Annotated in this window: 88 protein-coding genes, 3 tRNA genes and 1 pseudogene; 44 read left to right on the top strand and 48 right to left on the bottom strand. The window is 65.1% G+C overall.

The genetic code is table 11. The features are described 5' to 3' along the window. From NZ951_02640 to NZ951_02630, 3 genes are all read left to right on the top strand, one after another. The coding region (locus tag NZ951_02640; GenBank protein MCS7206816.1) for a (d)CMP kinase at positions 1-346 on the top strand (346 nt) is incomplete at its 5' end. Beyond that, the gene (locus NZ951_02635; protein MCS7206815.1) at positions 339-1,016 is read left to right on the top strand and encodes a 1-acyl-sn-glycerol-3-phosphate acyltransferase; all 678 of its coding nucleotides are present in this window, start codon (positions 339-341) and stop codon (positions 1,014-1,016) included. The genes NZ951_02640 and NZ951_02635, both read left to right, overlap by 8 nt. A gap of 31 nt (positions 1,017-1,047) precedes the next feature. After that, a complete protein-coding gene (locus NZ951_02630) occupies positions 1,048-1,272 on the top strand; it encodes a hypothetical protein (protein ID MCS7206814.1) in 225 nt (74 codons plus the stop codon). Between the two features lie 90 nt (positions 1,273-1,362). On the opposite strand, the gene NZ951_02625 is transcribed toward NZ951_02630, so the two are convergent. Beyond that, positions 1,363-2,115 carry a hypothetical protein gene (locus NZ951_02625; protein ID MCS7206813.1) on the bottom strand — a complete coding sequence of 251 codons (753 nt, stop codon included), beginning with the start codon at positions 2,113-2,115 and terminating at the stop codon, positions 1,363-1,365. A gap of 72 nt (positions 2,116-2,187) precedes the next feature. After that, complete coding sequence (locus tag NZ951_02620) at positions 2,188-3,036, bottom strand: amidohydrolase (GenBank protein ID MCS7206812.1); 849 nt, start codon at positions 3,034-3,036, stop codon at positions 2,188-2,190. 114 nt (positions 3,037-3,150) lie between these two features. Between NZ951_02620 and NZ951_02615 the strand changes: the two genes are divergently transcribed. Beyond that, positions 3,151-4,080 carry a cation diffusion facilitator family transporter gene (locus tag NZ951_02615; GenBank protein ID MCS7206811.1) on the top strand — a complete coding sequence of 310 codons (930 nt, stop codon included), beginning with the start codon at positions 3,151-3,153 and terminating at the stop codon, positions 4,078-4,080. Further along, positions 4,068-4,772, top strand: coding sequence for a TIGR01906 family membrane protein (locus NZ951_02610; protein MCS7206810.1), 705 nt, complete (start codon positions 4,068-4,070; stop codon positions 4,770-4,772). The genes NZ951_02615 and NZ951_02610 overlap by 13 nt, the downstream gene beginning before the upstream one ends. Here NZ951_02610 and NZ951_02605 read toward each other — a convergent pair. The 4 genes from NZ951_02605 to rsmI form a co-directional block, all read right to left on the bottom strand. Then, positions 4,769-5,035, bottom strand: a complete 267-nt coding sequence (locus NZ951_02605) for a hypothetical protein (GenBank protein MCS7206809.1) — start codon at positions 5,033-5,035, stop codon at positions 4,769-4,771. The two genes, NZ951_02610 and NZ951_02605, sit on opposite strands and share 4 nt — an antisense overlap. Before the next feature lie 101 nt (positions 5,036-5,136). Then, the gene (locus NZ951_02600; GenBank protein ID MCS7206808.1) at positions 5,137-5,379 is read right to left on the bottom strand and encodes a zinc ribbon domain-containing protein; all 243 of its coding nucleotides are present in this window, start codon (positions 5,377-5,379) and stop codon (positions 5,137-5,139) included. A 131-nt stretch (positions 5,380-5,510) separates the two neighbouring features. Then, positions 5,511-6,548, bottom strand: coding sequence for a cell division protein FtsZ (gene ftsZ / locus NZ951_02595; protein MCS7206807.1), 1,038 nt, complete (start codon positions 6,546-6,548; stop codon positions 5,511-5,513). 108 nt (positions 6,549-6,656) lie between these two features. Then, positions 6,657-7,520, bottom strand: coding sequence for a 16S rRNA (cytidine(1402)-2'-O)-methyltransferase (gene rsmI / locus NZ951_02590; GenBank protein MCS7206806.1), 864 nt, complete (start codon positions 7,518-7,520; stop codon positions 6,657-6,659). Positions 7,521-7,903: 383 nt separating this feature from the next. Between rsmI and NZ951_02585 the strand changes: the two genes are divergently transcribed. The 11 genes from NZ951_02585 to NZ951_02535 all read left to right on the top strand — a co-directional run bounded on the left by NZ951_02585 (position 7,904) and on the right by NZ951_02535 (position 15,939). Next, positions 7,904-9,064 (top strand): molybdopterin-dependent oxidoreductase, encoded by a 1,161-nt coding sequence (locus NZ951_02585; protein MCS7206805.1) that lies wholly within the window; start codon positions 7,904-7,906, stop codon positions 9,062-9,064. A 172-nt stretch (positions 9,065-9,236) separates the two neighbouring features. Continuing rightward, positions 9,237-10,535, top strand: coding sequence for a 3-isopropylmalate dehydratase large subunit (gene leuC, locus NZ951_02580; protein MCS7206804.1), 1,299 nt, complete (start codon positions 9,237-9,239; stop codon positions 10,533-10,535). A 3-nt stretch (positions 10,536-10,538) separates the two neighbouring features. Continuing rightward, on the top strand, positions 10,539-10,880 hold the full coding sequence (locus tag NZ951_02575) for a hypothetical protein (GenBank protein MCS7206803.1): 342 nt from the start codon (positions 10,539-10,541) through the stop codon (positions 10,878-10,880). A gap of 20 nt (positions 10,881-10,900) precedes the next feature. Next, complete coding sequence (gene leuD / locus NZ951_02570) at positions 10,901-11,419, top strand: 3-isopropylmalate dehydratase small subunit (protein MCS7206802.1); 519 nt, start codon at positions 10,901-10,903, stop codon at positions 11,417-11,419. A gap of 10 nt (positions 11,420-11,429) precedes the next feature. Continuing rightward, positions 11,430-11,597, top strand: a complete 168-nt coding sequence (locus tag NZ951_02565; protein ID MCS7206801.1) for a hypothetical protein — start codon at positions 11,430-11,432, stop codon at positions 11,595-11,597. Between the two features lie 152 nt (positions 11,598-11,749). Continuing rightward, complete coding sequence (locus NZ951_02560) at positions 11,750-12,427, top strand: hypothetical protein (protein MCS7206800.1); 678 nt, start codon at positions 11,750-11,752, stop codon at positions 12,425-12,427. A gap of 70 nt (positions 12,428-12,497) precedes the next feature. Further along, on the top strand, positions 12,498-13,589 hold the full coding sequence (gene leuB, locus NZ951_02555; GenBank protein MCS7206799.1) for a 3-isopropylmalate dehydrogenase: 1,092 nt from the start codon (positions 12,498-12,500) through the stop codon (positions 13,587-13,589). A 48-nt stretch (positions 13,590-13,637) separates the two neighbouring features. Further along, positions 13,638-13,859: a type II toxin-antitoxin system HicB family antitoxin gene (locus NZ951_02550; protein ID MCS7206798.1), complete on the top strand. Its 222-nt coding sequence runs from the start codon at positions 13,638-13,640 to the stop codon at positions 13,857-13,859. Beyond that, the gene (locus NZ951_02545; GenBank protein ID MCS7206797.1) at positions 13,860-14,099 is read left to right on the top strand and encodes a type II toxin-antitoxin system HicA family toxin; all 240 of its coding nucleotides are present in this window, start codon (positions 13,860-13,862) and stop codon (positions 14,097-14,099) included. It abuts the gene before it with no gap. A gap of 12 nt (positions 14,100-14,111) precedes the next feature. Further along, positions 14,112-15,116: a tryptophan--tRNA ligase gene (gene trpS, locus NZ951_02540; GenBank protein ID MCS7206796.1), complete on the top strand. Its 1,005-nt coding sequence runs from the start codon at positions 14,112-14,114 to the stop codon at positions 15,114-15,116. 4 nt (positions 15,117-15,120) lie between these two features. Then, positions 15,121-15,939, top strand: coding sequence for an inositol monophosphatase (locus tag NZ951_02535; GenBank protein ID MCS7206795.1), 819 nt, complete (start codon positions 15,121-15,123; stop codon positions 15,937-15,939). 29 nt (positions 15,940-15,968) lie between these two features. Here the strand turns inward: NZ951_02535 and NZ951_02530 are convergent, their stop codons facing one another. Then, the gene (locus NZ951_02530; protein ID MCS7206794.1) at positions 15,969-16,346 is read right to left on the bottom strand and encodes a hypothetical protein; all 378 of its coding nucleotides are present in this window, start codon (positions 16,344-16,346) and stop codon (positions 15,969-15,971) included. Positions 16,347-16,543: 197 nt separating this feature from the next. Here NZ951_02530 and NZ951_02525 point away from each other — a divergent pair, with 197 nt between their 5' ends. The 6 genes from NZ951_02525 to NZ951_02500 are packed head-to-tail and all read left to right on the top strand — an operon-like array spanning position 16,544 to position 19,257. After that, positions 16,544-16,837 carry a hypothetical protein gene (locus NZ951_02525; protein ID MCS7206793.1) on the top strand — a complete coding sequence of 98 codons (294 nt, stop codon included), beginning with the start codon at positions 16,544-16,546 and terminating at the stop codon, positions 16,835-16,837. Beyond that, positions 16,834-17,001: a hypothetical protein gene (locus tag NZ951_02520; protein MCS7206792.1), complete on the top strand. Its 168-nt coding sequence runs from the start codon at positions 16,834-16,836 to the stop codon at positions 16,999-17,001. Before NZ951_02525 ends, NZ951_02520 begins: the two co-directional genes overlap by 4 nt. Next, positions 16,991-17,311 (top strand): hypothetical protein, encoded by a 321-nt coding sequence (locus tag NZ951_02515; GenBank protein ID MCS7206791.1) that lies wholly within the window; start codon positions 16,991-16,993, stop codon positions 17,309-17,311. Before NZ951_02520 ends, NZ951_02515 begins: the two co-directional genes overlap by 11 nt. After that, positions 17,308-17,520, top strand: a complete 213-nt coding sequence (locus NZ951_02510) for a hypothetical protein (GenBank protein ID MCS7206790.1) — start codon at positions 17,308-17,310, stop codon at positions 17,518-17,520. The genes NZ951_02515 and NZ951_02510 overlap by 4 nt, the downstream gene beginning before the upstream one ends. Positions 17,521-17,529: 9 nt before the next feature. After that, on the top strand, positions 17,530-18,921 hold the full coding sequence (locus tag NZ951_02505) for a hypothetical protein (GenBank protein ID MCS7206789.1): 1,392 nt from the start codon (positions 17,530-17,532) through the stop codon (positions 18,919-18,921). A gap of 12 nt (positions 18,922-18,933) precedes the next feature. Then, positions 18,934-19,257, top strand: coding sequence for a helix-turn-helix domain-containing protein (locus tag NZ951_02500; protein MCS7206788.1), 324 nt, complete (start codon positions 18,934-18,936; stop codon positions 19,255-19,257). Here NZ951_02500 and sucD read toward each other — a convergent pair. Then, on the bottom strand, positions 19,217-20,110 hold the full coding sequence (sucD, locus tag NZ951_02495; protein MCS7206787.1) for a succinate--CoA ligase subunit alpha: 894 nt from the start codon (positions 20,108-20,110) through the stop codon (positions 19,217-19,219). The genes NZ951_02500 and sucD overlap by 41 nt on opposite strands. A gap of 578 nt (positions 20,111-20,688) precedes the next feature. After that, a complete protein-coding gene (gene sucC / locus NZ951_02490; protein MCS7206786.1) occupies positions 20,689-21,843 on the bottom strand; it encodes an ADP-forming succinate--CoA ligase subunit beta in 1,155 nt (384 codons plus the stop codon). A gap of 123 nt (positions 21,844-21,966) precedes the next feature. On the opposite strand from sucC, the gene NZ951_02485 reads away from it, so the two are divergent. After that, positions 21,967-23,049 (top strand): Zn-dependent alcohol dehydrogenase, encoded by a 1,083-nt coding sequence (locus NZ951_02485; GenBank protein ID MCS7206785.1) that lies wholly within the window; start codon positions 21,967-21,969, stop codon positions 23,047-23,049. Here NZ951_02485 and NZ951_02480 read toward each other — a convergent pair. Then, positions 23,050-23,143 (bottom strand) — tRNA-Ser (locus tag NZ951_02480). A 173-nt stretch (positions 23,144-23,316) separates the two neighbouring features. Between NZ951_02480 and NZ951_02475 the strand changes: the two genes are divergently transcribed. From NZ951_02475 to NZ951_02445, 7 genes are all read left to right on the top strand, one after another. Beyond that, a complete protein-coding gene (locus NZ951_02475) occupies positions 23,317-23,607 on the top strand; it encodes a zinc-ribbon domain containing protein (GenBank protein ID MCS7206784.1) in 291 nt (96 codons plus the stop codon). 200 nt (positions 23,608-23,807) lie between these two features. Beyond that, positions 23,808-24,605 (top strand): transcription elongation factor GreA, encoded by a 798-nt coding sequence (locus tag NZ951_02470; protein MCS7206783.1) that lies wholly within the window; start codon positions 23,808-23,810, stop codon positions 24,603-24,605. Positions 24,606-24,657: 52 nt separating this feature from the next. Continuing rightward, positions 24,658-25,974: a hypothetical protein gene (locus NZ951_02465; GenBank protein MCS7206782.1), complete on the top strand. Its 1,317-nt coding sequence runs from the start codon at positions 24,658-24,660 to the stop codon at positions 25,972-25,974. 346 nt (positions 25,975-26,320) lie between these two features. Next, a complete protein-coding gene (gene ileS, locus NZ951_02460; GenBank protein MCS7206781.1) occupies positions 26,321-29,650 on the top strand; it encodes an isoleucine--tRNA ligase in 3,330 nt (1,109 codons plus the stop codon). A gap of 93 nt (positions 29,651-29,743) precedes the next feature. Continuing rightward, complete coding sequence (locus NZ951_02455; protein ID MCS7206780.1) at positions 29,744-30,415, top strand: 50S ribosomal protein L25; 672 nt, start codon at positions 29,744-29,746, stop codon at positions 30,413-30,415. A gap of 2 nt (positions 30,416-30,417) precedes the next feature. Then, positions 30,418-31,533, top strand: coding sequence for a trypsin-like peptidase domain-containing protein (locus tag NZ951_02450; protein MCS7206779.1), 1,116 nt, complete (start codon positions 30,418-30,420; stop codon positions 31,531-31,533). An 8-nt stretch (positions 31,534-31,541) separates the two neighbouring features. After that, positions 31,542-33,122 carry a D-aminoacylase gene (locus tag NZ951_02445; protein ID MCS7206778.1) on the top strand — a complete coding sequence of 527 codons (1,581 nt, stop codon included), beginning with the start codon at positions 31,542-31,544 and terminating at the stop codon, positions 33,120-33,122. Positions 33,123-33,127: 5 nt separating this feature from the next. Here the strand turns inward: NZ951_02445 and lepB are convergent, their stop codons facing one another. Beyond that, entirely contained in the window at positions 33,128-33,604 is a 477-nt protein-coding gene (gene lepB / locus NZ951_02440; protein ID MCS7206777.1) for a signal peptidase I, read from the bottom strand. Between the two features lie 114 nt (positions 33,605-33,718). On the opposite strand from lepB, the gene NZ951_02435 reads away from it, so the two are divergent. The 3 genes from NZ951_02435 to NZ951_02425 all read left to right on the top strand — a co-directional run bounded on the left by NZ951_02435 (position 33,719) and on the right by NZ951_02425 (position 38,462). After that, positions 33,719-35,122, top strand: coding sequence for a magnesium chelatase (locus NZ951_02435; GenBank protein ID MCS7206776.1), 1,404 nt, complete (start codon positions 33,719-33,721; stop codon positions 35,120-35,122). A 72-nt stretch (positions 35,123-35,194) separates the two neighbouring features. Next, complete coding sequence (locus NZ951_02430) at positions 35,195-36,427, top strand: site-specific DNA-methyltransferase (protein MCS7206775.1); 1,233 nt, start codon at positions 35,195-35,197, stop codon at positions 36,425-36,427. 7 nt (positions 36,428-36,434) lie between these two features. Next, the gene (locus tag NZ951_02425) at positions 36,435-38,462 is read left to right on the top strand and encodes a VWA domain-containing protein (protein ID MCS7206774.1); all 2,028 of its coding nucleotides are present in this window, start codon (positions 36,435-36,437) and stop codon (positions 38,460-38,462) included. On the opposite strand, the gene NZ951_02420 is transcribed toward NZ951_02425, so the two are convergent. Next, positions 38,429-38,665: a hypothetical protein gene (locus tag NZ951_02420; GenBank protein MCS7206773.1), complete on the bottom strand. Its 237-nt coding sequence runs from the start codon at positions 38,663-38,665 to the stop codon at positions 38,429-38,431. The two genes, NZ951_02425 and NZ951_02420, sit on opposite strands and share 34 nt — an antisense overlap. 248 nt (positions 38,666-38,913) lie before the next feature. Continuing rightward, positions 38,914-41,118, bottom strand: a complete 2,205-nt coding sequence (locus NZ951_02415; GenBank protein MCS7206772.1) for an MMPL family transporter — start codon at positions 41,116-41,118, stop codon at positions 38,914-38,916. A gap of 65 nt (positions 41,119-41,183) precedes the next feature. Here NZ951_02415 and NZ951_02410 point away from each other — a divergent pair, with 65 nt between their 5' ends. The 5 genes from NZ951_02410 to NZ951_02390 are packed head-to-tail and all read left to right on the top strand — an operon-like array spanning position 41,184 to position 45,672. After that, positions 41,184-41,720: a cytochrome c-type biogenesis protein CcmH gene (locus tag NZ951_02410; protein MCS7206771.1), complete on the top strand. Its 537-nt coding sequence runs from the start codon at positions 41,184-41,186 to the stop codon at positions 41,718-41,720. Positions 41,721-41,729: 9 nt separating this feature from the next. After that, positions 41,730-43,733: a cytochrome c biogenesis protein CcsA gene (gene ccsA, locus NZ951_02405; GenBank protein MCS7206770.1), complete on the top strand. Its 2,004-nt coding sequence runs from the start codon at positions 41,730-41,732 to the stop codon at positions 43,731-43,733. A 9-nt stretch (positions 43,734-43,742) separates the two neighbouring features. Next, positions 43,743-44,081: a hypothetical protein gene (locus tag NZ951_02400; GenBank protein MCS7206769.1), complete on the top strand. Its 339-nt coding sequence runs from the start codon at positions 43,743-43,745 to the stop codon at positions 44,079-44,081. Next, positions 44,078-45,100: a hypothetical protein gene (locus NZ951_02395; protein ID MCS7206768.1), complete on the top strand. Its 1,023-nt coding sequence runs from the start codon at positions 44,078-44,080 to the stop codon at positions 45,098-45,100. Before NZ951_02400 ends, NZ951_02395 begins: the two co-directional genes overlap by 4 nt. A 2-nt stretch (positions 45,101-45,102) precedes the next feature. Further along, positions 45,103-45,672: a TlpA family protein disulfide reductase gene (locus NZ951_02390; protein MCS7206767.1), complete on the top strand. Its 570-nt coding sequence runs from the start codon at positions 45,103-45,105 to the stop codon at positions 45,670-45,672. Positions 45,673-45,684: 12 nt separating this feature from the next. On the opposite strand, the gene NZ951_02385 is transcribed toward NZ951_02390, so the two are convergent. The 28 genes from NZ951_02385 to NZ951_02250 all read right to left on the bottom strand — a co-directional run bounded on the left by NZ951_02385 (position 45,685) and on the right by NZ951_02250 (position 74,692). Then, entirely contained in the window at positions 45,685-47,316 is a 1,632-nt protein-coding gene (locus tag NZ951_02385; GenBank protein ID MCS7206766.1) for an AAA family ATPase, read from the bottom strand. A gap of 9 nt (positions 47,317-47,325) precedes the next feature. Continuing rightward, entirely contained in the window at positions 47,326-47,781 is a 456-nt protein-coding gene (locus tag NZ951_02380; GenBank protein MCS7206765.1) for a hypothetical protein, read from the bottom strand. Between the two features lie 18 nt (positions 47,782-47,799). Beyond that, complete coding sequence (locus NZ951_02375; GenBank protein MCS7206764.1) at positions 47,800-48,387, bottom strand: nucleoside-triphosphatase; 588 nt, start codon at positions 48,385-48,387, stop codon at positions 47,800-47,802. Between the two features lie 9 nt (positions 48,388-48,396). Beyond that, positions 48,397-48,756 (bottom strand): rhodanese-like domain-containing protein, encoded by a 360-nt coding sequence (locus tag NZ951_02370; GenBank protein ID MCS7206763.1) that lies wholly within the window; start codon positions 48,754-48,756, stop codon positions 48,397-48,399. Between the two features lie 89 nt (positions 48,757-48,845). Further along, a complete protein-coding gene (mtnP, locus tag NZ951_02365; protein MCS7206762.1) occupies positions 48,846-49,715 on the bottom strand; it encodes an S-methyl-5'-thioadenosine phosphorylase in 870 nt (289 codons plus the stop codon). Positions 49,716-49,723: 8 nt separating this feature from the next. Continuing rightward, complete coding sequence (locus NZ951_02360; GenBank protein MCS7206761.1) at positions 49,724-50,941, bottom strand: CoA transferase; 1,218 nt, start codon at positions 50,939-50,941, stop codon at positions 49,724-49,726. 71 nt (positions 50,942-51,012) lie between these two features. Then, complete coding sequence (locus NZ951_02355) at positions 51,013-52,059, bottom strand: flippase-like domain-containing protein (protein MCS7206760.1); 1,047 nt, start codon at positions 52,057-52,059, stop codon at positions 51,013-51,015. 22 nt (positions 52,060-52,081) lie between these two features. Beyond that, positions 52,082-54,283, bottom strand: a complete 2,202-nt coding sequence (gene purL, locus NZ951_02350) for a phosphoribosylformylglycinamidine synthase subunit PurL (protein MCS7206759.1) — start codon at positions 54,281-54,283, stop codon at positions 52,082-52,084. Between the two features lie 12 nt (positions 54,284-54,295). Then, positions 54,296-54,904 carry a ThaI family type II restriction endonuclease gene (locus NZ951_02345; protein ID MCS7206758.1) on the bottom strand — a complete coding sequence of 203 codons (609 nt, stop codon included), beginning with the start codon at positions 54,902-54,904 and terminating at the stop codon, positions 54,296-54,298. Further along, positions 54,901-55,827, bottom strand: a complete 927-nt coding sequence (locus NZ951_02340; protein ID MCS7206757.1) for a site-specific DNA-methyltransferase — start codon at positions 55,825-55,827, stop codon at positions 54,901-54,903. Before NZ951_02340 ends, NZ951_02345 begins: the two co-directional genes overlap by 4 nt. 105 nt (positions 55,828-55,932) lie before the next feature. Continuing rightward, positions 55,933-57,696 carry a Na(+)/H(+) antiporter subunit D gene (locus NZ951_02335; GenBank protein ID MCS7206756.1) on the bottom strand — a complete coding sequence of 588 codons (1,764 nt, stop codon included), beginning with the start codon at positions 57,694-57,696 and terminating at the stop codon, positions 55,933-55,935. Next, the gene (locus tag NZ951_02330) at positions 57,689-57,931 is read right to left on the bottom strand and encodes a hypothetical protein (protein ID MCS7206755.1); all 243 of its coding nucleotides are present in this window, start codon (positions 57,929-57,931) and stop codon (positions 57,689-57,691) included. Before NZ951_02330 ends, NZ951_02335 begins: the two co-directional genes overlap by 8 nt. After that, entirely contained in the window at positions 57,928-59,421 is a 1,494-nt protein-coding gene (locus NZ951_02325) for a monovalent cation/H+ antiporter subunit D family protein (protein MCS7206754.1), read from the bottom strand. The genes NZ951_02330 and NZ951_02325 overlap by 4 nt, the downstream gene beginning before the upstream one ends. 24 nt (positions 59,422-59,445) lie before the next feature. Next, positions 59,446-60,924 carry a monovalent cation/H+ antiporter subunit D family protein gene (locus NZ951_02320; protein MCS7206753.1) on the bottom strand — a complete coding sequence of 493 codons (1,479 nt, stop codon included), beginning with the start codon at positions 60,922-60,924 and terminating at the stop codon, positions 59,446-59,448. Then, positions 60,921-61,295 (bottom strand): cation:proton antiporter subunit C, encoded by a 375-nt coding sequence (locus NZ951_02315; protein ID MCS7206752.1) that lies wholly within the window; start codon positions 61,293-61,295, stop codon positions 60,921-60,923. The genes NZ951_02320 and NZ951_02315 overlap by 4 nt, the downstream gene beginning before the upstream one ends. Beyond that, the gene (locus tag NZ951_02310; GenBank protein MCS7206751.1) at positions 61,288-61,728 is read right to left on the bottom strand and encodes a sodium:proton antiporter; all 441 of its coding nucleotides are present in this window, start codon (positions 61,726-61,728) and stop codon (positions 61,288-61,290) included. The genes NZ951_02315 and NZ951_02310 overlap by 8 nt, the downstream gene beginning before the upstream one ends. Then, positions 61,718-62,002: a hypothetical protein gene (locus NZ951_02305; GenBank protein MCS7206750.1), complete on the bottom strand. Its 285-nt coding sequence runs from the start codon at positions 62,000-62,002 to the stop codon at positions 61,718-61,720. Before NZ951_02305 ends, NZ951_02310 begins: the two co-directional genes overlap by 11 nt. Further along, the gene (locus NZ951_02300) at positions 61,999-62,244 is read right to left on the bottom strand and encodes a DUF4040 domain-containing protein (protein ID MCS7206749.1); all 246 of its coding nucleotides are present in this window, start codon (positions 62,242-62,244) and stop codon (positions 61,999-62,001) included. The genes NZ951_02305 and NZ951_02300 overlap by 4 nt, the downstream gene beginning before the upstream one ends. Then, positions 62,241-62,564: a monovalent cation/H(+) antiporter subunit G gene (mnhG, locus tag NZ951_02295; GenBank protein MCS7206748.1), complete on the bottom strand. Its 324-nt coding sequence runs from the start codon at positions 62,562-62,564 to the stop codon at positions 62,241-62,243. The genes NZ951_02300 and mnhG overlap by 4 nt, the downstream gene beginning before the upstream one ends. Continuing rightward, positions 62,561-62,830, bottom strand: a complete 270-nt coding sequence (locus NZ951_02290; GenBank protein ID MCS7206747.1) for a monovalent cation/H+ antiporter complex subunit F — start codon at positions 62,828-62,830, stop codon at positions 62,561-62,563. Before NZ951_02290 ends, mnhG begins: the two co-directional genes overlap by 4 nt. Then, the gene (locus NZ951_02285; GenBank protein ID MCS7206746.1) at positions 62,827-63,429 is read right to left on the bottom strand and encodes a Na+/H+ antiporter subunit E; all 603 of its coding nucleotides are present in this window, start codon (positions 63,427-63,429) and stop codon (positions 62,827-62,829) included. Before NZ951_02285 ends, NZ951_02290 begins: the two co-directional genes overlap by 4 nt. Positions 63,430-63,573: 144 nt before the next feature. Beyond that, positions 63,574-63,648 (bottom strand) — tRNA-Asn (locus tag NZ951_02280). A gap of 45 nt (positions 63,649-63,693) precedes the next feature. Beyond that, on the bottom strand, positions 63,694-65,151 hold the full coding sequence (locus tag NZ951_02275) for a CoA-acylating methylmalonate-semialdehyde dehydrogenase (protein ID MCS7206745.1): 1,458 nt from the start codon (positions 65,149-65,151) through the stop codon (positions 63,694-63,696). A 66-nt stretch (positions 65,152-65,217) separates the two neighbouring features. After that, positions 65,218-67,638 (bottom strand): DUF3536 domain-containing protein, encoded by a 2,421-nt coding sequence (locus tag NZ951_02270; GenBank protein ID MCS7206744.1) that lies wholly within the window; start codon positions 67,636-67,638, stop codon positions 65,218-65,220. Between the two features lie 2 nt (positions 67,639-67,640). Then, complete coding sequence (gene glgB, locus NZ951_02265; GenBank protein MCS7206743.1) at positions 67,641-69,554, bottom strand: 1,4-alpha-glucan branching protein GlgB; 1,914 nt, start codon at positions 69,552-69,554, stop codon at positions 67,641-67,643. After that, on the bottom strand, positions 69,551-71,254 hold the full coding sequence (glgP, locus tag NZ951_02260) for an alpha-glucan family phosphorylase (GenBank protein MCS7206742.1): 1,704 nt from the start codon (positions 71,252-71,254) through the stop codon (positions 69,551-69,553). The genes glgB and glgP overlap by 4 nt, the downstream gene beginning before the upstream one ends. Then, complete coding sequence (gene malQ, locus NZ951_02255; GenBank protein MCS7206741.1) at positions 71,251-73,383, bottom strand: 4-alpha-glucanotransferase; 2,133 nt, start codon at positions 73,381-73,383, stop codon at positions 71,251-71,253. Before malQ ends, glgP begins: the two co-directional genes overlap by 4 nt. Before the next feature lie 7 nt (positions 73,384-73,390). Further along, positions 73,391-74,692: a glucose-1-phosphate adenylyltransferase gene (locus tag NZ951_02250; protein ID MCS7206740.1), complete on the bottom strand. Its 1,302-nt coding sequence runs from the start codon at positions 74,690-74,692 to the stop codon at positions 73,391-73,393. A gap of 165 nt (positions 74,693-74,857) precedes the next feature. Between NZ951_02250 and glgA the strand changes: the two genes are divergently transcribed. Further along, entirely contained in the window at positions 74,858-76,327 is a 1,470-nt protein-coding gene (glgA, locus tag NZ951_02245) for a glycogen synthase GlgA (GenBank protein ID MCS7206739.1), read from the top strand. Positions 76,328-76,441: 114 nt separating this feature from the next. Here the strand turns inward: glgA and NZ951_02240 are convergent, their stop codons facing one another. The 4 genes and pseudogenes from NZ951_02240 to NZ951_02225 form a co-directional block, all read right to left on the bottom strand. Further along, positions 76,442-76,771: an endonuclease NucS gene (locus NZ951_02240; GenBank protein ID MCS7206738.1), complete on the bottom strand. Its 330-nt coding sequence runs from the start codon at positions 76,769-76,771 to the stop codon at positions 76,442-76,444. Positions 76,772-76,961: 190 nt separating this feature from the next. Then, positions 76,962-77,788: pseudogene (locus NZ951_02235) on the bottom strand (site-specific DNA-methyltransferase). Positions 77,789-77,902: 114 nt separating this feature from the next. Further along, positions 77,903-78,670 (bottom strand): tRNA (guanosine(37)-N1)-methyltransferase TrmD, encoded by a 768-nt coding sequence (gene trmD, locus NZ951_02230; protein ID MCS7206737.1) that lies wholly within the window; start codon positions 78,668-78,670, stop codon positions 77,903-77,905. A 4-nt stretch (positions 78,671-78,674) separates the two neighbouring features. Continuing rightward, positions 78,675-79,166 carry a MogA/MoaB family molybdenum cofactor biosynthesis protein gene (locus NZ951_02225; protein ID MCS7206736.1) on the bottom strand — a complete coding sequence of 164 codons (492 nt, stop codon included), beginning with the start codon at positions 79,164-79,166 and terminating at the stop codon, positions 78,675-78,677. Positions 79,167-79,348: 182 nt separating this feature from the next. Between NZ951_02225 and rsmH the strand changes: the two genes are divergently transcribed. The 5 genes from rsmH to NZ951_02200 all read left to right on the top strand — a co-directional run bounded on the left by rsmH (position 79,349) and on the right by NZ951_02200 (position 84,712). Continuing rightward, positions 79,349-80,278 carry a 16S rRNA (cytosine(1402)-N(4))-methyltransferase RsmH gene (gene rsmH, locus NZ951_02220; GenBank protein MCS7206735.1) on the top strand — a complete coding sequence of 310 codons (930 nt, stop codon included), beginning with the start codon at positions 79,349-79,351 and terminating at the stop codon, positions 80,276-80,278. 194 nt (positions 80,279-80,472) lie between these two features. Beyond that, positions 80,473-81,723 carry a cell division protein FtsA gene (gene ftsA, locus NZ951_02215; GenBank protein ID MCS7206734.1) on the top strand — a complete coding sequence of 417 codons (1,251 nt, stop codon included), beginning with the start codon at positions 80,473-80,475 and terminating at the stop codon, positions 81,721-81,723. A gap of 32 nt (positions 81,724-81,755) precedes the next feature. After that, positions 81,756-82,877: a cell division protein FtsZ gene (gene ftsZ, locus NZ951_02210; GenBank protein MCS7206733.1), complete on the top strand. Its 1,122-nt coding sequence runs from the start codon at positions 81,756-81,758 to the stop codon at positions 82,875-82,877. Positions 82,878-82,978: 101 nt separating this feature from the next. Next, the gene (locus NZ951_02205) at positions 82,979-83,284 is read left to right on the top strand and encodes a zinc ribbon domain-containing protein (protein MCS7206732.1); all 306 of its coding nucleotides are present in this window, start codon (positions 82,979-82,981) and stop codon (positions 83,282-83,284) included. Positions 83,285-83,359: 75 nt separating this feature from the next. Next, on the top strand, positions 83,360-84,712 hold the full coding sequence (locus tag NZ951_02200) for a M20/M25/M40 family metallo-hydrolase (protein ID MCS7206731.1): 1,353 nt from the start codon (positions 83,360-83,362) through the stop codon (positions 84,710-84,712). A gap of 52 nt (positions 84,713-84,764) precedes the next feature. Here the strand turns inward: NZ951_02200 and NZ951_02195 are convergent, their stop codons facing one another. The 3 genes from NZ951_02195 to NZ951_02185 form a co-directional block, all read right to left on the bottom strand. Further along, complete coding sequence (locus NZ951_02195; protein ID MCS7206730.1) at positions 84,765-85,346, bottom strand: hypothetical protein; 582 nt, start codon at positions 85,344-85,346, stop codon at positions 84,765-84,767. Positions 85,347-85,458: 112 nt separating this feature from the next. Then, positions 85,459-85,531: transfer RNA gene (locus NZ951_02190), tRNA-Arg, on the bottom strand. A gap of 113 nt (positions 85,532-85,644) precedes the next feature. Next, the coding region (locus tag NZ951_02185; GenBank protein ID MCS7206729.1) for a hypothetical protein at positions 85,645-88,330 on the bottom strand (2,686 nt) is incomplete at its 5' end.

Raw genomic sequence — 88,330 nt, 5'->3', positions numbered from 1 at the left:
GCGGGCTTTGGCCCAGGAGGGGAACATCATTGTGGCGGGGCGGGACATCGGGACGGTGGTGCTCCCCGATGCGCCGTTGAAGGTGTTCCTGTTAGCCTCGGTGGAGACGCGCGCCATGCGGCGGTGGCGGGAACTGCAGGCCTCCTCCAACTCCGCCTCTTTTTCGCTGGAGGAGGTGCGCCGCTCCTTGGAGGAGCGCGACCGACGGGATTCCACCCGCGCCGTCTCCCCCTTGCAGCCGGCCCCTGATGCTGTCCTTTTGGACACCGACCCGTATACTATAGACGAGGTGGTGCAGAAGATTTTGGCTTTGGCACACCAGCGGTGGGGGGAGGGCCGTGGCTGATTGGGCCTATCGGGTGTCCAACGGGGCGTTCCGACGGGTGCTCACCTGGTTCGCCGACTGGCAGGTGGAGGGGCGGGAGAATGTGCCCCTCTTTGGGCCGTTGCTTGTGGTGGCCAACCATCTGAGCAACCTGGACCCGCCCCTGCTTGCGGTGAGCATCCCTCGGCGCTTGCGCTTCGTGGCCAAGCGCACCCTGTTTCGCTTCGGGTTGGGGGCCTTTTTGCGGGCGTATGGGGCCTACCCGGTGGACAGGGACGGGGCGGATACACCCGCTATGCTGTGGGCATTGCGCCTTTTGCAGCGGGATGGCACCCTGGTGGTGTTCCCGGAGGGGCATCGCAACCCCCGCGGGGGGATGCGCAGGGGCCAGCCTGGGCTGGCGGTGCTGGCCCTGCGGTCGGGGGCACCGATTCTGCCCGTGGGGATCACGGGCACGGAGCACCTGGGGCCGTTGTGGCGGGTGGCCTTTCCCACGGGGCGCATTCGGGTGCGCATCGGCCAGCCCTTCACCCTGCCCGTGGTGGAGGGGCGTCTGTCCCGGGAGCAGATGCAGGCATTGACGGATATGGTCATGGAGCGGGTGGCTCTGCTGTTGCCCCCCGCCTATCGAGGTGTGTATGGGGGGGTGGGCACCCGAGCAGAGAGAAGTGTGGTGTCTGAGCGCTTGTAGGCGATACCGCTGCACCGAGGAGGATGAGCCTATGACCCAGCCGACGGTACGGAAGTTTGGGATCTATTTGAACATTAAGGATGGGAAGGTGGTGCGGATCACCTCCCCCTATTGGTGGCCGGAGGCGCCGGATTGGGTGCTCGTTACGGAGGAGGTGAATGCGCCGTTGACGAAAATTCGGCAACTGGTGCAGGAGAAGGGGCTGTACCCTCATCCGGAGGGGGTAACCTGGGGGCAGATTCCGCTGAGGGAGTAGGGGGGAACTGGGCCCCAGAGGGCGAAGGGAGATGCAGGTGAGCACCGGCCTCTTGCGGGGATAGCCAAAGGCTGCCCCAGAGGGTTTGGTTTACGGCAGGAAAGTGCTTTTGAGTTCATAGTGCTCAACGCAGTTGAAATAGAATTTGCCGACCATTTCAAAGGAGCGAAAGTGGAACTTGGAGCGCACGCTGGCGAAGGGCTCCTGGGACAAGCGTTGGTGAAAGAGCGCGGAGCGCCTCTCGGAGGCCACCAAGACCAGGCGCACATCAAAATCTTTCAACTCAAACATCTTGAGCATAGAGTTGGTGAAATCGGTGGTTATCTCCACTTCAAACACATATTTGGGGAAGGGGTGTGAGGAGCGTGTGAACCAGATGACATCACAACGGGCAACACGCTTTTTCATATCTGGGTAAGTGAAATCGGGAATTTGATGGAGTGTGCATAGGTCCCGTAGAGGCTTATTGTCAAAATATCGGTTGGTATCGGCTGTATAGGTGTGATATTCGAGGAAGTTCCCTATCTCCAGGAGCATGCCCTCTATAGTGCTGTGGAGGTCCCCCTTTAGGCTGTGGAAGTACTCTTCAACGCTCTGGCCTCGTAAAGCATAGGTATAGGCGGAGGGCTGCGGTGCCGTGAGGGAGGGCAACGCATAGACGCCCAGCCCCACCTTGGCAAAGCGGCCTCGCTTCACCTCGCGGTAGAGAACGCCCCGCAAAGTCTTGCGCCAGTCCCCCGTGGGCAGGCGTCGATACTGTGCTGCCCTCTCGTAGAGGATATGGAGGGAAGCGACACCCTTATTCTCGTGTAACACCTTCTCTATGACATCGCTCCACTTCATGGCCTATCCCCCCAGGGGATCGGCGTTTCCCCTTTGCCCCCGCGCCAGGCGTAGCACTGGGTTGCCCATCCCTTACCCCCCCAGGCCCAACAGGCGGGCGGGGTTGTACTTCACCAGTTGCTCCACTGCCTCCACGCTCAGGCCCGCTCCCAACAGCCAGGCGATGCCCATGCGCAGTCCCTCCGGCGCAATGGGGTGGAAAGCCTGGCCGAAATCGGTGCTCAGGATGCAGTGCTCCTCCCCCACGGCCCGGATCTGCTGGGCGATCTCGGACGGGGGGATGCGCAAGGTGGTGGGCATCATGGCGTGGACGCAGTGCTCAATGTAGGCCCCCATCTGGGCCAGGCGCTTCTGATGCTCCACCGTCAGGCCCGTGCGGGGCGTCATGCTGGAGGCGTGGGTGATGACGATGCGCCCGATGCCCACCCGCCGCGCCTCCTCCACCAGGGCGAAGGTCTCGTCCACGCCGATGTGCCCCGTGGCCAGCACCATATCGTAGTGGCGGGTGATTTCCAGAATGTGGTGCACCGGGGGCACCAAGCGCCCTCTGTCGTCCAGGATGCGAATGCCCCCCTTCTCTCCGACAGGTTCCCGCCACGCCTTGGCCGAGAAGGTGGGGAACCACACCACCTTGGCCCCCATGCGGGCGGACGCCTCCACCGCCACCGGGTTGAGGCCCCCAACCTCCTCGTCTAGGGAAAGCCCCCCATATAGCTCGATCCCTTGCACCACCTGGGCGACGGTGTAAGCGACAGGGGCGGTGGGGTATTCGTGGCTTTTCAGGACCAGGCCCCGCATACCCTGGGCTTTGGCATATTGGGCCACCTCTAAAGCATCGGAGCGCCGCTCCACCCGGGGGTCAGGGGCGAAGTGCACGTGGATGTCAATGGCTCCCTGGAGCAGACGGCGGATGGTGCTCATGCATACCTCCTGGGAGTTACCCTAGAGGGCCAGGGGAAGGGTGTCAAGACGGCAGGCTGCCCTCGCCTTGACGTGGGGGTGGGGTTGCTTATAGGGTAAAAGGCGAGGCGAGCCGTGGAGACGCCCCGCACTGCCCCAGTCAACGGTAACCAGGTGGCACGCCGGCAGAGCCAAAGGGTCTTGCTGCTGGCCCTGGGGATAACGGGCACCTTCCTGCTGGCGGAGGTGGTGGGGGGCATCCTGACGGGGAGCCTGGCCCTACTGGCCGACGCAGGGCATATGTTGACCGATGTGGTGGCCACGGGGATGGCGGTGGTGGCGGCCTGGTTCGCCATCCGCCCTCCGACGATGCGTCACTCCTGGGGCTACTACCGCGCCGAGGTGCTGGCGGCTCTGGCCAATGGCCTGCTGCTGTTGGGGGTTGTGGGGTACATCGTTTTTGAGGCTCTGCACCGCCTGCGCCACCCGCCCCCTGTGCTGGGCGGGCCGATGCTGGGCATCGCCCTGGTGGGCTTGCTGGCCAACCTCACGGTGGCTCTGCTTCTGGCGCGACAGAGCCAGCGCACTATCAATGTGCAAGGGGTGCTCCTGCACGTGCTGGGCGACGCCTTGGGAAGCGTGGGGGTGCTGACGGCGGGGGTCTTGATTCTCTGGAAGGGGTGGCACCTGGCCGACCCCATCGCCAGTTTAGCCATCGCCGCCATCCTGGTGGTGTCGGTGGTGCGCCTGTTGCGCACGACCACCGATATCCTTCTGGAGGCGGTGCCCACCCACATTGACCTGCAGCGGGTGCGGGAGAGCCTTTTGCGCTTGCCGGGTGTTGTGGGTGTCCATGATTTACATGTGTGGACGCTGTCCACGGGGTTTGTGGCCATGAGCGGGCACCTGGTGGTGGAGCGGGGCGATAGCAAAGACCTGTTGGTGCAGGTGCGGGAGCACTTGAAGCACCAGTTCGGCATTGACCACGCTACCATTCAGGTGGAAACGCCCGACTTCCCCGAGGAGCCGGTGCACTGCGTGGGCGACCCGCGATGCTTGCCCTGACCGTCCGTGTGGTGTTCACCGGGGCCACCTGGCTCTTCACGGTGCTCACCCTGGCCCTCTTGCCCATCTTTTGTGTAACCACCAGTGTGCGCCTGGCCATCAATGCCCTTCCCCTGTACACCTACGGCTTCCAGCGGTTCGGGGTGTCCGAGGTAACGGGCATCGCTCCGGCAGATTTGGAGCGGGTGGCCCGCGCCTTTATCGCCTACTTCAACGGCCCGCAGGAGTGGCTGGAGGTGCGGGTGCCCGTGCGGGGTGTGGAGCGTTCCCTGTTCAACCAGCGGGAGGTCATCCACATGCGGGATGTGCGGGTGTTGGTGCGGGGGGTGTACCGGGTGCAGGAGGTGAGCGGGGGCGTCATTGCCCTGGGGGTGCTTTTGGGTTTTCTGAAACGGGGGCGGGTGTTTGTGGGGCGGGTGCTGTTGGTGGGGGGATGGTTGGCCCTGGGTGTGCTGGTGGTGGCGGGAGTGGCCTTAGCGGTGGCCTTCCCCTGGCTGTTCACTCTGTTTCACATTATCGCCTTCCGTAACCCCTATTGGCAATTGGATCCTTCCCGGGATATGCTCATTCAGTTGTTCCCTGAGGGGTTCTGGTATCTGGCCACGATGGTGGTGGCGGGGGCATCCCTGGCCCAGGCGACGCTGGTGATGGCCCTGGGGTGGGTGCTGCGTCGGCGCACCAAGAGGGGCTAGTGGCTGTGGGGGTGGTCGTCGTGGGAGTGGGGATGGGCATGATCAGCGTGCGGAGGCCCTAAAGCAGGCAGGACATCTCCCACCACCAGTGCCCCCGTCCCCAGGACACCCAGGTTCCACAGGAACAGGGTGGGCCTCCGCCAGAAGACCATACCCCATATGGCCTGAGCCACCCCCGCCAGTGCAAACAGGATGGCGTGGGCCGGGGCGTGGGTGGAGTGGGCAGGCGTCAGGGCGGGGTGGATGGCCCCTGCCCCCACCATGCGGGGACCACCAGAGGGTGAACCATATCCTCCCCCGAGCGGTGGGCCTCTGGCGCCCCCTTGGCGCGACTACGACACCTGTGGGTGGGGGGATAAGGTGTTTAGCCGCCGTGGGCGCATGAGGCACACGCTCCCCCCGCGCACCCGCTGCATCCTCCACCGGCGCCGGCGATGGCTTGGGTCTGTCCGGAAGAGGTGGCCGAGAAGGCGGTGAAGACGGACAGCAGGCGGCGGCTCTGCCCACCACAGTCCGGACAGGCGAGGGGCTCGTGGGCCTGGCTGAACGGGCGCAGGCGTTCAAAGCGGGTGGCACACACGGTGCACTGATACTCGTACAGGGGCATACCCCATCCTCCAAGGACGAGGGTGTGGTGTTTCCAGTATAAGGCAAGGGCGCACACGGGGGTAAGCCCGAGCAGAAAAAAGGTGGGGGGATGCCCGCGTAGGGGCACCCCCCCACAGGCGGAAGGTGAGGTTAGTTTTTGCGGGGCGCCTCCCACAAGCTCGGGGCGCTGGAGACGGTGCGAGGGGGCTTGTCGGGGATACCTGTGGCGATGATGGTGATGCGCACATTGTCGCCCATGTTGGGGTCGTTGACCATGCCGAAGAAGATAATGGCCTGGGGGTCCACTTTGGAGGCGATGAACTCACCGGTGGTGTTCACCTCCCCCAAGGTCAGAGAGGGGCCGCCGTTGACATTGAACAGCACCCCCTTGGCTCCGTCAATGGAGATATCCAGGAGGGGGTTGGTAACGGCCTGACGGGCGGCCTCCAAGGCACCGCCGGGGCCTTTGCCCGTGCCCAGGGCCATCAAGGCGTGGCCGGGGAGTTTCATAATGGTCTTCACATCGGCCATGTCCACGTTGATCTCCCCGGGCACATTGATGAGTTCAGCCACCGACAGGACGCCCAGCATGACGGCCTCGTCGGCCATGGTCAGGGCCTGCTCAATGGGCACATCCCGCTTGAACAGTTTGAGGAGGCGGTCGTTGTGGATGACGATGAGGTTGTCCACCTTCTCCCGCAGGCGGGCCATGCCGGCGTGGGCGGTCTCCAGACGGCGGGCCCCTTCAAAGGAGAAGGGGGTGGTAACCACACCGACCACCAGGGCCCCCGTCTCTTTGGCGATCTCGGCGACGATGGGGGCGGCGCCGGTGCCTGTGCCCCCGCCCATGCCAGCGCAGAGGAAGACCAGGTCGGCCCGACCGATGGCCCTCTTCAGGGCGGTGCGGGCAGAGTCTGCAGCCTGGGCCCCCACCTCGGGGTTCCCGCCTGCCCCTAAACCGTGGGTCAAGCGCTCCCCGATGTGCACCACCGTTGCCCCCTGCACCCGTTCCAAGGACTTGATGTCGGTGTTGGCGCAAATATAGCGCACACCCGGGACCTGCTTCTGTTCCCGAAGCATCCGCATGACAGCGTTGCACCCTCCACCTCCAACACCCACAACGGCGATGCTCGCGGGGGCTTCACGGATGCGGGGCTTGCGCGCGGGACGAGCAGCGGTATCAACCATATCTACTCCCTCCAACGGCCCCAGGTCTCCTGGGGGCTGTCTGACGCTCCTACTCTAAAGGTTGCACCGAAGGCTTGTCAAGGGTTTTGACGGCGTTTTCGTCTGGGATTAGGCGTTGTCCGAGCCAGGGGATACGGTCTTTTTGGGGCCGATTCCCCCCAGGGCACGCCACACAGCATAAACCTGTGCTCGGGGCCACCCGGCCATGCGTGCCACCCGAGCGACGGCGTGGCTAGGACGCAGGCCCTGTGCCGACGCCTCTCGTAAAGCCTGTGCCACTTGGGCCTCTGTCCAGCAAGCCTCGGGGGACGAGGGTGCGCCACGCACCACGACGGTAAACTCCCCGCGCGGCTGGATGAAGTGCTCCAGGGCTTGGGCCAGGCTTCCCCGGAACACCTCCTCGTGGAGTTTGGTCAACTCGCGCCCGATGGCGCAGGGGCGGTCGCCCAGGATTTCCAGGGCGTCCTGCAAGGAGGCCCGCAGACGGTGCGGTGCTTCAAACCACACAAGGGTAAAGGGTAAAGAGGCGCATCGCCCCAAAAGGCTGCGGCGCTCCGTCGGGGCGCGCGGCAGAAAACCCAGGAACAGGAAGGAGTCGGCAGGTAGGCCCGAGACTGCCAGGGCTGCCGTTACTGCCGAGGGGCCAGGGACAACCACCACCGGGAAGCCCTTCTGCACCGCTGCCGTTACCAGTGCCTGCCCTGGGTCGCTCACCCCGGGGGTGCCCGCCTCGCTCACAAGGGCCACATCGCTCTGGCGTAAGCGCTCTAGAAGAAGGGGCAGGCGCTGGGCCTGATTGTGGCGGTGAAAACTGACCAGGGGGGTGGTGATGCCATAATGGGCCAGCAGGCCCCGGGTGGTGCGGGTGTCTTCGGCGGCGATGAGGGCCACCTCCCGCAACAGCCGCAGAGCCCGCAGGGTAATGTCCTCCAGGTTGCCTATGGGGGTGGCGACCACATATAGTGTGCCCATGCGTATCCCAATCCTACGGTTAGCGTATCATACGAGGGGGAAGGGCGCGCATGGAGCACCGCACACAGACGCGGAGGGGTCTTGTGGGTGTGGGTATCGGTGTGGGGGTGCTATGGGCACTGCTGTTGCTGGGGGCAGGTTTTGCCCTCCAGGCCCCCTCCCTGCAAGAGGTGGTGGCGGAGCGTCTGGTGCAGGCCATGCCCGGCTGGCTGTTTGGCTTCCTACTGGATAGGCTCCTGTATCTGGCCAAGCCTCTTCTACTGGTGGGGCTGTCCCTGGTGCTGGTGGGAATGGGGGCGGGTGTGGTTGTGGTGGGGGGCAGGATGGCGGGGAGGCGGTCGCCTTTGGTGTGGGCAGGGGTAGTTGGGGGAGGGTTGGGGCTGATGGCGGTGGGGTTGGGGTGGCTGGCGGGGGGAACGGGGCTGGGCTTCTGGGCAGGGGTGGTGGGTGCCAGTGGCGTGGCGGGGTTGGTGGCGGGGGGGGTCTCCTTGGCCCTGGCCCCCGGCCCGCCCCGGCCGGATCGGCGCTCCGCTCTGGGGCGACTGGCCCTGTGGGGGGTGGCAGGTTTGGGGGTCTTGGGGGGCATCCGCCTCCTGGTGGGCGGACTGCCCCGTCTTGCCCTGCCGCGCCACCCTCGTCGCCCTGCGGGTGCTCTGCCCACAGACATTACCCCTACCGCCCAGTTCTATACCGTCTCCAAGAACTTCGTGGACCCCCACCTGGACAGCGCCCAATGGAGCCTACAGGTAGAGGGCCTGGTGCGGTCGCCTATGACCCTCTCGTATAGCGACCTGCTGGCTTTGCCCGCTGTGGAGATAGCGGTTACCCTCCAGTGCATCAGCAACCCGGTGGGAGGGGATCTGATCGGCACTGCCCTGTGGAGGGGCGTTCCGCTGCGTATCCTGTTGGAGCGGGCGGGGGTGCAGGAGGGGGTGCGGAAGGTGGCCTTCTTCGCCGCCGACGGGTACTCCGATAGCGTGCCGCTGGAGGTGGCTCTGCAGGAGCATGTGCTGGTGGCCTATGCCATGAATGGGGAGCCTCTCCCCCACAAGCACGGCTATCCTGCCCGCTTGCTGGTGCCGGGGCGCTACGGATTGAAGAGCGTCAAGTGGCTGACGCGTATTCGCCCTGTGGCCGAGGACTTCACGGGCTTCTGGCAGGAGCAGGGATGGAGCGATACCGCCTTTGTGCATACCACCAGTCAGATTTGGACACCCCGCACAGGCCAGAGGGTGCAGGCGGGGCAGGTAGAGGCGGCGGGCATCGCCTACGCTGGGGACAGGGGCATCAGCCGAGTGGAGATAAGCTGGGATGAGGGACAAACTTGGGAGCAGGCGCTGGTGCGTCCGGCCCTTTCCCCGTACACCTGGCATATCTGGACGGCCCGCAAACCCGTGACCACGGCAGGCAGGGCAACCCTGCGGGTGCGGGCGGCCGACGGCACCGGCCAGTGGCAGGCGGAGGTGGAGCGCGACTCCTTCCCCGATGGGGCGTTAGGGATCCACAAGGTGGCGTTTGTGGTGCACCGGGATAGCCAGGGGTAAGTCCGTGCGCCCCCCAAAGGACACAGGGGAAGGTCAGCGGGGTCAGGAACAGGGGGTGGTGTCTGCTATCTGCGAGGGTGGGCGGGAAGCGTGAAGAGAGAAGCGATATAATCGCAGTAGGGCATCGGAAGGGGTCTGGCTTCCGAGAGACGCCCCCAAGAGGAGGGCCACTATGGGCATGACCATTGCCGAGAAAATCCTGGCCGACCATGCCGGCAAGAAGGAGGTCTCCCCCGGCGACCTGCTCAATGTGCGGGTGGACCTGTGCATGGGCAACGATGTTACCGCCCCCCTTGCCATTCGGGAGTTCAAGAAACTGGGGGTCAAGAAGGTGTTTGACCCCTCCCGGGTGGTTTTTGTCCCGTCCCACTTCGTCCCCAACAAGGACATCGCTGCTGGGGCTTTGGCCAAGGCCATGCGGGACTTCGCTCGGGAGTATGGGGTGGTGTACTTTGAGCAGGGGCAGGCGGGGATCGAGCACATTCTTTTGCCCGAGCAGGGTATCGTGGTGCCGGGGGATGTGTATGTGGGGGCGGACTCCCACACCACCACCTGCGGGGGCCTGTGCGCCTTCGCTGCCGGCTTCGGCTCCACCGACCTGGCGGTAGCCATGGCCACGGGGGAGATCTGGATGAAGGTGCCCCACACCCTCCGCTTCATCTACCACGGCCGCCTCGGCCCCTGGACGCGCAGTAAAGACCTCATCCTCTACACCATCGGGCAGATTGGCACCGACGGGGCGCTGTACGCCTGCATGCAGTTTGAGGGGGAGGCCATTCGCACCCTGTCCATGGATGCCCGCTTCACCATGTGCAACATGGTGGCCGAGGCGGGGGGGAAGACGGGGATCGTGCCCTTTGACGAGGTAACGTTGGAGTATGTGCGTCCCAGGGCCAAGCGGCCGTGGAAGGTCTACACCCCCGATCCCGATGCCTACTACGCCGCCACTTACGAGTATGACGCTTCCAAGATAGAGCCGGTGGTGGCTATGCCCTACTCTCCAGGGAACATTGCCACGGCCAGCGCACTGGCCAGCAAAAACATCGCCATTGACCAGGTGTTCATCGGCTCCTGCACCAATGCACGTCTGGAGGACCTGCGGGAGGCGGCGGCCATCCTGAAGGGGCGGAAGGTGGCCCAGTGGACGCGATGCATCGTGATACCTGCCACCACCCAGGTCTACAAGCAGGCGCTGAAGGAGGGGCTGATAGACATCTTCGTGGAGGCGGGGTGCGCCGTGAGCACCCCCTCCTGCGGGCCGTGCTTGGGGGGATATATGGGGGTTCTGGCAGAGGGGGAGCGGTGCGTCTCCACCTCCAATCGCAACTTCCCTGGGCGCATGGGTCATCCGAAGGCGGAGGCCTACTTGGCCAACCCCTCAGTGGCGGCGGCCAGTGCCGTGCTGGGGCGCATCGCCCACCCCGAAGAGGTTGCCCGGGCCGAGGATGTGCTGTTGGCTATGCGGGGGTGAACGATGACCACGGAAGCGGAGCGCCTGGCGCGTGTGGAGGGGATTTTGGAGCAGGTGGATCGGCGTCTGACGCGCCTGGAGGCGGACCTTTTGGCGCTGCGCCAGGAGATGGCGACGGGGCGCCAGGAGATACGGCAGGAGATGGCGACGGGGCGCCAGGAGGCGCGGGAGGAGATAGGCTCTCTGCGCCAGGAGATAGCGGCTTTACGCCAGGAGACGCGAGAGGAGATCGGCTCCCTGCGCCAGGAGATGCGGACGCAGTTCTACTGGTTGGTAGGAATTATGGTCACGGTGCTGGCGGGGCTGGTGGGGTTGGCGGCCAGCATTCTGGTAACGGGGCGGTAAGCCCTGAGGAAGGAGGGAGCATGCAGACCATCTTGCGTGGTCGTGTCCACAAGTATGGGGCGGATGTGAACACCGATGTCATTATCCCTGCCCGCTACTTGAATACCATCGACCCCAAGGTGTTGGCTGCACACTGCATGGAGGACATTGATCCCGACTTCGTCAAACGGGTGCGCCCCGGAGATATCATTGTGGCGGATAGGAACTTCGGGTGTGGTTCTAGTCGGGAACACGCCCCCATCGCCATCAAGGCGTCGGGCATCTCCTGCATCATCGCCAAGACCTTCGCCCGCATCTTCTTCCGTAACAGCATCAACCTGGGGCTGCCTGTGCTGGAGTGTCCCGAGGCGGTGGACGGCACCCAGGCGGGAGACGAACTGGAGGTTGATCTCTCCACGGGGACGATTCGCAACCTCACCCGGGGCACCACCTTCCGCGCCAAACCCTTCCCGCCCTTTATGCTGGAGGTGCTGGCGGCTGGGGGGCTGATAGAATACACCAAGCGTAAACTGGCGGGGATGGCTTCCTCGCAGACATGAGCGAAGGGCTATGACCACGCCCCGCCGTCGGGGGAGTCTGCGGGAGGTGGCGGCCAACTGGCGCGCCTCGCCTTTGCCCGTGCTGAAGAGGCTGGGGGTGGCGGTACGCAATCTGGTGCGACGGTTTGGCCCTCCGCCGCGGGACTGCTGTGGTCATCCTGGGGAGCCGGGATGCTGACGGAGCGTCCCCCCGCCTGGTCCAGGCGCGCCCCCTCCCCCATAACCGCTGGGCCCACAGGCCTGAAAGCCTCGGTTGCGCACGGGCCGTGCCAGGCACACGGGGCCTTCTGGTAGAATATCCCCATAGCAGGTGCGGGGCGGGAGCGATCCATGACGATAGCCATTGGATTGCGGTGCGCCGACGGGGCCGTGTTCGCCTGTGATTCCCAAGAGACGCGGGGCAACTTCTTCCGCTACTGGCCCCAGATTCACCTGGTGCAGGGGCGCTTCGCCATTGTCTCGGCGGGCAATCCCACGCTGGGGGAGGTGTTCACCCGCCGTTTGGGGGAGGTTCTTGACGAGAAGGGCGAGAATACCCCGCTCACGCCGGCACGGGCGCTCACCCTCATTGAAGGGGTTCTGCGCAAGATGGCCGAGGAGGGGGGCGAAAGCGCCGTCAAGGAGCGCCAGATCTTGGTCGCAGGCTTTCTGGACGGTGGGGAGAAGGGCCTGTGGGCGATTGACGCGGAGGAGATGCACCCTCGCGAGATGCGCACCTGGGAATGCTATGGGTCGGGGCGCGATGTGGGGGATATGGTGCTGAGCGACCTCTACTTCCCGGGGATAAGGGTGAAGGAGGCGGTGGCGCTGGTGGCCTATGTGGTGGACGCCGTGAGTGCTCTGTGCGTGGACTGCGGGGGGCCGGTGCAGGTGGCCACCCTGACAGAGCAAGGCCTGCGCCTGATGGATCAGGATGAGGTGGACAGGGCCCTCAAGAGAGTCAAGGGCAAGATAGACCGCCTGCGCAAGGAACTCCCCAAGCGGGTCATTCGGCAAGCGGGGGGATAGGAGGGCGACCAGGTACAAGAGACCAAAACCCAGGGGCGCATCAGGCACGCCCCGAAAGGAGCCGACTCCGATGCACTATACCATCGCTGTCCTGCCGGGCGACGGCATCGGCCCCGAGGTCATCGCCGAAGGGGTGCGGGTGCTGGAGGCCGTCGGCCAGCGCTTCGGCCACACCTTCACCTTCGCCCACGCCCTGGTAGGCGGGTGCGCCATTGATGCCCACGGCACCCCCCTCCCCGACGCCACCTTCCAAACCGCCAAAAACAGCGACGCCATCCTGTTCGGAGCGGTGGGCGGCCCCAAGTGGGACGACCCCAAAGCCAAAGTCCGCCCCGAGGACGGGCTTCTGGCCCTGCGCAAGGGCTTGGGCCTGTTCGCCAACCTGCGCCCCGTCAAGGTCTATCCCTGGCTGGTGGATGCCTCCCCCCTCAAGCCCGCCGTGCTCCAGGGAGTGGACTTCATCGTGGTGCGGGAACTGACGGGGGGCCTCTACTTCGGCAAGCCCAAGCGCCGCTGGCAGACCAAAAGGGGGCGGCGCGCCGTGGACACTATGGCTTACACGGAGGAGGAGATCGTGCGCATCCTGCGGGTGGGGTTTGAACTGGCCCGCGCCCGCCGCAAACGCCTCTGCTCCGTGGACAAGGCCAACATCCTGGAGACCTCCCGCCTGTGGCGGGAGATTGCCTTGGAACTGGCGCGGGAGTATCCCGATGTAACCCTGGAGCACCTGCTGGTGGATACGGCCGCCATGCAGTTGGTGCGCACCCCTGGGCGCTTTGATGTCATCGTAACCGAGAATACCTTCGGGGATATCCTGACCGACGAGGCGGCGGTGTTGGCGGGGAGTATGGGGATGCTCCCCTCGGCCAGTCTGGCCCGCATCCCCAAGCCGGGGGAGCGCGCCTTTGGTCTGTTTGAGCCGATTCACGGGAGCGCCCCCGATATCGCCGGCAAGGGCATCGCCAACCCCCTGGCCACCATCCTCACCGTGGCCATGCTCCTGCGCTATGGGCTGGGTCTGTCCGCCGAGGCCCAGGCGGTGGAGACGGCGGTGGCACGCGCCCTGGCCGAGGGCTATCGCACCGCCGACCTGGCCCGCCCGGGGGAGCCGACCCTCTCCACCCGTCAGATGGGCGATGCCGTCATCCGTCTGCTAGGATAGAAGGTGGAGCCGAGGACGGGGCAAGCCCCTTCTCCCGAGGGAGCCTTTATGGTCAAAACCATCACAGGGGTGGAGGAGCACCCCGGCGGGTATGTGGCGTATCCGATCGGGTTGGGGGGTGTGGTGGGACAGGCGGATAGTTACGAAGAGGCGTTGGCCGATGTCACATCGACCCTTGCGTTCCACGTGCAAACCTGTGGGGAGGAGGTCCTCAAGGGGCACGAGCCTTTACAGGAAGTGTTTGTTGCCGAGGGCGCCGTAACGATGTAGATGACAAAGTTCCCCGTCGGTGCCCCGCGGCAAAAGGTGGTGAAAGCGCTGGAGCGGCTTGGGTTCAGAGTCGTGCGTATAGGGGAGCATATTGCGATGGTTGGGGAGAACCCTGACGGCACACGGACACCTCTCCCGAGGCCCGACCACCCGCATATCAAGGCCTCTCCCCTCCAGAGCCTATGCCGGCAGGCGGGCGTCTCTCGTGCAGATTCTTTGCGGGCGTATAGGGAGGTTTGATAGAGCACCAGTATGGGGAAGGGTCGCATCTTTTCGGGCATGCGCCCTACGGGGCGCCTCCACATCGGCAACTATCTGGGGGCGTTGCGCAACTGGGTGGCCCTCCAGGAGGAGTATGAGTGCATCTACTGCGTGGTGGATGTGCACGCTCTGACCACCATGAAGCCCCAGGAGACCCGTGACCTCCCCACTCTTATTCGGGAGATGGTGCTGGACTGGCTGGCGGCGGGCCTGGACCCCCAGCGCTCCATCATCTTCGTCCAGTCTCATGTCCCGGAGGTGATGACCCTCCACACCCTCCTCTCTATGGTTACCCCCCTGGGATGGCTGCTGCGGGTGCCCACCTTCAAGGAGAAGGTGCGCCAGATGGAGGAGACCGAGGAGTCGGTGAACTACGGGCTGGTGGGCTACCCGGTGCTCATGACGGCCGATATCATCCTCTACAAGGCCGACACGGTGCCTGTGGGGGAGGATCAACTGCCCCATCTGGAGCTGGCGCGGGAGATCGTGCGGCGGTTCAACTACATGTTCGGCCCCACCTTCCCCGAGCCCCAGGCTAAACTCACCGAGACGCCCCTGGTGTTGGGCCTGGACGGCAAGCAGAAGATGAGCAAGAGCCTGGACAACCACATTGAACTGGCGGCCACTCCCGAGGAGACCCGCGCCCGGGTGCTGCGGGCTTTCACTGACCCGGAGCGCCTGCGTCGCGACCAGCCGGGGCGGCCGTGGGTGTGCAATGTCTACACCCTCCACAAGTTCTTCAACGCTGCCCGGACGCAGACGGTCTACAACGAGTGCACCACTGCCCAGCGCGGGTGTGTGGACTGCAAGGGGGAACTGGCCGAGGCCATCAACAGGTATCTGGCCCCCTTCCGGGAGCGGCGGGCGGAGTTAGCTGCCCATCCCCAGAGGATAGACGCCATCCTGCGGGAGGGGGCGCACCGGGCACGGGCTATCGCCCAGGCCACCATCGCCGAGGTGCGGGAGCGCATGGGCCTGGGTCAGCCCCCTGCATAACCCTATGGCCCCTGCGATTCCTCCGTTGCCTGTCAGCGCTAGCGGCACCTCTGCCGACCAGGTGGCCCTGGCTGTTGCCCTCCAAGCGGGGCGCACCCTCCGCCAGCGCTTCGGAAGCCCCCTGCGCATCACCCCCAAAGGCCCCCGCGACCTGGTTACCGAGGTGGATAGCCAGGTGGAGCAGGAGGTGCTGGACGCCCTGCGCAGGGAGTTTCCCTCCTTTGGGGTGATGGCTGAGGAGACGGCCCCAACCTTCCCCTCCCAGGAGTGGGCGTGGATTCTGGATCCTCTGGACGGCACCCGTAACTTCGCCCGGGGGATTCCCTTTTTCTGCGTGAGCCTGGCCCTGGCCTGGCGGGGCATGCCGGTGGTGGGGGTCATTTACGACCCCATACGGGAGGAGGCGTTTTTCGCCGTGGAGGGGCGGGGGGCGTGGCTCAATGGGACGCCCATGCGGGTGAGCGACCGGCGCGACCTGGCCTCCAGCATCGTCGGGTGCGACATCAGCACCCACGATACTCTGGGCCTGCGCACCCTGGCTCTGTTGGAGCGCACCTTTCCCCAGGTCATGGGGGGGCGCACCACCGGCTCGGCGGCTCTGGGCTTCGCCTATGCCGCCGCCGGACGGTTAGATCTCTACTTCCACTTGCGCCTGCGCCCCTGGGATGTGGCGGCGGGTCTGGTGCTGGTGCAGGAGGCGGGAGGGGTGGCCTTGGACTTCCACGGCCAGCTCGCCACCCTCACCAGCGAGGGCTTTGTGGTGGGGAACACCGTCCTGGTGCACCAGTTCCTCTCCCTGGTGCGGGGCCTGCTGGACGGATAGAGCGCTTCTGGCTCCCTCTGCGTCCCCCCTCAAGGAGGAGGCACCTGCCCCAGGGCGGCAGGGCCGAAGGGGCGTGTGGGCTCAAGGCGTCCGCTCACCGGGTCTACTGCCAGGCCCAGGGCCTCCAAAGCGGTAACGCCCAACAGGGGCATGGGTACCTCCGATACCCCCACGGGGATGGCGGCCTCCCGTTCCTGCAGGCGTAGATAGGCCATGTCCAACGGGATAGACACTGTCCGACGGTCGGCCAGGACGACCGGCCCTGTAAGGGGGAGGGCAATGCCTAGCGCGGCTGCACGATGCGGGGGAAGCAGGGTGTAGAAGGAGCCGGTGTCCACCAGGAACTCCATCTCGTGCAGGTGTTCCCTGTCTCTGCCTATCCAGCCTCGGGCTTTGACCAGCCCCACAGGTGCCTCCTGGGACACTGCCTGTGAGGAGCATAACCCCTCGGCCATAAGAGGGCAAGAGCGCTCGGCTTGTGCCCCCACAGCCCTTTGATGCCCGTGAAGGGCGTGCGTCTGCTCTTTGGTGTGCCATTCCCGCCTTGCAGAACTAGAACATATGTTCTATATTTCCCCTTGCCAGAAGCCCAGGAGGCCCCCACATGCCCGATGCTCTGACCCTGCTGGTGGCTGGCGAGCGCGGGGCCACCGCCCTGGCCAGCGCCTGGAACGCTTACGCCCTGGTGCGGCGCCCGCCCCGGCGGGCCAAGCGGTGGGCAGTGCTCCTGCTGGTGGGGGTGAACCTGGCCCTGCTGGGGGTGAGCGTGGCCCCCCTCCTGGAGCCGTTGGGGAAGGGGGTGCTGGCCCTGGTGTGGGCGGTGCCCTGGGGGGTCTCCTGGGCGATGGCCCTGCTCATCCTGCGGGCCTATCGTCGCCCCAAAGGAGGTGCCCCGTGAGCGCCCTGTCCCACGCCATCGCCCAGGAGCGGTGGGAGGTGGCCGCCTACCTGCTCCTGCTGGGTGTCCTGCGCACCGCCCAACGCCTTCCCCCCGACGCCTTGGAGGACCTCCTCCACGCCCTGCAGGGCCTGGAGACCCCGGAGGGGACGCATGGCCAGTAACAGCACCCTGTCGCCCGAGGGGTTTTACGCCGAGGCCCTGTCCCAGGCGGAGCGCCTGCGCCTGCCCCGCGCCCGCCAGGTGGAGGGGTTGGACGAGGAGATCGCCCTTTTGCGCCTGCGCCTTCTGGCCCTGGCCCAGCGGGAGCCCCAACGTCTGGACCTGCTCCTGAAGGGGATGAACACCCTGCTGCGCCTGGTGGCGACCAAGTATCGCCTCTCCCCTAAGGCGGGGGAGGACCTGGGGCAGGCCCTGGCTCAGGTGCTCACCAGCATCAGCACCCAGTTGGGGCTGGGGGAGGAGAAGCCATGAAGCCGTTGGAAGAGGCTCTGCGCCGTCTGCGCAAGGCTCCGACGCCTCCCGTCGACCTGCGCCCCCCGACGGCCTTTGACGCCCTGTTGGAACAGCGCATCGCCGCCCTGGAGCGCTCTTTGGAGGACCTCAAGGGGCGGGTGAATGGCCTGATCTTCCTGGTGGTGGGGGCGGTGGTGGTGCAGATTGTTCTGGGCTTCCTGCAGTAGGAGGTGCCTATGCCCCTGCCCACCTTGCGCCCCTACCAGGCCCGCATCGGACGGGCGGTGCTGGAGAGCGTCCTGCACCGCCGGGGCCTCACTTTTAGCGTGGAGATCGCCCGCCAGGGGGGCAAGAACGAACTCTCCGCCCTCCTGGAGGTGTTCCTACTGGCCACCCACATGCACACAGGGGGCGACCTGGTGAAGTGTGCTCCCACCTTTGTGCCCCAGGTGCTCATCAGCAAGCGCCGTCTGCAGGACCGCTTGGCCGACGCCGGCCTTTTGCGCCTGGTGCGCTCCGAGGGGGGGCACATCCTGCGCCTGGGGCGGGCGCGCCAGGTGTTCCTCTCCTGCGAGCCCGGCACCCACATCGTGGGCCACACCGCCAGCCTCCTCCTGGAGGTGGACGAGGCCCAGGAGGTGGACGCCGAGAAGTTCACCAAAGAGGTGCGCCCGATGGGGGCTGCCCACCAGGTTACCACCGTCCTCTACGGCACGCCTTGGGATGGCAACACGCTGCTGGAGCAGATGAAGGCCCTCAACCAGGAACTGGAGCGCAAGGACGGCATCCCACGCCACTTCCGGGTGGAGTGGGAGGAGGTGGCCCGCTATAACCCCGCCTATGCCCAGTATGTAGAGGCGGAGCGCCAACGCCTGGGGGAGGACCACCCCCTCTTCCGCACCCAGTATCGCCTCCTGCCGGTGGCGGGCGGGGGAGGTCTCTTCTCCCGTTCCCTGTTGGCCCTGCTGGAGGGGGACCACCCCCGCCTGCGTGCCCCCCAACCAGGGGGGATATATGTGGCGGGGATAGATGTGGGGGGCGAGCCCTGGCAGGCGCCGGAAGGCCCCCGCCCCACACCCCACGACGCCACGGTGGTGAGCATCGGGGAGCTGGACTTTTCGGCGTGCGACGACCTGCACCCGGAGCCCACGGTGCGCATCGTGGAGCACTACTGGTGGCAAGGGGAGGCGCACCACATCCTGGTGCCCCGTCTGGTGGACCTGCTGAAGCGGGTGTGGCGGTGTCGTCGGGTGGTGGTGGACGCCACGGGCATCGGGGCGGGTCTCACCAGCATGCTGGTGAAGGCGTTGGGGGAGGGGGTGGTGCAGCCTTTCGTCTTCACCGCCCCCCGCAAGGCGCGCCTGGGGTTTGACCTGCTGGCGGCCGTGGGCGCAGGACGCCTGAAGGTCTACGCCCGGGACGGCTCCCCCGAGTGCCAGGAGTTCTGGCGGCAGATGGAGCAGGCCGAGGCCCACTACCTCCCCGGCGGGCGCATGGACTTCTTCGTGGACGCCCGCAAAGGGCACGACGATTTCCTGATGAGCACCGCTCTGCTTCTGGAGGCGGGGCGTTACCTGCCCCGGGTGGCACGGGGGCGTGTCCCCGAGGCGGTCGGAGTGGGGCGGTAAAGGGGGTGCAGGATGACGCGGCGGGGTTTGCCTTTGCTGGATGTGCTTCCCGAGTATTACCCCTATCGGGATGAGGGGTGCGAGGTGTCGCCGGCGTGTCTGCAGTGCCCCCTGCCCCAGTGCAAGTATGACGACCCGGAGGGGTATCGGCGGTGGCTGGCCCAGCAGCGGGAGGCGCGGGACCGGCAGATTTGGGAGGTGCGTCAGCGGGAGGGGCTCACGGTGCCCCAACTGGCCCAGCGCTTTGGAGTGAGCCAGCGCACCGTCTTCCGGGCGCTGGCGCGCTGGAGGGGGTCTATACCTTTATCCCCGCCTCCCTCAGCATGCGCTGGGTAACGGCCCCGATGTCGGCGGGCGTGGGGATGATCCAACACCCCGCCTCCCGCAGAGCCTGGATCTTGGCCACCGCCGTGGCCGACTGGCCCGTGATGATGGCCCCCGCATGCCCCATGCGCTTGCCGGGCGGAGCCGTCGCCCCCACCACGAAGGCAGCCACCGGCTTGCGCATCTCCCGCTTGATGAACTCCGCCGCCTCCTGCTCCTTGGTGCCCCCGATTTCCCCGATGAGCACCACCGCCTCCGTCTCGGGGTCGTCGTTGAACATGCGCAGGACATCCACGAAAGTCGTCCCGCTGATGGGGTCGCCCCCGATGCCCACGCAGGTGGACTGCCCAATGCCCAGGCTGGTCAACTGCATCACCGCCTCGTAGGTGAGGGTGCCCGAGCGGGAGACCACCCCCACCTTGCCCGGGCGGTGGATGGCCCCGGGCATAATGCCCACCTTGGTACGGGTGCGGGGGGTGATAAGGCCGGGGCAGTTGGGGCCGATGAGGCGCACGGGCTTGTCGGCCAGCCAGCGGACGATGCGCACCATGTCCAACACGGGCACCCCTTCAGTGATGCAGATGACCAGGCGCACCCCTGCGGTGGCCGCCTCCACAATGGCGTCAGGGGCGAAGGGGGCGGGCACGAAGATGAGGGAGGTGTTGGCCCCCGTCTGGCGGACCGCCTCCTCCACCGTATCAAAGACGGGCACCGTCTCCTTGAAGAAGGTGCCCCCCCGCCCAGGCGTGACACCTGCCACCACTTTGGTGCCATACTCCATACACCGCTCGGCGTGGAATCCCCCCTCCCGCCCCGTAATGCCCTGCACGACGACGCGGGTGGTTTCGTCTACCAGGATGGCCATGCGGATGCCTCCTTACGAAGGTATGGCGCAGAAGCCGAAGGTGCTCTGGGCCTGGCAAAAGTTGCTACCAAAGGCTAAAGCGACGGGACACCCCACCTCGGCTATCCCTCCTATGGCCAGCTGCGGCCGCCGGCCCTTCTGCTGAAGCGACCCCCACCCTTGCGTCTGTTTGTTTACACAAAGCGTCGCCTCATACAGAATATACCGCAGGCCGTCCGCCACGCCAACGCTGATGGGCTGAACGGTCTTCTGGCAGGTAAAAACCACAGACCATATCCAGTGCCAGGGCGCAAGGCTAAACAGGCTGTGGCACAGGCGCTGGGATGTCCCCTGCGGGAGGGGTGAAGTGGGCCCCCTTCCGGGTCGTCCACGCTCCATGCCCAACCGCGCCTGTAGGTCGCCCCGGCGGATGCAGTGGGCTCGCAACAAAACGGAGTAGGTATCGCCGTCCTGGCGGAGCAGACCCTGCAGGCGCACAGGTGAGCGCCAGGCGCGAGCCTCGTGTTCCGATAACGGGCATGCCGAGCGTCCCAGGGTCGATCGCCTCCACTTCCTTGGATAGACGCTCTATCACGCGCCTACCCCCTGGGCTGTAGCGCTGCGGCGGCCTCCTGCAGGGTCTCCACGAAGGTAACGGGCAGGCCCGCCTGGCGCAGAATCTGCCGCCCCTCCTCTACATTGGTGCCCAGCATGCGCACCACCATCGGGGGGCAGGAACCCTTCGCCCGTACAGCGGCCACGATGCCCCGCGCCGCCACATCGCACCGCAAAATCCCCCCGAAGATGTTCACCAGCACCCGCCGCACCCGAGGGTCGTCCAGGATGATGCCAAAAGCCTTCTGCACCTTCTCCTCGCTGGCGCCTCCGCCCACATCCAGGAAGTTGGCCGGCCGCGCTCCCACACGGCTCACGATGTCCAAGGTGGCCATGGCCAGCCCCGCCCCATTCACCAGGCACCCCACATCCCCGTCCAGGCGCACGTAGGCGATGTCGGCGTCGGCGGCGGTGGCCTCCAGGGGGTCCTCCTGCTCCCGGTCGCGCCACGCCGCAAGGTCGGGGTGGCGGAACAGGGCGTCGTCCTCCAGGTTCACCTTGGCGTCCACCGCCAGCAGACGCCCGTCGGGGGTTACCGCCAGGGGGTTGACCTCCACCAGGGAGCAGTCCTTCTCCACGAACAGGCGATACAGGCCCCCGGCGATTTCGGCGAAGGGGCGCACCAGGGGTGCCGGCAGGCCCAGGGCGTAGGCCATCTTCCGCCCCTGGAAGGGCATCAGCCCCAGCAGGGGGTCAGGGGCGATACGGTGAATCTTCTCCGGGGAACGGCGGGCCACCTCTTCAATCTCCACGCCCCCTTCGGCGCTGGCGATGACCACGGGTCCCCGCGCCGCCGCATCCAGCACCACGGCGAGATAGAGTTCGCGGGCGATGTCCACCGCCTCGGCCACCAGGACCTTGCGCACAGGCACCCCCTCCGGCCCCGTTTGGTAGGTAACCAGGGTGCGCCCCAGCAGGGCGGCGGCTGCCTCCCGTGCCTGGGCGGGGGTGTCCACCAGGCGAATGCCCCCGGCCTTGCCCCGTCCCCCGGCGTGCACCTGGGCCTTGACCACGATGCGCCCCCCCAAGCGGCGGGCGATGCTCTCGGCCTCCTGGGGGGTGGAGGCCACCTCCCCTTTCGGGATGGGGATGCCGTACTGGGCGAGGAGGGCTTTGGCTTGGTATTCGTGCAGTTTCACGGCGTCTGCGCTCCGTAAAACACCCTTGTCCTCTACTATAGGGGCGTCTGGGAGCCAGTATAGCATGCCGTGATGCCCCCGTTGGGCGGGGGCGGTATAATGGGGACACACAGGAGGAGGGTTATGAAGGCAGCGGTGATGCACAGCCCCCATAAGCCCTTGTCCATCCAGGAGGTGGAGATAGACCGCCCCATGCCCCACGAGGTGCTGGTGCGCACGGTGGCCACAGGGGTATGCCACAGCGACCTGCACTTTGTGGAGGGGCTGTATCCCCTGCAGACTCCGGCCGTGTTGGGGCACGAGGCGGCGGGCATTGTGGAGGCGGTGGGGGAGCAGGTTACCTATGTGCGCCCGGGCGACCACGTGATTGCGTGTCTGTCGGTGTTCTGTGGGCAATGTGAGAAGTGCTTGACGGGGCATCCCAATCTATGTCTGCAGCGTCCCAACCGTGCCCCCACCGACCCGCCCCGTTTGCGCCTTCCCAACGGCACCCCTGTGACCCAGTTTGCCCTCATCGCCAGTTACGCCGAGAAGATGCTCCTGCACGAGAACACGGTGGTGAAGATTGACCCGTCTTTGCCCCTAGACCGCATGGCCTTGTTGGGGTGTGGGGTGATTACGGGTGTGGGGGCGGTGCTCAACACGGCGCGGGTGGAGCCGGGTTCCACAGTGGCGGTGTTCGGGTTGGGGGGTGTGGGCTTGGCGGTGGTGCAGGGGGCACGCATTGCGGGGGCGCGGCGTATCATCGCCGTGGACACGGTGGAGCGCAAACTGGGCATGGCCCTGGAACTGGGCGCCACCGATGTGGTGGATGCCTCTACCCGCGATCCCGTGCAGGCCATCGTGGAGATGACGGGCGGGGGTGTGGACTACTCTTTTGAGGCTATCGGACTAAAGGTTACGGCCGAGCAGGCTTTCAACTGCCTTGCCCCCGGGGGAACTGCCACCATCATCGGTATGATACCCGTCGGGCAGAAGGTGGAACTGGAGGGGCGGCAGTTCCTGCGGGAGCGCAAGATTCAGGGGAGCAGTATGGGCTCCAACCGTTTCCGGGTGGACATCCCCAGATACATTGAGTTCTATCGCCAGGGACGCCTGCGCCTGGACGAGATGATTACCCGGCGGGGGCGCCTGGCGGATGTGAACGAGGCCTTCCGCGCCATGAAGGCGGGGGAGGTGGCGCGGACGGTGTTAGTGTTTGACTAGTGGCGGAGGGGGTGGGATTCGAACCCACGTCCCTGCCCTGCAGCAGGGATGCGGTTTTCAAGACCGCTGCCTTCAGCCGCTCAGCCACCCCTCCGGGGGCACCCTCTCTAGCATACGGTGCGAGCGGATGAGGCGCAAGGCGGACCGTCCCCTTGCATCACGGGAGGGGGTGTGTTACCCTAACACGTGCTGGCACGAGAGGTCTACCCAGCCCCCTATGGCCCAGGTGACCTCCCCCGGCCAAGCCCCATCGTGAGGAGGTTACCTGTGGCGTATTCCGACCGAACCCTGACATGCGTGGAGTGCGGCGCTCCCTTCACCTTCAGCGCAGGTGAACAGGAGTTTTACGCCTCTAAGGGCTACCAGAACGAGCCCAAGCGCTGTCCCACCTGTCGCGCCGCGCGGCGCGTCCGCAACGGCGGGGTCAGCGCACGTCCGTCCTACAGCACCGTGTGTGCCCGGTGTGGCCAACCCGCACAGGTGCCCTTTCAGCCCCGCAGTGGTCGCCCCGTGTACTGCTCGGACTGCTTCAGCCTCATGCGTGGCCCGTCCCGCTAGGCGGGAATCCTTTCTCCCCGAAGGGGACCGCACCGGTGCGGCCCCCTTCGGCGTTTTCTGGCGCCTTTGCCAGCAGTTTTGGTCGGCGGAGCGGGGACGCTCCTCACAGCGCAACACCGGCAGGGCCTGGGCGTCTTCACTTCCCGCATTGACATAGCCCCCGCTCTCGTTCTATCATAGAGGGCTGGGAGTAGCGTCCTATGCAGCCACAACCCAGGCTGGCACAGGTCATTGCCCAGTATCTCCGCAGTCTCCCCCCTGAGGAGCAGTCCTTCGCCCAACAGGAATTGGGACGCCTGTTGCGCTGGTTTGGGAGCGACAGCACCCTGGCCGCTCTCTCCCCGCAGGAGCTTGCCAACTTTGCCCAGGGGTTTGCCCCCAACGACGACGAGCGGCGGGGGAAAGCCATCAAGGACTTCCTGGCTTACCTCAAACGGCAGGGTCTCACCACCGACAACTTGGGGAAGCACTTCCGCCTTCCCCGTCCCTCCCGGCGCGTCCGCCCTGTGCCTGCCCCAGAATCCGCCGCACCCCCCGTCCAGTTGACCGCCGAGGGGATGCAGCGAATCCAGGCGGAGCTGGACACTTTACATAAGGAGCGGGTGGCGTTGGCGGAGGAGGTGCGGCGCGCCGCCGCCGATAAGGATGTGCGGGAGAATGCCCCCTTGGCTGCGGCGCGGGAGCGCTTGGCGTGGGTGGTCAGCCGTATCCAAGAGCTGGAGGGGGTGCTGCGGCAGGCGCAAGTGATGGCGGTGGCCACTGCCACTCAGGAGAGGCGGAAGATAGCCCCCGGGTGCACCGTGGCTCTGCGCGATATGGATACTGGGAAAGAGGTTACGTACACCCTGGTTGACCCACGGGAAAGTAGTGCGTGGGCGGGGCGCATCTCCATCGAGTCGCCGGTGGGGAAGGCCTTGCTGGACCACTACGAGGGGGACGAAGTAGAGGTGCGCGTCCCCAAAGGCATTACCCGTTATCGGATTTTGCGGGTGTCCTGAGCCGCAAAGGAGGCCCGCCATCGGCCGTTACTGGGCGATTCTCGGGGCCTTCGTGGCCATTTGTATTCCCCCGCTCGTTGTTCGTCTCGCCGGCTTTGAGGTGGTGCAGAGCCTCCCGGGGGTGGGGGCGGTGATCAAGGCCACGGGGATCGACCACCTGGCCCCCGAGTTGGAGGCCATTATTTTTGGGATGGGGGTGGTGGCGGCGGCGTTCCTCCTCTCCTGGGCAGCGGAGGTGGCGGAGCGGGAGGTCTCCGCGGCGTTAGCGTTGGCCGCAGTGGCTTTGATCGCCGTGCTTCCGGAATACGCTGTGGACCTCTACTTCGCTTGGCAGGCGGGGCAGGAGGCGCGTGCGGGCGTCCCCTTTGAGGAGATGACCTATGTGCACTACGCCACTGCCAACATGACAGGGGCCAACCGCTTGCTGGTGGGGATGGCGTGGCCGTTGGTGGCCTTTTTATGGTGGTTGCAGGCGCGCCAGCCCTTGCGTTTGGAGCGGGGCGTCTCGTTGGAGCTGTTGGCCATGCTGGCGGCCACTCTGTATGCCTTTACCATCCCTGTGAAGCGGAGCATCGCCTGGTGGGATGGGTTGGTGTTGGTGGGGATGTTCGCCTTCTACCTGTATTTGACCTCGCGCCTGCCCCGCCGGGAGCCGGAGCTCATGGGCCCTGCTAAGGCCATCGCCAGCCTTCCCACAGGGCGCCGGCGTGTGGCCATTGTGGGCATTTTCCTGTTCTCGGCGGCGATGATCCTCTCCTCGGCCGAGCCGTTTGCCGAGGGTTTGCTGGAGGTGGGGCGTCAACTGGGGGTCAGCGAGTTCATTATGGTGCAGTGGATCGCCCCCCTGGCCTCAGAGTCGGGGGAAATTCTCGTGGCGGCGCTCCTGACCATTCGGGGGGATGCGGTGGCGGGGATGATGGTGCTGGTGTCGTCCAAGGTCAACCAATGGACGCTGTTGGTGGGCACTTTGCCCTTCGCCTATAGCATCAGTGCGGGAAGCCTGCTGAACCTGCCCTTGGATGCCCGGCAGGCCGAGGAGATTTGGCTCACCGCTGCCCAGTCCCTGTTGGCGGTGGCGGTGCTGGTGCGGCTGAATATGACGGCGTGGGGGGCGTTGCTGCTGTTTGTGCTGTGGGCTACCCAGTTGGGCTTCACCAGCACCACGGCCCGTTTCATTTACATCTTCATCTACCTGGCGGCGTCGGTGGTGCTGATGCTGGCGGAGCCGGCGCGTCTGCGGGATGCGGTGCGTTTGGTGCCGTTGGCGGTGCAGACCGTCCGCCAGCCGGAGACGGCCCACGCTTTGGGGGGCGGGGCCGACTCGGCTCCTGCCCCCAGTGGGCAGAACCCACCCCCTCACTCCGTGTAGGCAGGGGGGACCCGTCGGCCCCTTGACGGGTGGGGGCGGTGTTTTTACCCTGAATCCCAAAGGCGACGACGGAGACACGCTCCCGCGGGGCGGGCCGCCCAGCGAGTCCCGTGCGGTGCAAGGGGATGCGTGCCCCCGGCGGGGGTATCCCTCCAGAGCCGCCGCCCCAACGGGCCTATGGCCCCAGTAGGCGCGGACGGATGCCCCCCGTTAGCAGGGCAGGGGGTGCGTGTGCACCCCGCCGAGATGCCCCTGGCATCCCCAGGGGAAGAAGGGTGGTACCGCGGGAACCAGCGCCCGTCCCTTCGGGGGCGGGCTTTCTGTTCGGCAGTTGGGGAGGGAACCTATGGGCTTCCAACGGGTCTCCAGCAAGGTGCACTTCCCGCACCTGGAGGAGCGTATCCTGGCGTGGTGGCGGGAGCAGGATATGCTCCGCCAAGTGGACGAGGCGCGCCGCAACGCCCCTCTGTATGTGCTCTACGAAGGCCCCCCCACCGCTAACGGCTCCCCCGGCGTGCACCACGTGTTGGCCCGCATCTTCAAAGACCTGTTCCCCCGCTATAAGACCATGCGGGGCTATCGCCCGTTCCGCAAAGGGGGATGGGATACCCACGGCCTCCCTGTGGAACTGGAGGTGGAGAAGGAACTGAAACTCACCTCCAAGTCCCAGATTGAGGCCTACGGCATCGACCGCTTCAACGCCCGCTGTCGGGAGTCGGTGTTCCGCTACGTGAAGGAGTGGGAGGCCCTGACCGAGCGCATCGCCTTCTGGATTGATATGTCCAACGCCTACATCACCCTTACCAACGAGTACATAGAGACCTGTTGGTGGCTCCTGAAGACCTTCGCAGACGCGGGGCTCCTGTACCAGGGGATCAAGTCCACACCCCACTGCCCCCGCTGTGTTACCAGCCTGTCATCCCACGAGGTGGCTTTGGGCTACAGGGAGGATACGCCAGATCCATCGGTGTATGTGCAGTTCCCCCTGGCCGACACCCCCCAGACCCGCGCCCTGGTGGGCGACCTGGCCCAGCCCACTTTCATTGTGGCCTGGACGACCACACCCTGGACGCTCCCCGGCAATACCGCTGTGGCGGTGCATCCCGAGGCCACTTATGCTCTGGTAGAGGTGGAGGGCTATCCTGGGCGCCTGATCCTGGCCGCAGACCTGGCCTCCCAGGCCCTGCAGAGGCCCTACCGCATTGTGAAGACCTTTGCGGGGCACACCTTGCGGGGTCTGCGCTACTATCCTTTGTATGACCCCTTCCAGTACGAGGCCACCGATAAGGCCACCGCCTACCGCGCCTCGCGCAAGGATGTGCTCCTCCGCCTGACATCCGATGGGTCCATTCAGGAGGTGCCCAAGGAGGCCTTTGAGGGCACGTACCCCGTCATCACCGCCGATTTCGTCAGCCTGGCAGAGGGGACGGGGGTGGTGCACATCGCCCCCGCCTTCGGTGCCGAGGACTATGAGGTGGGCAAGGCCGAGGGGTTGTACTTCGTCCAGCAGGTAGACCTGCAAGGGGTGGTGCAGGGGGCGTACCCCTTCGCCGGGCGGTTTGTGAAGGAGGCGGATCCCCTTATCATCCAAGACCTGACCCGTCGGGGGCTGCTGTATCGCCACGCCATCTATCGCCACACCTATCCCTTCTGCTGGCGGTGCGACACCCCGCTCCTGTACTACGCCAAGCCCTCGTGGTACCTGCGCACCACCGCCGTCAAAGACCTGCTGTTGCGGCGCAACCAGGAGATTTCCTGGCACCCCGAGCACATCCGCGACGGGCGGTTCGGGGAGTGGCTCCGCAACAATGTGGACTGGGCCCTGTCGCGGGAGCGCTACTGGGGGACACCCTTGCCCGTGTGGCGCTGTGGGGACTGTCCCCACTGGATGGTCATGGGCTCGCTAGCGGAGGTGCGGGCGCACGCCACCCCCGACACCCTTCCTCTGCTGGACGCCCCCGACCTTGACCTGCATCGCCCCTATGTGGACCGCTTCCGCTTGCGCTGTCCCCAGTGCGGGGGCACCATGACCCGTGTCCCCGAGGTATTGGACTGCTGGTTTGACTCGGGGGCTATGCCCTACGCCCAGTTCCACTACCCCTTCAGCCGTCCCACCCTTCCCACCGATGGCCTATATCCCGCCGATTACATCTGCGAAGCGGTGGATCAGACGCGGGGGTGGTTCTACAGCCTGCACGCCATCGCCTGTCTGTTAGAGTATGCCAGCAAAGGGCAGTTCACGGCCCCCTGCTATCGGCATGTCATCTGCTTGGGGTTGGTGCTGGACGAGAAGGGCGAGAAGATGAGCAAGAGCCGGGGGAATGTGGTCAACCCCTGGAGCGTCATCAACCAGCACGGAGCCGATGCGACGCGCTGGTATCTGTTCACGGCCACCCCGCCGGGGAGCGACCGGCGGTTCTCGGTCGCCCTGGTGGGCGAGGCGGTGCGGCGCTTCCTGCTCATCCTGTGGAACACCTATAACTTCTTCACTACCTACGCCGTCCTGGACGGCTTTGATCCCACGAAGCACCCCAACCCCGGCCCCCGCACGGTGCTGGACCGCTGGCTGTTGGCGGAGTTGCACGCCCTGGTGGAGGAGGTTACCCAATCTCTGGAGGCCTATGACCCCACCACGGCCGCCCGGCGTCTTGAGGCCTTTGTGGACCTGCTCTCTACCTGGTATGTGCGGCGCAACCGCCGCCGCTTCTGGAAGACCCAGAGCGATACCGACAAACTGGCGGCCTTCCATACCCTCTATACCTGCTTGGAAACACTGACCCGCTTGCTGGCCCCCTTCACACCCTTTGTGGCCGAAGCCATGTATCAGAATCTGGTGCGGTCGGTGGATCCCACGGCTCCCCTCTCGGTGCACCTGGCCTCGTGGCCGACGCCCCACCCGGCGTGGCGCAATCCCGAACTGCAGAGGGCCACGAAGGTGGCGATGACCGTGGTGCGCCTGGGGCGGGCAGCGCGTAGTAAGGCAGGCATCCGCGTGCGCATGCCGTTAGAGGCCTTGTTGGTGAAACTGCCCTCGGCCGAGGAGGCGTCCGCCCTTCATCTGCTGGCTGACGAGGTACAGGAGGAGTTAAACGTCAAGCGTCTGGAGGTGGTGGGTCAGGAGGAGGCCTTTGTAACCTGGACGGCGCGGGTGCGGCGGGATCTGCTGGGGGCCACCTTCGGCGCACGGGCTGAGGGGGCAGCCCAAGCCCTGGCGCGCCTGCCCGAGGCACAGGTGGTAGAGGCGGCGCGGGCGGGGCGGTTCATCACAGCAGAGGGGTTCACCATCCCTCCCGAAGCGATAGACGTTGTGCCCCAGGACAAGCCCGGCTTCAGCGCCGTGGTGGAGGGGGGATATGGGGTGGCCGTTACCACTACCCTGACCCCCGCCCTCCGCCAGGAGGGGTTGGCGCGGGAACTGGTGCACCGCCTGCAAGACCTACGCCGCCGGGCCGGCCTAGAGGTGGACGACCGTATCCACCTCTGGGTGGAGGCACCTCCTGCCTTCCGCCCTGTTTTGGAGGGGTGGCGAGACTACATCGCAGGGGAGACCCTGGCCTTGCAGCTGGAGGAGGGGCCTCCGCCTCCCGATACCACCACTGCGGAAGCGACCCTGGATGGCGTAACGGTGCGGATGGGTCTGCGCAAGGCTGCGGAAGGAACGGCCCCATCCGCCTAACCGCCCTCTGTCCCCTGCGTTATGATAAAAGACAGGGACCGCGTCCGTCCTAGCAGAAGGGGATACCCTTCCACACCGTGAGGAAGGAGTGCTGTGGTTACTGGTCGTCACCTGCTTACTCTGCAGACCCAGCCTCGGCAGGTGCTGGGCAAAAAGGTGAAGCGCTTGCGGCAGGAGGGGTGGACACCTCTGCACCTCTACGGGCCGGGCGTCGCATCGCGCCCCTTGCAGGCCCGCACTGGTGAGGTACGCAAGGCCCTGGTGCAGGTGGGGCGCAGTAAACCCCTCTTTGTCTCCATTCAGGGGGAGGAGGGCACCCACTTGGCCTTCGTGCGGGAGATTCAGTTCCATCCCCTGACCGAAGAGGTTCTGCACGTAGACCTCTACCGTGTGGATGTTACTCAGCGGGTGGAGGCGGAGGTGCCCCTGGTTGTGGAGGGGCAGGCCCCGGCGGTAACCTCCCTGGGGGGCACCCTCATTATCCCCCACCATACCCTGACGGTGGAGGGCCTCCCGTTGGAAATTCCCGAAGCCCTGCGGGTGAACATTGCGTCTTTGGACTCCTTTGACAAGGTGGTGCGGGTGAAGGACCTGTCCTTGCCGGCGGGGGTGGTGGTCAAGGCCGACCCCGAGGATGTCATCGTGCTGGTGGCTCCGCCGCGGGTGGAGGCCGTGGAGGCCCCTCCTGGCGCGGCCCCTGCGCCCGCCGAGGTGGAGGTGGTGCGCCCCGAGCGCAAGGCGAAGGAAGAAGAGGGAGAGGAGTAGTCGTGGCTTTTCCCCGAAAGCCTGGTGTGGTCTGGCTGGGCCTTGTGGCCCTGGCTGCTCTGCTGGTGGTGCAGTGTGGGGTGTTGCGCTTGCGCCCCGAGACGGCGCCACGCCCCACGCCCACCCCGGCGGGGGCAACCCTTCCTGCGCCGGTGCAGGCTCCCCCGGCCTCCCCGCAGGGCATGCCGCCTGTGGCCGAGGTGGTGGCGCGGGTTACCCCCGCTGTGGTGAGCATCGCCGCCGAGACCCAGGGGGTAGATATCTTCCTGCGCCCCATTCGCGGCGTCAGCACGGGCACAGGTGTCTTGTTTGACCCGGCGGGCTATATCGTTACCAATGACCATGTCATCGCCAATGCCCGACGGGTGCAGGTAACTTTGAGCGATGAACGCACTTTTGAGGCGCGGATTGTGGGGCGCGACCCCCTAACCGATTTGGCGGTCTTGAAGATTAATGCTCCCGAGCCTCTGCCCGCCTTGTCCTTCGCCGACCCCGATACGGTACAAGTGGGGGAGTGGGTCATCGCCATTGGGAACGCCCTCGGCCTCCCCGGGGAGCCGACGGTAACGGTGGGGGTGGTGAGCGCTGTGAACCGCTCCACTGCGGTGGGCGACAGGGTGTATAACGACCTGGTGCAGACCGATGCAGCCATCAACGAGGGGAACAGCGGGGGGCCGTTGGTGAATATGCGGGGCGAGGTGGTGGGGATCAATACCATCGTGGTGCGGGAGGCCCAGGGCATCGGCTTCGCCGTGGGCAACACGACAGTGGTTCCCGTGGTCCGATCCATCGTCGCCAATGGCCGGGTGGTGTGGCCCTGGCTGGGGGTGGGGGTGGACAATGTTACCCCCGGGAAGGCCCTGGAGTTGGGCCTGGCGGTGCGGGAGGGGGTGCTGGTGCAGGGGGTCCAGCGCAACAGCCCCGCCGCGAAGGGCGGCATCCAGCCGGGCGATGTCATCACCGCCCTCAATGGTATCCCTGTGCAGAATGTGCGCAAACTCCAACGCCTCCTGCGGGAGGAGTTCAAGGTCGGCCAGCACATTACCGTGACCATCCAGAGGGGAAACCAGACTTTGGAACGCCCGGTTATCCTGGAGGAGTTCCCACGCCCCACCTAGGGGGGCTGGTGGAAGGAGTTGGGATGGCCTTTGACCTGCTGGTGCGCAACGGGATGGTGGTGGACGGGACGGGCAACCCTTGGTTCCGCGCCGATGTGGCCGTGGAGGGGGAGCGCCTGCGCCTCCTGCGGGGGGATACCGCGGCGGTGCAGGCCATCCGCACCATAGACGCCACCGGCAAGGTGGTGTGCCCCGGCTTCATTGATATGCACGCCCATTCGGCGATGGTGGTGTTGCGGGATCCGCGCCATTTGCCCAAGGTGCTCCAGGGGGTAACCACCGAGGTGGTGGGGGTGGATGGCCTCTCCTATGCCCCCTTCCTTTCGGCCGATGACTTCCAGGTGTTCGCCCATATCAACGCCGGCCTGGACGGACGCCCTCCGCCCGACCTACGCTATGCCTCCGTGGCCGAGTACCTCGGATGCTACGACAACAAGACCTCGGTGAACATCTGCTACCTGATTGGCAACTCGGTGTTGCGCATCGCCGCTATCGGGTGGGAGGAGCGGCGCGCCACCAGCGACGAGGTGCGCCGCCAGCAGGACCTCCTGCGCACGGGGATGCGGGAGGGGGCCTTCGGCCTCTCCACGGGCCTCACCTATCCTCCGGGCTCCTATGCGGACACTCAGGAGCTGATAGACCTCTGTAAAGTGGTGGCCCAAGAGGGGGGCATCTACGCCACCCATGTGCGCTACACTCTGGGCGACCGCTTCGCCGACCCCTTCCGGGAGGCCATCGCCATCGCCCGTGCCAGCGGGTGTGCTTTGCACATCTCGCACTTCCACACCCCGGTGCCTGGGGGAGCGCGTCGCCTTCTGCGCCTGGTCGACGAGGCGCGCGCCCAGGGGGTGCAGGTTACCTTCGATGCCTATCCCTACCCGTATTCCAGTAGCCGTTTGGTTGCTCTGGTGCCTGAGTGGGTCCACAACGGGGGCCCCCAGGCCCTGGTGAAGCGCCTGAAGGACCCCGATGTGCGTTTGGCCATCGCCCGCGACCCGGACTTTTACCGACGGGACTTCGGGAGTGTGCGGGTCACCAACCTGTCCACGGCCAAGTGGCGCAAGTATGACGGGTGGAGCCTGGCGGCTATAGCCCACGACACGGGCAAAAGCATCGTGGACACCCTGTGTTCTCTGCTGTTGGACGAGGATCTGACCCCCTCTTTTGTGGGTCTGGGGGGCAATCCTGTGAACATTCGGGAGTTCTTCCGCCACCCCGCCCACATGGTGGGCACCGATGCCCTGCATTTGGGGGAGCACCTCAACCCCCGCACCTATGGCTCCTACCCTCTGATTCTGGGAGATATGGTGCGGGAGGAGGGCATCCTCACCTTGCCCGAGGCGATACGCAAAATGACCAGCCTGCCCGCCCAGACCTTGGGGATTTCCGACCGGGGCCTCCTGCGGGACGGCTATTACGCCGATATCGTCGTCTTTGACCCCCAGAAGGTGCGGGCGCTGGCTACCCTGGACAATCCCACCGAACCCCCCGAGGGGATAGAGTGGGTGATTGTGAATGGGAAGGTGGTGGTAGAGCAGGGGAGGCATACGGGGGTTTTCCCCGGACGGGCCTTGCGCCACAGGGCGTAGCGTCCCTACCCCAGGCGTTGCCAGCGGTGCAGGGGCCAGTACACCAGCCACGCCCGCCCCAGGATGGCCTCCCGGCGGACGGGGCCAAAAACCCGACTGTCCCGGCTGAAGGGTTCCCCATCCCCGCGCAAAAAGTACTCCCCCTCGCCCAGCGTCCAGGAGCGCGGGCCGGGGGCAGCACCCCCGTTCCCATCCTCTGCGGGGCGCAGGACGCCTTCCCCCGCCTCTTCTACCTTCTCCCCGGGCAAGGCGACAACGCGCTTCACCAGCAGCCTATGGGGGTGATGGGGATCCCGCACCACAACGATATCCCCCCTTTGGGGAGGGGCAGAGCGATAGGCGCTGGTGTCCACCAGCAGGTAGTCGCCGGGGAGAAGGGTGGGGGCCATGCTCCACCCCCGCACCACCACCCGGCGCGCGCGTAGGAAAGCCAGCAGACGACGCATGCCCCCTAGCATCCGGGAGAAACGGGGCAGGTGCACAGCGCCTCCCCATTGACAGGGAGCCTGCCCCCTGCCAAGATACTCCTATCCCTGTCTCAAGTATGGGATAATAATGGAGTAGCCATACTGTGCTCCAGAGGGGGGGAACGGGCGATGGCAGAGAAGGGTAAGCCTAAGACCATCGGCGAGCTGCGCCGCAGCGGGTATCAGGTGCTGTCGGTGCGGGAGGAACTGCGCAAAAACCTCATCCAGAAACTGCGCTCTGGGGAGCGCCTTTTCCCCGGCATCATCGGCTACGAGGACAGCGTCATCCCCCAGATTGAGAACGCTATCCTGGCTGGCCAGGACATCATCTTCCTGGGCGAACGGGGACAGGCCAAGTCCCGCCTGATTCGCCAGCTGGTCTACCTGCTGGACGAGGAGGTGCCCGTCATTGCGGGGTGTGAGATTAACGATAACCCCTACAAGCCCATCTGTAAGGCCTGCCGGGACAAGGTGGCCCAGTACGGCGACCAGGTGGAAATCGCCTGGCTGCCCCGGGAGCGCCGCTATGCCGAGAAGTTGGCCACCCCCGATGTGTCTATCGCCGACCTTATCGGGGAGGTGGACCCCATTAAGGTGGCCGAGGGGCGCTACCTGGCCGATGAACTGACCATCCACTTCGGCCTGATTCCACGGGTGAACCGAGGCATCTTCTGCATCAACGAACTCCCCGATCTGCCCGAGCGCATCCAGGTGGGTCTGTTCAATTTGCTGGAGGAGCGGGATGTGCAAATTCGGGGGTATCTCATCCGGTTACCGTTGGATGTCTATGTGGTGGCCAGCGCCAACCCCGAGGACTATACCAACCGGGGGCGTATCATCACCCCCCTGAAAGACCGCTACGGAGCCCAGATTCGCACCCACTACCCCCGCACCATTGAGGACGAACTGGCCATTGTGGAGCAGGAGCGTGTTCACTTCCCGGATATGGATGAGCGGGTGCAGGTGCCCTCCTTCATGCGGGAGATTGTGGGGGAGTTTACGGCCCTGGCGCGGCGCAGCCCCGACATCAATCAGCGCTCGGGGGTATCGGTGCGCATCACCATCGCCAACTACGAGACCCTGCTGGCCGCCGCCCTACGGCGCGCCATCCGCTACAACGAGGCGGTGGCTGTGCCCCGCATGAGCGATCTACCCTTCCTTTACGCCTCCACCGCCGGCAAACTGGAACTGGAGACGGTGGAGGAGGGGCGGGAGGGACGCATCATTGAGGAACTGTTGAAGAAGGCCGTGCTGAATGTGTTCAACCGCACCTTCAATGTGCGGGAGTTTGACCCTCTGGTGCAGAAGTTTGAAGAGGGGTTGGTGGTGGAGACGGGTGCTTCTATCCCCTCCTTTGTGTATGTGGAGAAACTGCGGGGCATTGAGGGCTTTGAGCCGGCTTTGCGGAAGTTCCACGTGGGGGAAAATGAGGCCCTGTTTGCTTCCGTGGTGGAGTTCGTGTTGGACGGTCTGCACCTCAACCGCCGGCTCAATCGGGAGAGGGTGGAAGGGCGCTTCCGCTATAAAGGGTAGGCCCCCCGTGCCCGGGCCGTGGACGCCGAGGCGGGCAAGGGGATAGGGCTCTATGGGCAAGGGGGGTGCGCTATGGGTGCCCTGACGGGGCAGCCGGCTCCAAACCCTGCTATTCCTCGTCAGGGTCGGCCCCAGCGGGTCAATCGCCTGGCTGCCCGCTTGGGGTGCATCACCACCGCCGCCCAGGCGCGCCAACGCGTCCGCCAGTGGATAGCCCAGCACCTTCCCCCCGATGTGACGGTGGCCCTGGGTTTACCCGAGGTGGACGACCGGCACAAGGCGTGGCGGGTGGCCCTGCTGGAACCCCACAATGGCCTTCTGGTAGGGGAGGTGATGGTGCGGTGTGCCGATGGGGAAGTGATGGGGGCAACGCGCCCTGGTGTTCTGCTGGCCCGTCTGGGGTATGCCCGGGCCCATCCGGTGCCGGCGCCAGTAATCACCCAGCGTCCCCTCATCCAAGACCCTCTGCCCTCCCAGGTGGTGTGTGGGGATGCTCGCCTGGTGCTCCCCGCTCTCCCCGACGGGTGTGTGCACCTGGTGCTCACCTCGCCCCCTTACTACAACGCCCGTCCCCAGTATGGGGAGTTCCCCGACTACCCCTCCTACCTGTCCATGCTGGAGGAGGTGTTCGCCCAGTGCCATCGGGTGTTGGCCGAAGGGCGGTTCCTGATCGTCAACGCCTCCCCGGTGCTGGTGCGACGGCCCAGCCGCAGCCGCTCCAGCCGGCGTATCCCCGTCCCCTTTCACATCAACGCCATCCTGGAGCGCTTGGGCTTTGACTTCCTGGATGACATCATCTGGGTGAAGCCCGAGGGGGCGGGGTGGAACACGGGGCGGGGCAGACGCTTCGCCGCCGATCGCCATCCCTTGCAGTATAAGCCTGTCCCGGTAACCGAGTACTTCCTGGTCTACCGCAAACAGACGGAGCGCCTGATTGACTGGAACATCCGCACCCACCCTGATAGGGAGGCGGTAGCGGCGTCGACCATTGACGATGGATATGCGGTTACCAATGTGTGGTATGCCCGTCCAGCCCATCATCCCCACCATCCCGCCGTGTTTCCCCTGGAGATTGTGGAGCGCCTGGTGCGCTATTATTCCTTTATCGGGGATGTGGTGTTGGACCCCTTCGCAGGGGTGGGGACGGTGGGCAAGGCGTGCCTGAAGTTGGGGCGGCGGTTCATTTTAGTGGATGCGGAGCCAGCGTATTGTGCGGTGATGCGCCGCGAATTGGGGATGGAGGCGTCTATCCCTCAGGAAGGTATCGGCGATGGGCTGAGGCCTCACACAGGCCCAAAGGGGTAGGGTCAGTATGGTGTTCTACAGGTATTCCCGGTGGGACGGCACGCAGGCCGAGTTTCCTCTTCATGAAGACGACATCATGGAGCAGTTGTCCGAGAGCCTAATGGGGCAGGGGGATGTGGCCACCGCTCTGCGTTCCCTGATGCAGAGGGGCCTACGGGGGCGCTATGGCCAGCGCCTGCCCGGCATCCAGGAACTCCTGCAGCGTCTGCGCCAGCGCCGCCAAGAGGTGTTGGACAGGTATAACCTCTCGGGGGTGTTGGGCACCATCCAGAAGGAACTGGAGGCCATCCTGGGCCTGGAGCGGGAGGCCCTCGTCCGGCGCGCCCAGGAGACGGCCCACAAACTCCAGACCCTTCAGCAGGAGGGGAAGGGGAGCACCCTGGAGGGGGATCTCCTGCGCCGCCTCCAGCGCGCCGTGGAGCAGGCTCTGCGCTTTCTGGACGGCCTTCCCCAGGAACCTGCCTCGGCCATCCAACGCCTCAAGGACTACGAGTTCACCAGCGCCGAGGCCAAAGAGCGCTTTGACCGTCTGCTGCAGGCGTTGCAACAGCAGGTGCTCCAGCGCACATTCCACGATATGCTGGAGGGGTTACAAGGCCTCACCCCCCAAGACATCCAGCGCCTCAAAGAGTTTGTGCGTGACCTCAACCGTCTTCTGGAACAGCGCCGGCAGGGGGGCCAGCCCAACTTCTCCCCGTTCATGGAGCGCTGGCACCACCTCTTCGGCGCCCAGCGCCCCACCACCTTGGAGGAACTGGTGGAGCATCTCCAGCGCCAGGCGGCCCACCTGGAATCCCTTCTGCAGAGCCTCTCCCCCCACCAGCGTCACCAGTTGGAGAAGATCTTACAACAGGCCCTGCAAGACCCGGAACTGGCGGAGGAACTGGCCCGCCTGGCCATCAACCTGGAGGACCTGTTCCCCATGGGGGCTTTGCGCCGGGAGTATCCCTTCCAGGGGCAGGAGCCTCTGGATTTGCCTCAAGCTCTGGATGTGATTGCGCGCCTGCAACAAATGGATGAGCTGGAGCGCCAACTGCGGCGGTTCCAGCAGGGCACTCCGGGAGGCATAGACACGAGCCTGATGGAGCAGGTGCTCGGCCCCGAGGCGGCCCAGGAGGCAGCCTACCTGCAACGCCTGGCGGATGTGTTGGAGCAGGCGGGCTACATCCGACGCATCGGGGGGCGGCTGGAGCTGACCCCCAAGGGGGTGCGCAAAATAGGCCAGAAGGCCCTATACGAAATCTTCGCCTATATCCGTCGCCACCGCACGGGGGAACACCCCTCCCGTTGGCGGGGCGGTCCCGGCGAGCGCACCTCCCATACCCGCCCCTGGGAGTTCGGAGAGCCTTTCGACCCAGACCTGTTGCGGACCCTGTTCAACGCTTTGCTCCGCCACGGCCCCCGCACCCCGGTGCGTCTCCACCCCAAGGACTTTGAGGTGTTCCAGAGCGAACAGTTCGTCCAGTCCAGCACCGTGCTGCTGATAGACCTCTCCCTCTCCATGGCCATGCGGGGCAACTTCCTGGCCGCCAAGAAGGTGGCCCTAGCCCTGGACAACCTTATCCGCACCCAGTTTCCCCGTGACCGCTTCCACATCGTGGGCTTCTCCACCTATGCGCGGGAGGTGAAGCCCGAGAAGCTCCCGTACCTGACATGGGACGAGTTTGACCCCTACACCAACATCCAACACGGGCTAATGCTCGCCCAGAAACTGCTGGCCCGGTGCACCGGCACCCGCCAAATCCTGATGATCTCCGACGGGGAGCCCACCGCCCACCTGGAGGGGGGGCAGTTGTTCCTCCAGTATCCCCCCAGCCCGCGCACCATTCGGGAGACCCTGAAAGAGGTCAAGCGGTGCACCAGCAAGGGCATCATCATCAACACCTTTATGCTGGACCGCAACTCCTACCTGATGGACTTCGTGGACCAGATGACCCGTATCAATCGGGGGCGGGTGTTCTACACCAGTCCCGAGCGCCTGGGCCAATACATGCTGGTGGATTACCTCACGGGGCGGCGGCGTCTGCTGGCGTAGGGGCTATGACCGCCCCTGCAGGCAGGATGCAGCAGGTCGCAAACGGCATCCCCCAGCAGGTTGAAGCCGAAGACCACCAGGCTCACGGCGATGCCCGGGGCCTGGGGAATCCAGGGGGCCAGTTGGGCGTAGTTGGTGGCAGTGCCGAACGGGTCGCGCCCCCACGACGGTGTGGGCGGGGGATGCCCATCCCTAGGAAACACAGGGAGGCCTCCGTACCAATAGTCCCGCCCACAGTGGCCGTGGCTACGATACCAGGGGTGTAAAGGAAGAGAAAGTTACCGTCACGAGGACGGGCAGTCTCCCCTCCTGGGGAGCAAAGGGTGCTCGGAAGGGGTTCTGGAGGAACAGGGGAGCTACCCGTCGGCCTACCACACTCCCTCTACAGCAGGGAGGGGAGACACCTTCTGGAAGCTGTGATCCCGTGCTGGGCGCTTTGGCGATAAGCCCTCTAGGGTCGACTTCTCACCGGTTGTCCCCGCAGCCATCCTGGCGCCCACCAGTTCCAGTCCCCCAGCACACGCATGGTCGCCGGTACCAGCAAGGCCCGCACCACTGTGGCGTCCAACAGCACGGCCAGGGCCACCCCCACCCCTAACGCCTTGATGAGCACGATGTCCCCGATCACAAAGGAGGCGCACACCACAAACAGGATGAAGGCGGCGCTGGTGACGATGCGCCCCGTCTTCTCCAAGCCCAGAGCCACGCTCCGCGTGTTGTCCCGGGTGGCGTCATACTCCTCCTTGATGCGGGCCAGCATGAACACCTCATAGTCCATGCTCAGTCCGAACAGGACACAAAAGAGAAGGATGGGGATCGTAGCCTCCGTGTAGCCCTCCGCCTCAAAGCGCAAAAGCCCGCTGAAGTTGCCCTCCTGGAAGATGAACACCAAGGCTCCATAACTGGCCAAAATGCTGAGGGTGTTCAGCATGACCGCCTTCAGGGGCAATACCACAGAACGGAACAGCACCAGCAACGACAGGTAAATGGCACCCGCCACATAGACCACCACCCACGGGAACTGCCCGTACATCAGGTCGACGGCGTCCATAATGTCGGCGGTGGCACCCGTTACCATTACCGTGAACCCCGTGGTCGCCCCCTGCTGACGGATAGAACGCACTAACGCCTTGCTCTCCTCCGACAGCGGGGGGTGCTTACTATACACACGCATGTAGGTAACATCGGGGCGGGCGAGGGTCTCCACAGCAGAGCGCAAGGCGGGGTCGGGGATCTCGGTCGGATGGGCATACAGGGCCGCATACTGCTCGGCCGTCAGGCGGGGATCCAGGGTGACGATGCTCTCCACCCGCCCTACACGGGGGTCTTGGGCCAAACTCTGGGCGAAGGTGTAGAGCCTCTGCACCGCCTCGGGGCGCAAGATGCCCTGGGGGTCTTGCACCGTGACCAGGATGGGAGCCAGTTCCCCTTCGCCAAACTCCTGTGCCAGCACTTCCCAACCCTGGCGCGCTTCTGCCCCCGGGGGGAGGATGGACGACCACAGGGCCCCGATGCGCACCCGCAGGAAGGGGCTCCCCATCAGCAGAAGCACGCCTAGCACGACGGCGATGACCACCCACGGCCGACGCATCACCGCCAGGGCGATGCGCCGCCACCAGGTCTCCTGTACCTCGCGCATGGGGAGGATGGATAGGGCATTGACCCGCGCCCCCAATACCGCTAAAAGAGCGGGGAGGGCTGTCAAGGCCGCCACCATGCTAAAGGCCACTACCAGAATGCCCCCCACGCCGATGGAGCGGAGCATCATATATTGGAACAGCAGGAGACCCGAGAGACCCAGAATGGTGGTAAGGCCCGAAAAGGCGAGGGCTCGCCCGGCCCGATCCACGGCGATGGCTACCGCTTCGTCCCGCGGGTGCTGGCGCAACTCCTCCCGAAAACGGCTCACCACCAACAATGCGTAGTCCACAGCCATCCCCAGACCCAGCACGGTGGCGATGTTCAGGGCGAAGATAGATATATCCGTGGTGCGGGAGAGGAGGGCAATAAGGGCTAGGGTTACCGCCACACCTGCTGCCCCTACAATGAGGGGCACCGCCGCCGCTACCAGCCCTCCAAACACAAGCACCAACGCCACCAACACTATGGGGAGGGTAATCACCTCGGCACGGCGTAGGTCGCGCTCGGCGATGTGTTGCACCTCCGAGAAGATAGGGATGCCCCCTGTGGCCCACATCTGCATCTCTGGGGGTGTAGCCACCAAGCGCCGCAGATCCTCGTAGATGTCCATGGCGTCGTCGATGCTCCCCCGTAGGAACACCAGGGCGTAGGCCGTGTCGCCATCGGCCGAGACCATGCGGGGGTTGAGGCTTCCATAGTGGGTAATGATGTCCCGCACGGCGGGGTGGGACCGTAGGGGCGCTAATGCCTGCTCTTCCAGGGCGATGAAGGCGGGATCGGTGGCCCGCAGGGTGGGATGCTGGAACACAAAGGTGATGGTCGCTTCGGCAAGGCCGAAACGCTCCTTGAGGAGGGTCAGGGCGCGTTCGGATTCCACATCGGCCCGCCCGAAGCCCGACTTGAGATATTCCCCCGCTCGAGGCGCCAGGGGCAGAGCCAGCGCCAGAAGTATCACCCACACCCCCAGCACCACCCACCGCCAGCGTACCATCAGCAGACCCCAACGGTAGAGCATACACTCCTCCTTCTCTCTATCTTACCTTTGGTCGGGAAATCTTTCACAAGGGGGGGAGATGCCGTGTGGTAACCTATGTATGGAGGTGCCGTGTGGGTTTGGGGTTTTTACGGTGGCTGGGGAGAGTGCTGGCGCTGGGCATCGTGGTGGCGGGTATTGGGGCGTGTGCGCCCGGCCCGGCGTCTTTGGAGGAGCGCGCTCAGGCCCTTGACCGCCAACTCATCTGCCCCGTCTGCCCGGGGGAGACGATAGACCAGTCCCGCGCCCAGCAGGCCAAGGAGATGCGGGAGGCAGTGCGGGAGATGCTGGCCCAGGGCAGGACAGAGCAGGAAATCCTGCAGTACTTTGTGGAGCGGTTCGGGCCGGGGGTGTTGGCGGCTCCTCCCGCCCAGGGGGGCCATTGGCTGGTGTGGCTGGTGCCCCCCGCCGGAGTGGTCGTGGCGGTGCTCCTGCTGTGGTGGGCAACGCGGGGGATGATGGCCCCCCGCCCTTCTGCCCCGCCGCCTATGGACGACCTGGAGCCGTATCTGAAGGCTGTGGACGAGGCTGTGCAGGAGCGGTTAGCCCAGCGTCGTCCGTCGGGGGGGCGCGCAAGCCCGTAGGGGGAACCTATGGCAGCCGATAGTGGTCTTGTGGCGATGGTGCTGGCTTTGGCTTTGGCGGGGTATGGGGCGGTGGGGTCGTTCCTGGGGGCGTGGCGACAGCGCCCCCTCCTTGTGGAGAGCGCCCGCTGGGCCCTTTACCTCGTCCCCGTGATGTTGGCTGTCTCCATCGCAGGGCTGATCGGGGCCTTCCTGGGGCGGGATTTCTCGGTGCGGTATGTCTTTGAGAACAGCAACCGCGCCTTGGATTGGCACTTGACGTGGGTGGCCTTCTACGCAGGCAACCAGGGGTCGTTGCTGTTCCTGGCCTTTGCGATGGCGGTGCTGGGTGCCCTGGCAATACGCTTTGCCCCCCGCCGCACCCAACCTTTCCTGCCCTATACGGCGGGCGTGCTGGGACTGTTCACCGTATTCCTGTTGGCCGTAACCCTGGCGTTGGCCAACCCCTTCGCCCGTCTGCCCTTCACCCCTCCCGATGGGCGGGGCATCAACCCCCTGTTGATTCACTACGGGATGTTCATTCATCCCCCCACGATGATGACGGGGCTGGTGTCGGTGGCAGTGCCCTTCTCCTTTGGGATGGGGGCTTTGCTGGCGGGGCACAAGGGCTCGGCCTGGTTGGATGCGGGGCGTCCCTGGGGGCTGGTGGCGTGGCTCCTGCTCAGCATGGGCAACCTGTTCGGGGCGTGGTGGGCCTATACCATCCTGGGCTGGGGAGGCTACTGGGCGTGGGACCCGGTGGAGAACGCGGGGATTATGCCCTGGTTCGCCATGACCGCCTTCATCCACTCGGCTATGGTGGAGGTGCGGCGGGGTCTGTTCCGCACCTGGAACTATGCGCTGATCATTTTGGCCATGGGGTTGGCCCTGTTCGGGATGTTCATGAACCGGGGGGGGCCGGTGCCGTCGGTGCACTCCTTCGCCCAGTCTACGATGGGGTGGGTGTTCTTGGCCTTTATGGGTGTGGTGGTGGTGAGCGCCGTGCTGGTTCTGATGTGGCGAGCCCCTTCTTTGAAGAGCGCGGGGGGGCTGGAGTCCTCCTGGTCGCGGGAGGCGGCGTTTCTGTATAACAATCTGGTGCTGTTGGCCATCACCTTCACGACCCTGTGGGGGGAAATTTACCCTCTCATCTCCCAGGTGTTTTTCGGCGAGGCAGTTACGGTGCGGGCGCCCTTTTATAACCGCATCAACGGCCCGCTGTTTTTGGCGCTGCTGTTCCTTATGGCATTAGGGCCCTTGCTGCCGTGGCGGAGGGCGACTTTGGCCTCGGTGCGGGAGGCTTTCCTGGTGCCAGGGGGTACGGCGTTGGTCATAGTAGCCGTTTTGCTGGCTGTGGGAATCCGCAAGCCCTATGCGGTGGTCTCGTTCGCCATCTTGGGGATGGTAGCGGCGGCCATCCTTAAAGAGTGGGTGCACGGAACGTGGGTGCGTCACCGGAGGGGCGAGGGGTGGCTGACGGCTTTTCTGCGCCTGCTGGTAAGTAATCGCCCCCGCTACGGAGGGTATGTGGTGCATCTGGGCATCGTGGTGCTGGGGCTGGGGGTCACGGCGTCTACCTTTTACGGCGTTCAGCGGGATGTGGTGCTCCGCCCGGGGGAACAGGTAACGGTAAACGGGTGGACGGTCCAGTTCCTTGCCTCTCGCGTGCAGGTGCGGGGCGACCGGGAGGAGCAGTTGGCGACACTAGCCGTTTACCGTGACGGGAGGCTGGAGGGCCTCTATACGCCGTGGACGGCTTTCTTCCCCACTTCGCCCATCGGGCCAGTGGTGGCGACCCGTGCCGCCATCCGCTCCACGCCTGCCGAGGATCTGTACATGATCGCCAGCGAGTTTCTCGAGGATGGAAGCGTGCTGTTCCGCGTGATGGTCAACCCGATGGTGTGGTGGATGTGGTTTGGGGCGGGGCCGCTGGCGGTGTTGGGGGTGGTGGTGTCCCTGTGGCCCCAGAGGCGGGCGGCGCTGGCCACTGCGCCGGGCTATGAGGGGGCTGTACCTCAACCCGTGCGCCCGTAGGGGGACGGTGTGGTTTTTCTGATCGGGCTTCTGCTGGTGGGTATAAGCGTGGGGGTGGTGCTGTGGCCTTTTGTGCGGGGACGGGGGACGCGCACGCGCGGGGCATCTTCGCCGGGTGGGGGGGAGTTGGAGGACAGATGGAACGCTTTACTAGACGAGATGGTGGCGTTGCGATTGGATGCGGATTTGGGGCGCATCCCCCCGCAGGAGGCGCAGGAGCGCTACCAGGCCCTGCGCACGGAGGCGGCGCGCGTGCTCAAGGCTGTGCGGGAGGGTCAGGGGGTGCCCCCAGCATTCCCCGTCGCCCCGTCGGTCTCCTCCTCTGGCGAAAGGGGCCCCGAGCCGTGAAAGGGTGGGTTGTTCTGGTGTTCCTGGTGGGGATGGTGTGCCTCTGGCCCTGGGTGTTGCGTGCCCAGGAGGGTGGTGTGGTGGAGGGCCGCATCATCAACGGCACGGCGGGGGGAACCGTTCCGCCCGACTTGCCGGTTACCTTAGAGGTGGTGCGCCAGCGCACCTTAGTGGATATGCGCACGGCGACGGCGGGTGCCGACGGGGCCTTCCGTTTTGAGGGGGTTCCCCAGGGGCGTGATTTGGCCTACCTGGTGAGCACCTCTTACCAGGGGGTTGTCTACAGCGCTGTGGCGCAGGGGGCGCAGGCTTGGGAGCAGCCCATCCCCCTACCCATTTATGAAAAAACTTCCGGGGTGGAGGGGGTGCGTGTGCCCTCCATGACTCTGGTGGCGACGGGTGCCGACGCCCGCCGGCGGGTGCTGGAGTTCCTGCACGCTGTGCAGGTGGAGAACTCCACTGACCGCACAGCGGTGCCCGATATGCAAAGGTTGCCGAGGGGGGTTTTACGGTTCGGCCTGCCGGCGGAGGCACAGAATTTGGATGTGGCAGCCACTTTGCCTCCTGGGGGGGAGGTGGTGCAGGGGGAACAAGGGTTCGCCTTGACCTCGGCGGTGCCTCCCGGGCGCTATGAGGTGCTGTACACCTATCGGGTGGTGTATCGGGGTGATGCCCTGGACTTCACGCTCCCCGTGCCCCTGGGGGCGGGGGTGGTGCGCCTTATGCTTCCTGAGGATTTGGCCCAGGTGGAAAGCCCCCACCTGCAGGGGCTGGAGCCTGCGACGGTTGGGGGGCGGGTGTATCGCCTGCTGGAGGCGCGAGGGGTGCCCGCAGGGGAGGTGGTGTCCTTCCGTCTTGTGGGATTGCCTCAGCCCCCGTGGTTCCTGGCGGTGGTGGACACGGTGAGCCGCCCCCCGTGGGTGGTGGTGGTGCCTGGGGGTGTGCTGGGGGCGGTGTTGCTGGGGGTGTTGGTGTGGGCAGTGCGCCGCTCGCCCCAGTCCCCGGCAGGGGAGGGCTAGCCATGCGTCGGCGCTGGATGCTGGCGGTGGGGCTTCTCATACCCTTTCTAGCATTGGTGGGGGTGTTGGCATGGGGATTGGGGCGCAGTGGCGGAGCGCCCGCCCAGGTGGCGGTGCGTGCCACCCTGGGGGAGGTGGTTATCCGCCCGCGCCCCGTGCCCGACGTGGCCCTTGTTACCTTTGACGGTCGGGTGGTGCGCCTGTCCGACCTGCGAGGGCGGGTGGTGATGATGGACTTTTGGGCGTCGTGGTGTGCGCCGTGCCGTGCAGAGGCCCCTGCTTTGGCACAGGCCTATCGGGATCTGCGTGCCCAGGGTATGCCCGTGGAGTTCATCGGGGTCAATGTGTGGGACCGGGAGGAGGATGCCCGTGCCTTCCTGGAGCGTTTCCAGGTGCCCTACCCCAGCGGCATGGACACACATGGGCGCATCGCCCTGGAACTGGGCGTTACGGGTATCCCCGAAAAGTACATCGTGGATGCCCAGGGCACCGTGGTGAAGAAGTTCGTAGGGCCCATGGGGGAAAAGGACTTGCTGCAGGTCCTGGAGCCTCTGCTGAAGGGTTCTCCCTAAGGGGCGCTGGCGTTAGAAACGGGGCCGCGCCTCAAGGGGGTGGGTGGAGGGGCTCGGCGATTGGGCCAACACGAGGCGCAGGAGCCCCTTCAATGCCTGATAGGCCGACTCCCGAGGGGGGCCGGAGGTGTTCACCCGCACCAGATGCTCCGTCGGGATGTCGGTGAGCGGGTCAAAGTGCTCCCGAAAGGCGGGGAGCAACTCCAGGCGGCCATCGCTGGGGCCGTGGGGATGCTCTTGGCGGCGCAGGAGGCGTTCCCGCACCACCTCCTCGGGGGCATACGCCTCTACGACGAAGTAGGGGATCCCCCTTCGGCGTGCTAGGGCTATCGCCTCCTGCCGCCGTGCCGCAGAGCGGAAGGAGGCATCCAGGATGACCACCTTCCCCTGGGCTAGCAGGGCGTCCGCCTGCTCGAGCATGGCCTGGTAGGTGCGGAGGTCCATTGTGGGGCTGTAGATGCCCTGTCCCCAGGGCTCCCATCGGCGGTCGGTGGGTGCAAGGCCCGCGAGCGTCTTCCGCACCACATCGGAGGAGATGACCTCCCCGCCCAGCAGGGAGGCCAGGTTGCGGGCCAGGGTGCTCTTCCCCGTGCCGATAAGGCCCACCACCAGAATAAGCGCCGGGCCCTGCAGCACCCGCCCATAGCCTTCGGCCAGGGCGAAGTAGCGTTGTGCCCGCTGGAGGATGGTTTGGCGCTCCTCGGCCGAAAGGCCCTCCTCGTCCAGGCGAAAGCTCTCCACCTTGCCCCGCACATAGGCGCGGTAGGTCTTGTAGAAGTTCAACAACGCCAGAAGCCCCGTATCGCCCGAGATGCGCACATATTCATCCACCAAGGCCTGGGACAGGTCGGGGCGAGCGTGGTAATCCAGGTCCATGGCCAAGAAGGCCACATCGGCGCACACATCGGCCCAGCGGAAGCGCTCGTTGAACTCAATGCAGTCCAGGAACAGGATGTCGGCGTCCAGGAGGTAGATTTGGCCGGTGTGGAGGTCGCCGTGCCCGTCGCGGATGCGCCCCTGAGCCTGGCGCTGGGCGAACAGGGGGGCGTGCACCTCCATAAAGGCCTCACTGTAGGCGCGCAGGAGGTCATAAGTCTGGGGCGAGATGCTCCTCCCCTGGTAGCGCTCGGTCTGGATGAAGTTCTCCTGGATGTTGTGGCGCACGGTGTCCAGGCCCCCCATCTGGGTGATGGCAGGGTTGGTGTCGGCGGTGGCGTGAAACTGGGCGATGCGGCGGGCGACGGCACGTATCTGGGCGGCGCTCACCTGGTGGGTTTGAAGCAGGGCGGACAGGGTGCGCTCCCGGGGCAGGTGCACCATTTTGACGGCGTAGTCCACCACTTCCCCCGGCCCGACGAAGGAGTGGTGGAGGCCGTCCCAATACACCTCCACCACCCCCAGATAAACAGAGGGGGAGAGGCGCCGGTTGAGACGCACCTCCTCGTGGCAGAAGTGGCGGCGTTTCTCCAGGGTGGTGAAGTCCAGAAAGCCGAAGTCCACCGGCTTTTTGACCTTGTAGACATAACGGCCGGTAAGAAAGAGCCAGGAGATGTGGGTCTCCACCAACTGCACCGCCTGGGGACGCTCCTCGGAGGGGTAGGCCTCGGGACGGAGGAGGTCACGCACCAGGGCGGGGTGTGCCACGGGAGGCTCCTAGGAGGATGACCCCGCAGGAGGGGGCGAGGATGGGGGTGTTCCACCACCCGGGGGCTGGGGTTGTGTGGTGGGGGGCCGAGGGGGACGGGTGGGGCGGGGGACGCCCGCCCGAGGCGGACGGGGCAGACGCGGGCCTCCCGCCGGGACAGAACGGGCCGGGGCGGGAGCGGGCCGAGGGGCGACAAGGGTGAGGGGTTTGGCCCCGGGAGGTGTGAGCGCCGACAGGCTGCGGGTGATGGCCGTAGCGATGGCGGGTGTGGCGGGGGGCTCCTGGGCGCTCAACTCCACAGCTGCCTTCAGCACGGCGGGGAAAGCCTCCCCAGCCTGGGCCCGCACCTGCTCCAAAGACAGTTCTCCCCGTAACAGCAGGCGGGCCAGCCGGCGGCGCAGCCACCGCTTCTGCTCTTTTTTCCGATGCTTGGCTTGGGCACGCTTTTTGCGCAGGTATGGCATCTTTTCTCCTTCCGTGAGTTACATGGTATGAAGCGTCGTGCAGGGGTGTCTTTGTGTGCCCGCGTGCGCCCCCTCGGCAAAGGTGCCGCACGCGGTCAGCCATTCCACCGTCTGCTTCAGCACCGCCTCCCGCTGGGGGGGGAGCACCTCCACCACTCGCACCCCTGGCATGGATTTTACCCTATCGGCGACAGGATGGGGTTTCAGCATAATCGTCCCCAAGAGGGGGATGCCAGTGTGCAGCACCTCGTCAATCGCTTGGACGAAATGGGGGGAGCACAGTTCCATGCGGCCGATTTCGTCCACCACGGCCAGGATGCGGTGCTGGAGGGCCTTGCGCACCGCCGCCACGCCGATGTGGTGGAGGGCGTCCCTGTCCACCCCGTAGCGCCCCACCCGCCAGGGGGACACCAGCCCCTCCCGTGCCAGGGGGACGCGCTGGCCGTCCAAAGTTACCAGGTCAAACCCGATGCGCACACCCTTGTGGCGCACCTCCTCAGTGTAGAAGCCTGCCGCCTGCACAGGACAGCGCTGCAGGGCGAGGCGAAGGAGGGTGGTCTTTCCGACGCCAGGGCGACCCGTGAGGAGGAAAGCGCAGGGAGGCATAGGGGCCCGTTAGGGGTCGTTGCCGTAACTGGTGGGGTAGTTGCGCTCTATCCAGGCGGGAGTGCCGTCTTCGATGTTGTAGAGGAGGTCGGGATCCACGCCCATAGCCGCCGCCATCTCGGCGGCCAGGGCGCTGCGCTGGCCCGCTTGACAGATGAAGAGGAGTTTTTTGCCCTTGGGCAGTTCGTGAATCCGCTCCAGGATCTGGTCCACAGGCAAAAAATGGGCCCCTTTAACGTGCCCCTTCTGGTATTCTTCGGGGGTGCGCACATCAATGATGGCCACATTCTCCCGCTCTCTCTGGAGCATCTGGTAGGCCTCGTCCACGCTGATGCGGGCGAAGGGCTCGCCGGGGTCGCGTCGGACCATGGACTCCTTACCTCCCTGTGGTGCGGTGGGGCCAGCGCCCAGTTGTCTATGATACCAGACGGGGGGGAATGGCCGCTCCGCCGGAAGGGTTAGGGGGGAAGATATTTGCCAATCAGGGGTGCCAAACGCCGCCGCACCTCAACAGGGATGAAGCGGGGGTCGGTAACGATGGCGTTCTGGAGGGCGCTGGCGCAAGGGCATGCCCGCTCCTGTGGGATGGCGGGGAGGATGCGTCGCAGGGCGGACTGGGCGGTGGCTGTCCCCTTACGCAGGTTCTGCACCACCACCTCCACCGACACTTGGGCGTGGGTGGGGTGCCATACATCGTAGTCGGTTACTATCGCGAGAATGGCATAGCACATCTCCGCCTCCCGAGCCAGTTTGGCCTCGGGCAGGGCGGTCATGCCGATGATATCGGCTCCCCAGGAGCGGTAGAGGTGGCTCTCGGCCTTTGTGGAGAAGGCGGGGCCTTCAATGCACAGGTAGGTGCCCCCACGGTGCACGCGGGCGCCGGTGGCCTGGGCCCCCTGGGCCACAACCTGGGATAAAACGGGGCAGAAGGGGTCGGCAAAGGCGATGTGCACCACTGGTCCCCCGTCAAAAAAGGTGGAGGGGCGCCCCTGGGTGCGGTCGAGCACCTGGTCGGGCACCACTAGGTCGAGGGGGCGGATGTTCTCCCGCAGACTCCCTACGGCGCTGATGCTGAGAAGGCGCTCCACCCCCAGGGTCTTCAGGGCGAAGAGGTTGGCCCGTACGGGCAAAGCCGAGGGGGAGAGGCGATGCCCCCGCCCGTGCCGGGGAAGGAAGGCTACGCGCACCCCCTCCAGCTCCCCGATGAGGATGGCATCGCTGGGGTCGCCGAAGGGGGTGGTGGGTTTCACCTCCTCCAGCACCCGCAGACCTTCCATCTGGTAAAGCCCGCTCCCCCCAATAACGGCCAAGCTCACTGCTGTGGGCATAACCCCTCCTAGCGGATGGTGCCCCGCTCCTTGAGGCGCAGGATATCATCCCAAGTGTAGCCCAGGGCGTGGAGAACGTCCTCGGTGTGTTGGCCCAGGTCGGGTGCGGGGCCTGGGATGGTCCCGGGCGTGCGGCGGAACTTCATAGGCGCCCGCACCACCTGGAACTCCTCCCCGCTGGTGTGGCGCAGGGTGGCCACATAGCCGTTGGCGTGCACCTGGGGGTCGTTGATGACCTCGTCCAAGGTTTGCACAGGAGCCCAGATGCACCCCTCGGCATCCAAGCGTTGTGCCCACTCGTGGCGGGGCAAAGTGGCGAAGCGCTCGTCCAGGATGCGAATCAGGTCGCGGCAGTTCTGGCGGCGGGCGGCGTGGGTGGCGAAGCGGGGGTCATGGCGCAGGTGCTCCAAGCGCATGGCCCGGCAGAAGTTGGGCCAGAAGCGGTCCGACTCGATCATCACCAGTTGAATCCATTTCCCATCGGCCGCCTGATAGTAGTTGAAGAGGGGGTTGGTTACCTCGGTGCGGGCCATTTTGCGCACGGCGCACTTGTGATAGAAGGCGGCCACCACATCCATGCCCAGCACCCACAGGCCGGTGTGCAGCAGGGCACAGTCCACCCGCTGGCCCTTGCCCGACCGCTCCCGCTCAAACAGGGCGAAGCCCACTGCGGCGGCCATGGCTAGGGCTGTGGTGTGGTCGCCCATGCCGGGGCGCTGGTTGACGGGCGTCCACTGGGGTTCGCCGATGGTGCCCATAATGCCCGAGCGGGCCCAAAAAGCGGCGTAGTCGAAGCCGGGGCGGTCCTTTTCGGGCCCCTCCTGTCCGTAGCCGGTGAGGGAGACATAGATCAGGCGAGGATTGAGAGCGGACAGATCTTCGTACCGCAGGCGATAGCGCTCCTGCCGACGGGGGATAAGGTTGGTTACGAACACATCGGCGTGGGCGGTGAGTTTGTGGAGGATTTCTTGCCCCTCAGGGTGCTCCAGGTTGACGGCGATGCTCTTCTTGCCCCGGTTGTCTTCCTCAACGGCGACGTTGACGCCGGAGGTGTAGGGCATAACGCCCAGGGGCGTGGTGGTTACACTGCGCATCGGGTCGCCCGTCTCGGGATGTTCCACCTTGATGACCTCGGCCCCCAGTTCAGCCAAGATGGCGCACGTGGCGGGGCCGGCCACCCAGTTGGCCACTTCCACCACACGGATGCCCTCCAAGGGGCCAGGCATAGGCGCACCTCCCACTTATCAGTGTGTTCTGCGCTCAAGATAGCGCAGACAGCGGGGAAAGGGTAAGGTGATCACTGTTTCCGCAAGATAGCATCCACCGGCGCAGAGGGTGGGGGTGTAAGGCTGGGGCGCGTCCGCAAGAGGCCCAGCACCGCTCGCACAGAACGATACCCTGCCACAGGCAGGTACACACCTGCCACGAGGGTGGGAGGCAAAAACAATAAGGCGTGGAGGAGGATGGCAAAACTAAAGGCGGAGGCCCGCTCCACACCCCACAAATCCAGCAGGGTTACAGCGATGAACTCAAAGGTGCCCACCGAGGCGGGGAGGCCAGGGATCCAATCGGCCACAAAAAGGGTCAGAAGGGTGAGGAAGACCATCCCCAGTAGGGGGATGGGAAGGGCAAAGGCTTGCGCCACCAACCATCCGCTCATCCCGATGCCCAGGGCATAGGCAAGGGTGAGGATAAAGGCTACCAATACCCGCACAGGACGGTTGCGTAATAGGAGCACAGTTCGGCTGAAGTCCCGCACGGGGGAGACTTGCCCCAAACCGGGGATGCGCATCACCCGCGGCCCCACTAGGAAAAGGGCACACACCGCCGCTAGGGCGACGATAACGCCCCCCCAGATGTAGGGGGCCAAGGGACGCAGGGGCGGCAGGAACAGCACCCCCACACTGGCGAGAAGGGCTTGTGCCCCGAACTCAAAGGTGCGCTGAGTGGCCATAGTGGCCAGCACCATCCCCGTGGGGACGCCGTGCAGGGCTAACAAGCCCACACGCACCGGCTCGTCCAGGAGAGGGAGGGGGGTGGCGTTGTTCACGCCCAGAGCGGTGTGCTCCACCAGTAGCAGGCGCATCAGCGAGACGCGCACCCCCACGAACAGAACCCACCAGCGCAGGCCCCGCGCCAAAGAGGCGAGCATAAATACCCCTAGCCCAGCTAACAGGAGAGGCACCGAGGCCCGTCCGAACACGGCGGCCACCTGAGCAGTCTGGACCTCCCGCAGGGCCAGGGTGAGCAGGAAAGCCCCCAGGGCCATGGAGCCTGCCACGCCTACCGTCCACAGGGTCAGGCGTAGGGGCCGTGGAAGGGAGCCACTGGCCTTTCGGGTCATAGGCCTCCCCCGGGAGAATGGTCTAGGGCACCTCCAGCCCACTCCGCCAGGCGCGCTGCAGGACATCCAGGGGCACATCTATCAGGGGGGGGATCATAAATCGATCGCCCCCCACCTGTCCCAAGCGCAGGAGGGGCACCCCCTCCTCCTGGGCCAGCCCCAGGAGGGCAGGCACCTGGGCCTCGGCCAGGGAGACGACGATACGGCTTTGGGCTTCTCCGAACAGAGCGGGTGCCCAATGCCCCTGGATTGGGAAACTCCCGCGGAAGCCCTTCTCCCCCAGGATAGCGCATTCCGCCAGGGCCACTGCCAGTCCCCCTTCGGAGCAGTCGTGGGCGGAGGAGAGGAGGCCCAGCCCCACAGCCCGACGGCACAGGCGCTGCACACGGGCCTCTAGGTTAAGGTCAATGGTGGGGCGGCCGGCCACCTTGCCGTAGACCACCTCAAGGAACTCGCTGCCCGCCAGGGTGGAGGGGTCTCCCCGTATGGCGTCGGCTCCCAACAGGAATACCACATCCCCCTCGTGGCGGAAGGCGGCGGTGGTGTGGCGTTCCAGAAGCCCCAGTGCCCCCACCATCGCCGTGGGGTAAATGGGCTGGCTGTCGGTCTCGTTATAGAGGCTCACATTCCCGCTGATGATGGGCACGCCCAGGGCACGGCAGGCCTCGGCCATGCCGGTGATACACTCCTCCATCTGGTAGGCCACCACGGGACGTTCGGGGTCGCCGAAGTTGAGGCCATCGGTGAGGGCGACGGGCTCGGCGCCCACGCATGCCAGGTTGCGGCACGCCTCGGCAACAGAAATGGCCCCCCCGGCCCGGGGGTCCAGGAAGGTCAAGCGGCCGTTGCCGTCGCAGGCCAGGGCGATACGGGTGGGGGTGCCCTTAATGCGGAGCACCGCCGCGTCGGCCGCCCCCGGGGGGACAACGGTGTTGATAAGCACCTGGTGGTCATACTGGCGATAAATAGGCTCGCGGCTGGCGATGTTAGGGGAAGCCAACAGGCGCAGGAGTGCCTGGGTGGGGGAAAGGGGCGGTTCGGGGAGGGCCGAGAGGTCTTCCCGTTGCAGGGCGGTGAGCCACTCCGGTTTTTGGGGGTGGAGGTCGTAGCGGGGGGCGTCCACCAGCAGACGGATGGGCACCACCCCCTCCAGGTGGGAGCCGTCGTAGACACGCACCAGGCCATCGTCCGTTACCTCCCCCACGATGGCCGAGGTCAGGTCCCACTTGGCGAAGACGGTTGTGAGGCGTTCTTCCCACCCTCGGCGGACGATGACCAGCATGCGCTCCTGGGATTCGGAGAGCATGACCTCGTAGGGTGTCATCCCCTGTTCGCGGCGGGGGACGCGGGAGACGTCCACACGCACCCCGCATCCGCCGCGCCCGGCGCTCTCCACGGTGGCGCTGGTGAGGCCTGCGGCTCCCAGGTCCTGCATCCCCACGATGCCATCCCAACAGCGCTCCAGGGCTTCCAGGCAAGCCTCAATGAGCACCTTCTCCAGGAAGGGGTTACCCACCTGGACGGTGGGGCGCAGTTCCCGCTCGCCGGTGAAAGTGCGGGACGCCAGGGCCGAGGCCCCGTGGATGCCGTCGCGTCCCGTATCGGCCCCTACCAGCATCAGGAAACTGCCCGGCTCGCTGGCCCGTGCCCGTACCAGGCGGTCGGCCCGCAGGAGGCCCACGCACATGGCGTTCACCAGGGGGTTTTTGGCGTAGGCGGGGGAGAAGAACACCTCGCCCCCCACATCGGGGACGCCGATGCAGTTGCCATACCAGGAGATGCCCCCCACCACGCCGCGGTAGAGGTAGCGGGAGCGGGGATCGGACAGAGGGCCGAAGCGCAGGGAGTTGAGCAGGGCGATGGGGCGTGCGCCCATGGTGAGGATGTCCCGCACGATGCCCCCCACGCCGGTGGCGGCCCCCTGGAAAGGCTCCACCGCCGAGGGGTGGTTGTGGGATTCAATCTTCATGGCGATGGCCCAGCCGTGGCCGATGTCCACCACGCCGGCGTTCTCCTCGCCGGGGCGCACCAAAAGGCGGGGGGAAGCCGAGGGGAGGCGCTTGAGGAGGTTTTTGGAGTGCTTGTAGCCGCAGTGCTCCGACCAGAGGGCGGCGAACATGCCCAGTTCCAGGGGGTTCGGCTCCCGCCCTAAACCGCGGCAGATAAGGGCATACTCGTCGGGTGTGAGGGCGATCTCCTCTAGCACTTCACGGGGCACGGGCATGGGCACCTCACCTTACGGGTTGCGCCAGAAACGCACCCATTCCTGGTAGGGATTCTGGACAGAGCCGGAACGGTGCCAGAAAATAGGGAGAGAAAAGGTTTGAGGATGACCTATAAACTCGCTCACGGCCTCCCGAGAAAAACTCACACCACGGGTGTTTGTTTCACCTCGGTAGGTGAAATAACGCTCTTGCAGGCGATGGAAAATATCTTTTTGGGCTTCTATAGGGATAAAGTATATAGCACCCTCAGCATTCCAGCGTATTTGGAAGAGTAAGATATCAGCGGTGGGATGGAAGATGGTCAGGAACTCCTCCACTTTCCCAGGTGTGGTCGTCCATTTGGAACGGACTTCCCCGCTTCCAGTAATCGTCTTAATGGACAGGGGCAATCCGTCCACATAACAGTCTACATCAGGTGCGACACCTGAGGTGGCCTTTTTGACGCGGTCTTCACCCAGGAAGGCGATGAACAGAGCCACTACCACGTGCTCCCGCAAGATGCCCACCGCGGGGTTCCCCGGCAAGCGGCTGTCGCAGATTTCAAAGGCTAGAGGTAACTTGTTGCGGATGATCGAGACTTTTTGAGGGTCTTGCAAAAAGGCGAGAACGGTGGGATTCATGCGTTTTGACCAGTGGTGAGGAGGCCGGGCAAGGCCACCTTGCAGGCACTGATACGGTTGAGGGCCAGGTGGCAATATTCAGGGTTGACTTCGTAGCCCACATACATCCGTCCTGTTTTCAACGCTGCCAAGGCGGTGCTCCCACTCCCCATGAAGGGGTCTAACACCACTTCCCCCGAGTAGGTATACAGTTGAATGCACCGGTAGGGGAGTTCTACGGGGAAGGGAGCGGGATGCCCCACTTTGGTGGCTGGTTCCGCGGGGAAGCGCCACACGCTCTTGGTGAACTCCAGGAACTCCTGGGGGGTCAAGGTCGGCTCCCGCCCCGAGGGGCGAGGGCGTGTGAAGGTCTCTTTGGAGAACACCAGGATGTATTCGTGGGTATCACGCAGAGTGGGGTTCGCCGGCGATTGCCAACTGCCCCAGGCCGTGGAGGGACTAGCACTGCTGGCTTTATCCCAAATGATTTCCCCCCGCATCAAAAAGCCCAGATCCAGGAAGTCTTGGATGAGGAATGCGTGGAGCGGTAAGTAGGGGCGGCGGCCCAGGTTGGCGATATTGAAGCAGACACGGCCCCCTGGCACCAACACCCGGTAAACCTCCCGCATCACCCGGCGCAGGAAGGCCCGATACTCGTCTAGGGTCAAGTCCTCATCGTACTCTTTGCCCACATTGTAGGGTGGCGAAGTAACCATGAGGTGGACACTGCAATCGGGGAGTTCCTCCATGCTCTCGCTGGACTTACAGAAGATACGGTTTACCGCTTCGGTGGGGAGGGGATTCTCCTGATAAGCCACTCGGCGCTCCTGTGGCAACCCCTCATACAGCCGACTGGCGTAGAAAGGCGTGGAGTCGTGCCCGAAGCGCCCGGGCGAGCCGAAAACGCTGGTGCGTGTTCCTTCACGCCGACGCCGTGTCTGCATCCTCGGTGTTCCCTGCAGTGCGGGGGGTTACCCCCCGCCCGCGTGGCACTGCTGACCCTATTATAATCTGCCTTCTCCCTCCACCGCGCTCCGCGGGTGGACGGCCTACCCCATCCACCACAGCCACACCATCACCGCCACAAACAGGGCCAGAAGCAGCAGGCCCAGCACCCCTATGGGCAGGCGATAGCGGTCTGGGTCGTAGGCGGAAGGCTCCGAAGGGTTAGAAGCCCCTTGCGCTAAACGCCCCCGCGGGCGGAGAACCTCTGCGGCGCGCACCAGTGTGCCGATGGGATTGCGGCTGGCTTGCACAAGGGCCCCTACTCCCCGCAGGGTTACCCGCTCTACCCCCCCGAACAGGCCATTCACCCCATCCACTATCAGGTCAAAGAGCACCCGTCCCGGCCGGCGGTAGAACCAGTCGGTGTCCAAAGTAATGGTCGGCGTCGCCTTCAGGAGGCCCCGCACCAGACCAAACCCTACAGCCGTGAACCCCAACACCTGCACCGTCTCCACCAGGTGGGGGAGAGTATACGGCTGGTAATCCACAGCAAAGGGTAGCACCCCGTACAACGCCTGGGGATAAATGCCCACGACGATGTTGATTACCGAGGCGAGCACCATGCCCACATACATATTGGGCGGGACGGGGCGCACCTCCACCGGTCCGGGCGCGGGACGCCACCACGCCAGCCACGGCAGTTTCAACCCGATGCTCAAAAAGGTTCCCACGGCCGCCAGGTACAGCATCAAGGCCGCCGCGTCGTAGCGGGCTTTTTCAACGGCGTGGATGACCAGGGATTTGGAGATGAACCCACTAAATAGGGGCACCCCGGAGATGGAACAGGCCCCCACCATATACAGCGCCAGCACCCACGGCAAAGGGCGCAGGAGCCCCCCCACCTGGGTCAACCGGCTGGCGCCCGTGGCATACACCACCGCCCCCGTCGCCATGAACAGCAAGCCCTTAAAGAGGATATTGGCCACAGCGTGGGCTGTGGCTCCGTTGACACCGCTGGGGCCCCCCACACCCACGCTGGCGACCATATACCCCACCTGGCTCACGATGTGGTAGGACAGGATACCCCGTATGTCGTTCTCCACGATGGTGAACAGCACCCCATACACCGCCATCACTGCCCCCACCCATATCAGCACCTCCCATCCAGCGAAGCCCCGCGCCAGCGCATACACCGCCGCCTTGGTGGTGAAAGCGCTCAGGAACACACTCCCCGTTACCGTCCCCTGGGGGTAGGAGTCGGGGAGCCAGGCGTGCAAGGGCGGGATGGCGGCGTTGATGGCAAAGGCCAGGAGGATGCACCACGCCCCTATGCCCCCCTCCAGGGGGCCGAAGTAGAGGGAGCCGGTAGCGTGCCAGTGGAGCACAGCCCCGGCCATCAGCAGGCTCCCCCCGGCTAGGTGGACAAACAGGTAGCGCATCCCTGCACGGCGGGCACTGGGCGTCCCCCGCGCCCAAATCAGATAGGTGGACGCCAACGCCATCGCCTCCCAGAACACCAGCAGGGTAAACAGGTCGCCCGCCAACACGGCTCCCAAGGCACTCCCCACATACACCAGGCTGGCCACCTGCTGAGGTGTATCCCGCAGGTGTAAAGCATATAGACCCGCCAGCAGACCGAACAGGGCGAACACATATCCGAACGCCAGGCTCAGGCCATCTACCCTCTGCACCACCAGAGTGAGGGTCAGGAAGCGCCAAAGGAGCACTTGCCCCGGCTCCCACGCCACCAGAACGGCTAACGCCACCGCCGGCGGCACTAAACACGCCCACGCCCGCAGGGGACGAGGGAGGGCGGGCAGGAGCAGGGCGACACCATAGAAAAGGACGGGCAGGGGGAGGTTACTCATCCTCGTGAGCCTCCCTGTCGTCGCCGTAGTAGGAGAGGGGGCGCTCCAGCCAGCGGTGGGCCACCGTCTTACACAACCAGACCATACCGATGCTCCCGAACAGGCCCAGCAGGGCATAAACCCCCGGCATCCGTCCCCACCACGTCGCATATTTCCCCGCCCGCACCCACAGGTCCAGCCCGACCGCCACCCCCAAAGCCAAAGCCACTCCAAGCAGGGATGCCCATCGGCTCACGGCCCACCCCCGTTCAGCACGGCAGTGGTGGCTCGCTCCACCAGGGTGAACAAGGGAAAGGGGATGTTGGGGGCTAACCCCAAGATGACGCTCAAGGCACAGGCCAAAAGCACCGGCACCAACAACAGGGGGTTGGCCTCATCCCTCCGCGCCGAGTGCCCCGCAGGACGCAGGAACCCCCGCACCGGGATAGGGAACAGGTACGCCGCATTCAACAGCCCGCTCACCATGAGCAGGGCCAGGTAGACAGCATATCCGCTGTCCAGCGTCCCCAGGGCCAGAAACCACTTACTGACGAACCCCGCCACGGGGGGCAAACCTGCCAAGCCTACCGACGCCACAGCGAAGGCCCCCAACGTCCAGGGCATCTGGCGTCCCAGGCCGTCCAGGTCGCTCACCCGCTCCACGTGGGTCTTGACATAAATCGCCCCCGCCACAAAGAAGAGGGTGATCTTCATCGCGGCATGGCTGACCATATGAAACAGGCCCCCGGTCCACCCGCTGGGGACGAGGAGCACTAACCCCAGCACCGCATAGGAGAGGTGGCCCACGGTGGAGTAAGCCAGCCGCAACTTGATGCTGTCCTGGCGCAGGGCTAGCACCGACGCCGTTACCAGCGTCGCCCCCGCCAGGGCCGATGCCACCGGCACCGCCCCGACGGCCTCCACCACTGGGGGGCCAAACACAAACCCCACCGTCCGCGCAATGCCGAACACCCCCGCCTTCACCACTGCCACAGCGTGCAGTAGGGCGCTCACCGGCGTGGGGGCCACCATGGCCGCCGGGAGCCAACTGTGCAGGGGCATCACCGCCGCCTTCACCCCAAACCCCAGGAAGAACAGCAGGAACAGCACCAATAGCACAGTCGGCGATGCCTTCCCCTCCAGAAAGCCCCCAGGGGTGAAGGTGCCTGTGCCTGCCAGGGCCACCGTCCACGCCACCCCCAGTAGGAGCACCACCCCCGCCGTCAGCAAATAGACCAGGTACTTGCGCCCCGCCGCCATGGCCTCGGGCGTCTCCTTGTGAATCACCAGGGGGTAGGTGGCGATGGTCAACACCTCGTAAAACACCAAGAGGGTCAACAGGTTGCCCGCAAAGGCGATGCCCATCGTGGCCGATAGGCACACGGCGAAACTGGCGAAGTAGCGGGTCTGCTTGTGCTCCCCCAGCCCCCGCATATATCCGATGGAGTAGAAGGAGGTCAGTACCCACAGAAACGAGGCGGAGAGGCCGAACAGCATCCCCAGGGCATCGGCGTGCAGGGCCAGGGACAGGCCGGGGGCCAACTCCAGGGTGGAGAGGAGGGGTGTCGCCCCCTCCTTCAGCACGGTGGGGAGCATGGCCAGCAGGATGGCCAACTTCCCCCCCGCCGCCAGGAGCGTCCACGCCTCCCGCAGGTTGGGGTTCCGCCCCGACAGCACGATGAGACCCGCTGCCCCCAGGGAGATGAGCACGGCCAGAAGCGGGCCCCAGTGGACAAGCGTCTCCATCGCATCAGGCTCCTTCGGCGGGCGCTAGCCTCCAGCAAGGGGGGCCGCCACCCGTTGCAACACATGGGTCACGATCAGGCTGTTAATCAGCCCCAGCACCAGCACACCCGCCCCCAATACAAGGATAGGCACCAGCATTCCCAGGGGCGGGTCACTGTGGGGCGCAGCGGGCATATCCGCCGGGCGGGGTGCGGTATAGACCTGTTCGAGGACGCGGAAGAAGTAGACGGCGGTGAGCAAACTGCTCACCAGGATTACCCCCACGAAAACCCAGTTGCGGGCGTCCAGCGCCCCCAGCACCAGATACCATTTGCTGAAGAACCCCGCCGTGGGGGGGATGCCGATCATCCCCACAGCCCCCACTGTGAGGGCAGCCATCGTCCAGGGCATGGTGCGCCCCAACCCGGCATAGTGGGGCACCTCCGTTACCCCCTCCCGGTAAAAAACACCTCCGGCTACCAGGAACAGGCACCCCTTCATGAAGGCGTGATTCAGGGTGTGGAGAAGGGCACCGACCAGGCCCATCGGGTTGCCCAGCCCTAGTCCTAGCGCCACATAGGCCACCTGCCCCACACTGCTATAGGCCAACATGCGTCGGAAGTCCGTCTGGGCGATGGCCATCACCGACCCCACCAAGATGCCCCCCGCCGCCAGCCACCCCACCACAGGCAGCAGGGGCACCCTCTCCGTCATGTAGGCGGGGCCGAATACATCCAGGGTGAGGCGGATGAGGGCGTAGCCCGCCACTTTGGTCATGACTGGGGCGATGAGGCCCGTAACCGCCGAGGGGGCGTAGGTGTAGGCATCGGGGAGCCACAGGTGCAGGGGAAACAGGGCCATCTTCAGCCCCAAACCCAGCGCCATCAGGAGCGCTGCTGCCGCCACCGCCCGGGAACCCGCCAAAGGCTCCAAACGCTCCGCCACATCGGCCATGTTCAACGACCCTGTGGAGAAGTACAGGAAACCCACCCCCAGCAGGTAGAAACTCCCTGCGATCATCCCCATCATGAGGTAACGGAAGGCGGCCAGAGGGGCTAAGCCCCGCCCCGTGGCCAACAGGGCGTAGGCGGAGAGGGAGGCGATCTCTAGGAACACGAACAGGTTAAACAGGTCGCCCGTTACCACAATCCCCGTCAACCCCGACAGCAGGAGCAGGGCGACAGGATACAGGAGCGGGGCCTTTTCGGGCACCTCCCGCGCCACCGACCAACGAGCGTAGACCAAGACCACCAGCCCAATAGTGGCGATGAGGGCACACAGCAATCCCGCCAACGGGTCAAGGACATATTCAATCCCGAAGGGGGGTGGCCATCCCCCCAGGGCGTAGCGGATGCGTCCTTGGCTCAAGGCCTGAAATAGCCCCCACAGGGCCAGGGGCACACACACCCCCGCCCCCACCAATGCCAGGGCATACCCCAGGGAGCGACGCCACAAGCCCCCCAGCACCGACAGCAAGGAAAACACCAGGTAGACGACGGGCACCAGAAGGGGAAGGTGGCTCAATGCTCTCCCTTCGCCTTCTCCAAAATACGAGCTTCGTCCAAGGTGCCGAAGCGTCGGTGAATGGTGTACAGCAGGGCCAAGGCCACCCCCGTGTTGGCTACCCCCACTACGATGGCAGTCAGGATGAGCACATGGGGAAGGGGGTTCACATACTGGGCGGGGTCCGTTCCCCGTGCGGGGTCAAGGACCGGCACCGTGCCCCCCCATTTGGCCGCCCCCTGAATGAAGAACAGGAAAATGGCCGTCTGGAAGATGGTCATGCCGATGACCTGTTTGAACAGGTTGCGTTTGGCCAGCATGCCGTACAGGCCTAACACCAACAGGGCAGCGGTTAGAAAGTAAGGGTAGCGGCCCGCAAAGTCCTCAAGCATCGTCTGCCTTCCCGCTGAGGCGGTCGTAGATGGCCACCAGGGTGCCCCATACCGTCAGGGCGATGGCCGCCTCCACTGCGAGGATGCCGTAGTAGCGCACGGTAGCGGGCGCAGCCCCGGGCAAGGGCAAGAGGCCGTAGTCCAAAAACGCTCCCCCGCGCACAACAGGGACCAGCCCCGTGCCGATGAAGGCCAACAGCCCGATGGCTGCCAGCAGCAAGGCCAGGCGCGAGGGAAACTGGCGGGCGGACGCCTCGTGCCCTTGCACCAGCCTCTGCAACACGATGCTGGCAGCCAGGAGCACACCCCCCTGGAACCCCCCACCGGGGCTGGAGTGGCCATGAAACAGCACATACAGGGCGAACAGTTGGATGGCGGGCACCACCGCCCGCGTCACCAACTGCACCACCAGGCTGGGATACCTATCCCCCATGCGTCTGCCTCTCCCGCAGGAGGATGAGGATGCAGGACAGCCCCGCCACGAAGATGACCACCGTCTCCCCCAGGGTGTCGTAGCCCCGATAGTCGGCTAACACGGCGGTAACCAGGTTGGGCGTCTTGGTGTCGGCCAGGGAGCGCTGAATATAATAGGGGGCCACATGTTGGTGGGCGGGGGCTTGGGGGTCGCCCCGACGGGGCAAGTCCCCCTCCACGAAGACCAAAACGGCGAGGAAAAAGGCGATGATAACTGCCGCCAGCGCCTTCAATCCTCGGCCCTCCTGCCCAACACGGCCAGGGCAAACACCATGAGCACCCCCGTGATACCCGCTCCCAGCACCAGTTCGGTGAAGGCCACATCCACTGCCCCCAGGTGGGCGAACAGCAAGGCCATCAGGAAACTGTAGGCCCCTAAGGCAATAACCGCCGCCAGCAGGTTGCGCAGGTGCAGGGCCAGCACCCCCGTCAGGATCAGCAAAAGCAGAAGCCAAAAGTCCAAAGCCCAGATCACGGGGTCTTGCTCTCCTTTTCTGGAGCCGTTCGGCTCCACATCTCTAGGCCGGTGCGCAGGGCGGCGCGGGTGAGGGCGTGGGTGGCGGTGGGGTTGCCCAGGGCCACAAAGGCCAGGATAAGGAGCATCTTGAAGGAGGTGAGGGTCAGCCCCTCGTGCACCGCCAGCCCTCCCAAAACAAGGATAGACCCCAAGGTGTCCGATTTGCCCAGGGCGTGGCAGCGGGTGTAAAAATCGGGGAGGCGCAGCACCCCCAGGGAACTTACCAGCACAAAAAACAGCCCCCCCACAAGAAGGGCGATGGCCAGGGCGGTGCTCACGGCTCCTCCCCCCGACGCTCCAGGAACTTGGCAATGGCCAGCACGCCGATGAAGTTCAGGATGGCATAGGCCAAGGCCAGGTCCACGAACATGTCCAAGCGGTCGTAGACCACACCGATGAGCACCAGCAAAAGGATAGCCTTCGTGCCTATCAGCCCCAGGCCCAGCACCCGGTCAAAGGTGGTGGGGCCGCGGACGATGCGCACTAGGGGCACTAGGGCCAGCACCGCTAGGGCAAGGGTAACTCCTGTGACGAAAGCCGTCATGGGTGCAGGTTTTTCAAAGAGGATGCCCAGGTAACTTCAGTGGCTCCCTCCACGCTATCTCCGAACAGGGCGGCTACCCGGCGGGGCATCTCCCCCGCCACCAGCGCCCCTGCAAGGCTGGGCATGAGGGTGTGGACGGTGAACTGGCCATCCTGCAGGTCGGCGGTAACCGTCCCCGGCGTCAATGTAATGGAGTTGGCCAGCACCACTTGGGCCGTCTCCCGAAGGCGGGGGACGCGAAAGCGCAAAAGGGCCGGGCGCAGGGGCATGCGGGGATGGAGAACGACATAGGCCACCTGCACATTAGCGAGGGCGATGCTATACAGGAGCCAGCCCCCATAGCCTATCCACCGCCCTGCGATGGTCAATGCCTTGCGCAGTGTGGTGGGCCGCCCCACCGGCCCCCGCAGGCTGAATACCTCGCGGTTGAGGAGGAGCACAATAGCCACTGCCACCACGCCGAAGGCGAGGTAGGGCAGGCGGACGCGTCCGGACAGGGCCAGCCAGAAGGCTAGCATAATGCCTGCCTGCACCGCCACCGCCAGCCACCGCCCCCAGGGGATACGCACGCGCCACGGTGTGGGCACAAGCAGACGCATCGTCGCCCCTCAATACTCGGCCGAGCACACAAGGGGGTCAGCACAACCGGGGGCGGGGGCGGTAAGGAGCCAACACACCATGCCCACGCTCCTTCGGGAGCATCGGATAGGGGCAAGGTGGAATTGTCCACGCTGCGCCAAATATGGCTCCCCGAGCAGGATTCGAACCTGCGACCAAGCGGTTAACAGCCGCCCGCTCTACCACTGAGCTATCGGGGAGCGCCATCTCCTAGCATAGCGCAGGGCCCTTCCCAGGGCAAGGGGCTATCCCCATCGCTCGATCACCACCTTCTGCTCGGTATAGAAGCCCACCGCATCTCGCCCCTGCCCGTGCAACACCCCGAAGAAACTCTCCTTCCACCCGCTGAAGGGGAAGAAGGCCACCGGCGCCGGCACGCCGATGTTGACCCCCACATTCCCCACCGGCACCTGGCTGCGGAACTGGCGTGCTGCCGCCCCACTGCGGGTGAAGATGCTGGCGGCGTTGCCGTAGGGATTGGCGGCGATGACCCCGATGCCCTCCTCCAGGGTGCGCACATGCACCAGGGTAAGCACGGGGCCGAAGATTTCGGTGCGCATCAGGTCGCTGGTCAGGGGGATGCCTTCCACGATGGTGGGGCGGATGAAGTTGCCCTGCTCGTAGCGGGGGATGCGGGGGTTACGCCCGTCCACCACCAGGCGCCCCCCCTCCTCCAAACCCTGGGCGATAAGGCCCTCAATGCGCGCCTTGCTCTGGCGGGAAATGACCGGCCCCATCTGGATGCCCTCCTCCAGGCCATAGCCTACCCGTAGGGAGAGGGCATGCTCGGCGATGGCCTCCCGGAAGGGGGCGTGGGCCTCTCCCACCGTTACTGCTACCGAGGCGGCCAAACACCTCTGCCCCGCACAGCCGAAGGCGCTCTCCGCCATGGCCCGCGCCGCCAGGGCCATATCGGCGTCGGGCATAATGACCACGTGGTTCTTGGCTCCCGCCTGGCACTGGACGCGCTTGCCGTTGGCCGCCGCCCGTGCGTAGATGTAACGGGCCACAGGGGTGGAGCCCACCATGCTCACCGCCCGCACCTGGGGGTGGTCCAACAGGGCGTCCACTGTCTCCTTGGAGCCGTGCACCAGGTTCACCACACCGGGGGGCAGGCCCGTCTGCTCCAGCAACTGGACGAGGAGCTGGGCGGTCAGGGGCACCTTCTCCGACGGCTTGAGGATGAAGGTGTTGCCACAGGCGATGGCGTAGGGCAGGAACCACAGGGGAATCATCCCCGGGAAGTTGAAGGGGGTGATGGCCACCACCACCCCCAAGGGCTGGCGCAACACCAGTTCGTCTATCCCTTGGGCCACATCCTCGGAGGTATACCCCTGCATCAGGGAGGGGATGCCACAGGCCACCTCGATGTTCTCGATCCCCCGGCGCAGTTCTGCTTTGGCTTCGGCCAGGGTCTTGCCGTTCTCCTGGACGATGGTGCGGGCCAGGGCATCCATGTGGGCCTCTACAAGGGCCTTGAAGCGGAACAGGTATTGAATCCGCTCCACGGCGGGGGTGCGTGCCCACTGGGGGAAGGCGCGGACGGCGCTTTGCACGGCGGCGTCCACATCGCGGGGCGTGGAGAGGGGAGTGTGGCCTAATACCTCCTGGGTGGCGGGGTTGACCACATCCAGGGCTTCGGCGCTCTCGGCAGCGCGCCATTGGCCGAAAATGTAGTTGAGGACACTGCGCTCATGGAGCACGCTTCCCTCCCTGCGTCCTGGGGTTGGCTTTATTGTAAAACACTGGGGCGCCGCACCCTCCCCGCGCTAGGGCACGCGCACCGCAAGGAGCCCGCCCAGGGCGGTGAACAGGTCGAGCCACACCTTCGCCTCCCCCTCGCCCTGCTGGGCGCGCCGCTGGTAGTCGGGGTAGACGTGTTGGAGAAGGGTGTAGTAGGTGTTCTGCAGTTTCCACAGGTCGGGTGCAAAGGGGAGGGTGCGGGCCACAGCAACCCCGTCCTTCACATGTTTGAGGAGGGGAATGTCGTCTGGGGAGTCGGCGAGGCGCTCCATCAGGCGTTCCAGGGCCTCACGGAGGAGGTGGGCCAGGGTCTCCCGATCCAATCCCACTTGCCATGTCTGGGCCTCTTGCACCAGAGTGGTGAGGCGTGCCCAGTCCAGGCCGTTGCCGTTGAGGGCTCGGCGCAGGTCGGCGTTGAGGGCCACTTCTGCGGCACGGTGTAAGGCGCGGGGGAGGGGATAGCCCAGGCTGACCAGGTAGCGCATGAGGGGTTGGTGGCGCTGATACAGTTGCCGATACACAGTCTCCGCTTCGTCCACGGTGGCCTGGAGGATACGGGCGATGATGCGCCGCTGCTCGTCCCGGAACAGGGAGTGCAGGGAATAGGTGGCCGCTGTGTAGTGTTGCTCCAGGAGGGAGAGGACGGCGGGGATGTCCGCCCGCAGGAAGGCGTGGGTCAGTTCCTCGGTGTGTAAGGGGTGGGCCTCTTCATCGCGGAGCTCCCGCACACCCCCCACCAAGTTGTGCCCGCCGAAGTGCACGACCGCTGAGCACAGCCGGGCGGACTCCAGGGTGACTTGCGACGTAACCTTCAGCCGCCCGATGGCCAGACGGCTCTCCCCCATGCTCAGCGTTTGAAGGTCCTCCTGCTCCACGCTGTAGGAGTAGACGGTCGTCTGGGGGGGATAGGACTCAAAGAGGGCGCTGACGGCATAGTGTGCCCCCACCCGTTTCAGGTCCACCATAGCCGGCCGCACAAAGCGCTCGTACACGCGTCTGCCATCGCCGTGCTCGGCCAAGTTGCTTTTGGCACGCTCTAGGATGCGCAAAAAGTCGGGTTCCAAAGGGCGTTGGAACAGGTCTTCCCCCAGTTGCAGGGCACGGGCAGCGTACTGGAGCACCTGCACCGTTTCCAGGCCGGAGATGTCATCAAAGAACCAGCCGCAACTGGTATACATCAGCAGGGTGTGGCGCTGCAGTTCCAAAAGTTTGCGCAGGGTAACCTGCTCGTGAAGGGAAAGGGGGCGGCGGGCGTGCTGGGAAAGGAAGGCCTGCCACACTTCCGGCGAGCGGTCCAGGATGATGGTGATGTAATCGTTGCGGGCGGCCCAGGGGTCGCGCACCAGGCGGGCGGCCGCCTCCTCGTAGAGGGGGGCAAGGGTATCGCGGAGCCAGTCCATCGCCTCTCGCAGGGGGGCGCGCCACGCCTGGCTCCATTCAGGGTGGCGCCCGGTGTGGCACCCGCAGGCTGTGCGCCAGCGTTGAACACCGTGGGCGCAACTCCAGGAGGAGTTCTCCACGATCTCCACGTGGTAGGCAGGGGGATGCCGGGACAGGTATTCTCCGTATACGGTCAGGCGGGCCAAACGCCGGCTCCGGAGGGCGTGGAGGGCATAGGCTAGGGCCATATCCCCGTGGGGGCGATGGTGGCCGTAGGTCTCGCCGTCGGTGGCGATGTGGACGATTTGGGGCCAAGGGCGCCCCTCCCGAAAGGCGCTCACCAGGCGTTGGACGAAGGCCTCCCCATTGTGCAACAGGTCCTGAAAGGCGACGGCGTGGGCGATGGAGCCGTCGTAAAAGAAGACGGCGATGGTGCGCCCAGAGGGGAGGTGGACCTGGTAGGGGGTGGTGGGATCAATGCCCCCGTTGCAGTCCTGCCAGGGGCCGTCGGCCCGCCGAAAACGCCGGGCCTGATGGGGTGCCAAAAGGGTAAAACGGATACCCTGCTCGGCCAGAATTGCCAAGGTTTCGGTATCCACGGCCGTTTCGGGGAGCCACATCCCCTCGGGGGGGCGACGGAAGCGGTGGTAAAAATCCCGGATGCCCCAGATGATCTGTGTCTCTTTGTCGCGGCGCGTGGCCAAGGGGAGGATGATGTGGTTATAGGCCTGGGCGATGGCAGGGCCGTGGCCGGAGAAGGTTTTGCGCCCCTGGGCGTCGGCATCCAGGATGGCCTGATAGGTGGCGGGGGCGTGGCGCTCCATCCAGGCCAGAAGGGTGGGGCCGAAGTTGAAGCTGATGTGGGCGTAGTTGTTGACGATGGCGGTGATGCGTCCCTGGGCATCCAGGATGCGGGAGGCGCTGTTGGGGGCATAGCACTCGGCGGTGATGCGTTGGTTCCAGTCGTGATAGGGGTGGGCCGAGTCCTGCACCTCAATGGTCTCCAGCCAGGGGTTCTCCCGGGGAGGCTGATAGAAGTGGCCGTGGATGCAGATGTAGCGTTCCATCTTTAGGTCTCTGGCCCCTTCAGGAAAAGGATAGCCAAGGGGGGGAGCGTGAGTTCAAGGGAGTACGGGCGGTGATGGAAGGGGATCGGGGTGGCCTGCACACCTCCCAGGTTACCTAGACCACTCCCGCCATACACCTGGGCGTCGCTGTTGAGCAGTTCTCGCCAGAAGCCGGGGAGAGGCACGCCCACCCGGTAGTTGAAGCGGGGCACGGGGGTGCAGTTGCACACCACCAAGATGGTCTCGCGGGGGGTGGCTCCCTTGCGCAGGAAGGAGACCACGCTCTGCTCCGCATCGGCGCAGTCCACCCACTCAAACCCCGCCGGCTGGCAATCGTGCAGGTGCAGGGCAGGCTCCTGCCGATAGAGGCGGTTGAGGTCGCTGACCCACAGCTGAATCCCTCGGTGTAGGGGCTGGTCTAGCAGGTGCCAGGGGAGAGCGGAGTCGTGGTTCCATTCCTGCCATGGGCCGAACTCCCCGCCCATGAACAGCAGTTTCTTGCCGGGCTGGGCGTATTGGTAGCCCAAAAGGAGACGGAGGGTCGCCGCCTTCTGCCAGGAATCGCCGGGCATTTTGGACAGGAGGGAGCCTTTGCCATACACCACCTCATCGTGGGAGAGGGGGAGGATGAAGTTTTCGGAAAAGGCATAGAGGCCCCGAAAGGTGAGGCGGTCGTGGTGGTATTTGCGGTAGATGGGGTCGCGGGAGAAGTAGTGCAAGGTGTCGTGCATCCAGCCCATGTCCCACTTGAGCCCGAAGCCCAGACCCCCCAGGTAGGTGGGGCGGGAGACCATAGGCCAGGCAGTGGACTCCTCAGCGATGGTCTGCACATCGGGGAAGGCGCGGTAGACCTCCTCGTTCAGACGGCGCAGGAAGGCGATGGCCTCGAGGTTCTCCTTCCCCCCGTAGATGTTGGGCACCCACTCCCCCGGCTTGCGCGAGTAGTCCAGATAGAGCATGGAGGCGACGGCGTCGATGCGTAGGCCGTCGGCGTGGTAGACATCCAGCCAGAAGAGGGCACTGCTGAGCAGAAAACTGCGCACCTCGTGGCGACCGTAGTTGAAAATACGGCTGTTCCAGTCGGGGTGGATGCCCTGGCGCGGATCGGCGTGCTCGTAAAGGTGGGTGCCATCAAAAAAAACCAGCCCATGGGCATCGTCGGGGAAATGGGCGGGCACCCAGTCCAGGATGACACCGATACCGTTTTGGTGGAGGTGGTCCACCAAGTACATAAAGTCCTGGGGGGTGCCGTAACGACTGGTGGGGGCGAAGTATCCCAACATCTGATAGCCCCAGGAACCGTAAAAGGGGTGCTCCATGACGGGCAGGAACTCCACATGGGTGAAGCCCATCTTTTTGACATAACTGGCCAGGAGGGGCGCTAGTTCCCGATAGGTGAGGAAGCGCCCCCCCTCGCCCCGCATCCAGGATCCCAGGTGCACCTCGTAGATGGCGATGGGGGCGTCCAGGCTATTGCGCCGGCGGCGCTCGGCCATCCACGCGCTGTCCCCCCAGGAGTAGGAGAGGTCCCAGACAACGGACGCCGTGGCGGGGGGTGTTTCGGTGAAGAAGGCGAAGGGGTCGGCCTTATCGGCGTGGTAGCCGTGCCGTCCACAGATGTGGAACTTGTAGCGTGTGCCGGGCGCTACGCCAGGGATAAACCCCTCCCAAATTCCCGAATGGCCCCTGGGGCGCAAGGGGTGTGGGCCCTTCCGCCAGGCGTTAAAGTCGCCGATGACGAAAACATGTTCGGCATTGGGTGCCCACACTGCGAAATATACTCCCTTTTCGCCATTGACGACGAGGGGGTGCGCCCCCAGTTTGGTGTAGGCGCGGGTGTGCGTGCCCTCGTTAAACAGGAAAAGGTCGAGATCCGTCAGCAGGCTTCCGTCGTACCGCACGGTGGCTGTGGTCATGGAAGGTTGTGGCGGGTATAGGCATGCACAAGGTATTGGTGGAGCATGCGCTGCGCGCTGAACAGGGGGCCATTGAGGGCGATGGCACTTTGCATGACCTTTTGATAGGCGCGGGGTTGGCGATAAAACATGGGCAGGATAATGCGCTCCAGTTTGTCGTAGAGGTCGTGGGCCTCGTAGGCCATATTGCTGACGGGCTCGGGGCCACCGATGGCCCAACCGGTCACCCCCTCAATATGCCCCTCTAACCACCACCCGTCCAGGACGCTGAAACTGGGGACACCGTTGAGGGCGGCTTTCATCCCACTGGTGCCACAGGCCTCAAGGGGTTTGCGAGGAGTATTCAGCCAGAGGTCGACGCCAGCACATAAGAGCTGGGCCAGGGTCAGGTCATAGTCCTCCAGGTACACAACGGGGAGAACTTCTCCCAGGGCTGCAGACGCTGCGAAAACTTTGCGAATTAACTCTTTGCCTTCGGTGTCACGGGGATGGGCTTTGCCTGCCATGAGAATCTGTATTTTCCCCACCCGTTCCGCTATCTGACGCAAACGCCCCATGTCAGTAAACACGAAGTCCATGCGTTTATACCCCGTGGCGCGGCGCCCAAAGCCGATAGTGAACACCTGGGGGTCTAACCGCCGCTGGGTACGCCGTGCCACCTCTTGCAGGAGGAGGTGTTTGGCCTCCCGGTGAGCCTCGGTGAGGGCATCCAGGGGAATGGTGGAGGCATAGCGCAGCAGAAAGGCATCCTTCTCCCAGCCGGGCAGGTAGCGGTTATACAGGGCACGGAAGGGGGGCGAAACCCACGTGGGGTGGTGGATGCCGTTGGTGATGGCGTGCAAGGTGGCCTGGGGGAACATGCCCTGGGCCACTTCCCGATGGCGGGCGGAGACGGCGTTGGTCCACCCCGACAGGGTCAAGGCCAGGCGGGTCATGTGCAAGGTGTTGTCGTGGGAGCACCCGATGGCGTGCAGAAGGGCCACCACCCGCTCCCCGAGCACCGCCCGCACCATGCTCAAGGGGAACTGGTCGTGGCCCGCAGGGACAGGGGTATGGGTGGTGAAGACGCACTTGCGACGCACCGCCTCCAGGTCGGCGGGCTCGGGGAGGGTTTTGCCCTGCTGGGATAAGTGGGCATCCAGCAGGGCCAAGGGCACCAGGGCGGTATGCCCCTCGTTCAAGTGGTAGATGCCCACCGGCACCCCCAAAGCACGCAGAAGGGCGACGCCCCCTAGCCCGAGCACTGCCTCCTGGCGCAAACGATAGCGGGACTCTCCTCCATAGAGCCAATCGGTGATGGAGCGATCCAGGGGGTCGTTCTCCGGCAGGTCGGTATCTAGGAAGTACACGGGGACGGTGTGCCCTGACAGCCCCTGCACGCGGTAGCGCCACGCCCGGATGTGCACCAGCCGTTCCGCCAGAGGAAGGGTGACCCGCAAGGAGAGGGGCTCCAGAAGGGCTTCGGGGGACCACGGGGCGGGCTCCTCCAGTTGGCTGCCGTATCGCCCCAGGTGTTGGCGGAAGTAGCCCTGGCGATGCACCAATGTGACGCCCAGCAGGGGGAGGCCCATATCGGCAGCGGCCCGCAGGGTGTCGCCCGCGAGGACACCCAACCCCCCACTGTAGGTGGGCATGTCTGCCGTAAGGGCTATCTCCATACAGAAGTAGGCGATAACCGGTTGGGGCGAGGGGGTGCTCATGGGGTCTGGGCAGGGCGGGGGCGAGCTCGGCTCACCCGATCCAAGATGTTTACCACCTGGGGTAAACGGGAGAACTCGTCCAGGGAGTAGCGGGCCTTGCGAAGCCAGTTGGGGTATTGGGTGGTGGTGCCGGGGATGTTCTGGGGCTGGGTCTCCAGCCACAGGTCTTCCAGGTTGACCACCAGGAACTGGGCGGGGCTGTGGGCCAGAAAGGTGAGGCAGGCCTCCAACACGGCCAGGGGGTCAGAGGGATCGCCCCGCAGAAAGCCCTTGCGGAGCAGATAGGATACGAGGGCCTCCTTGAGGGTGCGGCGGTGCCTGTGCTCGCGAGCCGCGCCCACCTCGTCCAGCAAACCCAGAGCCTGGCGCAGGCGGATATCGTCCCCGGCCCAGAAGGCGCCAAAGGGGGGCATATCGTGGGTGTTCAGCGAGGCCACCACACGGGATGGCACGCGGGCAAGGGCGCGAGCGGGCGTGGGCGTCAGGTGAAAGGGAAGCACATAGGATCGTAACAGGCCGTGCCGGGCCATGGCTGGGCGCACCTCCGGAGGTACAGTGCCCAGGTCCTCTCCGACCACCACGACCCGATGCCACTGGGACTCCAGGGCCAGGATAGCATAGAACTCCGCGGCAGGGTAGCGCACATAGACGCCCTCTTTGGCCTCCATTCCCGCGGGAATCCAGAACAGGCGGTGGAAGCCCATCACATGGTCTATGCGCACAAGACCCGCACAGCGCAGGTGGTGGCGCAGGCTGGCGCGGAAGTAGGCATAGCCTTGTTGGCGCAGGTGTTGAGGGTGCATGGGGGGAAAGGCCCAGTTTTGACCGTGGCTGAAGAAGGCGTCTGGAGGAGCACCGACCGAGACCCCCTCTACAAATACCCCCCTCTGCCACCAGGTATCAAAGCCATCCGGGTGCACCCCCAGGGGGAAGTCCAGCAACAGACGCACACCCCGCTGGCGCGCCTGCTGGGCCAGGGCGTCCATCTGCTCGTGCGCAAGCCACTGGACATACTGGTGGTAGAAGGTCGAGGGAAGGTCATCGGGCGGGGGAGACGCGCAACCGTCGCGCAGGGGTGGGGGCCACGCCCGCCAGGGCGTGCGAAGCCTCTCCCCGCAGGCGCGGAAGCGGGCATAGGCCTCGACCCAAGGATGGGTCTGCAGGAACTGGCGGAAGGCCCGGGCGCGCGGGGTGTCGTGGGTGAGGCTTGTCTGGAAGGAGCGGGCCAGGGCCTCCAACACACGGCGTTGGGCGCGCATCTGCGCCGGGTAGTCCACCAGGGGTGCGGAACGCCCGGTGTGGGCTTCTCGGCGCAGGGTATCCAGCAGGGCTCGGGCTTCAGAGGAGGTCTGCACTTCGGGCACAGCGGTGATATCCAGGTAAAACTCGTTCCACAGCAGACGGCTGATGGGGGAGTAGGGGCTGGGGTGGCAGGGATCCTCCAGAAAGAGGGCCAGCAGGGGGAGGGTGGCCACGACGCTACCTCCCAAGTGGGCCACCCACTCGGCCAGACGCCTGAGAGCGGTGTAGTCGCCAGCACCCCAGCCGTCTTGGGTGTGTAGAGCATAGAGAGGCAGAAACACCCCCCATGTGGGGCCATCTGTGGGTGGCGGGGTAAAGGCCTGCAGGGGGGCCGAGATGACCAAGCCCTCTGCCCTGCCTAGGGGCCCCTCGAGGGTGAGGCGGTGGTAGCCCCAGGGCAGAGAAACGGGCAGGGAAAGGGTTTTCACTACGTAAGGCACGCCCTCCACCACTGCCCGCTGCCGAGTGGGGAGGGCGGAGAGTGGCCACGCCCAGGTGTGGTGCATCCCGCTCTGGGTGGCCAGGTGAACAACAAGGGTAGCCTGCTCTGCAGCGGCTGGGAGGCGCACTCGCAGGGCGGGCAAGGCCCCCTCCCAGGCCACCACCACTGGCTCGACCGTTTGCCGCCACAGGTCTTGACGGCGCTGGCGGAGGGCAGAGGGGAGATCGTTCAAAGTGGCCAGGGGAGCGCCCAGAGCCCGCAGCACAGCCAGCAAAGCCTCTGGAGAAGCAAACCGCCTGTGGTGGGAGGCGTCCGTGTAGGCCGTTTGGACGCCGTAGAGCCTGGCGAGGCGGTGCAGGAGCGCAACAGTGGAGGCCCTATCCATCCTCCGCCTAGACCGCTGCGGAGCGCCGCACTGCAGACAGCCCCCCTTTGGGGGCGATGGTGGTGCCGCTGGAGACGAAGCCGTCGGAGGGAAAAGCGGTAGCCGTCACCCCGGGCATCACCTTGCAGTTGCGCCCGATATGGGTGTAAGGGGGGATAGCGGCCCGCTTCCCCACTAGGGTGATCCCCGAGGAGAGGATATCTGGCTCATCGCGGTTAGGGGAGTTGTCATCGGTGCAGCCGATGGTGGCTCCCTCCCCGACCACCACCTCCTTGTCTACGATGGCGTACCGCAGGTGGGCTCCTTTACGCACCACCACATCGTCAAAGAGGATGGAGTCCTCCACGATGGCTCCCTCCTCCACCACGACTCCTTGGAACAGGACAGAGCGGCGGATGATGCCGTGGATACGGGAGCCGTGGCACACCAGGGCCTTCTCCAGGGAGGCGGTGGGGCCGATGTAGGCCGGGGGCCGGTCCTGGGGGCGGGTGCGCACCCGTCCCTCCCCGTCGTGCAGGTTCAAGGGAGGCGGATCCTCCAGGAACTCCATGTTGGCGTCCCAATAGGCTTTGACGGTGCCCACATCCCGCCAATAGCCCTTGAAGCGATACCCGAACACCCGATACTCTCCCACCAATGCGGGCAGGATGTCTTTCCCGAAGTCGTGGCTGGAGGTGGGGTTGCGGGCGTCGGCCTCCAAAACCTGCTGCAGGACAGGCCGAGAGAACACATAAATGCCCATTGACCCCAGGTTGCTGCGAGGATGGGGGGGTTTCTCCTCAAAGGTCAGCACCTGCCCCTCGTCATTGAGGGTCAGGATACCGAAGCGGTGCGCCTCCTCCCAGGGGACCTCAATAACGCCAACAGTAACATGGGCCTTTTGGGTCTGATGGAAGGCGATCATATCGCGGTAGTCCATTTTGTACACGTGGTCGCCCGCCAGGATGAGGACGGTATCCGCCCGCATCTCCTCCACAAAGGAGAGGTTTTTGAACACGGCGTCGGCGGTGCCCTGGTACCAGTCCCCGAAGTGGCGTCCCGTGTAGGGCTGAAGGATGGAGAGGCCGGCGTGCTCTCGGTCCAGATCCCAGGGGCGGCCGGCACCGATGTGCTCCAAGAGGGAGTGGGGGCGGTATTGGGTCAGCACGCCCACCTTGTAGATGCCCGAGTTGACGCAGTTGCTGAGGGTGAAGTCGATGATGCGATACTTGCCGGCGAAGGGGACAGCGGGCTTGGCGCGTTCCTCGGCCAAGATGCTGAGGCGTTGCCCTTGTCCGCCCGCCAAGATGAGCGCCACCACCTTGTCCATCCGCTCCCTCCTAGGGCGCGGGCTCTCGCTTCCCAGCGCACCCTGTTTTTACCCTTCTATGGTATCCTGACGTGAGGTCCCCTGCAAGCCAGAGGGGTGCTTCGCCGAGAAAGCGGGTAGACGGGAGTGGGCTGCGATGCCGAGAAAAGGCAGGAGGTCGGTTGCGTGAACATTCCTGACCAGCCCTTGCGGGTGGCCATGGCCGCCCCGGAGATAGCCCCCTTCGCCCGCACCGGTGGCCTGGGGGATGTGTTAGGAGCACTCCCCAAGGCCCTGGCGGCGCTAGGTGTGCAGGTCTCCCTGTATATGCCCGCCTATCGGTGCGTGTTGCAAGGCGGCTTCCCCTGGGAGGACACAGGCGTAACCCTCTCCGTTCCATTGTCGGGGCGGCGGGAATCGGCCCATGTGCTGCGGACACGTCTGGACGGCACAGTGCCCGTCTACCTGGTGCGGGCCGATGCTTACTTTGATCGGGATCATCTCTACGGCCCGCCCGGCCAGGACTATCCCGATAACGCCGCACGCTTTGTGGTGTTCAGCAGAGCCGTCCTGGAGGCCTTGCGGCGGGAGCCTCCCCACATCCTCCACTGCCACGATTGGCAAACTGCTCTGGCCATCGCCTTTTTGAAGGCCCAACCCGAGCGCTACCCGGAACTGAGGGGTACGAAGACCGTGTTCACGGTGCACAACTTGGGCTATCAGGGCCTGTTCTGGGGGTTGGACTGGCACCTTCTAGAGTTGCCCGAAGGGTTGTTCTCCCCCCGCTACCTGGAGTTTTACGGAAAAATCAACTTTCTGAAGGGGGGGCTGGTGTTCGCCGATGCCCTGACCACTGTGAGCCCTACCTATGCCCAAGAGGTGCAGACGCCGGAATACGGCTTTGGGTTGGAAGGGGTGTTTCGGGAGCGGGCGCAAGACCTGGTGGGCATCCTGAACGGGGTGGACGACACGGTGTGGGACCCCCAGCGGGACCCTTTTATCGTGCGGCGCTACGGGCGGCGGGATAGCGCCTCGGGGAAAGCGGCCTGCAAGGCCCATTTGCAAAGCCTCCTGGGGCTGACTGCGGATGCCCACACTCCTCTCCTTGCCATGGTCTCCCGCCTGACGGAGCAGAAGGGGATAGATTTGGTGATGGCGGGGTGGGATGCCTTGATGGGGATGGGGGTGCAGTTTGTGCTCTTGGGACGGGGGGAGGAGCGCTACGAAGCCTTCTTCCAGGAGGCGGCGGCCCGCTCCCCGGGGCGGGTAGCGGTGCGCCTGGCCTTTGAGGATGCCCTGGCCCATCACATTCTGGCGGGTGCCGATATGCTCCTGATGCCCTCGCGCTATGAGCCGTCGGGCTTGACCCAGATGTATGCCCTGCGCTACGGGACAGTGCCCATTGTGCGGGCAACAGGGGGGCTGAAGGACACGGTGCAGGAGTTTGACCCCGCCACCGGGCAGGGGACGGGCTTCCTGTTTGACGCCTACAACGCTACGGCCATGCTGGAGGCGGTGGGGCGTGCCTTGCGCGTCTACGGCCAGCCACGCCTGTGGCGGGCGCTGGTGCGCAACGGGATGGGGATGGACTTCTCCTGGGAGCGGTCGGCGCGGGCGTATCTTGCACTCTATGAGCGTCTGGTGGGGCGGGGGTAGGGGCTGTTCAGGGTGCGCCCCGGCGGTAGCGAAAGGGGTAGCGCCAGGCGTGGCACCCTCGGGGAGTGACGGTAGGCACTCAAGGTGGTGGGGCAGGGTGGTGTGCGAGGTGGTCTAGGGGACTTCTATCCAGTTCACACCATAGCGTTGACACAATTCCTTGATTTCAGGGGCGATGCGCTTGGCAACAAGATAACCTTGGACATTGTCGAGGGGTAGTTGTTCTTGAACCGGGAACATATAGCGATATTTGATGGCTTGCAATAGCCCAGGGAGGTCTGCACTTCCCACATCCACTTCTACTTCTACGGTGATGTAGCGCCCATCTGGCATAGTGAGAACCAAATTCGCTGCATCGCCGGAGGCAAACACATATTCTTCCTCAAAAAGTTTTGCGCCTCTGCCGAAGAGTGTCTCCGCATTTTGGATAACATATCGCTTCACCGCTTTATGCGCTTCACTTTCTTCACGCCGGCGGTATTCACGGAAGTAGCGCCTGCGTTGTTGTGCTGTGGTAGGGAGTAATGGCCAGAATGCTTGTGGAACTCCCCGAGTGCTTTATACCAATCGTCCTCTCCCCCCTGTTATGGACGCACAGCCTCCAGAGATCTTGCTGAGCAAGGGATAGTTGAGCCAGTTTCCGCTCTATAACTGGCTGAAAGGATGGGTCAATTTCATAGCCGATGTAATGTCTTCCCCACATGCGTGCTGCTTTGGCGGTTGTTCCGGAGCCCATAAAAGGGTCTAACACGATATCGTCCACGAAAGAGTACAGACGAATAAGCCTCTCAGCCATTTCAAGGGGCATAATGGCGGGATGGAGACCATATGCTTCGTCGCGGACATTGGGTATAGGGAGCGTCCACACTTGCTTGGTGAATTTCACCCACTCCTCTTCCGTGAGTTTGCTGGCTTCCTTAATAGCCTGCGGCTTCTTTTCAGGCTCTCCGTCTTTCACAAACACCCCAATGAACTCAATCGTGTTTTGGGCATAAAAATTAGGCGGATATGGATAACTCCCGAACATCAAGCGCTTTGTGGGGTTAGCACGGTCTTAGCACGGTCCCAGATATATATATCCATCAGCCGGAGCTGGGTCTTGGTCAAAATATCCCTTTCTATGCTGGAATAGATATTAACAATGTATCGCGTATATTGAATACTTATTGCCTTCTTGGGAATGGGCATGAGTGGCACATTGATGCACAACTTTCCGTTTGGCTTGAGCACACGCTCGCATTCCTTCCACACAGCTGTGAGTGCTTCCATGTAAGCGTCATAATCCTGGATAGCGCCGATTTGTCCCTCTATTTTTGACGCGCGCGGACGCCTCTGGTATCCATCCAGGGAATAATCTTTAATGTTCCAATAAGGTGGGCTGGTAACAATGAGGCTGATGGAGCAATCGTCCACTTCACCCATATGGCGAGCATCTTTATAGTAGACGATGTCCAGTTTCATCTCCTTTACCCTATGGTGTCTTTGTTCCATGATATCCCCAGGACCACGGTGATGCCCTACGGCATCCCTGCCCACTGGGGTGTTTATCCGTTTGCCAGAGGGAACAGCCGAGCCTTACCCCAACCCCAAACGGCGGCGCGCCTCCTCCAGGAAGCGCTTATCGTCTTCGGTCAAAGTGGCTTTGGCCAGCAAGTCCGGACGACGCTGAAGGGTGCGCAGGAGGGATTGCTCCCGACGCCAACGGGCGATGGCCTGGTGGTTGCCCGATAGGAGCACCTCCGGCACCTTCCACCCCCGAAACTCGGGTGGACGCGTGTAGTGGGGGTATTCCAGTAGGCCGTTGGTGAAACTCTCCTCGGCGGGGGAAAGGGGGCTGTGCAGGACGCCCGGGAGCAGACGCGCCACCGCGTCCACGATGCAGAGGGCGGGCAGTTCCCCCCCGGTGAGGATGAAGTCGCCGATGGAGAGTTGGTCGGTGGCCAGGTGCTCTGCTACCCGCTCATCCACGCCTTCGTAATGGCCGCAAATGAGGATCACCTCCTCCTTCTGGGCCAGGCGCTGGGCCTCCTGCTGGGTGAACAGGCGTCCCGCCGGGGTCAGGAGGATGACGGGGGTGTCCTGCACCCCCGCTTCGCCCCGCCGTTGACGAATGTCGGCCTGCACCGCCTCCACAGCGGCGAAGAGGGGTTCGGGCTTGAGCACCATCCCCGCCCCGCCTCCATAGGGGTAATCGTCCACCGTTTTGTGGCGGTCGGTGGCGAACTCCCGGAAGTTGACCAGGTGCACCGTCAGCAAGCCCGCAGATTGCGCCCGCTCCAAAATGCTCTCGCTCAAGGGGCCCTGGAACATGCCGGGGAAAAGGGTGAGGATGTGGAACAGCATGGGTCTAGGCAGGAGAAACGGGATGCCCCGTGGCACTCCCCCGCAGGATGTCGAGGGCGTGGGGCAGAAGGGGTTGGAGGACTTCTAGGCATTCGGCAACGGCCCGAGGACTGCCGGGGAGGTTGATAATCAGGCACCTGCCCCGAATGCCCGCAACCGAACGGCTCAGGTAAGCTAGGGGAGTCTTGTGGGCCGTCAAGGCCCGCATGGCTTCGGCCAGGCCTGGGACCAGGCGCTCCACCACCTCCAGAGTGGCTTCGGGGGTGATGTCGCGCGGGCCGAGGCCCGTGCCGCCGGTCGTCAGAATGAGGTCAGCCTCTTGTGCCCACTGGCGCAAACGGTCTACAATCACTCCACGCTCATCGGGCACAATGGCATAGTGGACCACTTGCCAGCCCTGAGCCTCCGCCCACTGGCGGATGCGCTGGCCGCTGATATCCTCCCGCAGGCCTTGTGCCCCGGCGTCGCTGGAGGTCAGTATGGCAACCCGCACCACAGGTTTTCTCTGCCCCTTGGGGCTATCCCCATCATAGCACACTTGCACAGGCCCCCAAAAATCCTGGTAAAAGGGCTATAATGACGGCTAGTGCTGTGGCCAAAAAGGGGCTGAAATGCTGTTCTTGTGTATTGCTATCTTTTGGAGAAATCGTGCTACCCTTACCGCCGTAACAACTGAAGATGGCCGATAGCCAGTGCCCAGGGCCCGCCCCCACCGTGTACCACCGTCCTGTGCTGGTGGCCCAGGTGGTGGAGGGTCTGCAGGTGCATCCCGGGGGGCGATATATCGATTGCACCCTGGGGGAGGGGGGCCACGCCCAGGCCATTCTGGAGGCCAGCACCCCCAACGGATACCTGTTGGGGCTGGAGGTGGACCCGGACAGCCTGGAGGTGGCCCGCCAGCGCCTGGCACCCTTCGGGGAGCGGGCGCTGCTGGTGCGGGCCAGTTTCGCCCACCTGGAGGAGGTGGCCCGACACTACGGCTGGCAGGGGGTGGACGGCATCCTGTTTGACTTGGGGCTGTCCCGCCGTTTGCTGGAGGCGTCGGGGCGGGGCTTCTCCTTCCAGAGGGAGGAACCCCTGGACATGCGCTTTGACCCCCGCTCCCCCCTCACGGCCCACACCATCGTCAACACCTGGCCGGCACGGGAGTTGGCGCGCATCTTCGCCCAGTATGGGGACGAGCGCCGGGCAGGGGCCATCGCCCGGGCCATCGTGCAGGCCCGCCCGATCACTTCTACCACCCATCTGGCCCAAGTGGTGGCGCAGGTGGTGGGAAGGGGCAAAGGCTATCGGCACCCGGCCACACGGGTCTTCCAGGCCCTGCGCATAGCGGTCAATGGGGAACTGGACGCCCTGGAGGCCGGCCTGACCCAGGCGATTCCCCTCCTGCGGCCGGGGGGAAGGCTGGTGGTCATCGCTTACCACTCGGGGGAGGACCGGGTGGTCAAGCAGGTGCTCCGCCGGGAGGCCCAGCGCCTGACGGTGGGCATCGTGACCAAGAAGCCCATCACCCCCTCCCGGGAGGAGGTTCGCACCCATCGGGAGGCACGAAGCGCTCGCCTGCGGGTCGCCCAACGCCTGGCGGCGGCCCCCGGCGCAGCGTTGTAGCGGATGGGGAGGGCTCATCCCCTCTCCTAGATGGTCAGGGGCCGGGGGCTGTAGCCTTGCTGCACAACGGCACCCCCGTTGGACATCTCTCCCCTCGGCTACAGCCCTCGGCATCCCTGATAGGACACGACACGGAACTTGCCTGGCCGCTGCCAGGCCGGAGAGGCTCCTACCACGGAGGGAAAGGAGCATAGATGCATACGGACACCTGCTATACCGCCGTAGATATCGGCACCTCCACTATTCGTGTTCTGGTCGCCCGCTTGCATCCCAACGGTGTCCTAGAGGCTATCGGTAGTGGCCTCGTCCCCTCCCGGGGGGTGCAGAAGGGCGTCATCGTCCACATCGCCGATGCGGAGATGGCGGTGCGGGCGGCTCTGGAGGAGGCCTCCCGCAGCGCCGGGGTGGATATCGGGTGGGTCACGGCCACTGTGGGGGGAAGCCATCTGGAGGCATCCACCCGCTGGGGCACGGTCCATTCCACCCACTACGCCTTGCCCATTAGCCAGGAGACGCTCCAGCGCGCCGTGGACGCAGCCTACCCGCGGGAGCTTTCCCCAGACAGGGAACTGCTGCACTTGGTTCCTAAGAACTATTCCCTGGACGGTCTGGAGGGTATCCGCAACCCCCTGGGGATGCACGCCACCCGCGTCAGCGTGGAGACCCTGTGCATCACGGGGGCGTCCACGCCCCTGCGCGCCCTGGTGCAGGCGCTGGAGCACAGCCGTTGTAAGGTGCGCTACCTGGTGGCTGGGGGCTTGGCCTGTGGCGAATCGGCCCTGACCCGGGACGAGCGGGAGGTGGGGGTGCTCCTGGTGGACATCGGGGGGGGAAGCACCACCGTGGCCTATTACCAGCACGGGGCGCTCTGGAACCTGGCGGTGCTACCCGTGGGGGGCTGGCACTTCACCAACGACCTGGCGGTGGCCTTCAAGATGCCCTGGGATGTGGCCGAGGATACCAAACTGCGCTGGGGCAGTGTGGTGCCTGATGTCTCTGGGCCGGAGGAAGTGGAGGTGGCCAAGTTCGGGGAGCGGGGCACCAGCCGTGTGGCGCGCCGGGAGGTGGTTCGCCACCTGCGAGAGCGGGGGATAGAGGTGCTACGCTTGGTGTACTACACCATCCGGCAAACCTTCGCCTTGCGGGCCGTGCCGCCTGCGGGCATCGTGCTGGCCGGCGGCACTGCCAACCTGCGGGGGCTGGACGCCCTGTTCCGGGAGGGCCTGGATGCTCCGGTGCGGGTGGCCACGCCTCGGGGTGTAGAGGGGCTCCCGCACGGATGGCACGCCCCGTCCTGCGCCGCCGTGGTGGGTGCCCTGGTGTGGGGCACGCGCCAGGCGGTCTCCCATCGGGGCTCCCTGGGTGCACAGAACGGGCACAAGGAGAAGCCGATGGTTTCGGTTATGCACTGGCTGCGCGAGCGCGCCAGGCGGGTTGCCCTGTGAAACGCAGGGTATAGATTGAGAAGGAGGTCTCTATGGGGACACTGCAGCAGAACTTCCGCGCCGAATCCCTGGGCGTCCCGTGCATCAAGGTGTTGGGCATTGGGGGGGGCGGTTCCAATGCCGTGAGCCGGATGTTTCGGGAACCCATTCCCGGGGTGGAATACTATGTGGTGAACACCGATGTGCAGGCTCTCTCCCGCTCGGAGGTGCCCAACCGTCTGTCCATCGGGGAGAAACTGACCCGCGGCATGGGGGTGGGGGGCAACCCCGAACTGGGACGCCAGGCCGCCGAGGAGAGCCGCGACGAGATCGCCGAGGCTTTGCGCGGGGCCGATATGGTGTTCCTGGCGGCGGGCATGGGCGGGGGCACCGGCACAGGTGCTATCCCTGTGGTGGCCGAGATCTGTAAGGAGATGGGAGCGCTGACCGTCGCCGTGGTTACCAAGCCCTTCTCCTTTGAGGGGCCGAAGCGGCGGCGTATCGCCGAGGACGGCATCCACCGCCTCAAGGACAAGGTGGATGCCCTCATCACTATCCCCAACGACCGCTTGAAGATGGTGCTCACCGATCAGAAGCTCACGGTGAACAACGCCTTCCGCTTGGCCGATGAGGTGTTGCGCCAGGGTGTGCAGGCCATCGCCGAACTGGTTACCATCCCGGGGGAGATCAACCTGGACTTCGCCGATGTGAAGGCGGTGCTCACCGGGGGCGGCCCCGCCTGGTTGGGCATCGGCCGTGCTCGGGGCGAGCGCCGTGCCGAGGAGGCGGCGCGGGCGGCGGTCTCTTGCCCGCTCCTGGACTACACCATGGACGGGGCAAAGGGCATCCTGTTCAACATCACCGGGGGTGAGAACCTGACCTTGGCTGAAGTGCATCAGGCTGCCGAGTACATCAGCCAGAACGCCGACCCCGAGGCAGCCATCTTCTTCGGCATGGTGCAGGACAGCAAGATGGAGGACGAGGTGAAAATCACCGTCATCGCTACGGGCTTCCCCGGGGAGGGGGCAGTGACTCAGAAGATGGACGAGTTTGAGCGGCTGATGGCAACGGGCAAACTCCCCGACTTGGATTTGCCCCCCTTCCTGCGGGAGCGGACGCCTTCCAGCACCCCGCCCCCCGCCAGTCCGCGCAAGCCGACTAACGGTTACCGCTAGACCTGTCACGCTATCCTGTACCTCCCGGGGCCCCGCACCTGCAGGCGGGGCCCCGGTCTTTGTGAGCGGGGAAGGTCCTGGGGGCGTCTGCCCATAGGGGGATGCAAGCCCCTCACCTCGCCTTGACAGAAGTCCGAGGGTTCGGGTATCCCTTAGAAGTGGAACTGGGAAATGCCATCTCCCAACACTGGTTGGAGGTGTCGCCTATGCCCATTTACGAGTATCAGTGCGCTGCGTGTGGACATATTTTTGAACTACGCCGATCCTATGCCGAGGCCGACGCCCCTGCCCCCTGCCCCCGCTGTGGCCAGAGCCGGGCGCGCCGTCTCGTCTCGGTGTTTGGGGCCAAGACAGGCTCCTACCTGCGCCCCGCCGAAAAGGACGCCTTCCGGGGCACGCCCTCGTAGGCTCACGGTGCCTGGGCTCCCTATGGGTATGGCCACGGCGCCTGGTCATTCCATTTTCACCGTAAGGAGAACATAATGGACGAGCGTGTGCGTTCCTACATCCTGGCACATATGGACCAGGCCCTGGCCGATCTGGAACGCCTGTGTAATCAGCCCAGCGTCAGCGCCCAGAGGATGGGGGTGGAGGAGTGCGCCCAGGTGGTGAAAGCCATGCTGGAGGAGGCGGGCTTCACTGTGCGTTTGTTCCCCCTGCCGGGGGTGGCCCCGGTGGTGTATGCGGAACAGAAGGGGCGCTCGGCCCGCACCGTCCTCATCTACGACCATTACGATGTGCAGCCGCCTGAGCCGTTGGAGTTGTGGGATAGTCCCCCCTTCCGCTTGACCGTTCGGGACGGTAAGGCCTACGCTCGCGGGGTCTCGGACGATAAGGGGTGTTTTGTGGCGCGCCTGCAAGCGGTGAAGGCGTGGCGCGCTGTGTATGGCACCGTGCCCTGCACGGTGCGATGGGTGCTGGAGGGTGCCGAGGAGATCGGAAGCCCCCATTTCGGGGATTGGGTTGCCCAGCACGCCGACCTGTTACGGGCGGAGGGATGTATTTGGGAGGGTGGGGGCGTAACTTGGGAGGGTGCCCCCACTGTCACCTTGGGGTTGAAGGGCATCGCCTATGTGGAACTGGTGGCCAGAGGGGCCAATCGGGATGTGCACTCCTCTTACGGGGCGGTCGTGCCCAACCCGGCGTGGCGATTAGTATGGGCCTTATCTACTCTCAAGGGGCCGGGGGAGCGGGTGCGCATTCGGGGTTTCTACGATAGGGTGCGCCCGCCTACCCGGTTGGAGCGGGAGGCTCTGCGCCGTCTCCCGGAGGAGGATGCCCAGTTGGCCCAAAGCCTGGGGATCAAAAAGTTCGTGAAGGGGGTGCGGGGCTACGCCTATCGCCGCCGCCTGTACTTTGAACCCTCGTGCTCCATTTGTGGCATCGTCGGGGGCTACACGGGGCCAGGCACCAAGACCATTGTGCCAGCCGAGGCACGGGCCAAGGTGGACTTTCGCTTGGTGCCCGATCAGCGCCCCGAGGAGGTGGTGGCCCTGTTGCGGGAGCACCTGCGGGTGCACGGGTTCGGGGACATAGAGGTTATCGAGCATCCGGGGGGGAGCGCGCCCGCCCGCACCCCCTTGGACAGCCCGTGGGTGCGCCTGGTGGCTGACGCTGCCCAGGAGGTCTACGGCACGCCGGCGGTGTTGGTGCCCACTATGGCGGGCAGTGGCCCCATGTGCTTCTTCACCGAGCGGGGTCTGCCGGTGGCTATGGCCGCAGGGGCGGGGTACCCCGATAACCGCATCCACGCCCCTAACGAGAACATCCGTTTGCAGGACTACCAGAGGGCCATTCTGCACATGGCCAGCATTGTGGAGGCCCTGGGGCGGTAGGTCAGGAGAAGCCTGCCCTGGGTAGGGCCGATGCTATTCTCCCCCAAACGGTTCAGCTAGGCGTAGCGGATTTCTCCGACTGGCGCTGGCTCTGCCGTTGCCAAAAGGCTTGCAGAACCATCCCCCGCTCATCGGCCAGGTTAGGCGTCTCCACCTCAAACACCCCGTGCACCACCCAGCGGTCATCCTTCTGGTAGAGGCTGACGCCGACCACCTTGTGCCCCCGCAGCCGTATCGCTTGGCGCATGTCCTCCACGATATCGCTGATGCGGTGGCCGTCCAGTTTCACCTGGGCGATGACCTCGTCCACGATGACATCCCCATACACCACGATGGGGTTGTTGAGGAGGAAGGCGTTGGGGACTTTGATGATGCGCCCCGTGCGGATACTGGGGAGGTGTTCCCCGTCACCCACCTCCCATAAGGCGGTGCGCACCGGCCCGATGGACAGGATGTCTCCTTTGATAATCTGAGTAGGGGTAATGATCTTGATGCGGCGGCCGGGGGTCAGGTTGCCGGTGTGGCGCACCACAATGCCCGCCGACCAGTTCTCCACCAAGGTACGGAAGATGAAGGCGATGCCCACCGTGCCCAAGAGCAGGTTCAGGAGGAGGACGAGGACCATCGGGTTCATCGCGGCAGACCTCCGACGCCCTGGGAAGGCGGAGAATCCATCGCCTCCATCCTAGGGCGCAGAGGCCCCCCTCGGCAAGCAGGCGGGACTTCCTTGAGAAACGAAAAACCCGCGTCCCAGGAGGGATTTGAACCCCCGACCCGCCGCTTAGAAGGCGGCCGCTCTGTCCCCTGAGCTACTGGGACGCCATGCCCATCCTACCCCGCATGGGGGTGACGGGTCAACTTACGGACCGGGGGAAAAAACCGGGGCCGCCTCCCTTGAGGAGGCGGCCCCAGGATGGGTATCTAGGTGCTACCTAGCCCCGACGGCGCATCCGCAGGAGCACTACGGCAACGATCGCCACGACTACCACGGCGATGATGATGCCCACCACCAAGCCCGTGGGGAAGGGTGCGGGCGCCGGCGGCACCGGGGTGGGTGTGGGCGTCGGGGGCCGCGGCGTGGGTGTCGGTGTAGGCGGCACCGGTGTGGGTGTGGGTACCACGGCGGGTGTCGGGGTCGGTGTAGGTGGCACCGGTGTCGGTGTGGGCGGCACCGGTGTGGGGGTAGGGGTGGGCGTCGGCGGCCGTGGCGTGGGTGTGGGTGTCGGTGTGGGCGGTGGTTGCACTGTTACCCGACCCAACTCCACCGTCTGAGTGTCGAAGCGGATAGAGATGGTGTAAGCCCCCGGGGTGTCCAGAGTAATCGCCTGCTCGAGGATGCGCCCCGTTCCGGGTTCCAGGGTCTGGGGAGGGATGGCCACCTCGCGGGTGACGGGGCCAACGGCCACGATGGCGCCCGTGAAGCGGGGTTCAGCAGTGTCGCCGATGTTGGTGAGGGAGAAAGCGACGGTGAAGGCTTGCCCTGCCAGCGGGCGGTCGGGGGCTATCCGCTCAGGGGCGACCGTGTAACGGGCAGGTGTGGGGGGTGGCACTGCACGCAGGGAGAGGGTGCGTGCCCCCACACCCGGCACCTCCAAGCGCAGGGCATAAGTGGCATCCACCCCAGCCACAGGGGTAAAGGTGAATGTGGCAGTAGCCGTGGCCCCCGGCCCTATGGCTAAGGAGCGCACATCGTGAAGGGCGTCGTTGGCGAAGAACCGCACCTCCACGACGCCTGTGGCAGTGCCACGGTTAGTTATGGGCAGGGAGACTTCCACGGGGCGGCCGGCGTCCACACGTGGCGGAAGGGCGGGCGGCGTGCCCAGGACGATATCGGTGGCAGGGGGCCGGCGCGCCACAGTGACGCGAGCGGTCAGGTCGCCGACCCGCAGAGTGAAGGTGCCTTCACGCTCCAATAGGGGGGCGAAGGTGAGGGTGCGAGTCTGGCCAGGAGGCACGGTTACGGCTGCGGTGGCCACGGGCGTGCCATCTATCAGGAGCACGTCGGAATACGTGCCCTCGGCAGTGCCGCGGTTGGTAACCTGCACCGTTACCTGTACCGAGCGGCCGGGCTCGACGGCTGGGGGTTCCACCTGCAGATCGCTGAGCACGGGTTGGAAGGCGGCCGGCGGGCGCTCTACAGCCATCAGGAGGAATGTGGACAACCCATCGGGGGAAATGGCTTCGAAGGTTGCGCGTCCGTCGCGAGTCTCCACGAGGCGGGTAGTCAGGAAACTCGCCCGTCCGTCATCGGCAAGGCGTCCGATGCGGATTTGCCCGGCCCCACCCATGCGCTCCACCCAGGTCTGGCCCACCGTCATGCGCACCCGCACTTCGCCCACGGTGGTGCGGGGGCGCAGGGTGGTATCCACGATGGTGGCGAAGGCCAGGTCGCGAATCCTCAATCCCTCGTTCCTGGCCAAAGCCTGGAAGGGGGCCAGGGCATCAGGACTGACGGTCTTGGTGTGGGCCACACCTAAAGCAAACTCCTCTGGAGGCAGGTCAACAAGCACAGCGTCAAAGAAAGTTTCCACTCGGCCCACGGCCCCATCCCGGGCGGTGAAGTCCTCGGTGTGGGGGCCAATCTGGGTGCGCAGTTCACGCACCCGGGCTTGAGCGGTGGTGGGATCCAAGCGCACCAAAGGTTCCACGCGGGCAATAAGGGTCATGATGCGGGTGCCGCGCGCGTCGCGAAGATCGAGGGTCACGGTGTCCCGGCCGTCAAAGCGGGCACCCGTTACAGGGTCGGTGAAAGGTTGTGTGAGGGCGGCCCCCGGTGGCAGTGTCAGAAGGATGGCCAGGGCTTGTTGCTGCGGGGAGGGCAGAGAAGGGGCTCCGCCATTCCACGCCGCACTCACCTGTTGCACCCTCTCATACTCGTGCAGGGAGGCAACCGGAGGCGCAGGTGTCTGCTGAATCAGGCCCACGCGGCGAATAATGGGCGGCCAACGCACAATAGGCCGGGGCAGTTTGACGAAAGTGGTGCTGAAGGTTGTGCCGTCAGCTGTGCAGGTAACGGTGTAAGTGCCAGGCTGACCATCCTGAGCGAAGGTGAAGATCCTCGTGGCATTGGCACCAATGAGCCCGGACGCAGCAAACACCGTGCCCAGTGAGGTCCCGTCGCGGGTCTCGGTGCACGAGAGGGAGAAGGTGCCTGCTGCACCCTGGTTAAGCAAGGCAACTTCCTTCACCACAGGGGAGCCCGCGAAGGTCACAACGGGGGAGGCCACCACAGACCCGAGCAGCCTTGTGCCTATGACGGTGAAGGTGGCCGACACACCGTCCACCGTTACCGTGTGCGGACCCGGGACAGGTGTAGTCAGGGAGACGGTGTTGCGCCGGGTCTGCTGCGGTGGGAGCGTCCCCGACAGAGTAGCCTTGATGTCGCCATCCAGGCGGACGATCAAGGTATACGGAGCGGAGGTGGTGCAGCGGTTCACTTTCACCACGGTCACTTGGACGGGTTGGCCGGGTGGCACCGTGGGCGGACTAACATTGACACCTACTACGAAGACGCATTGAACTAAAGGTGTGGGTGTAGGAGTAGGGGTGGGTGTGGGCGTAGGTGTAGGTGTAGGTGTAGGTGTAGGTGTGGGTGTGGGCGTGGGCGTGGGTGTCGGC

It is taken from the genome of Dehalococcoidia bacterium (genome assembly GCA_025060295.1).
In the GTDB taxonomy this organism is placed as follows: domain Bacteria; phylum Chloroflexota; class Dehalococcoidia; order Lucifugimonadales; family HRBIN23; genus HRBIN23.
The sequence above is the reverse complement of the archived record's forward strand: the minus strand, read 5'-3'. Positions and strand labels throughout refer to the sequence as shown.

Excerpts from the sequence above, each read along its gene's own strand:
- NZ951_02560 (MCS7206800.1), top strand. The coding sequence starts at position 11,750 with ATGACGATAGCCATTGGATTGCGGTGCGCCGACGGGGCCGTGTTCGCC.
- NZ951_02510 (MCS7206790.1), top strand. The coding sequence starts at position 17,308 with ATGAAGCCGTTGGAAGAGGCTCTGCGCCGTCTGCGCAAGGCTCCGACG.
- mtnP (MCS7206762.1), bottom strand. The coding sequence starts at position 49,715 with ATGCCCACAGCAGTGAGCTTGGCCGTTATTGGGGGGAGCGGGCTTTAC.
- NZ951_02380 (MCS7206765.1), bottom strand. The coding sequence starts at position 47,781 with ATGCCATACCTGCGCAAAAAGCGTGCCCAAGCCAAGCATCGGAAAAAA.
- malQ (MCS7206741.1), bottom strand. The coding sequence starts at position 73,383 with ATGGATAGGGCCTCCACTGTTGCGCTCCTGCACCGCCTCGCCAGGCTC.
- trpS (MCS7206796.1), top strand. The coding sequence starts at position 14,112 with ATGGGGAAGGGTCGCATCTTTTCGGGCATGCGCCCTACGGGGCGCCTC.
- ftsZ (MCS7206807.1), bottom strand. The coding sequence starts at position 6,548 with ATGGTTGATACCGCTGCTCGTCCCGCGCGCAAGCCCCGCATCCGTGAA.
- NZ951_02340 (MCS7206757.1), bottom strand. The coding sequence starts at position 55,827 with ATGCAGACACGGCGTCGGCGTGAAGGAACACGCACCAGCGTTTTCGGC.
- NZ951_02205 (MCS7206732.1), top strand. The coding sequence starts at position 82,979 with ATGCAAGCCCCTCACCTCGCCTTGACAGAAGTCCGAGGGTTCGGGTAT.
- purL (MCS7206759.1), bottom strand. The coding sequence starts at position 54,283 with ATGCCCGTGCCCCGTGAAGTGCTAGAGGAGATCGCCCTCACACCCGAC.
- NZ951_02310 (MCS7206751.1), bottom strand. The coding sequence starts at position 61,728 with ATGGGGGATAGGTATCCCAGCCTGGTGGTGCAGTTGGTGACGCGGGCG.
- leuC (MCS7206804.1), top strand. The coding sequence starts at position 9,237 with ATGGGCATGACCATTGCCGAGAAAATCCTGGCCGACCATGCCGGCAAG.
- trmD (MCS7206737.1), bottom strand. The coding sequence starts at position 78,670 with ATGCTGTTCCACATCCTCACCCTTTTCCCCGGCATGTTCCAGGGCCCC.
- NZ951_02610 (MCS7206810.1), top strand. The coding sequence starts at position 4,068 with ATGCTTGCCCTGACCGTCCGTGTGGTGTTCACCGGGGCCACCTGGCTC.
- leuB (MCS7206799.1), top strand. The coding sequence starts at position 12,498 with ATGCACTATACCATCGCTGTCCTGCCGGGCGACGGCATCGGCCCCGAG.
- ftsZ (MCS7206733.1), top strand. The coding sequence starts at position 81,756 with ATGGGGACACTGCAGCAGAACTTCCGCGCCGAATCCCTGGGCGTCCCG.
- NZ951_02285 (MCS7206746.1), bottom strand. The coding sequence starts at position 63,429 with ATGCGTCTGCTTGTGCCCACACCGTGGCGCGTGCGTATCCCCTGGGGG.
- ileS (MCS7206781.1), top strand. The coding sequence starts at position 26,321 with ATGGGCTTCCAACGGGTCTCCAGCAAGGTGCACTTCCCGCACCTGGAG.
- NZ951_02250 (MCS7206740.1), bottom strand. The coding sequence starts at position 74,692 with ATGGACAAGGTGGTGGCGCTCATCTTGGCGGGCGGACAAGGGCAACGC.
- NZ951_02500 (MCS7206788.1), top strand. The coding sequence starts at position 18,934 with ATGACGCGGCGGGGTTTGCCTTTGCTGGATGTGCTTCCCGAGTATTAC.
- NZ951_02485 (MCS7206785.1), top strand. The coding sequence starts at position 21,967 with ATGAAGGCAGCGGTGATGCACAGCCCCCATAAGCCCTTGTCCATCCAG.
- NZ951_02630 (MCS7206814.1), top strand. The coding sequence starts at position 1,048 with ATGACCCAGCCGACGGTACGGAAGTTTGGGATCTATTTGAACATTAAG.
- NZ951_02370 (MCS7206763.1), bottom strand. The coding sequence starts at position 48,756 with ATGGTCCGACGCGACCCCGGCGAGCCCTTCGCCCGCATCAGCGTGGAC.
- NZ951_02325 (MCS7206754.1), bottom strand. The coding sequence starts at position 59,421 with ATGGAGACGCTTGTCCACTGGGGCCCGCTTCTGGCCGTGCTCATCTCC.
- glgB (MCS7206743.1), bottom strand. The coding sequence starts at position 69,554 with ATGACCACAGCCACCGTGCGGTACGACGGAAGCCTGCTGACGGATCTC.
- NZ951_02425 (MCS7206774.1), top strand. The coding sequence starts at position 36,435 with ATGGTGTTCTACAGGTATTCCCGGTGGGACGGCACGCAGGCCGAGTTT.
- NZ951_02515 (MCS7206791.1), top strand. The coding sequence starts at position 16,991 with ATGGCCAGTAACAGCACCCTGTCGCCCGAGGGGTTTTACGCCGAGGCC.
- NZ951_02355 (MCS7206760.1), bottom strand. The coding sequence starts at position 52,059 with ATGACCCGAAAGGCCAGTGGCTCCCTTCCACGGCCCCTACGCCTGACC.
- NZ951_02200 (MCS7206731.1), top strand. The coding sequence starts at position 83,360 with ATGGACGAGCGTGTGCGTTCCTACATCCTGGCACATATGGACCAGGCC.
- NZ951_02430 (MCS7206775.1), top strand. The coding sequence starts at position 35,195 with ATGGGTGCCCTGACGGGGCAGCCGGCTCCAAACCCTGCTATTCCTCGT.
- leuD (MCS7206802.1), top strand. The coding sequence starts at position 10,901 with ATGCAGACCATCTTGCGTGGTCGTGTCCACAAGTATGGGGCGGATGTG.
- NZ951_02620 (MCS7206812.1), bottom strand. The coding sequence starts at position 3,036 with ATGAGCACCATCCGCCGTCTGCTCCAGGGAGCCATTGACATCCACGTG.
- NZ951_02535 (MCS7206795.1), top strand. The coding sequence starts at position 15,121 with ATGGCCCCTGCGATTCCTCCGTTGCCTGTCAGCGCTAGCGGCACCTCT.
- NZ951_02470 (MCS7206783.1), top strand. The coding sequence starts at position 23,808 with ATGCAGCCACAACCCAGGCTGGCACAGGTCATTGCCCAGTATCTCCGC.
- rsmH (MCS7206735.1), top strand. The coding sequence starts at position 79,349 with ATGGCCGATAGCCAGTGCCCAGGGCCCGCCCCCACCGTGTACCACCGT.
- NZ951_02505 (MCS7206789.1), top strand. The coding sequence starts at position 17,530 with ATGCCCCTGCCCACCTTGCGCCCCTACCAGGCCCGCATCGGACGGGCG.
- NZ951_02585 (MCS7206805.1), top strand. The coding sequence starts at position 7,904 with ATGGCGGTGGGGTTGGGGTGGCTGGCGGGGGGAACGGGGCTGGGCTTC.
- NZ951_02335 (MCS7206756.1), bottom strand. The coding sequence starts at position 57,696 with ATGAGTAACCTCCCCCTGCCCGTCCTTTTCTATGGTGTCGCCCTGCTC.
- NZ951_02415 (MCS7206772.1), bottom strand. The coding sequence starts at position 41,118 with ATGCTCTACCGTTGGGGTCTGCTGATGGTACGCTGGCGGTGGGTGGTG.
- NZ951_02345 (MCS7206758.1), bottom strand. The coding sequence starts at position 54,904 with ATGAATCCCACCGTTCTCGCCTTTTTGCAAGACCCTCAAAAAGTCTCG.
- sucD (MCS7206787.1), bottom strand. The coding sequence starts at position 20,110 with ATGGCCATCCTGGTAGACGAAACCACCCGCGTCGTCGTGCAGGGCATT.
- rsmI (MCS7206806.1), bottom strand. The coding sequence starts at position 7,520 with ATGGGCACACTATATGTGGTCGCCACCCCCATAGGCAACCTGGAGGAC.
- NZ951_02435 (MCS7206776.1), top strand. The coding sequence starts at position 33,719 with ATGGCAGAGAAGGGTAAGCCTAAGACCATCGGCGAGCTGCGCCGCAGC.
- NZ951_02575 (MCS7206803.1), top strand. The coding sequence starts at position 10,539 with ATGACCACGGAAGCGGAGCGCCTGGCGCGTGTGGAGGGGATTTTGGAG.
- NZ951_02270 (MCS7206744.1), bottom strand. The coding sequence starts at position 67,638 with ATGGAACGCTACATCTGCATCCACGGCCACTTCTATCAGCCTCCCCGG.
- NZ951_02545 (MCS7206797.1), top strand. The coding sequence starts at position 13,860 with ATGACAAAGTTCCCCGTCGGTGCCCCGCGGCAAAAGGTGGTGAAAGCG.
- NZ951_02390 (MCS7206767.1), top strand. The coding sequence starts at position 45,103 with ATGCGTCGGCGCTGGATGCTGGCGGTGGGGCTTCTCATACCCTTTCTA.
- NZ951_02290 (MCS7206747.1), bottom strand. The coding sequence starts at position 62,830 with ATGACGGCTTTCGTCACAGGAGTTACCCTTGCCCTAGCGGTGCTGGCC.
- NZ951_02525 (MCS7206793.1), top strand. The coding sequence starts at position 16,544 with ATGCCCGATGCTCTGACCCTGCTGGTGGCTGGCGAGCGCGGGGCCACC.
- NZ951_02565 (MCS7206801.1), top strand. The coding sequence starts at position 11,430 with ATGACCACGCCCCGCCGTCGGGGGAGTCTGCGGGAGGTGGCGGCCAAC.
- glgP (MCS7206742.1), bottom strand. The coding sequence starts at position 71,254 with ATGAGCACCCCCTCGCCCCAACCGGTTATCGCCTACTTCTGTATGGAG.
- NZ951_02315 (MCS7206752.1), bottom strand. The coding sequence starts at position 61,295 with ATGCTTGAGGACTTTGCGGGCCGCTACCCTTACTTTCTAACCGCTGCC.
- NZ951_02360 (MCS7206761.1), bottom strand. The coding sequence starts at position 50,941 with ATGCCTGGCCCCTTGGAGGGCATCCGTGTGGTGGAAGTGGCCAACTGG.
- NZ951_02600 (MCS7206808.1), bottom strand. The coding sequence starts at position 5,379 with ATGCCCCTGTACGAGTATCAGTGCACCGTGTGTGCCACCCGCTTTGAA.
- NZ951_02605 (MCS7206809.1), bottom strand. The coding sequence starts at position 5,035 with ATGGTGGGGGCAGGGGCCATCCACCCCGCCCTGACGCCTGCCCACTCC.
- NZ951_02625 (MCS7206813.1), bottom strand. The coding sequence starts at position 2,115 with ATGAAGTGGAGCGATGTCATAGAGAAGGTGTTACACGAGAATAAGGGT.
- ftsA (MCS7206734.1), top strand. The coding sequence starts at position 80,473 with ATGCATACGGACACCTGCTATACCGCCGTAGATATCGGCACCTCCACT.
- NZ951_02375 (MCS7206764.1), bottom strand. The coding sequence starts at position 48,387 with ATGCCTCCCTGCGCTTTCCTCCTCACGGGTCGCCCTGGCGTCGGAAAG.
- NZ951_02550 (MCS7206798.1), top strand. The coding sequence starts at position 13,638 with ATGGTCAAAACCATCACAGGGGTGGAGGAGCACCCCGGCGGGTATGTG.
- NZ951_02195 (MCS7206730.1), bottom strand. The coding sequence starts at position 85,346 with ATGAACCCGATGGTCCTCGTCCTCCTCCTGAACCTGCTCTTGGGCACG.
- ccsA (MCS7206770.1), top strand. The coding sequence starts at position 41,730 with ATGGCAGCCGATAGTGGTCTTGTGGCGATGGTGCTGGCTTTGGCTTTG.